At 70.7% G+C, this 110,521-nt stretch carries 112 protein-coding genes and 3 pseudogenes (1 of these 115 cut by a window edge); 62 read left to right on the top strand and 53 right to left on the bottom strand.

All coding sequences use genetic code 11. The annotated features are described in order from the left end of the window. Together ACIQHQ_RS11675 and ACIQHQ_RS11670 are read right to left on the bottom strand one after the other, a co-directional pair. Positions 1 to 453, bottom strand: a pseudogene (locus tag ACIQHQ_RS11675) (DUF664 domain-containing protein); it reaches 140 nt to the left of the window's first position. Between the two features lie 243 nt (positions 454 to 696). Next, entirely contained in the window at positions 697 to 1,023 is a 327-nt protein-coding gene (locus ACIQHQ_RS11670; protein ID WP_402611759.1) for a GYD domain-containing protein, read from the bottom strand. Positions 1,024 to 1,589: 566 nt separating this feature from the next. Between ACIQHQ_RS11670 and dacB the strand changes: the two genes are divergently transcribed. Next, the gene (gene dacB / locus ACIQHQ_RS11665; RefSeq protein WP_402611758.1) at positions 1,590 to 2,969 is read left to right on the top strand and encodes a D-alanyl-D-alanine carboxypeptidase/D-alanyl-D-alanine-endopeptidase; all 1,380 of its coding nucleotides are present in this window, start codon (positions 1,590 to 1,592) and stop codon (positions 2,967 to 2,969) included. A 329-nt stretch (positions 2,970 to 3,298) separates the two neighbouring features. On the opposite strand, the pseudogene ACIQHQ_RS11660 reads toward dacB, so the two are convergent. Then, a pseudogene (locus tag ACIQHQ_RS11660) lies at positions 3,299 to 3,412 on the bottom strand (IS5/IS1182 family transposase); the annotation flags it as partial. Positions 3,413 to 4,119: 707 nt separating this feature from the next. Between ACIQHQ_RS11660 and ACIQHQ_RS11655 the strand changes: the two are divergent. Both ACIQHQ_RS11655 and ACIQHQ_RS11650 read left to right on the top strand, forming a co-directional pair. Beyond that, positions 4,120 to 5,331, top strand: coding sequence for an SGNH/GDSL hydrolase family protein (locus ACIQHQ_RS11655; protein WP_402611757.1), 1,212 nt, complete (start codon positions 4,120 to 4,122; stop codon positions 5,329 to 5,331). A 582-nt stretch (positions 5,332 to 5,913) separates the two neighbouring features. Continuing rightward, the gene (locus tag ACIQHQ_RS11650) at positions 5,914 to 6,444 is read left to right on the top strand and encodes a ribosomal protein L7/L12 (RefSeq protein ID WP_402611756.1); all 531 of its coding nucleotides are present in this window, start codon (positions 5,914 to 5,916) and stop codon (positions 6,442 to 6,444) included. 80 nt (positions 6,445 to 6,524) lie between these two features. Here the strand turns inward: ACIQHQ_RS11650 and ACIQHQ_RS11645 are convergent, their stop codons facing one another. Continuing rightward, a complete protein-coding gene (locus tag ACIQHQ_RS11645; protein ID WP_402611755.1) occupies positions 6,525 to 7,286 on the bottom strand; it encodes a phosphoglyceromutase in 762 nt (253 codons plus the stop codon). Positions 7,287 to 7,482: 196 nt separating this feature from the next. On the opposite strand from ACIQHQ_RS11645, the gene ACIQHQ_RS11640 reads away from it, so the two are divergent. Then, positions 7,483 to 8,754 carry an MDR family MFS transporter gene (locus ACIQHQ_RS11640; protein WP_402611754.1) on the top strand — a complete coding sequence of 424 codons (1,272 nt, stop codon included), beginning with the start codon at positions 7,483 to 7,485 and terminating at the stop codon, positions 8,752 to 8,754. Between the two features lie 88 nt (positions 8,755 to 8,842). After that, positions 8,843 to 9,424: a GNAT family N-acetyltransferase gene (locus ACIQHQ_RS11635; RefSeq protein WP_402611753.1), complete on the top strand. Its 582-nt coding sequence runs from the start codon at positions 8,843 to 8,845 to the stop codon at positions 9,422 to 9,424. A 34-nt stretch (positions 9,425 to 9,458) separates the two neighbouring features. On the opposite strand, the gene ACIQHQ_RS11630 is transcribed toward ACIQHQ_RS11635, so the two are convergent. After that, positions 9,459 to 9,794, bottom strand: coding sequence for a DUF6233 domain-containing protein (locus tag ACIQHQ_RS11630; protein ID WP_402611752.1), 336 nt, complete (start codon positions 9,792 to 9,794; stop codon positions 9,459 to 9,461). A 191-nt stretch (positions 9,795 to 9,985) separates the two neighbouring features. Between ACIQHQ_RS11630 and ACIQHQ_RS11625 the strand changes: the two genes are divergently transcribed. Continuing rightward, a complete protein-coding gene (locus tag ACIQHQ_RS11625) occupies positions 9,986 to 10,405 on the top strand; it encodes a nuclear transport factor 2 family protein (RefSeq protein WP_402611751.1) in 420 nt (139 codons plus the stop codon). Between the two features lie 37 nt (positions 10,406 to 10,442). On the opposite strand, the gene ACIQHQ_RS11620 is transcribed toward ACIQHQ_RS11625, so the two are convergent. Together ACIQHQ_RS11620 and ACIQHQ_RS11615 are read right to left on the bottom strand one after the other, a co-directional pair. Further along, positions 10,443 to 11,147 (bottom strand): hypothetical protein, encoded by a 705-nt coding sequence (locus tag ACIQHQ_RS11620; RefSeq protein WP_402611750.1) that lies wholly within the window; start codon positions 11,145 to 11,147, stop codon positions 10,443 to 10,445. A 117-nt stretch (positions 11,148 to 11,264) separates the two neighbouring features. Continuing rightward, complete coding sequence (locus ACIQHQ_RS11615) at positions 11,265 to 11,711, bottom strand: DUF2000 family protein (protein WP_402611749.1); 447 nt, start codon at positions 11,709 to 11,711, stop codon at positions 11,265 to 11,267. A 49-nt stretch (positions 11,712 to 11,760) separates the two neighbouring features. On the opposite strand from ACIQHQ_RS11615, the gene ACIQHQ_RS11610 reads away from it, so the two are divergent. Continuing rightward, on the top strand, positions 11,761 to 12,594 hold the full coding sequence (locus tag ACIQHQ_RS11610; protein ID WP_402611748.1) for an AraC family transcriptional regulator: 834 nt from the start codon (positions 11,761 to 11,763) through the stop codon (positions 12,592 to 12,594). On the opposite strand, the gene ACIQHQ_RS11605 is transcribed toward ACIQHQ_RS11610, so the two are convergent. After that, complete coding sequence (locus ACIQHQ_RS11605; protein WP_402611747.1) at positions 12,591 to 13,100, bottom strand: YbjN domain-containing protein; 510 nt, start codon at positions 13,098 to 13,100, stop codon at positions 12,591 to 12,593. The two genes, ACIQHQ_RS11610 and ACIQHQ_RS11605, sit on opposite strands and share 4 nt — an antisense overlap. Continuing rightward, positions 13,093 to 14,430, bottom strand: coding sequence for a D-inositol-3-phosphate glycosyltransferase (mshA, locus tag ACIQHQ_RS11600; RefSeq protein ID WP_402611746.1), 1,338 nt, complete (start codon positions 14,428 to 14,430; stop codon positions 13,093 to 13,095). Before mshA ends, ACIQHQ_RS11605 begins: the two co-directional genes overlap by 8 nt. Before the next feature lie 498 nt (positions 14,431 to 14,928). On the opposite strand from mshA, the gene ACIQHQ_RS11595 reads away from it, so the two are divergent. From ACIQHQ_RS11595 to ACIQHQ_RS11585, 3 genes are all read left to right on the top strand, one after another. Continuing rightward, positions 14,929 to 15,747: a class I SAM-dependent methyltransferase gene (locus tag ACIQHQ_RS11595; protein WP_402611745.1), complete on the top strand. Its 819-nt coding sequence runs from the start codon at positions 14,929 to 14,931 to the stop codon at positions 15,745 to 15,747. A 424-nt stretch (positions 15,748 to 16,171) separates the two neighbouring features. Beyond that, positions 16,172 to 17,254 (top strand): C40 family peptidase, encoded by a 1,083-nt coding sequence (locus tag ACIQHQ_RS11590; RefSeq protein WP_402611744.1) that lies wholly within the window; start codon positions 16,172 to 16,174, stop codon positions 17,252 to 17,254. 299 nt (positions 17,255 to 17,553) lie between these two features. Beyond that, complete coding sequence (locus tag ACIQHQ_RS11585; protein ID WP_402611743.1) at positions 17,554 to 18,900, top strand: PP2C family protein-serine/threonine phosphatase; 1,347 nt, start codon at positions 17,554 to 17,556, stop codon at positions 18,898 to 18,900. Between the two features lie 195 nt (positions 18,901 to 19,095). Here the strand turns inward: ACIQHQ_RS11585 and ACIQHQ_RS11580 are convergent, their stop codons facing one another. The 5 genes from ACIQHQ_RS11580 to ACIQHQ_RS11560 form a co-directional block, all read right to left on the bottom strand. After that, positions 19,096 to 19,428: a DUF2516 family protein gene (locus ACIQHQ_RS11580; RefSeq protein WP_402612167.1), complete on the bottom strand. Its 333-nt coding sequence runs from the start codon at positions 19,426 to 19,428 to the stop codon at positions 19,096 to 19,098. A 114-nt stretch (positions 19,429 to 19,542) separates the two neighbouring features. Further along, complete coding sequence (locus tag ACIQHQ_RS11575) at positions 19,543 to 20,229, bottom strand: hypothetical protein (RefSeq protein WP_402611742.1); 687 nt, start codon at positions 20,227 to 20,229, stop codon at positions 19,543 to 19,545. Positions 20,230 to 20,319: 90 nt separating this feature from the next. Next, a complete protein-coding gene (locus ACIQHQ_RS11570; RefSeq protein WP_402611741.1) occupies positions 20,320 to 20,919 on the bottom strand; it encodes a helix-turn-helix domain-containing protein in 600 nt (199 codons plus the stop codon). A gap of 664 nt (positions 20,920 to 21,583) precedes the next feature. Next, complete coding sequence (locus ACIQHQ_RS11565) at positions 21,584 to 22,276, bottom strand: hypothetical protein (RefSeq protein WP_402611740.1); 693 nt, start codon at positions 22,274 to 22,276, stop codon at positions 21,584 to 21,586. Between the two features lie 12 nt (positions 22,277 to 22,288). Beyond that, positions 22,289 to 24,286: a pre-toxin TG domain-containing protein gene (locus ACIQHQ_RS11560; RefSeq protein WP_402611739.1), complete on the bottom strand. Its 1,998-nt coding sequence runs from the start codon at positions 24,284 to 24,286 to the stop codon at positions 22,289 to 22,291. Between the two features lie 338 nt (positions 24,287 to 24,624). Between ACIQHQ_RS11560 and ACIQHQ_RS11555 the strand changes: the two genes are divergently transcribed. The 17 genes from ACIQHQ_RS11555 (at position 24,625) to ACIQHQ_RS11475 (ending at position 40,588) form a co-directional block, all read left to right on the top strand. Then, entirely contained in the window at positions 24,625 to 25,023 is a 399-nt protein-coding gene (locus ACIQHQ_RS11555; RefSeq protein WP_402611738.1) for a DUF6228 family protein, read from the top strand. Between the two features lie 8 nt (positions 25,024 to 25,031). After that, on the top strand, positions 25,032 to 25,607 hold the full coding sequence (locus tag ACIQHQ_RS11550; protein ID WP_402611737.1) for a hypothetical protein: 576 nt from the start codon (positions 25,032 to 25,034) through the stop codon (positions 25,605 to 25,607). A gap of 433 nt (positions 25,608 to 26,040) precedes the next feature. Then, a complete protein-coding gene (locus ACIQHQ_RS11545; RefSeq protein WP_402611736.1) occupies positions 26,041 to 26,634 on the top strand; it encodes a YybH family protein in 594 nt (197 codons plus the stop codon). 89 nt (positions 26,635 to 26,723) lie between these two features. Beyond that, entirely contained in the window at positions 26,724 to 27,932 is a 1,209-nt protein-coding gene (locus ACIQHQ_RS11540; RefSeq protein WP_402611735.1) for a 3-deoxy-7-phosphoheptulonate synthase, read from the top strand. Beyond that, complete coding sequence (locus ACIQHQ_RS11535; RefSeq protein WP_402611734.1) at positions 27,920 to 28,543, top strand: isochorismatase family protein; 624 nt, start codon at positions 27,920 to 27,922, stop codon at positions 28,541 to 28,543. Before ACIQHQ_RS11540 ends, ACIQHQ_RS11535 begins: the two co-directional genes overlap by 13 nt. Continuing rightward, on the top strand, positions 28,540 to 30,441 hold the full coding sequence (locus ACIQHQ_RS11530) for an anthranilate synthase family protein (protein WP_402611733.1): 1,902 nt from the start codon (positions 28,540 to 28,542) through the stop codon (positions 30,439 to 30,441). The genes ACIQHQ_RS11535 and ACIQHQ_RS11530 overlap by 4 nt, the downstream gene beginning before the upstream one ends. Next, a complete protein-coding gene (locus ACIQHQ_RS11525; protein WP_402611732.1) occupies positions 30,438 to 30,785 on the top strand; it encodes a hypothetical protein in 348 nt (115 codons plus the stop codon). The genes ACIQHQ_RS11530 and ACIQHQ_RS11525 overlap by 4 nt, the downstream gene beginning before the upstream one ends. After that, entirely contained in the window at positions 30,782 to 31,402 is a 621-nt protein-coding gene (gene phzG / locus ACIQHQ_RS11520) for a phenazine biosynthesis FMN-dependent oxidase PhzG (RefSeq protein WP_402611731.1), read from the top strand. The genes ACIQHQ_RS11525 and phzG overlap by 4 nt, the downstream gene beginning before the upstream one ends. A 43-nt stretch (positions 31,403 to 31,445) precedes the next feature. Continuing rightward, a complete protein-coding gene (asnB, locus tag ACIQHQ_RS11515; RefSeq protein WP_402611730.1) occupies positions 31,446 to 33,302 on the top strand; it encodes an asparagine synthase (glutamine-hydrolyzing) in 1,857 nt (618 codons plus the stop codon). Between the two features lie 68 nt (positions 33,303 to 33,370). After that, complete coding sequence (locus ACIQHQ_RS11510) at positions 33,371 to 33,862, top strand: PhzA/PhzB family protein (protein WP_402611729.1); 492 nt, start codon at positions 33,371 to 33,373, stop codon at positions 33,860 to 33,862. 44 nt (positions 33,863 to 33,906) lie between these two features. Next, positions 33,907 to 34,317, top strand: coding sequence for a VOC family protein (locus ACIQHQ_RS11505; protein ID WP_402611728.1), 411 nt, complete (start codon positions 33,907 to 33,909; stop codon positions 34,315 to 34,317). A 40-nt stretch (positions 34,318 to 34,357) separates the two neighbouring features. After that, entirely contained in the window at positions 34,358 to 34,732 is a 375-nt protein-coding gene (locus tag ACIQHQ_RS11500) for a DUF4186 domain-containing protein (protein ID WP_402611727.1), read from the top strand. A gap of 133 nt (positions 34,733 to 34,865) precedes the next feature. After that, positions 34,866 to 35,876, top strand: coding sequence for a methyltransferase (locus ACIQHQ_RS11495; protein WP_402611726.1), 1,011 nt, complete (start codon positions 34,866 to 34,868; stop codon positions 35,874 to 35,876). 57 nt (positions 35,877 to 35,933) lie between these two features. Continuing rightward, positions 35,934 to 36,419: a DUF488 family protein gene (locus ACIQHQ_RS11490; RefSeq protein WP_402611725.1), complete on the top strand. Its 486-nt coding sequence runs from the start codon at positions 35,934 to 35,936 to the stop codon at positions 36,417 to 36,419. A 44-nt stretch (positions 36,420 to 36,463) separates the two neighbouring features. Then, positions 36,464 to 38,092 (top strand): asparaginase domain-containing protein, encoded by a 1,629-nt coding sequence (locus tag ACIQHQ_RS11485; protein ID WP_402611724.1) that lies wholly within the window; start codon positions 36,464 to 36,466, stop codon positions 38,090 to 38,092. Positions 38,093 to 38,185: 93 nt separating this feature from the next. Beyond that, positions 38,186 to 39,037, top strand: coding sequence for a PhzF family phenazine biosynthesis protein (locus tag ACIQHQ_RS11480; protein ID WP_402611723.1), 852 nt, complete (start codon positions 38,186 to 38,188; stop codon positions 39,035 to 39,037). A 192-nt stretch (positions 39,038 to 39,229) separates the two neighbouring features. After that, entirely contained in the window at positions 39,230 to 40,588 is a 1,359-nt protein-coding gene (locus ACIQHQ_RS11475; protein WP_402611722.1) for a replication-associated recombination protein A, read from the top strand. 143 nt (positions 40,589 to 40,731) lie between these two features. Here ACIQHQ_RS11475 and ACIQHQ_RS11470 read toward each other — a convergent pair whose 3' ends face one another. Then, positions 40,732 to 41,127, bottom strand: coding sequence for a RidA family protein (locus ACIQHQ_RS11470; RefSeq protein ID WP_175433329.1), 396 nt, complete (start codon positions 41,125 to 41,127; stop codon positions 40,732 to 40,734). A gap of 139 nt (positions 41,128 to 41,266) precedes the next feature. On the opposite strand from ACIQHQ_RS11470, the gene ACIQHQ_RS11465 reads away from it, so the two are divergent. Beyond that, positions 41,267 to 42,241: a helix-turn-helix transcriptional regulator gene (locus ACIQHQ_RS11465; RefSeq protein ID WP_402611721.1), complete on the top strand. Its 975-nt coding sequence runs from the start codon at positions 41,267 to 41,269 to the stop codon at positions 42,239 to 42,241. Between the two features lie 19 nt (positions 42,242 to 42,260). Here the strand turns inward: ACIQHQ_RS11465 and ACIQHQ_RS11460 are convergent, their stop codons facing one another. Continuing rightward, positions 42,261 to 42,914 (bottom strand): class I SAM-dependent DNA methyltransferase, encoded by a 654-nt coding sequence (locus ACIQHQ_RS11460; protein ID WP_402611720.1) that lies wholly within the window; start codon positions 42,912 to 42,914, stop codon positions 42,261 to 42,263. 170 nt (positions 42,915 to 43,084) lie between these two features. On the opposite strand from ACIQHQ_RS11460, the gene ACIQHQ_RS11455 reads away from it, so the two are divergent. Further along, positions 43,085 to 44,266 (top strand): GDSL-type esterase/lipase family protein, encoded by a 1,182-nt coding sequence (locus ACIQHQ_RS11455; protein WP_402611719.1) that lies wholly within the window; start codon positions 43,085 to 43,087, stop codon positions 44,264 to 44,266. 51 nt (positions 44,267 to 44,317) lie between these two features. Here the strand turns inward: ACIQHQ_RS11455 and ACIQHQ_RS11450 are convergent, their stop codons facing one another. From ACIQHQ_RS11450 to ACIQHQ_RS11430, 5 genes are all read right to left on the bottom strand, one after another. Beyond that, entirely contained in the window at positions 44,318 to 46,333 is a 2,016-nt protein-coding gene (locus ACIQHQ_RS11450) for a HelD family protein (RefSeq protein WP_402611718.1), read from the bottom strand. Between the two features lie 40 nt (positions 46,334 to 46,373). Continuing rightward, the gene (locus tag ACIQHQ_RS11445; RefSeq protein WP_402611717.1) at positions 46,374 to 46,997 is read right to left on the bottom strand and encodes a TetR family transcriptional regulator; all 624 of its coding nucleotides are present in this window, start codon (positions 46,995 to 46,997) and stop codon (positions 46,374 to 46,376) included. A gap of 26 nt (positions 46,998 to 47,023) precedes the next feature. Further along, the gene (locus ACIQHQ_RS11440; protein ID WP_402611716.1) at positions 47,024 to 49,219 is read right to left on the bottom strand and encodes a phosphotransferase family protein; all 2,196 of its coding nucleotides are present in this window, start codon (positions 49,217 to 49,219) and stop codon (positions 47,024 to 47,026) included. Positions 49,220 to 49,460: 241 nt separating this feature from the next. Then, positions 49,461 to 50,204: an HAD family hydrolase gene (locus ACIQHQ_RS11435; RefSeq protein WP_402611715.1), complete on the bottom strand. Its 744-nt coding sequence runs from the start codon at positions 50,202 to 50,204 to the stop codon at positions 49,461 to 49,463. Further along, positions 50,204 to 51,094: a winged helix-turn-helix domain-containing protein gene (locus ACIQHQ_RS11430; RefSeq protein ID WP_402611714.1), complete on the bottom strand. Its 891-nt coding sequence runs from the start codon at positions 51,092 to 51,094 to the stop codon at positions 50,204 to 50,206. The genes ACIQHQ_RS11435 and ACIQHQ_RS11430 overlap by 1 nt, the downstream gene beginning before the upstream one ends. 147 nt (positions 51,095 to 51,241) lie before the next feature. On the opposite strand from ACIQHQ_RS11430, the gene ACIQHQ_RS11425 reads away from it, so the two are divergent. Next, complete coding sequence (locus ACIQHQ_RS11425) at positions 51,242 to 51,430, top strand: hypothetical protein (RefSeq protein ID WP_031143363.1); 189 nt, start codon at positions 51,242 to 51,244, stop codon at positions 51,428 to 51,430. 36 nt (positions 51,431 to 51,466) lie between these two features. Here ACIQHQ_RS11425 and ACIQHQ_RS11420 read toward each other — a convergent pair whose 3' ends face one another. The 3 genes from ACIQHQ_RS11420 to ACIQHQ_RS11410 all read right to left on the bottom strand — a co-directional run bounded on the left by ACIQHQ_RS11420 (position 51,467) and on the right by ACIQHQ_RS11410 (position 54,605). Further along, positions 51,467 to 52,345 carry a FadR/GntR family transcriptional regulator gene (locus tag ACIQHQ_RS11420; protein ID WP_402611713.1) on the bottom strand — a complete coding sequence of 293 codons (879 nt, stop codon included), beginning with the start codon at positions 52,343 to 52,345 and terminating at the stop codon, positions 51,467 to 51,469. Between the two features lie 287 nt (positions 52,346 to 52,632). Continuing rightward, on the bottom strand, positions 52,633 to 53,895 hold the full coding sequence (locus tag ACIQHQ_RS11415) for a GNAT family N-acetyltransferase (RefSeq protein ID WP_402611712.1): 1,263 nt from the start codon (positions 53,893 to 53,895) through the stop codon (positions 52,633 to 52,635). 77 nt (positions 53,896 to 53,972) lie between these two features. Beyond that, positions 53,973 to 54,605: an aerial mycelium formation protein gene (locus tag ACIQHQ_RS11410; protein ID WP_402611711.1), complete on the bottom strand. Its 633-nt coding sequence runs from the start codon at positions 54,603 to 54,605 to the stop codon at positions 53,973 to 53,975. A gap of 212 nt (positions 54,606 to 54,817) precedes the next feature. Between ACIQHQ_RS11410 and dtd the strand changes: the two genes are divergently transcribed. After that, positions 54,818 to 55,243 (top strand): D-aminoacyl-tRNA deacylase, encoded by a 426-nt coding sequence (gene dtd, locus ACIQHQ_RS11405; RefSeq protein WP_402611710.1) that lies wholly within the window; start codon positions 54,818 to 54,820, stop codon positions 55,241 to 55,243. A 19-nt stretch (positions 55,244 to 55,262) separates the two neighbouring features. On the opposite strand, the gene ACIQHQ_RS11400 is transcribed toward dtd, so the two are convergent. The 3 genes from ACIQHQ_RS11400 to ACIQHQ_RS11390 are packed head-to-tail and all read right to left on the bottom strand — an operon-like array spanning position 55,263 to position 57,268. Next, positions 55,263 to 56,228, bottom strand: a complete 966-nt coding sequence (locus ACIQHQ_RS11400; RefSeq protein ID WP_402611709.1) for a YgfZ/GcvT domain-containing protein — start codon at positions 56,226 to 56,228, stop codon at positions 55,263 to 55,265. A gap of 10 nt (positions 56,229 to 56,238) precedes the next feature. After that, positions 56,239 to 56,676, bottom strand: coding sequence for a transcriptional repressor (locus ACIQHQ_RS11395; RefSeq protein WP_352100152.1), 438 nt, complete (start codon positions 56,674 to 56,676; stop codon positions 56,239 to 56,241). Between the two features lie 16 nt (positions 56,677 to 56,692). Continuing rightward, positions 56,693 to 57,268, bottom strand: coding sequence for an FABP family protein (locus ACIQHQ_RS11390; protein ID WP_402611708.1), 576 nt, complete (start codon positions 57,266 to 57,268; stop codon positions 56,693 to 56,695). A 203-nt stretch (positions 57,269 to 57,471) separates the two neighbouring features. Here ACIQHQ_RS11390 and ACIQHQ_RS11385 point away from each other — a divergent pair, with 203 nt between their 5' ends. Then, entirely contained in the window at positions 57,472 to 57,834 is a 363-nt protein-coding gene (locus tag ACIQHQ_RS11385; RefSeq protein WP_175433350.1) for a DsrE family protein, read from the top strand. Here the strand turns inward: ACIQHQ_RS11385 and ACIQHQ_RS11380 are convergent. The 9 genes from ACIQHQ_RS11380 to ACIQHQ_RS11340 all read right to left on the bottom strand — a co-directional run bounded on the left by ACIQHQ_RS11380 (position 57,828) and on the right by ACIQHQ_RS11340 (position 63,363). Continuing rightward, positions 57,828 to 58,202: a VOC family protein gene (locus tag ACIQHQ_RS11380; protein WP_402611707.1), complete on the bottom strand. Its 375-nt coding sequence runs from the start codon at positions 58,200 to 58,202 to the stop codon at positions 57,828 to 57,830. The genes ACIQHQ_RS11385 and ACIQHQ_RS11380 overlap by 7 nt on opposite strands. A 38-nt stretch (positions 58,203 to 58,240) precedes the next feature. Further along, a complete protein-coding gene (locus ACIQHQ_RS11375; RefSeq protein ID WP_402611706.1) occupies positions 58,241 to 58,501 on the bottom strand; it encodes a DUF3099 domain-containing protein in 261 nt (86 codons plus the stop codon). An 86-nt stretch (positions 58,502 to 58,587) separates the two neighbouring features. Further along, entirely contained in the window at positions 58,588 to 58,875 is a 288-nt protein-coding gene (locus tag ACIQHQ_RS11370; RefSeq protein ID WP_003991226.1) for a DUF1416 domain-containing protein, read from the bottom strand. A gap of 39 nt (positions 58,876 to 58,914) precedes the next feature. Then, positions 58,915 to 59,760, bottom strand: coding sequence for a sulfurtransferase (locus tag ACIQHQ_RS11365; protein WP_402611705.1), 846 nt, complete (start codon positions 59,758 to 59,760; stop codon positions 58,915 to 58,917). A 137-nt stretch (positions 59,761 to 59,897) separates the two neighbouring features. Beyond that, positions 59,898 to 59,978 (bottom strand): putative leader peptide, encoded by an 81-nt coding sequence (locus ACIQHQ_RS11360; protein ID WP_350310325.1) that lies wholly within the window; start codon positions 59,976 to 59,978, stop codon positions 59,898 to 59,900. 201 nt (positions 59,979 to 60,179) lie between these two features. Then, a complete protein-coding gene (locus tag ACIQHQ_RS11355) occupies positions 60,180 to 60,917 on the bottom strand; it encodes a DUF2993 domain-containing protein (RefSeq protein WP_402611704.1) in 738 nt (245 codons plus the stop codon). Between the two features lie 153 nt (positions 60,918 to 61,070). Continuing rightward, positions 61,071 to 62,177, bottom strand: a complete 1,107-nt coding sequence (locus ACIQHQ_RS11350; protein ID WP_402611703.1) for a hypothetical protein — start codon at positions 62,175 to 62,177, stop codon at positions 61,071 to 61,073. 3 nt (positions 62,178 to 62,180) lie between these two features. Then, on the bottom strand, positions 62,181 to 62,435 hold the full coding sequence (locus ACIQHQ_RS11345; protein WP_402611702.1) for a MoaD/ThiS family protein: 255 nt from the start codon (positions 62,433 to 62,435) through the stop codon (positions 62,181 to 62,183). A gap of 76 nt (positions 62,436 to 62,511) precedes the next feature. Continuing rightward, positions 62,512 to 63,363 carry an alpha/beta hydrolase gene (locus ACIQHQ_RS11340; protein ID WP_402611701.1) on the bottom strand — a complete coding sequence of 284 codons (852 nt, stop codon included), beginning with the start codon at positions 63,361 to 63,363 and terminating at the stop codon, positions 62,512 to 62,514. A gap of 172 nt (positions 63,364 to 63,535) precedes the next feature. Here ACIQHQ_RS11340 and ACIQHQ_RS11335 point away from each other — a divergent pair, with 172 nt between their 5' ends. The 5 genes from ACIQHQ_RS11335 (at position 63,536) to ACIQHQ_RS11315 (ending at position 69,114) form a co-directional block, all read left to right on the top strand. After that, positions 63,536 to 64,315, top strand: a complete 780-nt coding sequence (locus ACIQHQ_RS11335) for a winged-helix domain-containing protein (protein ID WP_402611700.1) — start codon at positions 63,536 to 63,538, stop codon at positions 64,313 to 64,315. Between the two features lie 128 nt (positions 64,316 to 64,443). Continuing rightward, the gene (locus ACIQHQ_RS11330; RefSeq protein ID WP_390987522.1) at positions 64,444 to 65,466 is read left to right on the top strand and encodes a substrate-binding domain-containing protein; all 1,023 of its coding nucleotides are present in this window, start codon (positions 64,444 to 64,446) and stop codon (positions 65,464 to 65,466) included. A 109-nt stretch (positions 65,467 to 65,575) separates the two neighbouring features. Next, positions 65,576 to 66,574 carry a S1C family serine protease gene (locus ACIQHQ_RS11325; protein ID WP_402611699.1) on the top strand — a complete coding sequence of 333 codons (999 nt, stop codon included), beginning with the start codon at positions 65,576 to 65,578 and terminating at the stop codon, positions 66,572 to 66,574. Between the two features lie 333 nt (positions 66,575 to 66,907). Beyond that, entirely contained in the window at positions 66,908 to 67,645 is a 738-nt protein-coding gene (locus ACIQHQ_RS11320) for a response regulator transcription factor (protein WP_402611697.1), read from the top strand. Positions 67,646 to 67,653: 8 nt separating this feature from the next. After that, on the top strand, positions 67,654 to 69,114 hold the full coding sequence (locus ACIQHQ_RS11315; protein ID WP_402612166.1) for a sensor histidine kinase: 1,461 nt from the start codon (positions 67,654 to 67,656) through the stop codon (positions 69,112 to 69,114). Here the strand turns inward: ACIQHQ_RS11315 and ACIQHQ_RS11310 are convergent. Both ACIQHQ_RS11310 and ACIQHQ_RS11305 read right to left on the bottom strand, forming a co-directional pair. Continuing rightward, positions 69,104 to 69,301 (bottom strand): DUF397 domain-containing protein, encoded by a 198-nt coding sequence (locus tag ACIQHQ_RS11310; RefSeq protein ID WP_402611696.1) that lies wholly within the window; start codon positions 69,299 to 69,301, stop codon positions 69,104 to 69,106. The two genes, ACIQHQ_RS11315 and ACIQHQ_RS11310, sit on opposite strands and share 11 nt — an antisense overlap. Next, positions 69,298 to 70,110, bottom strand: a complete 813-nt coding sequence (locus tag ACIQHQ_RS11305) for a helix-turn-helix domain-containing protein (protein ID WP_402612165.1) — start codon at positions 70,108 to 70,110, stop codon at positions 69,298 to 69,300. Before ACIQHQ_RS11305 ends, ACIQHQ_RS11310 begins: the two co-directional genes overlap by 4 nt. Positions 70,111 to 70,262: 152 nt before the next feature. Here ACIQHQ_RS11305 and ACIQHQ_RS11300 point away from each other — a divergent pair, with 152 nt between their 5' ends. The 3 genes from ACIQHQ_RS11300 to ACIQHQ_RS11290 all read left to right on the top strand — a co-directional run bounded on the left by ACIQHQ_RS11300 (position 70,263) and on the right by ACIQHQ_RS11290 (position 72,975). Next, positions 70,263 to 70,478 (top strand): hypothetical protein, encoded by a 216-nt coding sequence (locus tag ACIQHQ_RS11300; RefSeq protein ID WP_402611695.1) that lies wholly within the window; start codon positions 70,263 to 70,265, stop codon positions 70,476 to 70,478. Beyond that, complete coding sequence (locus ACIQHQ_RS11295; RefSeq protein ID WP_402611694.1) at positions 70,475 to 70,750, top strand: hypothetical protein; 276 nt, start codon at positions 70,475 to 70,477, stop codon at positions 70,748 to 70,750. The genes ACIQHQ_RS11300 and ACIQHQ_RS11295 overlap by 4 nt, the downstream gene beginning before the upstream one ends. A gap of 155 nt (positions 70,751 to 70,905) precedes the next feature. After that, the gene (locus ACIQHQ_RS11290) at positions 70,906 to 72,975 is read left to right on the top strand and encodes a pectinesterase family protein (protein WP_402611693.1); all 2,070 of its coding nucleotides are present in this window, start codon (positions 70,906 to 70,908) and stop codon (positions 72,973 to 72,975) included. 70 nt (positions 72,976 to 73,045) lie between these two features. On the opposite strand, the gene ACIQHQ_RS11285 is transcribed toward ACIQHQ_RS11290, so the two are convergent. From ACIQHQ_RS11285 to ACIQHQ_RS11275, 3 genes are all read right to left on the bottom strand, one after another. Beyond that, positions 73,046 to 74,068, bottom strand: coding sequence for a glycoside hydrolase family 5 protein (locus tag ACIQHQ_RS11285; protein WP_402611692.1), 1,023 nt, complete (start codon positions 74,066 to 74,068; stop codon positions 73,046 to 73,048). 133 nt (positions 74,069 to 74,201) lie between these two features. Continuing rightward, a complete protein-coding gene (locus ACIQHQ_RS11280; RefSeq protein WP_402611691.1) occupies positions 74,202 to 75,413 on the bottom strand; it encodes a DUF2993 domain-containing protein in 1,212 nt (403 codons plus the stop codon). 58 nt (positions 75,414 to 75,471) lie between these two features. Further along, entirely contained in the window at positions 75,472 to 77,289 is a 1,818-nt protein-coding gene (locus tag ACIQHQ_RS11275; protein WP_402611690.1) for a bifunctional metallophosphatase/5'-nucleotidase, read from the bottom strand. A 145-nt stretch (positions 77,290 to 77,434) separates the two neighbouring features. Between ACIQHQ_RS11275 and mshD the strand changes: the two genes are divergently transcribed. After that, positions 77,435 to 78,361, top strand: a complete 927-nt coding sequence (gene mshD, locus ACIQHQ_RS11270) for a mycothiol synthase (protein ID WP_402611689.1) — start codon at positions 77,435 to 77,437, stop codon at positions 78,359 to 78,361. Next, positions 78,358 to 78,885 (top strand): GNAT family N-acetyltransferase, encoded by a 528-nt coding sequence (locus ACIQHQ_RS11265; RefSeq protein WP_402611688.1) that lies wholly within the window; start codon positions 78,358 to 78,360, stop codon positions 78,883 to 78,885. Before mshD ends, ACIQHQ_RS11265 begins: the two co-directional genes overlap by 4 nt. Here the strand turns inward: ACIQHQ_RS11265 and ACIQHQ_RS11260 are convergent. The 4 genes and pseudogenes from ACIQHQ_RS11260 to ACIQHQ_RS11245 form a co-directional block, all read right to left on the bottom strand. Continuing rightward, on the bottom strand, positions 78,857 to 79,819 hold the full coding sequence (locus tag ACIQHQ_RS11260; RefSeq protein WP_402611687.1) for a LysR family transcriptional regulator: 963 nt from the start codon (positions 79,817 to 79,819) through the stop codon (positions 78,857 to 78,859). The two genes, ACIQHQ_RS11265 and ACIQHQ_RS11260, sit on opposite strands and share 29 nt — an antisense overlap. A 104-nt stretch (positions 79,820 to 79,923) precedes the next feature. Next, on the bottom strand, positions 79,924 to 80,565 hold the full coding sequence (locus tag ACIQHQ_RS11255; protein ID WP_402611686.1) for an ABC transporter: 642 nt from the start codon (positions 80,563 to 80,565) through the stop codon (positions 79,924 to 79,926). Then, positions 80,556 to 80,729: a hypothetical protein gene (locus ACIQHQ_RS11250; protein ID WP_402611685.1), complete on the bottom strand. Its 174-nt coding sequence runs from the start codon at positions 80,727 to 80,729 to the stop codon at positions 80,556 to 80,558. The genes ACIQHQ_RS11255 and ACIQHQ_RS11250 overlap by 10 nt, the downstream gene beginning before the upstream one ends. A 5-nt stretch (positions 80,730 to 80,734) precedes the next feature. Further along, positions 80,735 to 81,100 (bottom strand): annotated as a pseudogene (locus ACIQHQ_RS11245) (RNA polymerase sigma factor); the annotation flags it as partial. A gap of 591 nt (positions 81,101 to 81,691) precedes the next feature. On the opposite strand from ACIQHQ_RS11245, the gene ACIQHQ_RS11240 reads away from it, so the two are divergent. The 7 genes from ACIQHQ_RS11240 (at position 81,692) to pstB (ending at position 89,776) form a co-directional block, all read left to right on the top strand. Then, entirely contained in the window at positions 81,692 to 83,923 is a 2,232-nt protein-coding gene (locus tag ACIQHQ_RS11240; protein ID WP_402611684.1) for an RNA degradosome polyphosphate kinase, read from the top strand. Next, positions 83,904 to 84,971, top strand: a complete 1,068-nt coding sequence (locus tag ACIQHQ_RS11235) for a CHAD domain-containing protein (RefSeq protein WP_402611683.1) — start codon at positions 83,904 to 83,906, stop codon at positions 84,969 to 84,971. Before ACIQHQ_RS11240 ends, ACIQHQ_RS11235 begins: the two co-directional genes overlap by 20 nt. Then, positions 84,968 to 85,402 carry an NUDIX hydrolase gene (locus tag ACIQHQ_RS11230; RefSeq protein WP_402611682.1) on the top strand — a complete coding sequence of 145 codons (435 nt, stop codon included), beginning with the start codon at positions 84,968 to 84,970 and terminating at the stop codon, positions 85,400 to 85,402. The genes ACIQHQ_RS11235 and ACIQHQ_RS11230 overlap by 4 nt, the downstream gene beginning before the upstream one ends. A 246-nt stretch (positions 85,403 to 85,648) precedes the next feature. Then, positions 85,649 to 86,770, top strand: coding sequence for a phosphate ABC transporter substrate-binding protein PstS (pstS, locus tag ACIQHQ_RS11225; protein WP_402611681.1), 1,122 nt, complete (start codon positions 85,649 to 85,651; stop codon positions 86,768 to 86,770). A gap of 105 nt (positions 86,771 to 86,875) precedes the next feature. Continuing rightward, a complete protein-coding gene (gene pstC / locus ACIQHQ_RS11220) occupies positions 86,876 to 87,877 on the top strand; it encodes a phosphate ABC transporter permease subunit PstC (protein WP_402611680.1) in 1,002 nt (333 codons plus the stop codon). Beyond that, positions 87,874 to 88,929, top strand: coding sequence for a phosphate ABC transporter permease PstA (pstA, locus tag ACIQHQ_RS11215; protein WP_402611679.1), 1,056 nt, complete (start codon positions 87,874 to 87,876; stop codon positions 88,927 to 88,929). Before pstC ends, pstA begins: the two co-directional genes overlap by 4 nt. 70 nt (positions 88,930 to 88,999) lie before the next feature. Beyond that, positions 89,000 to 89,776 (top strand): phosphate ABC transporter ATP-binding protein PstB, encoded by a 777-nt coding sequence (gene pstB / locus ACIQHQ_RS11210; protein ID WP_402611678.1) that lies wholly within the window; start codon positions 89,000 to 89,002, stop codon positions 89,774 to 89,776. Between the two features lie 117 nt (positions 89,777 to 89,893). Here the strand turns inward: pstB and ACIQHQ_RS11205 are convergent, their stop codons facing one another. Together ACIQHQ_RS11205 and ACIQHQ_RS11200 are read right to left on the bottom strand one after the other, a co-directional pair. Further along, positions 89,894 to 90,892, bottom strand: coding sequence for an anion permease (locus ACIQHQ_RS11205; protein ID WP_402611677.1), 999 nt, complete (start codon positions 90,890 to 90,892; stop codon positions 89,894 to 89,896). Between the two features lie 7 nt (positions 90,893 to 90,899). Further along, on the bottom strand, positions 90,900 to 91,520 hold the full coding sequence (locus tag ACIQHQ_RS11200) for a DUF47 family protein (protein WP_283973399.1): 621 nt from the start codon (positions 91,518 to 91,520) through the stop codon (positions 90,900 to 90,902). 203 nt (positions 91,521 to 91,723) lie between these two features. Here ACIQHQ_RS11200 and ACIQHQ_RS11195 point away from each other — a divergent pair, with 203 nt between their 5' ends. Then, complete coding sequence (locus ACIQHQ_RS11195; RefSeq protein WP_402611676.1) at positions 91,724 to 92,083, top strand: metal-sensitive transcriptional regulator; 360 nt, start codon at positions 91,724 to 91,726, stop codon at positions 92,081 to 92,083. Positions 92,084 to 92,113: 30 nt separating this feature from the next. Here ACIQHQ_RS11195 and ACIQHQ_RS11190 read toward each other — a convergent pair whose 3' ends face one another. After that, positions 92,114 to 92,281, bottom strand: a complete 168-nt coding sequence (locus tag ACIQHQ_RS11190; RefSeq protein ID WP_402612186.1) for a hypothetical protein — start codon at positions 92,279 to 92,281, stop codon at positions 92,114 to 92,116. A 91-nt stretch (positions 92,282 to 92,372) separates the two neighbouring features. Next, positions 92,373 to 93,224, bottom strand: a complete 852-nt coding sequence (locus ACIQHQ_RS11185; RefSeq protein WP_402611675.1) for a hypothetical protein — start codon at positions 93,222 to 93,224, stop codon at positions 92,373 to 92,375. Positions 93,225 to 93,627: 403 nt separating this feature from the next. Here ACIQHQ_RS11185 and ACIQHQ_RS11180 point away from each other — a divergent pair, with 403 nt between their 5' ends. Then, positions 93,628 to 95,187 (top strand): FAD-binding oxidoreductase, encoded by a 1,560-nt coding sequence (locus tag ACIQHQ_RS11180; protein WP_402611674.1) that lies wholly within the window; start codon positions 93,628 to 93,630, stop codon positions 95,185 to 95,187. Positions 95,188 to 95,205: 18 nt separating this feature from the next. Here ACIQHQ_RS11180 and ACIQHQ_RS11175 read toward each other — a convergent pair whose 3' ends face one another. From ACIQHQ_RS11175 to ACIQHQ_RS11165, 3 genes are all read right to left on the bottom strand, one after another. Then, positions 95,206 to 95,904: a phosphatase PAP2 family protein gene (locus tag ACIQHQ_RS11175; protein WP_402611673.1), complete on the bottom strand. Its 699-nt coding sequence runs from the start codon at positions 95,902 to 95,904 to the stop codon at positions 95,206 to 95,208. 245 nt (positions 95,905 to 96,149) lie between these two features. Further along, positions 96,150 to 97,094 (bottom strand): NlpC/P60 family protein, encoded by a 945-nt coding sequence (locus ACIQHQ_RS11170; protein ID WP_402612164.1) that lies wholly within the window; start codon positions 97,092 to 97,094, stop codon positions 96,150 to 96,152. A 267-nt stretch (positions 97,095 to 97,361) separates the two neighbouring features. Further along, complete coding sequence (locus tag ACIQHQ_RS11165; RefSeq protein WP_402611671.1) at positions 97,362 to 98,087, bottom strand: trypsin-like serine peptidase; 726 nt, start codon at positions 98,085 to 98,087, stop codon at positions 97,362 to 97,364. A gap of 73 nt (positions 98,088 to 98,160) precedes the next feature. Here ACIQHQ_RS11165 and ACIQHQ_RS11160 point away from each other — a divergent pair, with 73 nt between their 5' ends. From ACIQHQ_RS11160 to ACIQHQ_RS11130, 7 genes are all read left to right on the top strand, one after another. Then, positions 98,161 to 98,490 (top strand): hypothetical protein, encoded by a 330-nt coding sequence (locus ACIQHQ_RS11160; protein WP_402611670.1) that lies wholly within the window; start codon positions 98,161 to 98,163, stop codon positions 98,488 to 98,490. Positions 98,491 to 98,845: 355 nt separating this feature from the next. Further along, a complete protein-coding gene (locus ACIQHQ_RS11155) occupies positions 98,846 to 99,154 on the top strand; it encodes a hypothetical protein (RefSeq protein ID WP_003991275.1) in 309 nt (102 codons plus the stop codon). A gap of 208 nt (positions 99,155 to 99,362) precedes the next feature. Next, complete coding sequence (locus ACIQHQ_RS11150) at positions 99,363 to 100,190, top strand: hypothetical protein (protein WP_402611669.1); 828 nt, start codon at positions 99,363 to 99,365, stop codon at positions 100,188 to 100,190. Beyond that, positions 100,180 to 101,502, top strand: a complete 1,323-nt coding sequence (locus ACIQHQ_RS11145; RefSeq protein ID WP_402611668.1) for a hypothetical protein — start codon at positions 100,180 to 100,182, stop codon at positions 101,500 to 101,502. The genes ACIQHQ_RS11150 and ACIQHQ_RS11145 overlap by 11 nt, the downstream gene beginning before the upstream one ends. Next, on the top strand, positions 101,499 to 103,055 hold the full coding sequence (locus ACIQHQ_RS11140; RefSeq protein ID WP_402611667.1) for an SCO6880 family protein: 1,557 nt from the start codon (positions 101,499 to 101,501) through the stop codon (positions 103,053 to 103,055). Before ACIQHQ_RS11145 ends, ACIQHQ_RS11140 begins: the two co-directional genes overlap by 4 nt. Positions 103,056 to 103,061: 6 nt before the next feature. Beyond that, positions 103,062 to 104,471, top strand: coding sequence for an ATP-binding protein (locus ACIQHQ_RS11135; RefSeq protein WP_402611666.1), 1,410 nt, complete (start codon positions 103,062 to 103,064; stop codon positions 104,469 to 104,471). 17 nt (positions 104,472 to 104,488) lie between these two features. Next, entirely contained in the window at positions 104,489 to 106,138 is a 1,650-nt protein-coding gene (locus tag ACIQHQ_RS11130; RefSeq protein ID WP_402611665.1) for a TraM recognition domain-containing protein, read from the top strand. Between the two features lie 27 nt (positions 106,139 to 106,165). Here the strand turns inward: ACIQHQ_RS11130 and ACIQHQ_RS11125 are convergent, their stop codons facing one another. After that, on the bottom strand, positions 106,166 to 106,708 hold the full coding sequence (locus ACIQHQ_RS11125) for a GNAT family N-acetyltransferase (RefSeq protein WP_402611664.1): 543 nt from the start codon (positions 106,706 to 106,708) through the stop codon (positions 106,166 to 106,168). 92 nt (positions 106,709 to 106,800) lie between these two features. Between ACIQHQ_RS11125 and ACIQHQ_RS11120 the strand changes: the two genes are divergently transcribed. From ACIQHQ_RS11120 to ACIQHQ_RS11105, 4 genes are read left to right on the top strand one after another with little or no spacing between them, the layout of a single operon-like run. Next, positions 106,801 to 107,721: an ABC transporter ATP-binding protein gene (locus tag ACIQHQ_RS11120; protein WP_402611663.1), complete on the top strand. Its 921-nt coding sequence runs from the start codon at positions 106,801 to 106,803 to the stop codon at positions 107,719 to 107,721. Further along, positions 107,718 to 108,497: an ABC transporter permease gene (locus ACIQHQ_RS11115; RefSeq protein ID WP_402611662.1), complete on the top strand. Its 780-nt coding sequence runs from the start codon at positions 107,718 to 107,720 to the stop codon at positions 108,495 to 108,497. Before ACIQHQ_RS11120 ends, ACIQHQ_RS11115 begins: the two co-directional genes overlap by 4 nt. A 23-nt stretch (positions 108,498 to 108,520) precedes the next feature. Then, positions 108,521 to 109,765 carry a sensor histidine kinase gene (locus ACIQHQ_RS11110; RefSeq protein WP_402611661.1) on the top strand — a complete coding sequence of 415 codons (1,245 nt, stop codon included), beginning with the start codon at positions 108,521 to 108,523 and terminating at the stop codon, positions 109,763 to 109,765. Then, positions 109,762 to 110,433, top strand: a complete 672-nt coding sequence (locus ACIQHQ_RS11105; RefSeq protein ID WP_402611660.1) for a response regulator — start codon at positions 109,762 to 109,764, stop codon at positions 110,431 to 110,433. The genes ACIQHQ_RS11110 and ACIQHQ_RS11105 overlap by 4 nt, the downstream gene beginning before the upstream one ends. Positions 110,434 to 110,521: the final 88 nt, after the last annotated feature.

Genomic DNA, 110,521 nt, shown 5'->3' with positions numbered 1-110,521 from the left:
CGGCGTTGCCGGTGGAGAGGTCGGTGACACCGGCCAGGTAGCGGTCGGTGCGCTCGACCTCGGTACGCCACTGCCGCCAGGCCTCGTCCACGACCGCCGGGTCGGCGACCGCGCCGTCGAAGTCACCGTCCCGGTCCTCCGGCGTGCGGTACGGCTCCGGCGCGTCTTCGCCGGCCATCACCCGGCGGACGTGCCGCTCCTCCTCGGTCAGGTGCCGTACCGGTCCCAGCAGGGCCATCTGCTCGGCGTCCAGGCCCGCGCACTTCATCTCCAGGGTGAGGCGGTAGTTGCGCAGGTGGTCGAGCAGGATGCCGCGTTCGTCGACGGGCTGGGCGTCGGTCTAGCGGGGTCGTCGTCGGGGTCGACCCACATGTCCGGGTGGACGGTCGCCCGTGTCCACCGAGTCGTATCCGCGGACGCCGTTGCTTCGCCGGTGTGCTCGCCTGAGACCATGCGGGCATGGTGGAACGGGCGGGCGCGGCATCGAAATTCGGGGCGCGGCGACCCGCCCGGCTTCGGGCCGTCGGCGACCTGGCCGGCCTGGGCCGTCGGCCGGCCTGCCCGGCTTCGGGCCGTCGGCCGGCCTGCCCGGCCTCGAACCGTCGGTCGACCCGGCCCGGCTTGTCGAACGGTCCCGGACGGCCCAGGGACGGCCCGAAGCCGGGACTACTCGTCGCTTCCGGCCACCCTGGACCGCTACGCGCCGGGTGCCCGGTACTGGACTTGCCCGGCTTTTCGCAGGGCATCCATGGTTTCGTCGATGCTCAGGAGAACGGTCGTCTCAAACGAGCTGAGTGCGCCGCCGCCGCTGATCGCCAGGGCGACCGCGGCCATGGAGACGTTGTCGGGGGCCTCCCACAAGTTGTAGCCGTCGCGGGTGCCGAACGCGTACCAGAAGCCGTGCAGCTTGCCGCCGACGGACTCGATGTACGACTGAGCGGCCTTGGCACGGTCCTCGGGGTGGCTGATGAGCCTCGCCCAAGTCTCCGGCGTGTAGCTGAACCTCGATAGATAGAGCGGCATCATGTCTCCCTTTCGTCCCAGCAAGGGATGCCCCCGCGGGGTGAGACACGCCCCCGAGACCGCGCGCATCTCCCCCGAATGGCCGGGACGATGACGGGCATGGCCATGTCCACTGCCGTGAGCGGCACCGCCCGCATCGGATCTACGGCATCGAAGCCCTCAGCGCGCCGCAGGGACGGCCCCTCGCACCACGGCTATGCGCACATGCCGGGGGTGCCGAGCCGGGGCACCGGCCTGACGAAGGCGCGGCTGCGCACCTGCCGGAAGACGTGTGGCGACTGACCTTGACGACGTGTGGCGACTGACCTCGACGACGTGACCGTGGGACACGCCTGTCCCTTGAACGGCCGAGGAAGGGAGACAGTCGGCTACGCCCTTTTGAATCCGAGTCGACTGGCGTACGCGAACTTGTGACTTCTGTCTCTTACTGATGAGTCACCTTTCGCCGGTCGTGGGGTTCATGTGACCACTTGTGCGGCGCTGATCATTTTGCGCCTCGTGGCAACCACTCCCCCACCACGTCGACTTGACCCTCCGTCGACGTACATCACGGAAAGCTTCCCCCCATGAACGACAGAACGGAAGTCGTGCCCCCGACTGCCTTCACACCCGGCGGGCGCCACCGGCACCGCAAGCCGAAGCAGCTCGGCACGAACGCCCGCCGAGCCCTGGTCCTCGCCATGGCAGTGCCCGTCGCGTCGGCGGCGCTCGCCGGTCCCTCGGCCTTCGCGGCCAACGGGAAGACCACTGCGACGGCCCCCGACACGGCCCCGGACGCGAATGAAGGCCTCGACTCCGCCGACCAGGCGATCGCCGCGAACCTCAACACCCGCGTCAACGACGAGCGCTTGGGCGGCAACGTCAGCGGTGTGGTGCTGGACGCCGAGTCGGACGGCACTGTCTGGGACCACAACGGCGCCACCGCGCTGATGCCGGCGTCCAACACCAAGCTCGCCACTGCGACCGCCGCCCTGACCGTGCTCGGCCCGAACCACCAGTTCAAGACGAAGGTCGTCTACGGCGACGGCACCCTCACCCTCGTCGGTGGCGGCGACCGGACCCTGACCAGCGCCGACCTCGGCGAAATGGCCAAGGACGCGGTGGCCGGGCTGAAGGCCGCGGGCCTCACCACCGTGAAGGTCGCCGTGGACGACAGCCTTTTCCCCGAACCGACCCTGGCCCCCGGCTGGAACGACGGCTACTACCCCGACTCCGTCGCTCCGGTCCGCGCCCTCGTCGTCGACGGACACGCCGTCAACGACACCTCGATCGACGCCGGACAGGTCTTCGCCGGACAAGTCGCCGCCGCCGGCATCACCGTGGACGGCGAGGTCACACGCCGGACAGCGGACATCACCGACGTACCGGTGTCTCGCCACAAGTCCGCCCGGCTGTCGGACATCGTCCACCACATGATCAAGGTCAGCGACAGCAACATTGCCGAGACCTTGCTGCGGATGACCGCGCTGCGCGCCGGGCAGCCCGCCACGTTCGAGGGCGGCACGGCGGTCGTACGCGACGTGCTGAGCCGGCGGTACGGAGTGTCGCTGGAGAACTTCGAGATGTACGACGGGAGCGGCCTGTCGCGTGCCAACCGCATCCCGGCCCGGACCCTGGCGGAGATCCTCGACCTGCTGACGGAGAAGCGCTACGAGCACCGGTTGAGCTCGATCCGCGACGGCCTCCCGGTCGCGGGCGAGGCCGGCAGCACGCTCGGCCCGGAATGGGGCCGCTTCGACGACGCGAACTCGCAGTGTGCCGTCGGCAAGGTGCACGCGAAGACCGGCACCCTCACCGGCGCCATCGCACTGAGCGGCCTGACCCAGGGCAAGGACGGCCGGTGGAAGGTCTTCTCCTTCGTGGAGAACGGCTCCACGGCCCAGAACAGCGCCATCAGGGACGCGATGGACGGCCTCGCCGCGACCGTGAACGGCTGCTGGGCATAACGGCTGTCGGACCTGACGCGAATCTGCGCCCCGGGTGCGGATGTCCCGGGGCGCACGTTCTGTGCGAAGGCTGTTCCCACCGTGCTGTTTCCGTCGCCTGCTGTCAGCGCGTCAGAAAGCAGGGGTCGGCTGTTGCCGCAGCCCGTGTCCACGCTGTGGACGTCCCACGCTGATGAGCGTGCCTGAGGACGCGGTGGCAGCCGGTACGGCACCGCGAGGCTGCGTCGGCTCATCGGTCCGCGGACCGACCGGGGGACGGCTGCTTTCGCGCGGCCGAGGAGCGGCTCCGCCCTGCCTCAGCTCCAAGGCACGAGGTGGTGGAGGGCCCGGCTTCTGCGTTCGGGGCGGCGGTGCGGTCGACGGCATCCGGCAAGCCGGGCGACGGTGCGTTCCGTGGTCCAACGGTGTCGGCCCAGGCGGATTGAGGACTCGATGCCCGAGCGCCGGTGCGCCGTGGCTCCGGAAGGCCCGAAGGACGCTGACGGCAGCTGCCGCCACGTGCAGCCTTCAAAACCCCTGCGACGCGCCGCGCGTCGCAGGGCTTCGCGCTTTCTCGCCTGGCGCGGTCGGGAACGGCACCTGGCCGAAGGGCAGGTGACGACATGCTCGAATACGATGCGGCGGCTTCGGCTTTCTCCGCGGCCAGGTCGTCCGACCGGCAAACTTCGATCCCGGCATCTTCATTCCGTAATCGACGGCATTCGACCCGTCGAACAATGAGGCCGAATGCTGTGCTAAACACCAGCCCAACCCGGCAGTTGGAGTCACTTTTCCTGCGGGTGGAGGGCTGCCGCGAGAAGTATTCGACACCTAGTCGATCACTTAACGAGTGGTTACCGGCGAGTCTGGTGACCAGTTCCGACCGGTCGAACATTCCTGATGGTTACACGTGTCGTAGCGATCATCACTTTGCCGGTCAGTCCTAGCCAAGTCGGTAATCCCCTTGCTAAATTGACGCCCATGCCTCCGATGTGAAGTCGGGCAGATCCCGCAGCTTACGGAGGGCATGAATCCCCCCGCGCCTTCACCCCAAGGCCTTCTTCTGGTGCCCGGAAAGCGTATCGGCTGAGTTCCGCCGCACCCGGCCTCGCTTCACGCCGCGCCTTCGGGCATGCACCCCCCCAATAACTGGAAAGCGCACACACAAGTGATGAGACCCCTTCAGAGTGTCGGCCCCCGGTTGGCCATCGCCGCCACGACGATCGTGCTGGGCACGCCCGGACTTGCCACCGCCGCCGAGGACGCCGCAGCCAAGGACGCCACGTACTACATCTCGCTCGGCGACTCCCTGGCCACCGGCTACCAGCCGGAAATCGACAAGGACACCGACCTCGCCTACACCGACCAGCTCTACGCGCAGCTCAAGCAGCGCACCCCCGGGCTGAAGCACATACGCCTGGGCTGCACCGGTGAGACCACCGAGTCCCTGATCAAGGGCGGAAAGTGCGACTACCCGCAGGCCAAGTCCCAACTGGACGCCGCCCTGCAGGCCATGGCCCAGCACCACGGCAAGGTCGCTTACGTGACTCTCAGCGTGGGCGCAAACGACATCATCCAGGGATGCGTCAGCCCGGCCGGCACGCTCGACGGGGCCTGCCTGAACAGCACCAGCCAGAGCATGGCGAAGAACATCGCCCAGATCGCGGGCACGCTCCGCAAGGCGGGCACGAAGAACACCCAATTCGTGGGCTCGACGTACTACAACCCGTTCCTGGCGACCTGGCTGCTCGGCGCCTCCGGTCAGCAGGCCGCCAAGGAGTCGGCACCCCTGGTCGAGGCCGCCAACACGGGCATCACCCAGGTGTACAAGCCCACCGGCTTCAAGGTGGCGGACCTGGCCGGGGCCTTCTCCTCGGACGACTTCACCACCCAGGTCAACGTGCCCGGCGCGGGTGAGGTGCCGGCCAACGTGGCCAAGATCTGCCAGCTGACCTGGGCGTGCACGAAGAAGGATCCCCACCCCAACGCCGACGGCCACAAGCTGATCGCCGGCGCCTTCGCGGCGCAGCTCGCCGACACCGACGTGCCCGATGCGAGTCCGTCCCCGACCCCCACCCCTGATGACTCGGCCACGCCCGAGCCCAGCGCCAGCACGGGCAGCGGCAGCGGCAGCGGCAGCGGCAGCGGCAGCGGCAGCGGCAGCGGCAGCGGCAGCGGCAGCGGCAGCGGCAGCGGCAGCGGCAACGGCAACGGCAACGGCAACGGCACGGGGGCGAACGAGCCGTCCACGAACGGAGACCTCGCCGAAACCGGCGCGTCGAGCAACACCCCCGTCCTCGCGGGTGCCGGTCTCGCCGTCGTGGCGGCCGGCGGCGCCGCGGTCTACTTCGCGCGCAGGCGCCGTACGACCAACGCGAGCTGACGGTCCGTCAATAGACCCCGCATGGCAGCAGGCCGCCCGCGATGTCGCGGGCGGCCTGCTGCCCGGCTACGGACGACCGGGCATGGGAGGTGCCGCATGTCCGTGACCCGGATTGACATCGATGACAATGCCCTGGGACGCGTCGTGGCCCTGGCCAAGGTCAGGACCAAGAAAGAGGCGGGTCAATCTCGCCCCGCATTTCAATGCCGAGCAGCAGGAGCGCGAGGCGCGTCAACCGTCACTCCGAGCGGGCACGAAGATCATCACTCTCGCGGCCGCAGCGATCATCAGTGCCACCACGCTCTTCGGAACCGCGTACGCCCGACCGATGCCTGCCCAGCCAAACCCATGGGACCATCAGGTCAAGTGCGAAACCAAAGACCCCGATGACCGGAAGATCGTCGCCCGCTACGGGAACTCCGAGTTCGACTGGAGGCACTTCACCGGGCGGCACAACATCAAGAAGTGTTCCACTCTCTACGCTGCTCTCCCGCGTCGGACTTCGCAACCTCCAGCTTCCCCTCCCAGTCGACCCGATCCCGGGCAACTCCCTGTTGGGTCCACCGTGTCACGCCACCGGCGATGAGTGCCGCGCCTGCTGTGAATAACGGCGCGGTGGTGGCTTTGGAGTCAAGCCGCATAGCCGTATGTTGCACGACCATCACCGCGCAGGGGCGCCAAAAGGCCCCAACCCGCCACTCTCCCCATCTGCCATCCCGTCCGGTCTCATGCCGAGCAGCCGCCAGCGCACCCGAAAAGCCGTGGCTGCCGTCTTCGAGGGCGCATACGCTCCCGTTCGCTGAGGCAGGGGGCGAGATGTCCGACGAGGAGTCCACCGAGTACTACATGCTGCTCTGCGACGACCCGTCCCACGAGGTGGTGCTCGTCGACTGTGGGCCCCGCGAGATGGATGTGATCCTTGCAGTGCGCAAGGTGACCGGGCAGAGCTTGTGGCACAGCCGGGTCCTGGCGCGCCAAGCGCCCGTCACCCTCCTTGGGGGTCTGTCTGCGTACAGGGCCCAGTCCGCTGTCGCTTTGCTCCAAAGCGCCGGAGCCGGAGCGGAGTGGAGACAGGAGCCGGAGCCCGGAGAGCGCACGGCCCCATCGCCCTGACGGCCCGGAGACGGCCCAGAGGCAGCGAAAAGCCCCCTCCCAGCGGAGAACCCGCAGGTAGGGGGCTTATTCGTGGGCGACTACTTCTTCTTGCCCTGGTTCTTGACCGCCTCGATGGCCGCCGCGGCAGCCTCCGGGTCGAGGTATGTGCCGCCCGGGTTCAGCGGCGTGAACTCGGCGTCGAGTTCGTAGGAGAGCGGGATGCCCGTGGGGATGTTGAGGCCGGCGATGTCCGCGTCGGAGATGCCGTCCAGGTGCTTGACCAGGGCGCGGAGCGAGTTACCGTGCGCCGCGACCAGGACCGTGCGGCCGGTCAGCAGGTCGGGGACGATCGCGTCGAACCAGTACGGGAGCATGCGGACGACGACGTCCTTCAGGCACTCCGTACGCGGGCGCAGCTCCGGCGGGAGGGTCGCGTAGCGCGGGTCGGAGAACTGGGAGTACTCGGCGTCGACGTCCAGCGGCGGGGGCGGGGTGTCGTAGGACCGGCGCCACAGCATGAACTGCTCCTCGCCGAACTCGGCGAGGGTCTGGGCCTTGTCCTTGCCCTGCAGGGCGCCGTAGTGGCGCTCGTTCAGGCGCCAGGAGCGGTGGACCGGGATCCACTGGCGGTCCGCGGCCTCCAGGGCCAGCTGGGCCGTGCGGATCGCGCGCTTCTGGAGGGAGGTGTGGACCACGTCGGGGAGGAGATCGGCGTCCTTCAGGAGCTCGCCACCGCGGACTGCCTCCTTCTCGCCCTTCTCGTTGAGATTGACGTCCACCCAGCCGGTGAACAGGTTCTTCGCGTTCCACTCGCTCTCGCCGTGGCGGAGGAGGATCAGCTTGTACGGTGCGTCGGCCATGCCTCAGAGCGTAATCCACGCTTTCGCCCGTTCGCGTAGCTGCCCGGCAGGCGGACGTTTGACTGGATCTGTTAATCGAGTGGCCCGCGGCAACGGACGGCTTGTAATTTGCGCATGCTGACAGCGCTGCTTACACGCGCTGCTCGTGAGCGCTGCTCACGAGCGACGCCGTCACTTGTTGCCTCCGGGGGGACCCATGCCGTACGCCCTGCGTGCCCGACGTGCCGTCCGGGAGACGGTCTCCGGTCTCCCGCGCGAGTTCTGGTGGCTGTGGACCAGCACGCTGGTCAACCGGCTCGGCGCGTTCGTCGCCACCTTCATGGCGCTGTATCTGACGGTCGACCGCGGCTACTCCGCCACGTACGCCGGTCTGGTCGCCTCCCTGCACGGGCTGGGCGGGGTGATCTCCTCGCTGGGCGGCGGGGTGATGACCGACCGGCTGGGCCGGCGACCGACCCTGCTGATCGCGCAGTCCTCGACCGCCGTGTCCGTCGCGCTGCTGGGCTTCGTACGCGACCCGGTCGCGATCGCCGGGGTCGCCTTCCTCGTCGGCATGGCGAGCAACGCCTCGCGGCCCGCCGTGCAGGCCATGATGGCCGACATCGTGCGGCCCGAGGACCGTATCCGCGCCTTCTCCCTCAACTACTGGGCCATCAACCTCGGCTTCGCCGTGTCAGCGATGGCCGCCGGGTTCATCGCCGAGGTCAGCTACCGCGCCGGGTTCCTGATCGAGGCGGGGATGACGATGCTCTGCGCGATCCTCGTCTTCCTGCGGCTGCCGGAGTCCAAACCGGTCGAGACACCGGTGACGGCGGGCGTCCGGAACGACTCCGTGAGCCTGCGCACCGTACTGCGCGACGGGCGGTTCATGAGCGTCGTCGGGCTGTCCTTCCTCGTCGCGCTGATCTTCCAGCAGGGGTCGGTGGGGCTGCCGGTGGCGATGGGAGAGGCCGGTTTCACTCCGGCCGAGTACGGCATGGCGATCGCCGTGAACGGCGTGCTGATCGTCGTCCTGCAGATCCCGGTCACCCGCTTCATCGAACACCGGGATCCCCGCCGGCTGCTGGTCGTCTCGTCCGTCCTCGCGGGGTACGGCTTCGCGCTCACCGCGTTCGCGGGGTCGGTGGGGGTCATCGCGCTGACGGTGTGCGTGTGGACGCTGGCCGAGATCGTCAACGCGCCGACGCAGACGGGTCTCGTCGTACGGCTGTCGCCGGTGCTCGGGCGCGGGCGCTACCAGGGCATGTACACGATGTCGTGGTCCGTGGCCGCCCTCGTCGCCCCGCTGCTGTCCGGGTTCGTCATCGACCGGTTCGGGGCGGAGTGGCTGTGGGGGCTGTGCGCGGTGGTGGGGACGGCGGCCGGGGCGGGGTATGCCGTGCTGATGCGGCAGGTGCCGGGGGAGGAGAAGGCGGTCGAGCCGTCGGTGGGGGCGCCGCGGCCGCAGCCGGAGGTCGGTGCGGGGTGAGCCGGAGGGATCTGCCGTGGTGGCAGCGGTGGTCCCGGCGGCGGGGAACGGCTGGGGAGAGCAACCAGGCCCGGAAGGGCGGGACGTCATGGTGACAGGGCACCCGGAGCGCCGTACCGAACGTCTGTGGCTGCGTCAGTGGAGGGAGTCCGACCTGGACGCGCTCGCGGAGATGGACGCGGACCCGGACGTCATGCGCTACGTCGGTGACGGCTCGGTCGGTACGCGTGAGCGGACCGCGGCGGCAATGTCCCGGGTGCGCGCCGCCTGGGACGAGCGCGGCTACGGCCTGTTCGCCGCCGAGGAGACCGCGACCGGCGAGCTGATCGGCTGGGTGGGTCTGGCCGTTCCGGCCTTCCTCCCCGAGATCATGCCGGCGGTGGAGATCGGATGGCGGCTGCGACCCCGCTCCTGGGGCCGGGGTTATGCCACGGAAGCGGCACGCGAGGTCCTGGCGTTCGCCTTCGACGAGGCGGGGTCGGGGGCAGGGGCAGGGGCAGGGGCGGGTCTGGAACGCGTCGTCAGTGTCTGCCACGTCGACCATCACGCCTCGATCCGCGTCATGACCAAGCTCGGAATGACGTTGGACCGCATCACTCACGTCCCTGCCCACGGGCAGCCCGTCCGGGTCATGTCGCTCACGCGGGAGGCACACCGCTCCTCGTCGTGATGGTCTTCGTGCGCCGGGCGACGTCGTGACCTCTCTAGCCGTCCACGAAGCCCAGCTCCGTGTCCGGCCGGCACTGCGGGCAGGCCTTGATTCCGTCGGCGAGGGCACGCCGGGCGCGGTCACGGTCGACGCCCTTGCTGCGCCGGCCCGCGTTCCAGCAGCCCCCGACGTGGACGTACACGGGTTCCTGCCCGGACAGGCCGCGCTCGATCAGCCAGTCCGGCGCGGGAGGGCGGGCCAGGAGGCCGCGCCGGCGTTCCGCCTGGCGGCGTTCCTCGTCCGCGATCCACCGACGGGTGCGTGCCAGGTCGCGTTCCTGCACGCGCTCCAGGAAGCGGAGCAGCGCGAGCCGCGACTCTGGATCGTTCATACGTTCGATTCTAGGAGCAGGGCCGCCCCTGGCCCACCCCACCCCGCCCTCCGGTCCGGGTCATGGCTGCCCCGCACATGCCAGGTCCCCTCTCCGAGGCCGGCAGCGGGCGGAGGCCGGCAGCGGGCGGAGGCCGGAGGCTACCTCCGAGGTAATCGACGCTCCCCGGACGCCCCGGCAGGCTGGGTTCCATGACGCCTGACGACACCGCGGAAGCCACCCGCTCCACCGCCCGGACGTTCCTCGAACTCCGCCTCGCCGGTGACACCGACGGTCTCGCCGCACTCTTCGCCGACACGGTGGACTGGATGCTCGCCGAGAACCCCGTCGTCCCCTGGATCCGGCCTCGTTCCACCGCCGCCGAATGTGCGGCGCAGGCAGCCGAGTTGGCCCGGTACACCGTCCCCGAGGACACCCGCGCGTCCGTCGACGCCGTCCTCGTGGACGGGACGGACGCCGTGCTGATGGGGCATCTCTCCGGGACCGTCCGGGCGACCGGCAAGTCCTTCTCGGGGCCCTTCGCGCTGCGGCTCACCGTCGAGGACGGGCGGATCACCCGGCACCACCTGTACGAGAACAGCGCGTCGATCGCCGCGGCCTGTACGCCCTGACGTGCGGCGCGGGGCTCACCGGGGCCGGCGTTTCAGGTCACCCGCTGATGTCATCGGTCACGACCCGGACGTACTGCCGCCTCTCCTCGTCCCGCACGACCACACCCAGCCGCAGCAGTTCCCCGCGCAGTTCCCGGGCCTCGCCGGCGTGCTCGTCCTTGCGGGCCTGGGCGCGGGCCCGCAGCAGGGCGTCCGCGCCCGCGGGCAGGCCGGGGATGCCGGGCACCCAGCGGCGGAACTCGGCGTGGTGCGGGTCCTGTTCCTCCCAGGCGTAACCGTGTGCGGTGAGGGCGTTGGTGAGGCGCTGCCAGTTCAGGCCGCACTGTTCCCGCGCGCGTTCGAGGCCGTCCGGGCCGAGCAGGACCAGTTGCTTGCCGTCCCGGAAGAACGCGGAGATCTCCTCGCGGGTGAACTCCCGGGAGCTGTCCCTGATGGTCAGGGTCACGTGGGTGTCGCAGACGCGGACGGACAGCGACTCGTGCGCCGCCGAGAGGCCGAGCAGCAGGCCGCCGAGCACGCCCACCGCGATCGTGCCGAGGGTGAGGGCCGGTTCCGGGACCGAGGTCAGCAGTTCCGCCGGGCCTTCGAGCGGTGCCCACGGCAGGGCGAGCAGCAGGCGGGCGAGGAGCGGGAGCAGCGCGCCCGCCACGGCACCGCAGACGACGCAGAAGAGCACGATGGCCCAGACCGATTCGGCGAGTTCCGTCGCCTCGCCCGCCTGCGTCCGGGGGCTCTTCCGCATGGGAGCGTTCCTGGCTTCCTCCATGGAAGGAGTCTGAGCGGGAGGCGTCCGCCCTGTCGTCAGCCGTTGGTCTACGCGCCCGCGACTTTGGTCGTCCTCCCGCCCCGCGCCCGGTGCTCACGGGTGCATCCGCGCCCCCTTCACCACCTTGTCCACCGCGTTCTTCGGGCCGTGGACCGCGAGTCCGACGAGGTCCAGTTCCGCGGTCGGCACGGCCCGTACGGCGGCGCGGTTGTCGCGGTCGTTGCCCGTGGAGAAGAGGTCGGAGGTGAAGACCGCGCGGGGCAGGGCGCGGGAGAGGGCGCGGGCGTGGGCGGTGGTCAGGGTTTCCTTGGTGGCCTCGAAGACCATGACCGGCTGGCGGAACATGGGGAGGTAGGGCACGCCGTCCGCGTCCTCGTACGGTTCGCCGATCACCTCGGGAAGCTGCGTCCCCAGGCCGCTGACCAGGAACGATGTCACGTTGAGGCGCTGCCAGGGCGCCAGGTCCGCGCGCAGCAGCACGGCGATCTTCGTGTCGAATCGGATCGGCTCCGGCCGCGGGGGTTCGGTGATCGTGTCCATGGTCCGAGCGTGCCCGGCGGCCCGTGCCCGGGTCTTGTACGTTTTTTGCATGGCCTCCCCGTCCAGGGCGCCGAAGCCTTCGCGCACGAACGGGCCGGACCGGCAGCGGACCGTCTCCGCCTGGCGGCCCGCCGTCCAGGGTGTCGTCGAGGTCTTCCACGCGCGGTTCACCGAGTACGCCTATCCGATGCACGTCCACGACGCCTGGACGCTGCTGATCGTGGACACCGGCGCCGTGCGGTACGACCTCGACCGGCACGAGCACGGCACCCCGCACGACACCGTGTCGCTGCTGCCGCCGCACGTGCCGCACAACGGCTCCCCCGTCACCGCGGAGGGCTTTCGCAAGCGGGTGCTGTACCTCGACGGGACGCATCTCGGGAACGAGCTCATCGGGGCCGCCGTCGACCGGCCCGATGTGCGCGATCCGCTGCTGCGGCGGCGGGTGGGGCAGTTGCACGGCGCGCTGGGGCGGCCCGGTGAGGAACTGGAGGCCGAGAGCAGGCTGCTGTTCGTCGGGGAGCGGTTGCGCGGCCATCTGCGGGGCGACCCCGTCTCCCCCCGGCCGGCCGACCCCGTTCTCGCGCGGCGCCTGCGCGAGGTGCTGGACGAGCGGATCGTCGAGGGTGTCGCACTGCGGGAGGCCGCCGGGCTGCTCGGCGCCCATCCCGCCCATCTCGTACGGGCGTTCAGCACCGCGTACGGCATCGCCCCGCACCAGTACCTCACGTCCCTGCGGGTCGGGCGCGCCCGGCGGCTGCTCCTGGAGGGGCGCTCACCGGGCGAGGTGGCGGTGGCGGCCGGGTTCTACGACCAGTCGCACCTCACGCGGCACTTCCGCAGGCTGGTGGGTGTGCCGCCGGGGCGTTACCGGGCCGGTTAGCGCTCGGGGCGCTGCGTGAGGTGGGCGAACGCGTCCAGGTTGCGCGTGGACTCCCCCCGCGACACCCGCCACTGGTACTCCTTGCGGATCGCCGAGGCGAAGCCCAGTTCCAGAAGGGTGTTGAAGGCGCCGTCGGAGGCCTCCAGGACCTGGCCGAGCAGACGGTCGAGCTCGTCGGCGGTGACGGCGGACAGGGAGAGGCGGCCGGTGAGGTAGACGTCGCCGTGCTGGTCGACGGCGTAACTCACGCCGTAGAGCTTGAGGTTGCGTTCCAGGAGCCAGCGGTGGAAGCCCTGCTCGTTCTCGTCGGGGTGGCGGATGACGAAGGCGTTCAGCGACAGGGAGTGGCGGCCGACGATCAGGGAGACCGTGGTCTTGAGCTTGCGGGTGCCCGGAAGCTGCGCGACGTAGGTACCGGGCTGGGGGCTCTCCCAGTCCAGTTCGGCGTCCTTCAGCACTCCTTCGACGACCTGGGCCGCACGCTGTTCCTGATCGGTTTCACCCATGCAGCGAGCGTACGCGACGGCGGTGCGCCTGCATCGCGGCCGTGTAGACGTCGGCCGTGGCGGCGGCGGCCGTGTCCCAGCCGAAGGACTGGGCGTGCCGGGCGGCCTGCCCGCCCAGCCGGGGGGCCAGCTGCGGGTCGTCGGCGAAATCACCGAGCACGCGCGCGTAGTCGGCCGGATCGTGTCCGCGGACGAGGAAGCCGGTGTGCCCGTCGCGCACGGCGACCGGCAGACCGCCGACCGACGCCGCGAGCACCGGGGTGCCCGCCGCCTGCGCCTCTATGGCGACCAGTCCGAAGGACTCGCTGTAGGAGGGCATGACCAGCACGGAGGCGGCGCGGAACCAGTCCGCCAGCTGCTCCTGGCCGACCGGCGGGCGGAACCGTACGACGTCCGCGATGCCCAGGCGCGCGGCCAGCTTCTGCAGGCCCTCGGGCTTGGCGAGGCCGCTGCCGGAGGGTCCGCCGACGACGGGCACGAGGATGCGCGAACGCAGTTCGGGGCGCTCGTCGAGGAGGACGGCGACGGCCCGCAGCAGCACGTCCGGGGCCTTCAGGGGCTGTATGCGGCCCGCGAAGAGCGGGATCAGCGCGTCCTGGGGCAGACCGAGCCGGGCCCGGGCGGCGGCGCGGCCGTCGGCGGGCGAGAAGCGGCTGAGGTTCACACCGGGGTGGACCACGGCGACCTTGTCGGTCTCGGCCGCGTAGTGCCGGACCAGTTCGTCGGCCTCTTCGGTGGTGTTGGCGATGAGGCGGTCGGCGGCGGAGACGATCTGGGTCTCGCCGATGACGCGGGCCGCCGGTTCGGGGGTGTCGCCGTCGGCCAGGTTGGCGTTCTTGACCTTGGCCATGGTGTGCATGGCGTGCACCAGGGGGACGCCCCAGCGCTGGGCGGCGAGCCAGCCGACATGGCCGGAGAGCCAGTAGTGGGAGTGGACCAGGTCGTAGTGGCCGGGGCGGTGGTGGGCCCAGGCCTGCATCACGCCGTGGGTGAAGGCGCACAGCTGGGCGGGGAGGTCCTCCTTGTTGAGACCCTCGTAGGGGCCGGCGTCGATGTGCCGGACGAGGACGCCGGGAGCCAGCTCGACGGTCGCGGGGAGGGCGGCGGCGGTCGCACGCGTGAAGATCTCGACCTCGATGCCCTGCGCGGCGAGGCGCTGGGCGAGCTCCACGATGTAGACGTTCATGCCCCCGGCGTCGCCGGTGCCCGGCTGGTGGAGCGGGGAGGTGTGCACGGAGAGCATCGCGACGCGGCGTGGCCTGCGGTGCAGCCGCAGGCGCGCGGGGGACGACGCGGAGCGCCGGCCGAGCCTGCCGATGTACTGGCTCACGTGGCGTTCCTCCTCGCTCGGGGCATGCCTGTCGCAGAGCGCACGGCGCCCTCCGACGGGGTCCAACACCGGAGGGAGGCGCTCCATTTCCCGAATCGAGAGTTTTACCGAATCATTACCGCTGATCGCTCAACCGTTCGAGAGCGAGCCCGGTCGGGGGCACAGGCCGACCACCGCCGGATCGACGCCTTGACCGAGGAGCGGATCGACGCCATGCCCGAGGAGGTTCGGCGCCATGCCCGAGGAGGTTCGGCGCCGCGACCGAGAGATCCGAAGCCGTGACCGAGAGATGCGGCGCCGCGCAGGCACCGCGCGACGACGAGCCGTCGGCCCTCGGCTTCCGGCCCCCGCCCCGGACCGGGACCCGTTCGAGCAGGGCCCGGCCCACGGTCCGATGCCGGGCGACCCGACCGTCCTCTTCAGTACCGGCGTCCCCCTCCCTACTGGCGGCGGCACCTCACCCCCTGACCGGAGCCGGGGGCCCTTAACCTCGTACGTATGACATCCCGCGCGGCGACCCGACCCCTGGGCACGGTCACGCGCGGGACGACCAACCCCAATCGGCTGCGCCGCATGGACCGCTGGATCGCGGCCACGCACGGCGCCGAGCTGCGCCGTGCCGCCGACCCGGTGGCGGTCGACCTCGGGTACGGCGCCGCCCCCTGGACGGCCGTCGAGCTGCTGCACCGCCTGCGTACGGTCGCGCCACGCGCGCGTGTGGTGGGCGTCGAGATCGAACCGGCCCGGGTCACGGCGGCGCTGCCCTACGAGCGGACGGGGCTGGTCTTCCGGCACGGCGGCTTCGAGATTCCCATCCCGCAGCGGCCCCTGCTCGTCCGCGCGGCGAACGTACTGCGGCAGTACGAGGAGGGCGAGGTCGCGGCCGTGTGGCAGCGGCTGTGTGGGCGGCTCGCTGCGGCCGACCCGGCGACCGGCTCGCAGGGCGGGCTGCTGGTCGAGGGGACCTGCGACGAGATCGGACGCCGGCACGTGTGGGTCGCGCTCGGCCCGGAGGGGCCCCGCACGGTCACCTTCGCGACCCGGCTGGGCTCCCTGGACCGCCCTTCGGACCTCGCGGAACGCCTGCCGAAGGCGCTCATCCACCGCAACGTCCGTGGCGAGCCGGTGCACGCCTTCCTGCGCGACTTCGACCGTGCCTGGGCGGCCGCCGCGCCCTACGCCTCCTACGGCGCCCGGCAGCGCTGGATCCGGACGGTACGGGACCTGACGGCCGACTGGCCGGTGACGGATGGGCCGGCGCGGTGGCGCCAGGGTGAAGTGACAGTGCGGTGGGAGGCCTTGGCCCCGCACGCCTGACTCCTGCGGTCCGGCGCCTGCTTCCTCCGCCCCACCACCGGCCTCCTGCCGTCCACCCCCCTGACTCCGCGGTCCGGCGCACAGCACCCGCAGTCCGGTGCCTGACTCCTGCGGTCCGGCGCCTGCCTCCTCCGCCCCACCACCGGACTCCCGCGGGTCCACCCCCTGACTCCGCGGTCCGACGCACAGCACCCGCAGTCCGGTGCCTGACTCCCACAATCCGGCGCGAGCACCCGCAGTGGACGGGCCCGTCTGGAACGATCCCTTTGAGTCCTTCGTCACACAGGCGGGGAGATCTTCATGTCGCGGCATACCGGCGCGGGGATGGCGGGAAGTACTACCTCTGTCGCTTTCCGGGTCGACATGACAGCATCCCCAGGCGAACCGCACGTTACTGACGGTTAATCAGTTGGGGGGCCGGGGTATGGGAACGGGCAAGCGTGGCCTGATCGCGACGGCGGTGGCCGTGGTCTGCGCGGTCACGGTGCTGGCGGCACCCGGCACGGCATTCGCGAGCCCCACGCCCTCACCCACCCCGAGCGCGGGTCAGGCGCTCACGCCCGGCAAGGACCTGGAAGCCGTGCGCAAGAAGCTCGACAAGCTGTACCGCGCCGCCGGCCGCGCCACCGAGGAGTACAACGCCGCCGAGGAGAAGGCGGACAAGCAGTCCGCCGAGGTCGTGGAACTGGCCAAGAAGATCGTCAAGGGCCAGGAGAAGCTGCGGAAGCTGAAGGGCCGTGCGGGAGCCGCGGCCGCCGCCCAGTACCGCGGCGGCGGGCTGCCACCCGAGGCCCATCTGGTACTGAGCGACGATCCGCGGGAGTTCCTCGACGGCGCGGGCCGGGTCCGCCAGGGCCACCACGCGACCAAGGGCCTGCTCGGCGAACTGACCCGGACGCAGGAGGATTTGGAGCAGTACGCCAGGGACGCCTCCGCGCAGTGGAAGAAGCTGGAGGCGGGCCGCAAGGCCAAGGCCGCCGCGCAGAAGAAGATCGAGCAGCAGATCGCGCAGGCGGAGAAGCTCGAATCCGCCCTCCGGAAGGAGGAGCAGGAGCGTCTCGCCGAGCTGGAGAAGGAGGCCGCGAACAAGGCGCAGACCGCCTGGCTCGACTCCGGCATCCTCGACGAGATCGACGGGAAGGCCTCCGAGCAGGGCAAGAAGGCCGTGGAGTACGCCACGGCGCAGATCGGCAAGCCGTACCAGTGGGGCGCCGAGGGCCCGGAGACCTACGACTGCTCGGGGCTGACGTCACAGGCCTGGACAGCGGCCGGCCGCGGCATCCCGCGCACCTCGCAGGAGCAGTGGAAGCAGCTGCGGCACATCGACGTCCAAGACATGCGGCCCGGCGACCTCGTCATCTACTTCGGCGACGCCAGCCACGTCGCGATGTACATCGGCGACGGGGCGATCGTGCACGCGCCGCGGCCCGGGCGGACCGTGACGATCGCGGGGGCCGGCTCCATGCCCATCCTCGGGGTGGTGCGGCCGGACACCGGCGCCAACTGATCGCGGACGGCGGCCGGACGAGACGCGCCGGATATCGGACACCCGCGGTGACCTGGCCCACGTGACCCACCGCACTCCCCGGCGCACACCCCGCGCGCCGACGTGACGTTCGTCATCTCCGCAGCATCTCCGAGCTGTCCAACTGCGGGGCATATCGCGGCATATGACACTGGCCGGTGGCGCAGCGGCGTGGCTCACACCATTCCTATGCGGCGCCGACACCCGCTATGGTCCCCGTCGGTGGGTCGAGGTCCCTCGCCCCCGCCATGCCCTCGGGGGGAGGGAAGGAACCCAAGACGATGCCCGTACCCATACCGCGGCAGAGAGCGATCCCGGCCGCGGAGAGTGGTCAGGCGCAGGTCGCGTCCCCGCGCGGCGGAACCGCCGAGGAGCCCGTGAAGGACACCTCGCCGCCGGGCCGCACGCCGGACACCGCCGGGAACACCACGGACAAGGTGGAGAACCACACCGCCCACACCAACCTGACGCTGCTGCTGATCGAGGACGACCCGGCCGGATCGACGATCGTGCCGGACATGCTCGACCAGGCAGGCAAGCCGATCCGCGTCCGCACGGCCCGCAATCTGACCGAGGCCGGACGGCTGCTGACCGACGACGTCCACTGCATCCTGCTGGACCTGGCGCTGCCGGCGCCGGGCCACAGCGACTCCGAGGACGAGCTCGCGGTGCTCAAGCACGTGCTGGAGCTCGCGCCCCGGCATGCCGTCCTGGCGCTGACCGCGTCGGGCGACGCCGAGCGCGGTGCCGAGGCGGTGCGGGTGGGCGCCCAGGACTACCTCTTCCGCGACGAGCTGGACAGCAGGCTGCTGAGCCGCGCGATCCGCTACGCGGTGGAGCGCAAGCGTTCCGAATCGGCCGAGCGCAGGCTCGCCGAGGGCCGGCTGCGGGCGCAGGAGAACCGCCGCCTGGAGCGCGGCCTGCTGCCGACACCGCTGCTGGAGGGCTCTTCGCTGCGGTTCGCCGCCCGCTACCGCCCGGGCCGCTCGCGGGCGCTGCTCGGCGGTGACTTCTACGACGTCGTGCGGACGCCGGACGGCACCGTGCACGCCATGATCGGCGATGTCTGCGGGCACGGCCCGGACGAGGCCGCCCTCGGGGTGGAACTGCGGATCGCGTGGCGCGCGCTGACGCTGGCGGGTCTGTGCGGCGACCAGCTGCTGGGCACACTCCAGCAGGTGCTGGAGCACGAGCGGGCCGACGACGAGATCTTCGCGACCCTGTGCACGGTGGACATCGCGCCGGACGGGCGCCGCGCGGGCCTGTGCCTGGCGGGTCACCCGTCGCCGCTGCTGGCCCGCCCGGGCAAGCCGGCCCGTCTGCTGCCGTACGACAACAACGGACCGGCCCTGGGCCTGCTGCCCGGCGCCCGCTGGCCGCGGATGCAGGTGGAGCTGGGTGCCGAGTGGAGCCTGATGCTCTACACCGACGGCCTGATCGAGGGCCACATCGGCCAGGGCCGGGAGAGGCTCGGCCAGGACGGCATGACGGAGATGGTCCGCCGCCAGTTCGCCGAGGGCTTGCGCGGCGAGCAGCTGCTGCGGGCGGCGGTGAACGAGGTGCGTGAGCTCAACGGCGGCGAGCTGACGGACGACGTGGCGGTCCTGCTGCTGGACCGGGTGCCGTAGGCACCGGGCAGGCCGTAGGCACCGGGGCACCGGGCGGGCCGTAGGCACCGGGCGGGCCGTAGGCACCGGGCAGGCCGTAGGCACCGGGGCACCGGGCGGGCCGTAGGCACCGGGGCACCGGGCGGGCCGTAGGCACCGGGGCACCGGGTGGGCGCCGTAGGCACCGGGCCGGGCGCTCGGGCCGCCGCGGGGTGCTTACCGGCCGCCGTTGTACGGGCCGTAGGGGCCGTCGCTGCTGGAGCCGCGCCGACTGCGGCCGCCGCCCGGAAGCGCCCGGATCGCGGGCCGTACGTCGACCATGTACACGATCGTCGCGATCAGGCCGATGATCGGCAGGAACGACAGGATCGGGAAGAGCAGGTTCACCACGAAGGCGATCGCCAGGATGATCAGCCAGAAGGGCTTGGTCTTCTTGTCGGCCGCGCGGTAGGCGTCCTCCCGGCGGACGGCCGCGTCGAACAACGCGAAACCACTGAAAATGATCAGGGCCATGCTCAGAAGCCACATGAACCCCGCGAAGCCCTGCATCAGCACAACGCCCACCACCTGACTCGGCTCGTCCCTACGCGGTCACCGTACCCGCACAACGGGCCGGACACCCCCAGGGTGCCCGGCCCGTCCGTGTGTGATCGCTCCGCCGTCCTACTTGGCCGGCGGGGTGGTCTTCTTGGCGGTGGTGGTCTTGCGCACCGGTGCCTTCTTCGCGGCGGGCGCCTTCTTGGCCTCGGCGGTTACGGCGGAGCCGGCGGGTACGGCGGAGCCGGCACGTACGGCGGCACCGGCGGGCTTCACCGGCTCCTCCTTGACCTCGACCGGCTGGCGCTTCGGCTCGACGGCGATGGCCAGCTCCTCGACGCCCTCGGCGACGTCCTCGATGCTCTCGGCGGCCTCGCCGCGCCAGGTCCGCACGGCCTGCTCGCCGTGCTCGGCGACCTTCTCGTAGGTCTCACGGGCCTTGACGGCGTACTCGGCGGCCACGCCGACACCGCGCAGCGCGAAGTCCTGGGCGCTCTCGCCGAACTTCTTCAGGTCCGCGTCGAGGGTGCTTCCGAGCTTCTTGAAGTCGGCGTCGAGGGAGCCGATGAACGAGGTGACCTTGGTCTGAAGGGTCTCCTGCGTCTCCTTGACGCGCGATGAGGCCTTCTCCTGGACGGCCTTGGTGTCGGTGTTGCGTACGGCGTCGATCCGCGCGGGGGCCTCGGAGCGCAGCTGCTCCACCAGGGCCGGCACCTTCCTGGCCTGCTGAAGGGCGAGGTCGGCGGTACCTGCGGCGAAGTAGAGCGGGGTCGGGTTGCTGAAGGTCTTGCGCAGGTCGTCGGTGATGGCCATGGTGATGGTCCTCCCGGATTCTGTCTCGCTTGAGGGTTCGGCTGAGGGTTGGTGTGATCCGCGGCGGTACGGCCGGTGCCCTGGTCCGGCTCAGCCGGCCGTCTGCTGCGGATCGGCGTCGCTGCCGCCGGCGCCCTCGCGGGCCCGGCGGGTGGCGGTCATACCGCCGTCGTTCTTGCCGGTGCTCTTCCGGCTACGGCGCCGGGCGGGCGAGCCGCCGTCGACCGGGCCGGTCCTCGGTATCCCGGTACCGGCGTCGGGAGCGTCCCCGTCGACGCTCACCACACCGTCCCCGGCGACGACGCCGACGACACCCGTGACGCCCGAGCCGTCGCCGGTCTCGAATCCGTTCTCCTTGCGGAAGGACTCGTAGATCTGCAGCAGCACCTGCTTCTGTCGCTCGTTGAGCGTCGGGTCGGCGAGGATGACGGCCCGCGTCTCCACCTCGTCCCGGTCCCGCTCGGCGTCGAGGATCCCGGCCCGGACGTACAGCGTCTCGGCGGAGATCCGCAGCGCCTTGGCGACCTGCTGCAGCACCTCCGCGCTCGGCTTGCGCAGCCCGCGCTCGATCTGGCTCAGATACGGATTGGACACCCCGGCGGCATCGGCGAGCTGCCTGAGCGACAACTGCGCCGTGCGCCGCTGCTCGCGCAGATAGTCACCGAGATTGCCGACGTTGAGCGATGCCATGCCCCCACAGTGCAACACCCCGCTAACTATTGCAAGCACCCGCTTGCAAAAGTGCGCCACACCACGCGGCCATCCCGATGAGACTGAACACGACTGACGTCGATGCCCTCACCCTGGTGAAGGCCGAGTACGACCCGGTCCAGGAGCCGCCCCGGCGCGCAGCGGTACGACGGGCGGCGGAGCGACACGGCGCGACCCCGGCACGGGGCGAAGCGGAGCGTGGGCGTACGGCATCCTCGGCCAGCGGACGTACGACGGGCGCGTAGCGGTCTGGCCTCCGTACGCACCGGCGCGGCGGTGGAGCGGCGCGGCCCCGGCATCCGCGGTGGGACGTGAACGGCCCAAGCGCCGCGGTCGGAGCGGCGGCCCGAACGCGCGGCCGCCGTACGAAGACGCTGGTTGTCGACGGCGGCGAGACCCACGCCGGCCCGCAGAGCGGGGGTCTGCCCACGGATGGATTGAGGCCCGCGGCGCCGGACAGACGTCCATGGGACCCCGAGGCTCGCCAGCATTGCGGCGTATTTCCCCGATCGGCGTCGCCAGGCATGGCGACGCCGACCTACGAGTGGAAGTCTTGAAGACCGTCGTCAGGAACGGCCGGGGTATTCCCCCGGCGTAGGGCCAATTTCTCCCAGTCCTCGTGCCGCGTACAGCCGGTCCTGGGTCACAAGGGGGCGGCCGACTCGTCCACGAGGTAACGGACCGCGCTGACTACGTACGGCCCGTGCCCAAACGCTGCACTCACGCGTTCCAGGCGCTCGTACGTCGCCGGGGAGAGGCGTGAGCAGAACGGGCCGGTAGCGCAGAGCAGGAAGCGGAACGCCAGTTCGGAACACACAGTCTCGGCGCAGCGCACGAGTGCCTGGCGTGTTGGCGCCAGTGGTGTGTAGCTCCATGACTGCTGCTGGTCGAGCATCCCGACCAGTTCCACGACGTCCGCCGTGAGCCGCCGGTGCTCGATCGCCGCCGCACTCGTGCCGTCCGGCACGCATGGGGGGTAGGTCGAGCAGGAGAATGCTGAGGCGCCGCGGGACCGTGCGATGGGGATGACGAAGGACAGTACCTCCTGCAGCCACTCCCTCTCCTTGCCCGGGATGCCGGGAGCGCCGAGCGATATGTCGGTGGCGTACCACAGCAGGCTGATCTCCTCGCCGCTCAGGGTGGAATCCCTCAGCCGCAGGAGGTCCTCGATGAGCAGGAGCACAGGGGTCGGGTCGCCCTCGGTGCCGTACCGCTGCGCGATGTGGTCCAGCGCGCTGTCGGCATAGTTGCCCCAATCGCGGTGGAAGGATGTGCCCAGGTCGGTTGCTCCGAAGTCGAAGGTGAGATTGTCCTGCTCTGTAATCGGGTTGTGCATGTGAGGGTCCTTCTACAGCGGGTAGGCGGTGAGGACGTAGAACCCGCCGGGCTTGTGGCCACGTTTGGCGGCGAGGATCACCTTGCATTTGTTGCTTGTCGTAGGGCTGTAGTTGCCGAGGTGGTCCATGCTGTCGCCAAGTGATCCGGTGCCGCATATTCCGGTGAGGGTCAGTTGCTGCTTCCCGTTGGGTTTACCGGCATTCGCCACCCACTTCTTCACTTCTGCATCCTTCTCGGTGACGAGCTGGTTGACAGCCTTCTGGGCGAGGGCCGCGCTGGACCAGCGGGAGTTGGATGTAGGGCGGCCCATCTTGCGGGTCTTTTCGATGGCCAGGTTTTTCATCTGCTGCTGGGTGACGTTGACGTGTTCGTCCAGCGTGTGCGCGACGCCCGGGAACATCCGCTCTGCCCGGGCCAGGTCGGTGCAGTTGTGGACGAGGACGTCCTCAGTGCCGACCTGGACGTAGTAGCTGTCGATTCCGCTGACGTCGAGGTCGTAGGTGTCCTGTCGCTCGCCGGAGCGGTCAGTAGCGGTCACCGCCATCAGCCCGCCCTGAGGGGTTCGCAGGCGGTCACCCGCGCGCAGCTCGCCAGCCGGCACCCACGCCTGGCGTTCGGGCAGCCAGTACCGGTGGTTCTCGGTGGAGGTGACGGTGCCCTGCCCGCGGGAGTCTCCCTCGTCGGCGGCCACGGTCAGGCGGACGAACACCTTGTCCGTGTAGGAGGACGTGAACGGCACCGACTGAACCGGCCGCGGCCGTGTCAGCTCCGCGTCGCCGCCCGGGTCGGTGGCGAGGACGAGGTCACCGGCGCGCACGTCCTCGATCGCCTTGTGCGAGCCGTTCGCCATCAGAACGGGTGTTCCGGCCGGGAAGCTGTTGCACTCGATGACCGCGTCACCCTTGCGCGCGCCCCTGATGTCGTCCGGGATGAGCTTGCCGCCCAACTTCAGCCACCGCAGCACGGCCAGGGAGCCGAGACCCCGGTCGAAGCCATCGAGGTGCTCGCCGGTCACCAGGTCCTTACCGGTGACCGCCTCGACGATGCCCTTGCCATCGCCGACGCCCGGCAGCAGACCGAGCAGGACCGACATGCGGCGCTGCTGCTCCTCAGAGTCCAGGCCGGAGGAGCCGTCGCTCCAGGTCTTGCCGATGTGGGAGAAGTCGAAGTCGATGGCCGGCAGCTCATGGAGCTTCTCGGCGGCCTTCTTGATGCCGGGTACGACCTTGTTCATGCCGTCGACTGCCTTGTTGGCCTCGCCGATGCCCTCGTTGAGCTGGTCCATGCCCTTGTTGGCCTTGGCGATGGACTTGTTCATGTCGTCGAGGGAGCGGTTGATGTCGTCGACGGCGTCGTTCATCATGTTCAGCCCCCGGTTCATCTCCGCGAAGCCGGCGTTGATCTCATCAAGGGCCTTGTTGATGCCGTCGAGGCTGTCCCTGATGCTGTTGGCCGCTTTCTTGAACCCAGGGTCACCGACGATCTGGGCCAGCATCAGGGTCAGCTGAATCAGCATCAGCGTCAGCTGGATCATGACCATGATGGTCTCGATCGTCTCCAGAACGTCCCGGATCAGCTTGTCGATGTCCGTCTGGGCGCCGGCGGCGACCGCGCGTATCTGGCCCTCGACCTTGTTGCGGTACTCGGGATCCGTGATGGTGCTCGGGCCCTGTTTGAAGGCCTCCTTCAGCTTCTGCAGCCCGGCGACCTCCTTCTTCACCGTGCCGAAGTGATCGACGGTGTCCTTGTGAAGATGGTGGATGCCGTAGGCGAACATGCCGATACCGGCGCCGACCTTTATGGCCTTGCCGGCGAACTCCCGGTAGCAGGCGGGCTTCTCCAGGAGTGGCAGCTTGTCACAGCCGGAGGCGGCAGCGGTGCCCTTGATGATGGCGGCGAGCCGGTCGCTGTCGAGCTCGGCCTGGGCCTCACTCAGCTGTCTCTCGGCGCTGACGAGAGTGACGCTTTGCGTGGCGAGCGCGCTGTCCTCACCCATGCCGAGCGCCATGAAAACGCCGAGGAGCGTAAGGAAAGTGACTGCTTTGAGTCTGAAACGGTGGTACATGCACGTCCCATGCCGGAGGGCGCGGCGCTCACAGATGGTCAGTCCGCTGCAGCCGGGCCCCGAGTTCCCCCCGGGGGGTGCACGAAGGGAAACGGCAACCCCCCGATTACCGACGAGTAGCTTACGGGATGGGAGAAAATGCGCCCATCACAGGTGGCCCCAGCAGGGTTCGTCCATCCGGAGAGCGGAGCTCGCCGCCGCACTGCAAAGAACTCCGGTAGGCGAAGACAGGGTAGGCGGCGGACTGGTCGACCTTGATGACCTGGATGATCGTTGCGGTAATGGGCGAGGTTGACCGGGTCGACCTGCCCGACCGTGGAGAGCACGAGCGAGGTGGCGCCACCGACGGACAGGGCGGCCATGCTGCCGGTCTGACCGCTCGCGTCAACGAGGTCGTCGCTTGGGTCTGGGACAGCGACCTAACCGCGTTCCTGGAAGAGCTCGCCGCCGACTACCGGGGATGGGACGGCGAACGGAGCTGGCAGACCAACGACCAAGACCTGACGGTGTCGGCGGTCTTCCGATCCGGCGGCCACGTCGGGCTGACCTGGGCCTTGCGGCCGTGGCCTCAGACTGCAGGCGGCTGGGGCGCCTCGGTGACCACCTGGCTGGAGGCCGGCGAGCAGATGACTTCCCCGGCGGCGGATGTCCGGGCGTTCCTCACCGAGGAGCACCAGTAACATCCGGCATGCGCATCACCTGGACGCCGGCAGGATCTGGATGGGCCGACTGCACCCTTGAAGATCACCAGGCGAAAGCCGAGCTCACCGCGTCTTACATCACCAGCGCGCCCGAGGAGTTCCTGACTGCGGTGGCCCGGCTCGTCGCGGGCGAGACGGAGGCCCGCGCCCAGTTCGAGGCCGAGCCGACCGCCTACCGGTGGATCTTCTGCCGCGAAGGTGCGGACACCTGGATCCGCGTGCTGGAACTGCGACACGGCGGCGATCACGACAACGAGGGAACCGAGATCTGGTCCAGCCAGCTCGGCATCGACCAGCTCGCCCGCACCGTGATTCTGGGTCGGCTGGTGGCCAGGTCCCACAGCCGGACTCCTCTGGCGCTGCTTGTGCACCCCGGCACCCCGGCACCCCGGCACCCCGGCACCCCGGCACCCCGGCACCCCGGCACCCCGGAGCAGCAACGAAGGAAGCGCGGCACCTGGTCCGCCCCTGCCTCCTGGCCCCCGGCCCCGGCCCCGGCCAAGAACCGACCTCATCCGCTCTCACGCTGGAACGAGCGCCTTGCTCAACTCCCTCCTGGGTAGGCCGTCTACGTGGGCATCACCAGAGCGGCAGCGGACCACCGAGTTCGGTGATGTGACGTACGCCACTACAGGGTCATCCGGTGGCACTGCCGCGAACCTGGCGCAAAATCAGCGTTCCGCCGCCTTGGAATGAATAGTTCCCGGTCGCCGGCCACCCCGGCCCCGCCGCTCGGACCCTGCCGGACGGTGTTCCGGAAACGGTGATGTCCGCAGGTCTTCGCGATGCGTTCAGTGTTCCACTTCAATAGCTGAGGCGGATTAAATGGAAGATCGGCATCCTCAGCATTTCCGGAAGGGTTGACAGGGATCAGTTTCGGAATGTTGCATGACGTCATCAACGGGGCGGGATGGCAAACGGGGGCCATTCAATATTGGCAAACGCCGCTGAGGCGTTGCATCAACCTGCTGCCATCTCCATTTTGGGGGAGATGTCATGGCTAGAATCAAGCTCACGTTGTCCATCGCCACCTCGGCCATTGTGTTCACGGCGGTGAGCGTCGCAGGACCTACGTTCATTCAGACCCAGGTGGCGAACGCCTCGACGGCCGCGGACCGATCACCCGCTGTCGCGGCCCCGGCGAATGCCGAGGGAGCACTGCCCGCCGCGACGTCGCCGACCGAGTTGTTGCAGCTCTTGGGCGAGCGGATCAAGGCCAAGGACGTGGACGGGATCATCGCCCTGCATGAGCCCGAAGCGGCGATCGTCAATTACGACGGAACAGTCGTCAGGGGACACAAGGAAATCCGGGCGTTCTACGTCGACTGGTTCAAGTCCGATCCGGTGCTCACCGTCAATCCTCGCCAGACCGTCCTGGCGGGAGGGAAGCGCACAGGAAAGCAAATACGGAACCGCACGGCAGCCATAATGGGTGACTATTCTCTGGAACAGACCGCGCCCGACGGTACCCGCGAGAAGTTCACCGGGAATTTCTGCGACACGGTGCAAGAGCAGCCGAACGGTACGTGGCTGTACGTGCAGGACAACCCTTACCCGCCCCATGGCAACGCGACATCGGCCCACCACTGATCGGGCTGCCTCGGCCAATGATCGGTGACAGGTCATCGGTTCATGCACGAACAGCGAGCTGCCGGCAGGTTCGAGGTCTGGAGAAAAACTTGAACGTCACCTCGCTCGAAGGCGTACAGGCCTCGACCGCGCGCCAGCAGCCTCAGTGGGGGAACCCGGCCCAGGTCAAGCAGGTCAGGAAGATGCTGGCGGCCCTTCCCCCGCTCGTGGAGGCCGAATCGCTGCGCGGGCTCCGGGCGTCGCTCGCCCGAGCCGCCGCCGGGCAGGCGCAGGTGGTGCAGGCGGGCGACTGCGCGGAGGATCCGGCGGAATGCACCGCGAGTCACGTCGAGCGGAAAGTGGCACTCCTCGACCTGCTCGCCGGCGTCATGAGCGCGATCACTCATCAGCCGGTGGTGCGGGTGGGCCGGATCGCGGGCCAGTACGCCAAACCCCGGTCGGCGCTCACCGAACGGGTCGGGAACGCCGAACTCCCGGTGTACCGGGGGCACATGGTGAACGGTCCGGAGCCGCATCCGGACGCACGGCGGCCCGACCCCCGGCGCCTGCTGACGGGCTACCGGGCGGCGAGCCAGATCATGGCCACCCTCGCCCCGACACCGCGGGCGCGCATCGAGCCGACGGTGTGGACCAGCCACGAGGCTCTGCTGCTCGACTACGAGATACCCATGCTGCGTCGGGACGGGGAGGGCCGGGTCGCGCTCACGTCCACTCACTGGCCGTGGATCGGCGAGCGAACCCGCCAGCTCGACGGGGCCCATGTCGCGCTGTTGGCGGATGTGGTCAACCCGGTCGCGTGCAAGGTCGGGCCGCTGATGACGGTCGCCGAACTGCTCGGGCTGTGCGCACGGCTCGACCCTGAACAGGAGCCGGGCCGACTGACCTTGATCGCCCGCATGGGTGCTGACGCCGCGACGGACCTGCTGCCGCCGTTGGTCCGGGCCGTGCGCGCCGCCGGACACCCGGTCATCTGGCTGGTCGACCCCATGCACGGCAACACCGTGACCACCGCCGAGGGAGGCAAGACCCGAGTCGTGGAGACGATCATCCGTGAGGTCACGGCGTTCCAGGTCGCCGTGCGCGCGGCCGGCGGCATCCCGGGCGGGATACACCTGGAGACCACTCCGGACGACGTGACCGAATGCGTCGGCGCCCATGACGGCACCGACCGGATCGGGCGGAACCACACGACGCTGTGCGACCCGCGGCTCAACCCTCGCCAGGCGGTATCGGTGGTCTCGGCCTGGCAGCCGCAGATGACGACGGACCGGGCCGAAGGAGAACCGTGCCGGGCTTAGCGCCGATCCCCGCCTACCCACTGCCGACGACGGCTGAACTGCCCACCAGCACGGCGCAGTGGACCCCCGACCCGCGCCGGGCGGTGCTGCTCGTGCACGACATGCAGCGCTACTTCCTCGCACCGTTCCCCTCGTCGGTGCGTGAGCCGCTGGTCCGCCACTGCGCGCTGCTGCGGGAGCGCTGCGTCGCGCTCGGGATCCCGGTGTTCTACACCGCGCAACCCGGCGGCATGACGGAGGAGGAACGCGGCCTGCTGAAGGACTTCTGGGGTCCGGGCATGAGGGTGGACCCCGCGGATCGCCTGATCGTCCCGGAGCTCACGCCCGGGCCGGCGGACCAGGTGCTCACCAAGTGGCGCTACAGCGCGTTCTTCCGCTCGGACCTGCTGGCGCACATGCGCGACCAGAACCGCGACCAGCTCATCATCTGCGGTGTCTACGCGCACGTCGGTGTACTGGTGACGGCCCTCGAGGCGTTCACCAACGACATCCAGCCGTTCCTGGTCGCCGACGCCGTCGGTGACTTCTCCGCCGAGTACCACCGGCTGGCCCTCGACTACGCGGCCGCTCGCTGCTCGGTGGTCACCACCGCCGAGGAGGTCTTCAGATGACGACGCAGCCGCTCGAGCATGTGCTGGGCCCCAACCCGGGTGCCTTCGCCCTGCTGCACCGCCCCGAGACCCTGGGCCCGGACCGGGTGGAGATCCTGCTGGGCCGGGTCAGCACCCCCGCCGGGCTCGCCGACATCCCGGTGGCCGGCCAGCCCGGGCGGCCCGGCGAGGCCCGGCCCGAGACACTGGTGCTGGTGCCCCACCGGCAGATCACCGAGCGAGGCTTCGCCGTCGTCGAGGACGGCTCGCCGCTGCTCGCGATGGAAGTGACCGACCACGGGCAGATCAGCACGTCCGACGCGTTACGGGCCCTGCCGGACGATCCGATCGCCCTGACCGGCGGTCGCTTCGACACCAACGACGAGGCGTACGCGGACACGGTCCGCTCCGTGCTCGACCACGAGATAGGCACCGGAGAGGGGTCGAACTTCGTCATCAAGCGCTCGTTCGTCACCAGCATCACCGGCTACTCGACGCGCAGCGCACTGAGCCTGTTCCGCCGGCTGCTCACCCGGGAGAGCGGCGCCTACTGGACCTTCATCGTGCACACCGGCACCCGCACCTTCGTCGGTGCCACACCGGAGCGCCACGTCAGCCTGCGCGACGGGGTGGCGGCGATGACACCGATCAGCGGCACCTACCGCTACCCGGCCACCGGGCCGGTCCTGTCGGAGGTCATGGAGTTCCTCAGCGACGGCAAGGAGACCGACGAGCTGTACATGGTCCTCGACGAGGAGCTCAAGATGATGGCCCGGGTCTGCCAGGGCGGCGGCCGCGTGACGGGGCCGTTCCTGCGGGAGATGTCCTGGCTCGCGCACACCGAGTACATCATCGAAGGGCGCAGCGACCTCGATCCCCGGGACATCCTGCGGGAGACGATGTTCGCCCCCACCGTGACCGGCAGCCCACTCGAGAACGCCTGCCGGGTGATCGCCCGCTACGAGCCCCGCGGCCGCGGGTACTACGGGGGCGTCGCGGCCCTCATCGGCCGCGACGCCGACGGCGCGCGCGTCCTGGACTCGGCCATCCTCATCCGTACCGCCGACATCCGGACCTCGGACGTGGACGACACCGGTCACGTCGAGGTCGGCGTGGGCGCGACCCTGGTGCGGCACTCCGACCCCGACGCCGAGGTCGCCGAGACCCGCACCAAGGCCGCGGGCGTGCTCGCGGCCTTGGGCGCCGACGAGCGGCTCGACGCGCACCCGCTGATCCAGGAGGCGCTGGGAAGGCGCAACGAGACGATCGCGAACTTCTGGCTCAGCGAGGCGGAGCAGCGCGCTCGGCCCCATCCGGTGCTGCACGGCCGCCGGGCGCTGGTCGTCGACGCCGAGGACACCTTCAGCGCGATGCTGGCCCACCAACTGCGCGCCATCGGCCTGAGGGTGGAGATCGGCGGCTTCGACGCGCCCCACCGCTTCGACGACCACGACCTCGTCGTCCTGGGCCCCGGCCCCGGCGACCCGCGGGAGACCGACCACCCCAGGATGGCCCGGCTCACCTCGGCCGTGGAGGAGTTGCTGTCCCGGCGCGTCCCCTTCCTGGCCGTCTGCCTGAGCCATCAGCTGCTCTGCCGGCACCTCGGGCTCGAACTGCGACGCCGGGACGTGCCGAACCAGGGCACCCAGCGCGAGATCGACCTGTTCGGCTCCCCCGAACGAGTGGGGTTCTACAACTCCTTCTCGGCCCGCGCGCGAGCCGACCGGCTGGAGTACCCGGGTGTCGGCGAGGTGAAGGTCTGCCTCGACGCCGGCACGGGCGAGGTGCACGCCCTGCGCGGGCCGCACTTCGGCTCGGTGCAGTTCCACCTCGAGTCCGTGCTCACCCAGGACAGCGAGCGCGTCCTGGCCGAGCTGCTCGTACCACTGATGGAGACCGCGGAGGTACTGAACGTATGAAAGCCACCATCTCCTGGTGGGACCTCACCGGGTCCGGCCAGACGATCGACTCCTTACGCGTCTACCTGCGCGACGAGGGCGTGGATCCGTGGAGGGAGATCCGCGGCATGCGGTTGAAGTTCTGGGTCTCCGACCGGCAGACCAACCGCTGGGGCGCCGTGATGCTGTGGGACTCCGGCGCGGACCTGTCGGCACCGCTGCCGCCGAACCGGGCCACCGAGCTCATCGGCTACCCGCCGACCGTCCGGATGATGTCCGACGTCGAGGCCGTCGTCGAAGGTGTCCACTCCGGCCGGCTGGTCGAACGCGGCCTGGCCTTCGAACCGGTCGGGAAGTCATCGTGAGCGCGTCCACCCGGCCCCGATCCGCCGAGGAGTTCATCGCCCCGCCCGCCGAACCGATGGAACTGCTCCAGGCCTGGTTCGACAGCGCGGTCGCGGACGCCGTCCGCGAGCCGGGCGCGCTGGCGCTGGCCACCGTCGACGTCCGCGGCCAAGCCTCCAATCGGATCGTCCAGGTTCTCGGGATCCGCACGACGGGGTTGGTGTTCGCCAGCCACTCCGACAGCCGCAAGGGCCGGGACCTGGCCGCGACGGGCTGGGCGTCCGGGGTTTTCTACTGGCGCGAGGCCGGCCGCCAGGTGAGCGTGAGCGGCCCGACCCGTCCGCTGCCCGACGAGGAGTCCGAGGCGCTGTGGGCGGCCCGGCCCGTCGCCACGCACCCGATGTCGGTGGCGGCGCACCAGAGCGCGCCGCTGATGGACGAGGACGCGCTGCGCGAGCAGGCCCGGGAACTGGGCCGGGACGGGTCGGCGCTGCCCCGCCCGGACCGTTGGCTGGGTTATCTGCTGGAGCCGGCGTCGGTGGAGTTCTGGCAGGTCGATCCAGAGGACCGGCTGCACCGGAGGCTGCGCTACGAGCGCGACGGTTCCGGCTGGCGTACGGGCCGGCTCCAACCCTGAGCGCGCTGGGAATCGTGGACTCGAGAGGAAGAAGGGCAAGTCGATGTGTGGAATGACGGGCTGGATCTCGTTCGACCGGGATCTGACGCAGCAGCGCGCGCAACTGGACGCGATGACGCAGACCATGGCCTGCCGGGGACCGGACGCCGAGGGCGCCTGGCTCGACCGGCACGCGGCGATCGGCCATCGACGGCTGGCGGTCATCGACCTCGAAGGTGGCACGCAGCCCATGGTGGTGCCCACCGACGACGGCCCGGTGACGATCACCTACACCGGTGAGGTCTACAACTACACCGAGCTCAGGGACGAGTTGCGTCGTCGCGGCCATCGGTTCCAGACCCGCAGCGACACCGAGGTCGTGCTCCACGGCTACCTGGAGTGGGGCGAAGCGGTCGCCGAACGGCTCAACGGCATGTTCGCGTTCGCGGTCTGGGATTCCCGGGTCGACAAGCTCGTGATGATCCGCGACCGGATGGGCGTCAAGCCGCTCTACTACTCCCGTACCGACGACGGGGTGATGTTCGGCTCCGAGCCGAAGGCGATCCTCGCCAACCCGCTGGCGGACCGCGCCGTCGACCTCGCCGGACTGCGGGAACTGGTCAGCTTCACGCAGACACCGGGCAGCGCCGTGTGGTGCGGGATGAACGAGGTGGTCCCGGGCGGCCTGGTCACCGTCGACCGCTCCGGCCTGCGCGAGCACCGCTACTGGACGCTGCCCACCCGTCCGCACACCGACGACCGGGAGACCACCGTCGCCACCGTGCGCGAGCTGCTCGAGGACATCGTCAGCCGCCAGCTCGTCTCCGACGTCCCGCGCTGCACCCTGCTCTCCGGCGGCCTGGACTCCAGCGTGATCACCGCGCTGGCCGCCGCCAAGCTGGGCCGGCCCGGGGAGCACGGCGAGCCCGGCGAGAAGGTGCGCAGCTTCGCGGTGGACTTCGTCGGGCGGGAGGACGACTTCGTCGCCGACGAACTGCGTGCCACGACGGACGCCCCGTACGCGCGCGAGGTCGCCGCGCACGTCGGCTCCAAGCACGAGTCCATCGTGCTCGACCACGCCGCGATCGCCGATCCGGCGGTGCGCCGGGCCGTCATCACCGCGCGGGACAGTCCGCTCAGCCTCGGCGACATGGACAACTCGCTCTACCTGCTGTTCCAGGCCATCCGGGAGCAGTCCACGGTCGCCCTGTCCGGGGAGTCCGCCGACGAGGTCTTCGGCGGGTACAGGTGGTTCCACCAGCCCGAGGTCCAGGCCGCTCGGACCTTCCCCTGGATGGCCGTCTTCGTCAGCGGCGCGCGGGCCCAGGTCTCCGACCGGTTCAACGCCGACATCACCGCCGCCCTCGACCTGCCCACCTACATCCGGGACCGCTACTCCGACGCGGTCGGCGAGGTCGAGCGGGCAGAGGGCGAGAGCGACCACGAGATGCGGATGCGGGTGATGTGCCACCTGCACCTGACACGCTTCGTCCGGATGCTCCTGGAGCGCAAGGACCGGATCAGCATGGCCGTGGGGCTGGAGGTCCGGGTCCCCTTCTGCGACCACCGCCTCGTGGAGTACGTCTACAACACCCCGTGGTCGCTTAAGACCTTCGACGGCCGGGAGAAGAGCCTGCTCCGCGCCGCGACCGCCGACCTGCTGCCCCAGTCGGTGCTGGACCGGGTGAAGGCTCCCTACCCCGCCACTCTGGACCCGGGCTACACCGGCGCTCTGCTCCAGCAGTCCAAGGAACTGCTCACGACCGACGACCCGGTCTTCGATCTGGTCGACCGCAGCTGGCTCCAGGACATGACGCGGCGGGACACGGCCACCATGCCGATCGACGTCCGCAACGGCTTGGAGCGGGTGCTCGACCTGAGTACCTGGCTGGACATCTACCGGCCCGAGCTCCGGCTCTGAACGCGGCCGGGCACCCCACTTCACCGTCCACCCCGGCAACGCCCGGAACACGGATCGAGGAACACGAGATGGGAACGGAAGACGCCCTGTCCAAGGGGCTCGAAGCCGACGTCGACCTGCGCGCCCGGCACCGGGCCGTCGTCGCGGACTACATGAGCCGCAAGGGCGAGAACCGACTGACGCGCTACCTGCTCTTCACCGAGGACGGCAGCGCCGGCCTGTACACCAGCGACACCGGCGAACCGGTCACCTCCCAGGGGCACGAGAAGCTCAAGGCGCACGGCGAGTGGTCGCTGCGCATGTTCCCCGACTGGGAGTGGAAGAACGTCGAGATCTTCGAGACACAGGACCCCAACCGGTTCTGGGTCGAGTGTGACGGAGAGGGCCGCATCCTGTACCCGGACTATCCGCCCGGCCACTACAGGAACCACTTCATCCACTCGTTCCTGCTCGAAGACGGCAGGATCAAGCAGCAACGCGAGTTCATGAACCCGTTCCAGCAGCTGCGTGCGCTGGGCATCGAGGTGCCGACGATCAATCGCGGCGGGATTCCCACCTAGGGACTGGCGCCCGCTTTTCCACGAACAGCAGCGAGGAGCATCAGATGAGGTCTCAGCTCAACCCGTACATCGCCTTCGACGGAGACGCCCGGCAGGCGATGGAGTTCTACCACGAAGTCCTCGGCGGCAAGCTGGAGCTGGGCACCTTCGGCGACTTCGGCTCTTCGGAGTCGCCCGACGCCGACAAGATCATGCACGCCACGCTCAGCACCGCGGACGGCTTCACGGTGATGGCGTGGGACGTCCCGGAGCGGGTCCCCTTCAACCCGGGCACCAACGTCGCGCTCTACCTCGGCGGCGACGACGCCGCCCTCCGCGAGTACTTCGAGAAGCTGTCCGTCGGCGGCACCGTGGCGATGCCCCTCAAGAAGCAGATCTGGGGCGACGAGGCCGGCACGCTCGTGGACCGGTTCGGGATCACCTGGATGTTCAACATCACCCAGCGGCAGTCCTGAGCGCCCACGGGGCCACCGCGTTCGAAGGAGCCCGGAACCGATGACGGACGAGTGGGACGACAGGCTGGACCGGATCGGGCGGCACCCCTTCCGCGCGAAGTTCCGGCTGCGCGGAAGGGACCGCGCGGTGGTCGACCTGCGCGGGATCACGACCGTCCGCAAGCACGCCGAGGACCTGATCGGTCGCAGGCCGGCGCCGGCCGAACCGCGCGACGACGGCCGTCAGACGCCCTACCGAGGCCATCCCGTCTTCGTCGCCCAGCACGCCACCGCGACCTGCTGTCGTACCTGCCTCGCGCGCCGGCACGGCATCCCCGCCGGCCGGGCACTCGACGACGCCGAGCGGGCCTACGTCGTGGAGGTGATCTGCCGGTGGATCGGGAGGCAGTACGCCCCCCTTCGCCCGCCGCCGTGACCGGAGAGGTCCACCGGCTCCTCGGCCGGAGCGACGGGCAAGTCGTGTCACACCGCGTTATGACGTGCCGTGGAAGACCGCGGCGAAGTGGGCCGGCCGGCGTCGGCCCGGAGGTCGGAATTGTGAGGGCTCCATGACAGTCGACGTGCAGGCCACTCGAGACGTGGTCGACATCATCACCGGGGGATGGAGGGCGCAGGCGCTCTACACCGCGGTCAAACTCGGACTGCCCGACCACATCGAGGCCGGCCGGGACACCGACGCCGAACTGGCCAAGGCGACCGGGGCGAGCGAGCAGGGCATCCACCGTCTGATGCGCCTGCTGGTGGCCATGGGGATATTCGAGGGCGGCGACTCCACCGGCTACCGCGGTACCCGGGTGAGCGCCGCCCTCCTCGAAGGCCCTCAGTCCCTGAGCGACATGTGCCTGCTGTACGGCGAGGAGTTCTACACCGCGTGGGGCCACGCCCACCACGCCATCAGCACGGAGAGCTCGGGATTCGAAGTCGCCTACGGCCGGTCGTTCTACGAGTACCTGGGTCAGGACGCGGCCACCGCCCGCCGGTTCCAGCTCACCATGAACGCCGCGAGCATGTTCTTCCACCAGGTGCCCGAGGTCTTCGACTTCTCCGGCAAGAAGGCCGTGGACGTCGGGGGCGGCGGCGGGCACCTGCTCGCCACGATCCTCGCCGCCACGCCGGACGCCCGGGGCACGCTCTTCGACCGCGAGCACATGATGCCCAAGGCGCGGGAGCACCTGTCCGCCACCGTCGGCCTGGACCGGGCCGAGCTGGTCGGGGGCGACATGTTCCAGGGCGTCCCGGAGGGCGGGGACGTCTACATCCTCTGCCGGGTGCTGGCCGGTCACGACGACGAGGCCGTCGTCGGTGTCTTCGAGCACTGCCGGCGCGCCATGGCGGACTCCTCCTCCCGGCTGCTGATCCTCGACCGATTCGTCGAGGACGAGAACTCCACCGTGCTGCCCGCCCTGTGGGACCTGCACCTCCTGGTGACGACGGGCGGCGAGCACCGCACCGTCGACCGGATCACACGGCTGCTGAACCGTGCCGGCCTGGAGATCGCCGGGACCGCGGAGCTGCCCATGGAGACGACCGCCCTGATCGCCGCACCACGCACCCCGTAACGGCGCGACGGTACGCAGAGAACGCGTCCGAGCAACAGCGCGAACAGGAGACCATCCGTGCTCACCTTGGCAACGATCGGCGTCTACGGCTTCGACGGCGATGCCTTTCTGGAACGGCTACGGCAGGCGGACGTGCGTCTGCTGCTCGACGTACGTCAACGCCGCGGGGTACGCGGACCGGACTACGCCTGGGCGAACTCACTCCGGCTCCAGGCGGCCCTCGCCGAGGCCGGGATCGCCTACCGGCACCACCGCGAACTCGCCCCGACCACCGAACTGCGTCACCTCCAGTACGCCGAGGACGACCGCCAGGGGGTCGGCAAGCGCTCCCGCCGCGAGCTCGCCGCCGAGTACACCCGCCGCTACACCGCCGAGATCCTCGACCCGGTCGACCTCGACCCGATCGTGGCGGCGCTGCCGAGCAGCGGCATCGCGACCCTGTTCTGCGTCGAACGCGACCCCGAGGCGTGCCACCGGTCGCTGGTCGCCGGGCGGCTGGCCGAGCAGCACCACCTCACCATCCAACACCTGAGGCCGCTGTGACGGGTGGCAGTCTTCGGCCGGGCACGCCGCGACCGCGGATCGCGGTGTTCGCCGGACCGACGGCGACGATCCTGAACACCCCGGACCTGGTCACGTCGAACAAGGCCCGCGCCCGTCACGGGCTGCCGCTGCGCCCCTCCCGGTTCGACGTCCTGCGCCCCCAACGGCTCGCGGCGCCCGCGACGGTGTACGTCGAGGCGTTCAGCGCACACCCCCTCGAGGAGGACGCGGCGGGCCTGTACGCCCCGCCGGACGGCTGGCTCGACGAGGACGGCACCCTCCACGCCGAGCGGCCCGCCGACGGCGCCACCCCGGTGTACGTCGTCGAACTCGACCCCGCCGACGGTCTCTACCCCCTTCCCTACATGGGGAGGCAGGCGGACGGATCCGCCTGGGAGGAGACCTCGACCGCACCGTACGCACCACCGGGAGCCGCCCGGCAGACGTTCTACCCCGACGCCCGCCGCCTCTACGAGGAGATCGAGCGGTTCGGCCTCGCCGACCACGGCACCCCGGTCGAGCTGGGGTCCCTCGCCGACTTCGAGTTCTTCCGCGCCGCTCCGTCCGGCGGATACACCACGGGCCCCGAGTCCGAGCGCCTCGGGCAGGACTTCTTCGTCTACTACCCGTACCACCTCCAGAGCGAGCCGGGCCTGGCGGACCTGGCCCGGGCGACCAACCAGGTCCAGGCCGTCCTCGCCACGGGAGAGTTCGCCGGTGTCCAGTGGCTCGAGGGGAGCCCGACCGTCGACGAGACCCTGTACTGGCTCGGACTGCTGATCGACACGAAGGTGCCCCTCGTCGGACACGCGGCGCAGCGCCGCCACCAGTCACTGAGCACGGACGGCGACCGCAACGTCGTGGACGGCGTGAAGTTCATCGCGTCCGGCGTCGCCCTGGACGAACGGGGCGAGGACCGCGTCGGTGCCTGCGTGATCGTCGACGAACTCGTCTACGCGGCCCGGGACGTGACCAAGGTCGACGCGCGACCGGGCGGATACGAGGTCACCGGCGGTCACGGGGGAGTCGTCGCCGACCTCGGGGGCTACGGCCCTCCGCAGCTCACCTACCTCCCGGCCCGCAGGCACACCCATCACTCGGAACTGCGCCTGACCGTGCTCCCCGAGCGGGTGGGCGGCGTCGCCGGGAGCCTGGACTCGGGCGTGCTCACGGTCGACGTCGAGACGAAGGACGCCGAAGGGCTCGTGCCCGCCGCCATGCCGCACGTCTCCCTCACCAAGTACAGCCGGTACGCGGCGACGGGGACCGGCACGGACCACCCGCCCGTCGCCGAGGAGGAGGTCGAGATCCTCGCCCGGATCGACGCCAACCTCGCCCACACGCCCCTGTCCGGTTTCGTGTGCGAGGGCATGTCGCCGTTCGGGATGGCCGACCCGACGAGGAACGCGGCGCTGAGCGTCGCCGTCTTCGCCGGCATGCCGGTGGTCCGCACGGGCCGCGGCAACACCGGAGGCATGGCGTACCGCACCGACCCGACGTTCATCTCGGGCAACAACCTCACGGCCACCAAGGCGCGCCTGCTCCTCATGGCCGCACTGCTCAAGTTCGGCGCCCTGCCCCCGGCCGCGGATCCCTTCGACCCGACACCCGACGAGCGTGCGGCCACCGAGAAGGCGGTCGCCCAGTACCAGGCCCTGTTCGACACCCACTGACCCGCGACACGACGAGCCGACGGCGAGGACCCCACGATCCTCGCGAGGATGCCGGGCGGACGAAACCCGACGCCCCCTTCGAGAACGGAATCCATGGGTACGTACGAGTACGTGGTGGCCGACGTCTTCACCGACGTCCCGCTGGAAGGAAACCCGACCGCGGTCTTCCTGGACGCTTCCGGTCTCTCCGCCGAGCGCATGCAGCAGATCGCGCGGGAGATGCACCTGTCCGAGACCGTCTTCGTGCTCCCCCCGCGGGACGACGGCGATGTGCGGGTCCGCATCTTCACTCCGGTGAACGAGCTGCCGTTCGCCGGACATCCCACCCTGGGCACGGCCGTGGTGCTCGGCGGGTCGCACGAGGCGAAGGAACTCCGGATGGAGACCGCCAAGGGCACCGTGGCGTTCGAACTGGAGCGTGACGACGACGGCCGGACCGTCGCGGCCGCCATGTGGCAGCCCCTTCCCACATGGGAGCCCTACGACCGCGCGGACGAACTGCTCACCGGACTCGACCTGGTGACCACCGGCAGCACTCTGCCGGTCGAGATGTACGACAACGGGCCGCGGCACGTGTTCGTCGGCCTGGACGGCGTGGCCGCGCTCTCCGCCCTGGAGCCGGACCAGCGGGTTCTCGCGAGGCTGCCCGACATGGCCGCCAACTGCTTCGCGGGCTCGGGGACTCGGTGGCGGCTGCGCATGTTCTCGCCCGCCTACGGGGTGGTGGAGGACGCCGCCACCGGCTCGGCCGCCGGCTCGCTCCCGGTACACTTGGCCCGGCACGGACTGATCCCGTTCGGGGAGTGGATCGAGATCCGGCAGGGGGTGGAGATGGGCCGTCCTTCGACGATGCGCGCTCGCGCGACGGGGACGCCGGAACAGATCGACTCGGTCCAGGTGGCGGGGGCCGCCGTGGTCGTCGCCCGGGGGACGCTGTACGCGTAGCCACCGAGAACGTATGAGTGACCTGTCCACAGAGGAAGGGCCGCCACGCGTGTCCAGCAGAGCATCGTCCCTCGACCGTCCCGAAATCCGGCCGGTCATCCGGGCCGCGGTGAGCCGAGGCGGCCGAAGCCCACGGCCGACCGGCCGCCCCCGACCTCACGGCGTGCTCCGTGCCGAAGGACGGGTGGAGTGATGGCCGCCGAGGAGGACGGGCTGTTCGCGTTACCGACGCCTGACGCCCCTCCGCCCGCCGAGCCCGTCCCGGCTCACGCCCCGCTGGCGGTACGGATGCGGCCGCGCACGCTCGCCGAGGTCGTCGGCCAGGCGCACCTGCTGCGCCCCGGCGCGCCGCTGCGGCGGTTGGCGGAGGGCGGGGAGGCGACGTCGGTGCTGCTGTACGGTCCGCCCGGCACCGGAAAGACCACCCTCGCACGGCTGCTCGCCGATGGCGCCCCGCGGCACTTCGTCGCCCTCTCGGCACTGTCCAGCGGGGTCAAGGAACTGCGCGACGTGATGAACGACGCGCGTCGTCGCCGGGACCGCCAGAACCGGCAGACCGTGCTGTTCATCGACGAGGTGCACCGCTTCTCCAAGACCCAGCAGGACGCGCTGCTCGGCGCCGTCGAGGACAGGCTCGTGCTGCTCGTCGCCGCCACCACCGAGAACCCGTCGTTCTCGGTGGTGACCCCGCTGCTCTCCCGCCTGCTGGTGCTGCAACTGAAATCCCTGAGCGAGGACGAGGTCCGCGAGCTGCTGCGCCGTGCCGTGAAGGACGAGCGGGGCCTCGGCGCCGCGGTCACCCTGTCCCCCGAGGCCGAGGACGCCCTGGTGCGCCTCGCGGCCGGCGACGCCCGGAGCGCGCTGACCGCCTTGGAGGCGAGCGCCGACGGGGTGACCGACACCGGCGGCACGGTGGTCGATGTGGCCGCGGTGGAGCGGGCCGTCGCCGAGACGACCGTCCGCTACGACCGGCAGGGCGACCAGCACCACGACGTCGTCAGCGCGTTCATCAAGTCGATCCGCGGCTCGGACCCCGACGCCGCGCTGCACTACCTGGCCCGCATGCTCGTGGCCGGGGAGGACCCGCGGTTCATCGCGCGGCGGCTGGTGGTGCACGCCAGTGAGGATGTCGGGCTGGCCGACCCCACGGCGCTCCAGGCCGCCGTCGCGGCGGCGCAGACGGTCCAGCTCATCGGCATGCCCGAGGCACGCCTCGCCCTGGCGCAGGCCACCGTGCACCTGTCCATGGCACCGAAGTCGAACACGGTGATCGTCGGGATCGACGAGGCCATGGCCGACGTCCGGGCGGGCGCCGTCGGCGAGATCCCCGCCCACCTGCGGTACGGCCGCTACGCGGGCGCCCGGGAGCTGGGCAACGCGATCGGCTACCGGTACCCCCACCGGACCCCAGAGGGAGTCCTGGAGCAGCAGTATCCGCCGGACGACCTGGTGGGGACGGACTACTACCGTCCCACGCGGCACGGCGGGGAGCGCGTCCTGCACGAGCGCCTCGTCAAGCTGCGCCGTGCCGTCCGCGGCGAGGAGGGATAGCGCTGGGAGCGCGTGCCCCGCGGCCCGGTCGCCGAAGCCGGCGGCGTGGACACCACGGCTGTGAGGCTCGCGATTCACCACGTGCCCGCTGCCCGTGCCGGTTCACGGGCACCGGCACGGGCAGCGCGGCGGACGGGTTCACATCACGCGACGGCGGTGCCCTCGAGCTCGACCATCTGGCCGGGGATCGCCAGGCGCGTCACACCGAGCATGGTGGTGGTCGGCGAGACCTGGGCGGCGCCCAGCCGGCCCGCCAGCACACCGTAGTGCTGGAAGAGCAGGTCGACATCGGTCGTGTAGACGTTGAGCCGGACGAGGTTCGAAAGAGACATGCCGGCCTCGGCGAGCACCGCCTCGATGTTGTCGATGCTCAGCGCGAGCTGCGCCGCCATGTCACCGTCGTGCTCGGGCTTGCCTTCCTTGCTCATCGCGGTCTGCCCCGAGATGTACAGGGTCCGCGAGTGCCCGGAGACGACCTCGCCCTGGTTGAAGCCCATCTCGACCGACCACGTCACCGGGTTGACCGCGTTACGTTCCATTGCCGACTCGCTCCATCCATTCGGTTCACTGAAGTGCGCATGTTCAACGACTCGGCATGTGGCGGGCTTTGTCGTCGCACACAGGAGCCTGTCAGCAATACGTGACATCCTCGGTCATGTATTTGGTTAGTGTTTTCGCATGCGCGCCGACCGGTTGGTTTCCCTGGTGCTCCTGCTGCGTCAGCGCGGCCGGATGACCGCGGAAACACTGGCTCGCGAGCTCGAGGTGTCCACCCGCACGGTGCTGCGCGACATAGAGGCGCTGTCCGCGGCCGGCGTCCCGGTGTACGCCGAGCGCGGCCGGCACGGCGGCTTCGCTTTGTTACCCGACTTCCAGACGGCGCTCACCGGACTGAATCACGACGAGGCACTCGCCCTGCTCGTCGCCGGCTCGCGGCGCGGCGCACAGCTGTTCGGCCTCGGTTCGGCGCTCGCCTCGGCCATGCTCAAGGTGGTCGACGCGTTGCCCGAGGGCCTTCGGGACACGGCGGCCGATGCGGCGCGGCGATTACTCATCGACCCGGAGACCGACCTCCTCTCGCGCCGCGTGGCCGCCGAGGAGATGTCCGACGCCATCGTGGCCGAGGTGCGGCGCGCGGTGTTCGCCGGACACAAGCTGCGCATCCACTACGCGGCGGTGGGCCAGGCCCCGAAGTGGCGCACGGTCGACCCGATCGGCCTGGTCACCGTACGCGAACAGGGGTATCTGCTGGCCATGAGAGCCGGCGAGGACCGCACCTACCGGCTGTCCCGGGTGCTGGCCGCCGAGGAACTCGACGAACCCGCGCAGCGACCGGCCACCGTCGACCTGGACCGGGCCTGGCAGGAACGCAACGCGCAGTTCCGGAGCGGCGGTGACAAGGTCGCCGTGCTGGTACGGGTCAACCCGGCGCGTCGTGAGCACCTGGTGGGCACCGTCCTGGCCGTCTGCGCCGAGGAAGCCGACGCGGACGGCTGGCTGCGGCTGAACGTGATCTTCCAGGATGCGCGGCATGCCGAATGGGCCCTGTGGCAGCACGCCATCGACGCGGAGGTCCTGGCCCCGCAGTGGCTGCGCACCTCCCTGTGCGACCGCGCCGCCAGGATCGCCGCCCGCTATGGTCCGCCGTCCTGAGGTCCGCTTCCCACCGCTGTCACTCCGGCCGGTACGCCAGGAACGTGCCCACCTGCCTCTTCGAGGCGCCCTCCGGTTCCTGCACCAGCCGTGTCGTGACCACCAGCCCGGCCTCGTGGAGCAGTTCGGCGATGCGGTCGGGTGGGAGGAGGTACGACTCGTAGGACACCGGGTGGTCGCCGTAGGCATGGGCCGGGCGGAGGTGCTCGTCGTCGCCGACATGGCCGGCCAGCATCAGCCGGCCACCGGGCGCGAGGGTGCGGTGGAACTCGGAGAAGACGGTCGGCAGCCATCGCGGCGGGGTGTGGTGGGTGGCGTAGTACGCGAGGATGCCGCCGAGCTCGCCGTCGGCGATGTCCAGCGCGGTCATCGAGCCGACGGTGAAGCGGAGTTCCGGGTGCGCCGCCCGGGCCAGGTCGATCATCCTCGGCGACAGGTCCACGCCGAACACCGGTACCCCGAGGGCGGCCAGGTGGGCCGTCACCTTGCCGGGGCCGCAGCCCAGGTCGGCGACCGGCCCGGGGTGCGGAGGCCGCACGAGCTCGGCGAAGGCGGACAGCATCGCGCGCGACACCGGGTCCAGCTCGGCCGGTTCCTTGACGCCCCGGGCGTAGGCGGCGGCGACGGTGTCGTAGGACTCGCGGACCGCGGTGAGGTGGGAGGGCTCGGTCATGCCGCAAACCTAGGTGACGGCAGTGACACACGCCCCGTACTCCGACGGCGGTGACGGTTTCAGCCGCGCGACCCCGGACACCGAGATTCCTGGGCCCGGATCCTCGACGCCCTCGACACACTGCTGCGGAACCGGCCCGCGGCCCCGACCGATTTCCGAGGCTGACACCCATGCACACCGAGCACGACTGGATCACCACGCCCCTCACGGCGGACCTGCTGCGCGGCGCCCTCGACGTGGAGCACACCGAGCACGGCCTGCTCCCCCACCGCCTCCCGGCCCGGGCCCGCGCGCAGAACACCGACGCCCAGCTGGCGATGGCCGAAGCCCAGCCCTCGGGCGTACGCCTGGCCTTCCGTACCGCCTCGACCGTCGTCGAGCTGGACACGCTGCGCACCAAACGCGAGTACACCGGTTTCCCGCCGCGCCCGGACGGTCTGTTCGACCTGCTCGTCGACGGCCGCCCGGCCGGGCAGGCCCCGGGCACCGGCGGCAACGTCCTGACCGTCGACCTGACCACCTGGGAGGGCGAGCTCGCGCCCGGCCCGGTCGGCACCGTCCGCTTCACCGGCCTGCCCGAGGGCGACAAGGAGGTCGAGATCTGGCTGCCGCACAACGAGACCACCGAGCTGGTCGCCCTGCGCACGGACGCCCCGGTCCTGCCGGCGCCGGACCGGGGCCGCCGGGTGTGGCTGCACCACGGCAGCTCGATCAGCCACGGCTCCGACGCCGCGAGCCCGACGGCCATCTGGCCCGCGGTCGCCGCGCTGCGCGGCGGGGTGGAACTGATCAACCTCGGCCTGGGCGGCAGCGCGATGCTCGACCCGTTCACCGCGCGCGCCATGCGGGACACGCCGGCCGATCTGATCAGCGTCAAGATGGGCATCAACCTCGTCAATCGGGACGCGATGCGGCTGCGTGCCTTCGGTCCGGCCGTGCACGGCTTCCTCGACACGATCCGCGAGGGGCACCCCGACACCCCGCTGCTGCTCGTCTCGCCCATCCACTGCCCCCTCCACGAGGACACACCCGGCCCGACCGCCCCCGACGGCCGGGCGCTCGGCGAGGGCCGCCTCCTCTTCGCCGCCATGGGCGACCCGGCGGAGACGCCCACCGGCAAGCTCACCCTCACCGTGATCCGCGAGGAACTGTCCCGCATCGTCCGGCAGCGCGCCGCCGACGACCCGAACCTGCACTACCTCGACGGCCTCGACCTCTACGGCGCGGCGGACGCCACCGCCCTCCCCCTCCCCGACCACGTCCACCCGGACGCGGCGACCCACCAGCACATCGGCGAACGCTTCCACCGGCTGGCGTTCACGGGGCAAGGGCCCTTCTCGGAAAAGGGATGAACGGCCGCACCGCCGCGCCGGAGCGATGGCATGGGCCCTGACCACCGTCCCCTAGAAGGGCAGTGGCCTCGCTCGCACGACCTCCAGCCGGGACACCGCCCGGGTCAGCACCACGTACAGCCGGTGCGGCCCCCGTTCCTCCGCCTCGGCGATCGCCGCCGGTTCGACGGCCACGACGTGGTCGTACTCGAGGCCCTTGACCGCGCTCGCCGGCATCAGGGCGACCGGCGCGCCGACGTCGTCCGGGCCCGCCGCCTCGATACCGGCCGCGTCCAGCGCCGCCCGCACCCGCGCAACGTCCGCGTCCGCCGCGACGATCCCGACCGAGCCCTCCCGCCCCCGCGCGTCCCGCACAGCTTGGACGACCGCGTCGGGCACGCCCTCGACGGTGGTCTCGCGCTCCCGCAACTCCCCGTCGGCGCGCAGTGAACGGGCCGCCGGCACGTCCACGTCCAGCCGCTCCAGCAGCCGGTTGGCGAGCCCCACGACCGCCTTGGGCACCCGGAACCCGGTGGTCAGGGCGACCACGGTCGCGTCCGGCTTCCCCAGGTGCGCCAGGACGGTGCGCCACGACCGCGCCGCCCACGGCGTCGTGCCCTGCGCGAGATCGCCCAGCACCGTCAGCGAACCGAAGCGGGCCCGGCGGGCGATGGCCCGGCACTCCATCGGGGACAGGTCCTGCGCCTCGTCGACGACGACGTGCCCGTAGCCCTCCGGGTGCCCGATCAGACCGGCCACCTCGTCGAGCAGCACCAGATCGGCGGCCGACCAGCGCGCCGATTTCCACGACCGGGGCGGCCGCCCCCACAGCAGCGCCCGCTGCTCACCGGCGTCGAGGAGCCCCTCGGCGGCCGTCGCCAGCGCCACCTCGTCGGCGAGCAGTCCGGCGACGACCTCCTCGGGCCGCACCCGCGGCCAGACGGTGTCGACGTACGCCGACACCGGCCGCGACCGCTCGACCCGCCGTACCCAGGCGTTGGGGGGCGGCCCCGCCCGCCGCTCGACCTGCTCGCGCAGACACCCGACGATCCGCGCCCGCACCCGCTCCCGTCCGACCCCGTACGGCGGTTCCTCCTCCCGCACCCCGGCCACGATCCGCGCCAGTTCCCCCTCCGGCACCCGCCACTGGTACGACCCGTCCGGCACGGCCAGCGGACCGGCCCCCTCGGGGCGCACTCTCGCGTACAGCGCCCTGCGCAGCACCTCGGCCATCCGGGCGTCGTGCTTCAGGACGGCGGCCGGCTCGTCGTCGGTGCCCCTGACCGGCCACCGGGCGATCTCCTCCCCGAGGGTCGACTGCCGCACCCCCGTCTCACCGAGGGCGGGCAGCACCTCGGCGATGTACGACAGGAAGGTGCGGTTGGGTCCGAGGATCAGCAGACCGCCGCGCCGGATGCGTTGTGGGTGCGTGTAGAGCAGATACGCCGCCCGGTGCAGCCCGACGGCGGTCTTGCCGGTGCCCGGTGCGCCCTGCACGCACACCGACAGCGCCAGGTCCCCCCGTACGAGGTCGTCCTGCTCGGGCTGGATCGTCGCGGCGATGTCCCGCATGGGCCCGACCCGGGGCCGTTCGATCTCCCGGGCGACGATCTCGCTGTCGCGTGTCTCGCCCTGCTCCAGGTGCTCGTCCTCCAGGCCGGTGAGATCGCCGGAGTCCCCCCGGCTGCCGGGCGCCCACCCGAAGCGCCTGCGCACCGCCACGCCCTGCGGGTCCCGCGCCGAGGCCTGGTAGAAGGCGCGCGAGACGGGCGCGCGCCAGTCGACGACGAGGGGCGGTTCGGCCGGGTGCTCGCAGATGCGCAGCCGCCCGATGTGCAACCGCCCCTCCGCGCCCTGGAGGGCCCCGAAGAACAACGGCCCCTCGGGCAGTTCCCGCAGCGCCTTCGCCCGGCTGCGCAGCCGGTACCCGAGGACTTCGGCATCGGCCCCGGACGCGGAGACGTCCTCCCCGATGACGACCTGTTCACCGGCGCCCTCGACCATCGCGGCGAGGGCGGTCCGGCAGCGTTCGTGGTGGGCGCGTTCCTGTTCGAGGACGTGCTGAAGGGCGGGTTCGGTCGAGGTCATTCCCCCGAGCGTACGCGAAAGCGTGACTGAGTTAAATAATTTACCGAGTTTCACCCCGGAGGCGGGGCGGCAATCCGGCCGCGAGCCATCCGAACGCCCGCTCAGCCGCCGCCACCGCGTCCGGCCGCACGTCCGCCACCCGCTCCCCCGCCGCGATCCGCCGCCAGTTCTCCAGCGCGAGCACCCGCAGCACGGCCATGATCTGCCCCGCCGCCAGCCGCGCGTCCAGATCACCCCCGAGCACCTCGGCGAGCGCGGCCTCCGACCGCTCCTGGTGGGTGTGCGCCCGGGCGACCAGCGAGGGCGTCCCGTAGAGCAGGGCGTGGAAGGCGAGCACGTCGGGGTGGTCGTTGAGCCCGGTCACGGGGTCCCCCCGCTCCAGCCCTTCGGCGAAATGCCGCCGCAACGCCTCCACGGCCGGCCCCTTTGCCGCCGCCACCACCCGGGCGGCCTCCCCCTCGTGGTCGGCGATCCGGTACAGCACCAGATCCTCCTTGGCGGGGAAGTACCGGAACAGCGTCGGCTTCGAGATCTCGGCCGCCGCCGCCACCTCCGCGACGGACACCGCGTCGAATCCCTTCTCCATGAAGAGCCGCACGGCGATGTCCGACACGGTCTCGTACATCCGCCGCTTCTTGCGCTCACGCAGGCCGGGGGTGCTCATACGGGGGAGCCTACGCAGAAGCGGGGTCAGGCCAGAGCGCGGGCGAGATACGGGTTCGCCGTGGAGCGCACCGGGAGGCCGAGCGAGCCCGTGGCGACGGCCAGCGTCACCGCGTAGGAGGCCACGGCCCGCCGGACGTTCGGGGCGTCCATGCTCGCGCCGGTCACGATGCGGTCCAGATCGACATAAGCGGACCGCACGATCTCCAGCCGGCGGTACACCCGCCAGTCCTTGCGCCAGTCGCGGGTGTACTCGGCGGGCAGCCGGCGCTCCCAGCGGCGGAACATACGGTCCCTGATCTCCGGCCGGGTCGGCGTGAGGTGCATGTGCCGTACGAGGTCGTAGAGGGGGTCGCCGACGACGGCCATCTCCCAGTCGATGAGGGTCAGCGCCAGCCGGTCGTCGCGGCGTACGAGGTTCCAGGGGTTCAGGTCACCGTGCAGGAGGGCGGGTTCCCGGTGGCTCACCTCGTGCCGGGAGAGGATCAGCCGCAACCGGTCGGCGTCGGGCAGCCCGAGGTGCCGGGCCAGTTGCTGCGACTGCTTCGGCAGGTCCCGCACCAGGGAGATCAGCTGGTCCCGGAGCCAGCGGTGGAACGCGCCCTCGCCGGCGGCCGGGTCGACCTGCTCGTACCTGACGCGCGTCAGGGCGCACAACTGGTCCACCAGGCCGTCCGCCTCGTGCGGCAGCAGGCCGTGCACGGGGTGGTCGGGGGGGCGGTCGACGTCCCGCGGTCCGACGTAGGTGTGGAGGGCGATGGTGTCGCTCTGGTAGGTCTCGCCCAGAGCGAGCACCCGCGGCGCCGCCACCCCGACGGACGACTCCTCGATCGCGCGCAGCACGGCGTGCTCGCTGAGGAAGCCACGCTCCCGCCGGCACACCTCGGCCAGCTTCCGCCGGACGACCACGGGAGCGTCGAAGCCCGGCACCGACACCGGCACCACGGTGTTCAGGTGCGCGGTGCCCTTGAACACCCGGCCCGCGGGCGCGGCGCCCTCCGCCAGCAGGGCCTCCCGGACCGTGGCGGGCGGGAAGTCGGGGCGCTCCGGCATCCGCCGGTCGGGCCGCCACTCGAACGCCTTCGCGATCCACGCACGGTCCCTGATGTCCCGGTTCGTCCGCGACACCAGCCAGCGGAACAGGGCCCGCCGGATCTCGCCCTCCCTCGGCACGCCGACGAGCCGCAGCGGTTCCGCCGCCGCCTCGAGGGCCCGCCGCACCTCGGCCGTCGCCTCGTCCAGGCTCGTCTGCGTGAACGATTCCTCGAGGGACCGGGCGGCCCGCATCACGTCCGGGAAGAGGGACTGCGCCCGCTCGAACGCCAGGTAGTGGCGCAGATCCCTGGTCAGGCCGTTGACCGCCGCGGGACGGACCTCGCGCATGGCCTCGGCCCAGGCCTCGACCACCTCGGCCCATTGGTGAGCCGGGTACCGCATGCGCACGAGGTGGGTCGCGAGATCGTGCAGCGGGTCGCCGTAGGTCGCCAGCTCCCAGTCGACACAGACGAGGGGCGGGTCACCCGCGTAGGACACGATCACGTTGTCGCGGTGCAGGTCGGCGTGGAGCAGGCTGTACGGCCGCCGGGCCATGGCGGGCACCCGCCCGGCCAGTTGGGTGAGCGCGTCCTCGGGGATGCCCAGCGCCGCGAACAACCCGCCGAACGGGTCGCGGTTGGGCCGTCTGATCTGCTGGTCCGCGAGGTGGACCAGGGTCCGCAGGAACCCCTGGCTGTCCGTGTCGTTGCGGGGCCAGACGGCCGGCAGGGCGGGCAGCGCGCCGCGCCGCACCTGTGCCGTTTGGGCCAGCAGACCGGCCAGCGCCCTGATCAGCAGGGTGTCGACGGGCTTGCCGTGGTCGCAGACGCTGGACAGCGGCACGCCCTCCACAAAGCTGTGGATCGCGACATCATCCCGCTTCACGAGACATCGCGGCGCGTGCGGCAGGACCCCCCGGACGGCGGCGAGGACGTCGGCCTCGTCCTGCCAGGTCCGGATGACCACGCGCAGCGCGTCCGGGCGCCGGATCCGCACGGTCACGGGCGTCCCCGCCTCACCGCCGGCCATCCGGGCCATGCCCTCCGTCAGCGGAAGGACGTGGTTGCGGTGGTGATGGCCGCCGCTCTCCCGCCCCCGCTCGACGGCGAGTTTCACGAACGCCCGCCAGGTGGCGTCGTGCGAGGCGCGCTCCCCGAGAAGAGGGCGAGGACGAGGAGGTGCGCCCACGGGCCGCTCCGGAAGTGCGAGAAGGAAGGACGGTACGGCACACGGTAGGTTCGCGGCCGACGCCGCGCATGGCGCAGAGAGCCATTACGGGTGATGGCCACCCGTCAGCATGAGGCTGCGTGAACTCGTTCGAGTAGGGCCGGTCGGCCTCGTCACATACGAGCGGGGGTGAGCGTTCGGCTCAATTCCTTTGCGCGGTGCCGGAATGCTACACCCGGCCCACGGCTCCCCGGCCGTCCGCTCATGCGCGCAGCAGGTCCAGGAGCGGCGCCAGGGACACGAGGACACTGTCGGCGCCGGCGTCCCTCAGGATCTTGGCCTTGCGTTCGTTACGCGCGTAGCCCAGGAACGGGACCCCCGCACGGCCCGCCGCCTCGTGGTCGGAGGGTGTGTCACCGATCATCAGGGCATCGCCGGGGGCGGCGCCCATCGCCCGCAGCGCCCGGTTCAGGCAGTGCGGATCAGGCTTCAGCCGGTGGAGGTCCTGGGTGCGCCCGTAGATGTGCGGGGCGAAACAGCCGGCGAGGCCGCGGCCCGCGAGGTAGGTGCGGGCCACCCGGGGCGAGTTGTTCGTGGTGATCGCCAGGCGGGATCCCACCGCCGTCCAGGTGCGGATCAGCGGGTCCGCGTACGCGGTCGGCCACGCCGAGGAGGCGGCCCGCAGCTCCTCCTGGGTGAGACGTTCCTCCAGCTCGGCGACGAGGTCGCTGCCGGGGTGCCGGCGGTCCACGGCCCGCAGGACCACATGCGGGTCGAGAGACTCGCGCTCGGTGTCCGTGAGCAGGCCGTGCAGACCGCGGCCCTCCAGCCAGGACACCAGGTCGCTCGCCACCCGCTCCGCCGAGTGCCCGGCGAACAGGCGGCAGATGGGCCCGTCGAAGTCCCACAGCACGACACGGGCACGTCTGATCAGCTCGCGGAGCTGGTTCGGATCGTTCTCGGCCCCGAAGGGCACCGCACCGGTCTGGGTCGCATCAGAAGTCACTAGGAGAGTGTCAGGTCCGTCGTGATGGTTTCCCAGAGGGCGTTGAACCACTTCTGGGATTCCTCCACGAACGACGCGTCCCGCCGGCCCGTGCGCTGCACGAAGGAGAAGAGGAGGGACCGGGAGCCGAGGACGTCGTACATGTCCAGGGTCTGGCTCCCCCACTCCTCCTCGCGCCTGGTCAGCATGTAGTAGCCGATCAGGGCCTCCTCCTCGTTGAGGAGGTACAGCTTCACCGGCGGGGTGAAGGGCAGCGCCCGGAACGTGACGTGGACGTCGATCCCGTGCGTGGAACGCAACGCCCGCAGGTTGTGCTGGAGGACCTGTCCCTGGGCGTTGCGCATGGCCAGCCAGCGCTGATGGACCGGGTTGTCGTCGCCGTGGGCCTCGACCGGGACCGGGAAGGCCAGTTCGATGTCCCGGGAGGGAACCAGGATGCGGACGTCGATCGACTCGGGGCGGATGCGGCCCTCGTGGATGAGCCGCAGCGGCTCGCCGATGGCGACCATCAGCGTCTCCGCGGTGTGGCAGACCACGTCGATGCGCACGTGCGGGGCGGAGAACGCCTGCGCCAGGCGCGGGGCCAGGCCCACCATGGTCGGCTGGGGTTCGCCGCGGGCGGGGGCCGGGGCGGCGATCCGCGGTGGGCTGCCCTTGCTGACGTTGGTGAGGAGACCGTCCTCCTGGAGGACGCGCAGGGCCTGGCGGACGGCGCCGCGCTCCACGCCGAACTCCTCGGCGAGTTCGGCCTGCGTGGGCAGGCGATCACCCGGCTTGAGCTCACCGGCGCGGATGCGTTCCCGCAGGTTGTCGGCGATCTCCTGGGGCGAGGACCTTCTGCTGCCGTTGACTGCCACGTTCTCCGCCACGCTCTCCTGGGTCACGACCAAACGCTACAACTCTGATCCATCTGGCGGGAGTTGTTTGAAAGTTGTTTATGACTAGGGGCCAAGTGGGGACAACTTAATCAGAGTTGGTTGCCAACTTCTCGGAGTTGGCGGAAGTTTTGCTTCCGGACTTCCGAAGGGGGAACACCGATGCCCGCCCTCGCTCTCCTCTCCGCCGCCTTCGTCGTCGCCTTCGAACAGCTCGTCCAGTGGAAGTACGGTCCGGCCGGCATCGTCGGCCTGATCCTTCTCACCGTCGGCGTCAAGGCCAAGAGCCCGGCCGTCAGCTCCGCGGGAGCCGTCGTGCTCGCGTTGCTGATGACGGGGCCCGCCCGTTGAGTCACCGCGCCACCCGGGAACCACCCGTGGGAGACGTCAGCTCGTGAGCGTCAGCTCCGAACTGATCGTCTCCCACAGTGCGTTGAACCACAGGTGCGACTGCTCCACGAACGTGGTGTCGCGCAGTCCCGCGCCCTGCCGGAAGGAGAACAGCATGGACTGGGTGCCCTGTGCGTCGTACATCGCCGGCTGCTCCCGCTCGGCCTCGGCCTCCCGGCGCGTCAGCGTGTAGTACGCGAACAGCGCCTCCGCGCCGTTGAGCAGGTACAGCTTCACCGGAGGGGTGAACGGCAGCGCGCGGAACGTGACACGGACGTCGATGCCATGTGTGGCGCGCAGGGCCAGCAGGTTGTGCCGGAGGACCTGTCCCTGGGCGTTGCGCATCGTCAGCCACCGCTCGTGCACCCAGTCGTCGTCGCGCCCCTCGACCGGCACCGGGAAGGCGAGGTCGATGTCCCTGCTCGGCAGCAGCACCCGGACGTCGACCTTGGCCGGTTTCAGCCGTCCGGCGTGAATCTGCCGCAGCGGCTCACCGATGGCGAGCGTGAGGGAGATGGACGTGAGGCACACGGCGTCGATCTCGACGTGCTCCGCGGCGAACGCCGTCGCTATCCGGGGCGCAAGGGCCACCGTGGTGGGCAGCGGCGGGGCCTCCGGGCCGGTCAGCGCACCGACGGGGTCGGGCGCGACGGTCGCCGGGCTGCCCTTGGACACGTTGGTGAGCAACCGCTCGGACTGCAGGATGCGCAGCGCTTGGCGCACGGCGCCGCGTTCCACACCGAACTCGTGGGCCAGCTGAGCCTGGGTGGGCATGCGTGCACCCGGCCGCAGCGCCCCTGACCTGATCCGGGCGCGCAGTTCGTCGGCCACCTCGTGATGTGTTCTCTGTGGCCGTTGCGACCTCTTCCGTCCCATGGCGGAGTCGTGTTCCGGGTCCACAACTGAACAGTACAACTTCCCGCCATCTTGAGGCAGTTCAAGGAAAGGTGGTTATGGGCCGGTTCCAGACGGAGATAACTACAGTGAAGTTGGTCACCAACTTCGGGAACATGGTCACACCTTCAGGGGGTTGGCCACCCGCCAGGGGACTCCCTTCCGGAGGGGAGCCGGGAGTCCCGCCAGGTCGGCACCAGCGCACAACAACCACAACCGAACAGCTCGCTACGGATGCGGGTCCCAGCACGCCGGCGGAAGGGAGCGGCTCAGAACATGTCCGGGCACCAAGGCCGCCTGGACGTACGCAGCAGGGCGTCGGCCTTCCGGGCGGCGCCCGCTCGTTCTTCGCGCACCCGCCCCAGCTCCGCCAGCCGCACCGCCGACTCGTCCCCGAGCCACAGCGCACCCAACTCGCCCACGCCGAGTTCGAGTTCCGCGCTCTCGGTGGTCGGCGTGCAGGACGCCCCCTCGGGTGAGGCCTCCAGCCGGTAGCGCCCGCCGGTCAGCCCGTCCACCCCGGCGATCCCCAGCACCAGCGTCCCCCGGCCCTCGTAGGTCCGCGCCTCCAGTGCCCGTACGACGTCCAGGATCCGCACCCACAGCCAGTCCGCCAGCGAGGTGATCCCGGCCGCCCGCGGGTCGGGCAGGAGGTGCGGGAGCAGGTCGTCGGGCGCCCGCCAGCCGCTCTTCACCTTCACGACCCAGTCGATGGAGCAGAGGTACTCCCACAGCGCGCGTTCCGCAGCCGGGGTCACCCCGAACAGCCACCTCACGGTCGCCGTGTTCAGCGGCTGCTTGGCATCCCCCCAGGTGTCGTCCACCTCGTACGCGGCCATGCCCTCGACCTCACCGGACGGCGAGCGGTACACGGCGAAGAACGGCGGCTTCCACGACGGGTCGAGCGGCAGGGCGCCGGTACTGACCTTCCACCAGGTCTCGTCGCGGGTGATGACGCCGGGCCGGCTGCCGCGCAGCCGCTCGTGCAGCTCCGGGCCGAGCCCCCGGACCTCCTCGCCGTCCACCAGGTCGATCCGCCCGCCGCCCGCCGGGCCCGCCCAGCGGGCGTCGAGCCCGGCGCGCGGCACGTCGATCGTCCACTCGCACGTCCAGGTCGCCGGACCGAAGCCGTACCGGCCGTAGATCGGGTACTCGGCGGCGATCAGCGTCGCGACGACGTCCCCGCGGTCCTTCGCCGCCGCCAGGTCCCGCGCCATCATGCGGCTGAGCAGCCCGCGGCGGCGGTGGGTGGCGGTGACGGTGACGGCCGAGATCGCGTCGGCCCGGACGCTCGCCCCGCCGACGACCGTGAGTCCCTGGTCGAAGGACCGGAAGGTCGCCACGCACCGGCCGCCGTCGAAGGCCCCGAGGTAGCGGCCCGGGACGAACTGCCCGCGCCGGCCCTCGATCTCCTCCTCGGTGAGCGCGGGCACCCGCAGGAAACCGGTGTTCACGGCCCGCAGCCAGTCGGCGAACTCGCCTTCGGCGATCGGGCGTACGTCGATGTCGTCGGCGCGGGACAGGGGGGCCATGGCGTCACGCTAGGCGGAGGGCCGGCCGGTGTCGCGTGAATATCCGACCGCCGGCCCTCCCCGGGCCCGGGCACGGCTCACACCAGCAGGTCCTCCACCTGCGCCTCCCCCTCGCGGTACCGGCGCGCGATCTCCGCGCTGCACTCGTCGGCCGTGCGCTGCAGCCGTTGCCGGCGCCGGGAGACCTGCTGCTCGTGGCGTTCGAGCCGTCCCATCGCCGTGGTCAGCTCCAGGTCCGTGCGCGCGTCCAGGTCGGACAGCTCGACCTCGGCGAGCATCTCCGCGGCCAGTCGCCGGAACTCCTCGCCCTGCGGGGTGCGCAGGGTCAGATGACGGGCCGAGGAGCGGTGCCGGGCCGGGGCGTCCCGCAGGATGTCCGCCAGCCGCTCCACCACCGACGCCTCCTCGGGCACGGCGGTGGAGGCCTCGCCCGCCGGGGCGCGCCGGGCCATCTCCGCGCGCAGGATGTCGATCCGTCCCTGGAGCAGCCGCCGCAGATAGCTGAGGTCGGCCTCGTCGCGCTGGGCCTCGCGGCGCAGCGTGCGCAGTTCGGGCAGGCTCAGCGCGGTCAGCCGGTCCCCGGGGCTGTCCGAAGGCAGCGGCGGGCTGTCGGTGCGCTGTGTGGGCGGCCGGTGGTACTCCGACGCGCCCATCCCCGTGTACGTCGACCAGACAGCCGCCTGCTGCTGCCCCATGCTTGATGTGCTCATGTGCCTCAACCGTCCCCTCGACCGGTGTGTGCAAGCATCGTGCCACCCCAAGTGGCCGCTATGGGAACGAGTGCCCCCGATAGGCCCCAGATGGGCTGTTAAGCAGCAAAATACGGCCGTGCAGGGGCTGTTGAGGCCTCGCGCAAACCACCCTTTCGGGCCACGGGCCGACCACCCGCGCTGCGGATGTCACCGCCCTGCATGATGGACGTATGCGAGCAGTGGTGCAGAGGGTGGACGGCGCGAGCGTCGTCGTGGACGGCGAGACCGTGGGGGCGATCGAGGGCGAGGGACTGTGCGTCCTGGTCGGCGTCACCCACGATGACACGAAGGAGAAGGCGGCCCAGCTGGCCCGCAAGCTCTGGTCGATCCGCATGCTGCACGACGAGAAGTCGTGCAGCGACATCGACGCCCCGCTCCTGGTGATCAGCCAGTTCACCCTCTACGGCGACGCCCGCAAGGGCCGCCGCCCCACCTGGAACGCCGCCGCCCCCGGCGAGGTGGCCGAGCCCCTCGTCGACGAGGTCGTCGCCCAGCTGCGCTCCCTGGGCGCGACGGTGGCCACGGGCCGCTTCGGAGCGGCGATGCGCGTATCACTGACGAACGACGGCCCGTTCACGGTACAGATCGAAATCTGACCCGAAAGATATACAAGTCCTACGGCTCGACGACGACTTCCTGGGCCGCCGCCGTGTCCCCGGCCACCAGGGGCGCGTCCACCGCCACGTTCCGCTTCACCAGGGCGAGGGCGATCGGGCCGAGTTCGTGGTGGCGGGCGGACGTCGTGACGAAGCCGATCTTGCGGCCCTCGGGGCCGTCCTCCGCGAGCCGGAGTTCCGTCCCGGCCGCGGGCAGATGCACCTCGCTGCCGTCGAGGTGCAGGAAGACCAGCCGGCGCGGCGGCTTGCCGAGGTTCTGCACCCGGGCGACCGTCTCCTGACCCCGGTAGCAGCCCTTCTGCAGGTGCACCGCCGAGCCGATCCAGCCCAGCTCGTGCGGGATGGTGCGGTGGTCGGTCTCGAAACCGAGGCGGGGCCGGTGCTGCTCCACGCGCAGCGCCTCGTGGGCGAGGATCCCGGCGGGCGGCCCGGCCTGCGCAGCGTAGGACTCCAGGTCGGCGCGGGGCAGGAACAGGTCCCGGCCGTGCGGCGTCTCCCGTACGACGACGCCCTCGGGGACCTCGGCGATGGAACCGGCCGGGAGGTGGACGATCGCGATGTCGTCCGTGCGGTCGGCGACCTCGACCCTGTAGAAGAACTTCATCGACTCCAGGTACGCGATCAGCGCCTCCTGGGTGCCCGGCTCCACATGGGCCCAGACCGTCCCGCCGTCGTCCACGAGGTACAGGGCGTGCTCGATGTGGCCGTTCGCGGAGAGGATCAGCGCCTCGGTGGCCCGGCCCGCCGGGAGGTCGCTGACGTGCTGGGTGAGCAGCAGGTGCAGCCAGGCGAGCCGGTCCTCGCCGGTGACGGCGACGACCCCCCGGTGCGAGAGGTCCACGAATCCGGTGCCGTCGGCGAGGGCACGCTGCTCACGGAACAGGTCGCCGTAGTGGGCGGCGACGGCTTCGTCCACGCCCTCGGCGGGGACGGCGCCGGGCAGGGTCAGCAGGGGGCTCTTCATATCCGTAAGCCTACGACTCGGTAGTTGAAGCCTTGAGAGTGCAGTCCTTGCAGCGGCCGAAGATCGCGAAGTGCTTCATGTCGGTGTCGAAGCCGAACGTCTGCCGCAGCTTGTCGGTGAACTCGGCGGCCACCGAGACGTCCGCCTCGATCACGTTCTGGCAGTCGCGGCAGACCAGGTGGAGGTGGTGGTGCCGGTCCGCGAGGTGGTACGTCGGCGCGCCGTGCCCCAGATGCGCGTGACTGACCAGGCCGAGCTCCTCCAGGAGCTCCAGCGTCCGGTACACCGTGGAAATGTTGACCCCCGACGCCGTCTTCCTCACTTCCACGAGGATGTCGTCGGGGGTCGCGTGCTCCAGGGTGTCCACGGCTTCGAGCACGAGTTGCCGCTGCGGGGTCAGCCGGTAACCGCGCTGCCGCAGATCGCTCTTCCAGTCGGTGCTCACCACACCCCTGAGTCTAGGACTACTTGAAGAAAGCGATGCCGTCGTCCGGCATGTCGTCGGGCAGGGCCTTCGCCCAGCGCTCGACCTCCTCCGGGGTGACGACCTTCTTCAAGTGGGCGGACATGTAGGGGCGCAGCTCGACCTCGGGGGTCTGCTTCTCGCCGACCCACATCAGGTCGCTCTTGACGTAGCCGTACAGCCGCTTGCCGCCGGTGTAGGGCTGGGAGGCGGCCGTGCGGGCCACCGCGTCCGTCACGAGGTCGATCTGCGGCTTCTTGTCGGCCAGCTCGCCGTACCAGATCTCGATGACGCCGTCGTCGCGGGTCATGGTCACCTCGACCTTGCGGCCGGCGTCGATCCGCCAGAAGCCGTGCTCGGACTCCAGGGGGCGGACCTTGTTGCCGTCCTGGTCCAGCACCCAGCTGTGGGACCGGTACTCCAGGAAGTCCCGGCCGTCGTGGGTGAAGGTGACCTCCTGCCCGAAGTTGCACTTCTCGGAACCGGGGAAGTCGTGCACGCCGGCGCCCGCCCAGTCGCCCAGCAGGAAGGCGAGCGGGACGAGGTCCTTGTGGAGGTCGGACGGGATCTCGATCATGGGAACTTCCTAGACGGGGGTCAGCGCTGGCCCTGGTACAGCTTCTTCACGGTCAGTCCGGCGAAGGCGAGGACGCCGACGGCGACCAGGACCAACAGGATTTCGAAGAAGATCTCCACGGGGTGCTCCTTGAGCGGGGTGCGAATGGGTGCACAGGGCCGAGCCCAGCTTACGCGGGCCTCTTCGGCACTACGATTCCGGCTATGGCGAAGAAGCTGGTGATCAAGGTGACGGCGGGGGCGGACGCCCCCGAGCGGTGCTCCCAGGCGTTCACGGTGGCGGCGGTCGCCGTGGCCAGCGGCGTCGACGTCTCCCTGTGGCTGACCGGGGAGTCCGCCTGGTTCGCCCTGCCCGGTCGCGCCGCCGAGTTCGAGCTGCCGCACGCGGCTCCCCTGCCCGACCTGCTCGACTCCCTCCTCACCGCCGGCCGCGTCACCCTGTGCACGCAGTGCGCGGCCCGCCGCGAGATCACGGAGCAGGACGTGATCAAGGGGGTCCGCATCGCGGGGGCGCAGGTCTTCGTCCAGGAGGCGATGGCGGACGGGACGCAGGCGCTCGTCTACTGAGAGTCCGTGTACAGGCAGAACGGGTGCCCGGCCGGGTCGAGCAGCACCCGGACGTCGTCCTGCGGCTGGAAGGCGGCGCGGCGGGCCCCGGCGGCGACGGCCCGCGCCGTCTCCGTCTCCAGGTCGTCGACCTCGAGGTCGAGGTGGATCATCATCTGCTGCCGGTCCGGGCCGCTCGGCCAGACGGGCGGTACGTACGCGGGTTCGGTCTGGAAGGACAGCCCCGTACCGCCGTCGGGCGGGCGGATGTGCACCCAGTCCGGGCCGTCCTCGCCCGGCCGGACGCCCCAGCCGGGCAGCAGCCGCAGGTAGAAGTCCGCCAGCTCGCGCGCGTGCGGTGCGTCGAGGGTCGCCGCTGTGAGTCGCATGGAGCCCGGCTACCCGCGGCGGGACGGGACGACGCCGTTCACCGCGGGCGCTTCTTGCCGTCCAGCTCGTCCCACCACTCGTCGGACTGGGCATCCCCGGAGGGGTCGTCCCACCACCGGTCCTCCGGCCCGCGCCGGTTGGCGACCACGGCCGCCACGGGCGGGATGACCATGGCGACGACGCACATCCCGACGGCGACGGGAACGGACCACAGGCGGACGACACCCCAGGCCAGGACGAACAGGCCGATGCAGAGGCCCATCATCACGAAGTACGTGTGACGCCGCCGTGTGTACATACGTCCAGCGTAGGTCCGGGCAGGCCGAAGGGCCGCACCCCAGGCGTCCAACCCGAGGGGTGCGGCCCGTGCGGGACCGATCGCCGTCAGACGGCGATCGCGACCTCCGCCAGGCCGCCCTGCTGGGCGACGACCGTGCGGTCGGCGGTGGCGCCGGGCACGAGGGCGCGGACGGTCCAGGTGCCCTCGGCCGCGTAGAAGCGGAACTGTCCGGTCGCCGAGGTCGGCACCTCGGCCGTGAACTCGCCGGTCGAGTCCAGCAGTCGGACGTAACCCACCACGGGCTCGCCGTCCTTGGTCACCTGGCCCTGGATGGTGGTCTCACCGGGCTTGATCGTCGAGGCGTCGGGGCCGCCGGCCTTCGCACCGCACATGTCGTACTCCTGAAGTCTGGAAAGGTCGGTCGGGGTTGCTTACTTGTTGGCGCCGAGCTCGATGGGCACGCCCACGAGGGAGCCGTACTCGGTCCAGGAGCCGTCGTAGTTCTTGACGTTCTCCACACCGAGGAGCTCGTGCAGCACGAACCAGGTCAGCGCGGAGCGCTCACCGATGCGGCAGTAGGCGATGGTGTCCTTGGCCAGGTCGACGCTCTCCTCGGCGTAGAGCTCCTTGAGCTCCTCGTCCGACTTGAAGGTGCCGTCGTCGTTGGCGTTCTTGGACCACGGGATGTTCCGGGCGGACGGGACGTGGCCCGGGCGCTGCGACTGCTCCTGCGGCAGGTGGGCCGGGGCGAGCAGCTTGCCGGAGAACTCGTCGGGCGAGCGCACGTCGACGAGGTTCTGCGAACCGATGGCGGCCACGACGTCGTCGCGGAAGGCGCGGATGGACGTGTCCTGGGGCTTGGCCTTGTAGTCCGTCTTCGGGCGCTCCGGCACCTCGTCACCGGCGACCAGCTCGCGGGCGTCGAGCTCCCACTTCTTGCGGCCGCCGTCGAGGAGCTTGACGCTCTCGTGGCCGTACAGCTTGAAGTACCAGTAGGCGTAGGAGGCGAACCAGTTGTTGTTGCCGCCGTAGAGGACCACGGTGTGGTCGTTGCCGATGCCCTTGTCGGACAGGAGCTTCTCGAAGCCCGCCTGGTCGACGAAGTCGCGGCGGACCGGGTCCTGAAGGTCCTGGGTCCAGTCGATCCGGATGGCGTTCTTGATGTGGTTCTTCTCGTAGGCGGACGTGTCCTCGTCCACCTCGACGATGGCGATGGTCGGGTCGTCCAGGTGCTCCTGGAGCCAGTCGGCGTCGACCAGGACGTCGTTGCGGCTCATGCTTCTTCTCCTCCGGGGCAGTTACGGCGGGGCGTGCGAGGTCTGCAGGGCGCGCCCTTGAGGCAGGGCGGCGCACGGGTGCCCTGGATGCAGGGCTGCGGGGATGCGCGCGTCGGCGCGACTGCCGGCGCGATCGCTCAGAAGGTGCGACAGAGCATGGCGGCGACGCGGCACAGGTCTACTGCCCGCCGCTTCGTGAGGTCCGCCTGTCGCTTCATAGCGTCGATCGTAGGGACGGTCGGGCGGGCGTGTCACCGGTGTGTCGCATGCTGAGACGAGACAATCCGCCATATGGGATCGGAGGCCCGCCCAGGCGCTCCCGCACCGCGTCCGGCCGAGCGCGTCCTCCGCCGCATCTACGCTACGGACATCACCGTCTCGCCCACCGGACAGTGCTGGTCGCTCCGCCGTGCGCCTTCCTACCCGGCCAGTCGGACGTCCGAACCCTTCACCGTGATCTCGACGCCGTCCGGAGCCGCCTGGACCGTGTCCAGCTCGATGCCGCCCGGCAGGCCGTCGATCTTCTGCTGGAAGTCGGTGATCGCCCGGACGCGGTTCTCGGCGATGTCGACACCACCGAACTTGGGCAGCCCGTCGGCGTGCACGCGGACCGTGCCGTCCACGACCTTCACCGTGCTCAGCACGGAGACCGGCTCAGGCAGCCTGGTGCCGAGGACCGTCGCTTCGACGGTGACCTTGATCTTGCCGTTGCCGCCGTCGGAGAGCCCGACGACCTTGGCGGTGACGCCCGGGGCGACCTGGGTGGGCTCCGACTTCGCCGTCTTCAGCAACTCGTCGTAGGCGATGGTCGCGGTGCCGGTGGCGGTGGAGGCGGTGGCGGAGCTGTAGTCGCCGGAGAACTCGACGCCCTTCATGTCGGCCTGGAGGTCGTCGATCCGGATCTTCTGGTCGCCGTTGCCCGCGGCGGCCTCGTAGTCCTTGATGCCGACCTCGACATCGTCCAGGGAGCCGCCGGCGACCTGGGTGAGGAACGGGAAACCCTTGATCGACACGTCGGGGGTCTCCGACAGGTTCTCCGTCGTCTTCAGCCGGTCGGCGGCCTCGTCCTCGGCGAAGCCGACCGCGACACGGTCGGCGATCACGAAGAGCCCGCCCAGGATCACGACGAAGATCAGCAGTATGCGCAGTGCTCGCATTGCGGTGTTTCCCCCACCCAGTCGGTTACACGGCGGTCCCTGACGACCGGGCGGCCGTCCCTTGCGCGAGGGTAACCCTGCCCGAAAGAGGAACCGGGGGATTGTTGATCGTCTGTGACAGGGCGGGCGCCCGGCGACTCGCCGCGGCCGGATCTACGCCAGCGCCCTGCCCAGGACGTACACCGCCGGTGCCGCCGCGGCCAGGGGCAGGGCCACGCCCGCGGTGAAGTGGACGAAGCGGGACGGGTAGTCGTAGCTCGCGACCCGGTGGCCGATCAGGGCGCAGACGGCGGCGCCCGCGCCGAGGAGGGCCCCCGAGGTGCCGAGGTCCGTGAACGACCCGGCCGCGATGCCCGCACCCGCCGCCGCGAGGAGGGACACCACCACCGAGGCGGGCGTGGGCAGCGGCAGCGCGCGGGCCAGGACGGCCACCGCCACGGCCACCGTGCCCACCGTCACCGCGTCCGCGGCGGCCGCGAGGTAGCCACCCGCCACGATCGCCAGCGCCGAGGCCGCGACCGTCGCCATCAGGCCGTACATCCGCTCGTCCGGGTCGGCGTGCGACCGCAGCTGCAGGACCAGCGCGAGCAGCACCCACACCCCGAGCGTGCCGAGGATCGCCGACGGGGAGCGGCCCGAGGCCAGCAGCGCCGCGTCCGCGGCCAGCGCGCCCGCGAAGCCCAGCGCGATGCCCTGCCGGGCCGGCCACATCCCGTTCAGCCGGAACCAGCCGGCGGCGGTGACGGCCTGGAGGATCACCAGCGGCACGAGCAGCGCGTACGTCCCGACCGCCGCGGCACCGGCCAGCAGCAGCCCGAGCAGCGCCGTCAGCGCGGCCGGCTGCATCCCGGGCTCGATGATCGGGGAGCGCCCCTCCGCCCGGGCCCGCTGGGCATCCGTCACGCGCGTGTTCCCGCCGATGGTGGCCGGGCCGTAGCCGGCGGCGTCGGGGGCGTCGTCGTCAGCCGGAGCCGCGTACCCCTGCGGGACCTGGGGCGGCTGCGGCGCCTGGGCTCGCAGGTACGCCGTCTCCTCCGCCGTCACCGGCGCGGACACCGGCTGGTGCGTCTGCGTCTCCCAGGTCTGGCCCTGCCACTGCTGCGTGTACTGCTGAGCGGCGTGCGGGTCGTCGTAGCCCTGGTAGTCCTGTCCGGGCCACGCCTGCGGCGCCTGCGGCTGTTGCTGCTGAGGCTGTTGCTGCTGCCCGTAGGACCGGTACGGGTCGTAGGGGCCGTAACCGTCGTTCGGCTGGTTCGTCATCGCTCATCCTCCTGCGAACGGCGGGAGCACCTCGACCGTGCCGCCGTCGGCCAGCCGTACCGTCTCATGTCCACGGGTGCCCACGGGGTCGCCGTCCACGAGGAACGAGCACCGCCGCAGGACGCGTTCGAGTTCACCGGGGTGCCGCTCGCGCACCGCGTCGAGCGCCTCGGCCAGCGTGGCCGCCTCGTACGGCTCCTCGGCCACCTGGGCCGCGGCCTTGGCGGCGGCCCAGTAGCGCACCGTGACCTTTGGCATCTGCTTCCTCAATCGCACGTCGCAGCGGACTCACACAGTCTCACCACGGGCTCACCCGACGGTGAACCCCGTCAGGCTAGCCCGCCCGGCCCGCGACCCACTCCCCGATCCGGGCCAGCAATGCGTCGCCGGCCGCGTGCTCGGCATGTCCCATCTCCGGCTCCAGCCACAGTTCGCCCTGGTCACCCGCGGCGGCGGCCAGCATCCGCGGGTGGTCGACGGGGAAGTAGCCGTCGGCCTCGCCGTGCACGATCAGCAGCGGGGTGGGAGCGATCCTCGGCACCGCCTCGACCGGAGAGAGCGGGACCGGGTCCCAGGCCCGGTGGTGGATGCGCGTACCGAAGCCGTACCGGCCGACCACTCGTCCCTCGGGCCGCGTCACCAGCCAGTGCAGCCGCCGCATGGGGGCGGTCCCCCGGTAGTACCAGCGGGCCGGTGCGCTGACCGAGACCACCGCGTCGGTCTGTTCCCGGTGGAGTGCCGCGTGGCGGAGCACCACCGAGCCGCCCATCGAGAACCCGACCGTCCCCACGCGCCGGTGCCCGAGCTCCCGCGCCCACCGCACCGCCGCCGCCAGGTCGAGCACCTCCCGGTCCCCGACCGTGGACCGCCCGCCGGACGCCCCGTGGCCCCGGAAGGAGAACGTGACGACGGCCCCGTACCGGGCGAAGGCCTGTGCCACCCTCCGCACGTGCGGCCGGTCCACGGCCCCGGTGAAACCGTGGGCGACGACGAACACGGGATGACCGGAAGGTCTCCCGGAGGCGTCGTATACGGCGGGACCCGGGTCGTACACGGCGTCGATCGTCACACCGTCGGAGGTGCGCAGAAACGTCCTCGACGACCCGCGAACAGGCGTTCCAGCGACCGTCTCGGAATGCGGACGATCGGTGGAACGCGCCACATGACCTGCCGGACCAGAGCTCATGTGGGCTATTCTGCTGGGCAGAGGACTCGGGCAGCGTAGCCCCCGGGTCCTTTTGTGCTTTCGGAAGCGTTGTATACGACGCGGGAAACCGCAGGTGTACGGGGCCTTCGGGATCGCAGAGCGGTGCTGTGCCAACAAACGTCCTCGCAGGGACCGAGGAGGAACCAGACATATGAGTTCTCTGCTGCTCCTGACCAACGCCCTCCAGCCGTCGACGGAGGTGCTCCCCGCCCTCGGCCTGCTCCTGCACAACGTGCGTGTGGCCCCCGCGGAGGGCCCCGCCCTCGTCGACACCCCCGGCGCCGACGTCATCCTCGTCGACGGCCGGCGCGATCTGCCCCAGGTCCGCAGCCTCTGTCAGCTGCTGCGTTCCACCGGGCCGGGCTGCCCGCTCGTCCTCGTCGTCACCGAGGGCGGCCTCGCCGCCGTCACCGCGGACTGGGGCATCGACGACGTCCTGCTCGACACCGCCGGCCCCGCGGAGGTCGAGGCGCGGCTGCGCCTGGCCATGGGACGGCAGCAGATCGTCAGCGACGACTCCCCCATGGAGATCCGCAACGGCGACCTGTCGGTCGACGAGGCGACGTACTCGGCCAAGCTCAAGGGCCGCGTCCTCGACCTCACCTTCAAGGAGTTCGAACTCCTGAAGTACCTCGCGCAGCACCCCGGCCGCGTCTTCACCCGCGCCCAGCTGCTCCAGGAGGTCTGGGGCTACGACTACTTCGGCGGTACGCGCACGGTCGACGTGCACGTGCGGCGGCTGCGCGCCAAGCTCGGCCCCGAGCACGAGTCGCTGATCGGCACCGTCCGGAACGTCGGTTATCGATTCGTTACGCCGGAGAAGGTGGAGCGCGCCACCGAGGAGGCGAAGGCCAAGGCGGCCAAGGCAAAGACGGATAAGGCGGACGAGTCGGCCGCCCTGGACGCCGTCGAGGTCCGCGCCGAGGCGTAGGGAGGCGTATCGCGCCGCCGACCTGGGCATCGCTTCCCGCAGGGGATGCCCCGGACGGCGGTCGGGATATCGTACGGAACCTCCTTTACGCCCTGCCCGGAGCGGGTATATCCGCGTAGACTCCGCGCGTGGCCAAGGTGACTCGGGATGATGTGGCGCGGCTGGCAGGGACTTCCACTGCCGTGGTCAGCTATGTCATCAACAACGGACCCCGGCCGGTCGCCCCGGCCACGCGCGAGCGTGTCCTCGCCGCGATCAAGGAACTGGGGTACCGGCCCGACCGGGTGGCCCAGGCGATGGCGTCCCGGCGCACGGACCTCATAGGCCTGATCATCCCGGACGCCCGCCAGCCCTTCTTCGGGGAGATGGCGCACGCGGTCGAACAGGCCGCCTCCGAGCGCGGGAAGATGGTCCTCGTCGGCAACACGGACTACGTGGGCGAGCGCGAGGTCCACTACCTGCGGGCCTTCCTGGGGATGCGCGTCTCCGGACTGATCCTCGTCAGCCACGCGCTCAACGACCTGGCCGCCGCCGAGATCGAGGCCTGGGACGCCCGGGTCGTGCTGCTGCACGAACGGCCCGAGGCCATCGACGACGTCGCCGTCACCACGGACGACCTGGGCGGTGCCGAGCTCGCCGTCCGGCACCTGCTGGAGCACGGCTACGAGTACGTCGCCTGTATGGGCGGCATAGCCGAGACCCCGGCGGTCGGCGACCCGGTCTCCGACCACGTCGAGGGCTGGCGCCGCGCGATGGACGACGCCGGGATCTCCACGGAGGGCCGCCTCTTCGAGGCCCTCTACAACCGCTACGACGCCTACCAGGCCGCCCTGAAGATCCTCTCGGGCCCCGAGCGGCCACCGGCGATCTTCTGCTCCACCGACGACCAGGCGATCGGCCTGCTGCGCGCGGCGCGCGAGCTGCGCATCGACGTCCCCGGCGAGCTGGCGGTGGCCGGCTTCGACGACATCAAGGAGGCGGCGCTCACCGACCCGCCCCTGACGACGATCGCGTCCGACCGTTCGGCGATGGCCCGGGCCGCGGTGGACCTCGTCCTCGACGACGGGCTGCGGGTCGCGGGGGCCCGGCGGGAGCGGCTGAAGGTGTTCCCCTCACGGCTGGTGACCCGGCAGTCCTGCGGCTGCGCATAGCCTCCCGCGGTTGAGCCCCGGGCCTCTTTATATCGGGCATACGAGGTTCTGTCGGGCTTCTCAGGGAGCACTCAGGAAGCTCTCATGGTCGGGCGACAAGCTCGATGCCATGACCGAGAGCTTCCACCGCAGTGGCGAGTACGAGAACCCTTACGAGGGTCAGCAGCAGGCCCCGGTGAACCCCGAGTGGCCGCCCCCGCCGGCGTACGCCCCGGCCCATGCTCCGCATCCGAGGAAGCGCGGCCGTGGCCCCCTCGCGCTGATCGCCGCCGTGGCGATCGTGGCGGCGGCGATAGGCGGCGGCACCGCCTACGGCATCCAGGAACTGACCGGCAACGACACCGTCGCCTCCAGCTCCACCAGCACCACCGTGGTCCCGTCCAGCCAGAAGGGCACGGTCGCCGGGGTCGCGAAGGCGGTCAGCCCGAGCATCGTCGAGATCAGCGCCGACTCCAACGCCGGGTCCTCCACCGGCTCCGGCGTGATCATCACGAGCGGCGGCGAGATCGTCACCAACAACCACGTCGTCGCCGGCGCCTCGCAGATCAAGGCGACGACCAGCGACGGCAAGTCCTACACCGCGAAGATCGTCGGCACCGACAGCAAGAAGGACCTGGCGCTGATCAAGCTGGAGAACGCCTCCGGCCTGAAGGCCGCCACGCTCGGCGACTCCGCCGGGCTCCAGGTCGGCGACCAGGTCGTGGCGATCGGCTCCCCCGAAGGGCTCTCCGGCACCGTCACCAGCGGCATCATCTCGGCCCTCGCCCGTGACGTCACCGTCCCGACCGAGGAGGGCCAAGGCCAGCAGTCCCCGCAGGGCGACGGGTGGCCGTTCGAGTTCGGCGGACGCCAGTTCAACGGTGACACCGGGTCCAGCACGACGACGTACAAGGCGCTCCAGACCGACGCGTCGCTCAACCCGGGCAACTCCGGCGGGGCGTTGATCGACATGAACGGCAACATCATCGGGATCAACTCCGCGATGTACTCGCCCACGAGCCAGGCCTCCTCGTCCTCCGACGCGGGCAGTGTCGGCCTGGGGTTCGCCATCCCGATCAACACCGTCAAGGCCGACCTCGCGAAGCTGCGGGCGGGTGCGACCGACTGAAGTCCACGGAGCGAGTTCCACCGACCGAGTTCCCTCGGTTGAGTTCCAGCAGGCGAGGAGTACGGCGATGATCCGGCAGATCGCACACGCGGAGCCGGGCGGGGGCCCGGCGGGGATCGGGGCGGCCCCGGCGGCGGCGCAGGGACCGCACGCACCGGCGGGCCGGGCGCCGGAGGTGGCGTCGACGGCGGCCCGTAGGGCGAGGCGGTCCGCGAAGGCCCGGCGCAGGGCGTCGCGGGGCTGACGCTCCTCCCGGCGCCGCCCGCCGACGTGCGACGCTGAGAGCGCCACAGCAGCACCCCCGTCCCCCTTCACCCCCGAGGACCCCGAGCCATGAGCCCCGCAGACGGCGACCGTGACCCGCAGCGCATCCTGATCGTCGACGACGAGCCGGCCGTACGCGAAGCGCTCCAGCGCAGTCTCGCGTTCGAGGGGTACGGGACCGAGGTCGCCGTCGACGGCGCGGACGCGCTGGACAAGGCGTCGGTCTACCGGCCCGATCTGGTCGTCCTCGACATCCAGATGCCGCGCATGGACGGCCTGACGGCGGCCCGCCGCATCCGCGCCACCGGCGACACCACACCGATCCTGATGCTCACCGCCCGTGACACGGTCGGCGACCGTGTCACCGGCCTCGACGCGGGCGCCGACGACTACCTGGTCAAGCCCTTCGAGCTCGACGAACTCTTCGCCCGCATCCGCGCGCTGCTGCGCCGCAGCTCCTACGCGGCGGCCGTGGGCGCGGCCGGCCCGGCCGACGAGGACGCGCTCACCTTCGCCGACCTGCGCATGGACCTGTCCACGCGCGAGGTCACGCGGGGCGGACGCCAGGTGGAGCTGACCCGCACGGAGTTCACGCTCCTGGAGATGTTCATGGCGCACCCGCGCCAGGTCCTCACCCGGGAGCAGATCCTCAAGGCCGTCTGGGGCTTCGACTTCGAACCGTCGTCGAACTCCCTGGACGTGTACGTGATGTACCTGCGGCGCAAGACCGAGGCGGGCGGCGAGCCGCGCCTCGTCCACACGGTGCGGGGTGTGGGTTATGTACTGCGGCAGGGCGGCGCGGAGTGAGTTCCCCGATGGTCGTACGGCGGTTCCGCTCCCTGCCGATCCGCTCCCGACTGGCGTTGCTGGTGGCGGCGGCAGTGGCGTTCGCGGTGGCGGCGGTGTCGGTGACCTGCTGGTTCCTCGTGCAGGGGAAGTTGTACGACGAGATCGACAACGACCTGAAGTCGTCGGTCGCACCCTTGCGTCCGGGTGAGTTCCAGGCGCTCACCCACGAGTGCCTTCAGACGCCTTCCGACTCGCTGGGCATAGGCTCACGGCCCAAGACCTACGGGCAACTGGTCCGCGTCGACGGCAAGCTGTGTCTCTTCCCGAGCTCCACGACCCAGGTGCGCGTCACCGGCGACGACAAGGCCGTGGCCAGGAACCCCGACCCGAACGAGGGCCGCATCCGCGACGGCACGGACGACCACGGAAACAAGCTGCGCGTCCTGACGACGGCGGTCGTCATCAAGGACGAGGACCTGCCCCCGGGCGTCGCCGCCGACTACTCCCTCGTCATCGCCCTGCCGCTCAAGGGAACGCAGTCCACGCTCAACGAACTGGCGCTGATCCTCCTGCTGGTCTCCGGCGTGGGAGTGCTCGGCGCCGGAGCGGCCGGCCTCGCGGTCGCCCGGGCCGGGCTGCGCCCCGTCGACAAGCTGACGGACGCCGTCGAGCACGTGGCCCGCACGGAGGACCTGAACATCCGCATCCCCGTGGAGGACGACAGCGAGGACGAGATCGCCCGGCTGTCCCACTCCTTCAACGCCATGACCTCGGCCCTGGCCAGCTCGCGCGACCTCCAGCAGCAACTGATCGCAGACGCGGGGCACGAACTGCGCACGCCGCTCACCTCCCTGCGTACCAACATCGAACTCCTCACCCGCAGCGAGGAAACGGGCCGCCCCATCCCCGAGGCGGACCGCAAGGCGCTGCTCGCGTCGGTGAAGGCCCAGATGACGGAGCTGGCCGCGCTCATCGGCGACCTCCAGGAGCTGTCCCGCCCCGACACCGGCCAGCACTCCGGCCGGACCCAGATCGTCGCCTGGCAGGACACGGTCGAGTCGGCGCTGCGGCGGGCCCGGCTGCGGGGGCCGGAGCTGACGATCACGGCGGACATCGAGCCCTGGTTCGTCCGAGCGGAACCCTCCTCCCTGGAGCGGGCGGTGGTCAACGTCCTGGACAACGCGGTGAAGTTCAGCCCCGAGGGCGGCACGATCGAGGTCCGCCTGTCCGAGGGTGTCCTCACCGTGCGCGACCACGGCCCGGGCATCCCCGCCGACGAACTCCCCCACGTCTTCGACCGTTTCTGGCGCTCACCGAGTGCGCGGGCGCTGCCGGGGTCGGGCCTGGGCCTGTCCATCGTGGCACGCACGGTGCAGCAGGCGGGGGGCGAGGTGTCCCTGTCCCACGCCGAGGGCGGCGGCACGGTGGCGACGGTACGGCTGCCGGGGGCGGCGGTGCCACCGCCGGAGGATCCTCCTACTTCTTGACGTAGGCGAGGAACGACGCCCAGGGGCTCGCGCCGAACACGAGTATCGGACCGTCGGGCCGCTTGCTGTCGCGGACCGGAGCTGTTCCGGGGCAGTTGGCGGCGATCTCGAGGCAGTTCGAGGCTCCGCCGTCGCTGTAGGACGACTTGCGCCACACGACGGTGGTGAGGTCCGGGGTTCGGTTCATGGTCTGCACTCCTCCAAGAGGCACTTGAGAAACGCTGTCGACTCCGCCGGGCTCAGCGCCGCATCCCTGACGAGATCGTAGGACAGGCGATAGGCAAGCACCTTGTCCGGATCCTGGATCAGCTCGCCGAAACCGTTGCCCTCCACGTAGGCGACGGGGTCACCGGCGCGCTGCCACAGCAGGATGAGGTCACTGTTCATAAGGTCGTGCACACCGGCCATGTAGGGCAGCACCTGAATTGCGACATTCGGCATCTCCGCCGCATCCACCAGGTGCGAGAGCTGGTCGGTCCACACCTTCGCGTCGGGAACGGGCCGCCGCACCGCCCCTTCATCCAGGATCACGCGCACGCTCGGCGCCGACGCGCGGTGGAGCAACTCCTGTCGCCCCATCCGCGCAGCCACCTGCTCCTCGACTTCCTCGCTGTTGCCTGCCGTTGTCTGGGCGCCAGACAACCCTGACAACACCGCTCGGGCGTAGTCCTCGGTCTGCAGGAGGCCCGGCACGCGCAACTGGAACATCCACATGACCTGCGCCGTCGCCTCAAGGTCCATGAAGCCCTTGTACTTGTCCTTGATGACCTCCCTGCGCGCCTCCCGCCATTCACGAACCAGCAGGTCACCGCACCCGTAATAGCTGTCCAGGTCCTCCATGACCGCCAGCTTGGACAGCCGCTCGCCTGACTCCAGGCGGCTCAAGTAGCTCTTGTCGTAGCCGGTGTCCTCGGCCAACTGCCCCAGTGACTTGCCCGCTTGCTCCCGAAGAAACCTCAGCGTCCGACCCAGGACGGCCCGGCCCCCGTCAACCATTTCCCCCACGTCACCCCTCACCGTTGTCTGAGCCCCCAGGCAACGCCTGGCCCCTTCCGCAGCGTAGGGGCATGCGGTGACGATGAGGGCACGAACGGTGATCACCGCTCGTCACACCCTGCCTTCCCCCTGCCCTGAGAAGGGACGCTTCCGTGCGCCTGCGTATCGCCGAACTCTGCGAGTCGCTCCTGCTCGCCCTCGTACGGCTCCTGCTGCCCGCCCGGGGGCGGCATCGGGCCACCGCGCCTCCCCCACCGCGACCCATGCCCCCACCGGTGCGCCGCCCCCGGCCTCTCCCCGCGGAACCCCTGGAAATGGACACCCCCCTCGTCCGGCCGTACCTGCACGCCCTGGAGGTCTACGCATGAGGCTGCTCCCCTGGGCCGGCCCCGGCGGCAAGCCCTGCTACCTCAGTACCGACAACCCCGACAGCCTGCTCTCGCGGCTCGCCGACGACATCGAGGCCGCGCAACTCGCCTCCGCTGGACAGGTCCTGGCCGGCGCCGAGGCCGTGCTCCGCGACACCGAGGCCGGGGAACGCGCCGTGCGTTTCGCGTTGGTCAGGACCTTGGAGTCGCTGGGAGACGTGCTGCGTGTCGCGGTCAGCCGGGGCGAGCGCATCCCGGGGCAGGACGCGTGACGGGTCAGTGGAAGCCGAGCATCCCGGGGGAGTCGATGTCCACCGTGACGACTCCCGGCGGATACGCGTCACACGATCGTGGCTGACCCGGCAACCTTTCCGCAGGGAGCGGCGACTCATCAGCGGTCATTCCCCCACACGGAACGGATCGCCGTATGAGTGAGCCGCGCAGCAAGGCCCAGCACCGTCGCCGCAGAAGCCGTACCGCCCTGGCGGTCGGGGTCCCCCTGGCCCTGACCGCCGCCGGTACCCTCGCCTACGGCACCGATCTCGGCGTCCTCGGCTCCACCGCCCGGCAGGCCTCCGCCGCCACCGCCGCGCCCGCCTGGGCCGCCGACACCGCCGACGGGTTCGCCTCCGTCAACTCCCTCGGGCAGAACGGGACGTACGGCGGCCGGGGCGGGAAAACCGTCACCGTCAAGACCCTCGCGGACCTGGAGAAGTACGCGACCGCCGCCGAGCCCTACGTCATCGTGGTCGCCGGGACCATCACGATGAACCCGGTCGGCAAAGAGATCAAGGTCCGGTCCGACAAGACCATCGTGGGGCAGGGGACCTCGGGGCACATCGTCGGAGGCGGGTTCTTCCTCGGCCAGGGCGTGCACAACGTGATCATCCGGAACCTGACCATCCGGGACGCGTACCAGGGCATCTGGAACGACAAGGACCACGACTTCGACGCGATCCAGATGGACGGCGCCCATCATGTCTGGATCGACCACAACGATCTGCGGCACATGGCCGACGGGCTCATCGACGTCCGCAAGGACAGTACGAACGTCACCGTGTCCTGGAACAAGCTCAGCGACAACAACAAGACCTTCGGCATCGGCTGGACCGAGAACGTCAAGACCGACATCACGATCCACCACAACTGGATCCGCGAGACCGAGCAGCGCAACCCCTCCACGGACAACGCCGCCCACGCGCACCTCTACAACAACTTCCTGGAGGACGCCCCGGGCACCGGCATCAAGTCGTCGTACGGGAACTACTCGCGCGGCGGCACGAAGATGGTGCTCGAGAACTCCCTCTTCCAGGGCGTCAACAACCCCGTCATCAAGGACGGCGGCGCCGCGATCGTGCAGCGCGGCAACGTCTTCTCCGGCACCAGCGGGCGCAACGAGTCCGGCGGGAGCGCCTTCGACCCGAAGACGTACTACTCCTACACCCTCGACAAGGCCGAAGCCCTTCCCGCGCTCCTGAAGTCCCAGGCGGGACCGCGCACGTCCATCGGCGCATCCGCCGCCTCCACCAAGGCCGCGGCGGCCACGACCCTCACCGTCGCCCAGGACGGCAGCGGCCAGTACCGCACCGTGCAGGCCGCCGTGAACGCCGTGCCGGCGAACAACCCGTCGCGTGTGGTGATCGCCGTGAAGCCGGGGACGTACCGGGAACTGGTGAAGGTGCCCTCCAACAAGCCGCACGTCACCATCCAGGGCACCGGCGGGAGCCGTAAGGACACGACGATCGTCTACAGCAACGCCTCCGGCACGCCGAAGCCCGGCGGCGGCACGTACGGCACGGGCGGCAGCGCCACCGTCGCCGTCGAGGCGGACGACTTCCAGGCCCGCAACCTGACCATCTCCAACGACTTCGACGAGAAGGCCAACCAGGGCATCAAGGACCAGCAGGCCGTCGCGCTGCGCACCGCCGCCGACAAGGTGTTCCTGGACGGGATCATCGTCAGCGGCGACCAGGACACCCTGCTGCTCGACACCGCGTCGAAGGACCGGCTGGGCCGGGTGTACGCCGCCAACTCCTACGTCATCGGCAACGTCGACTTCATCTTCGGCCGGGCCACGGCCGTCGTCGACAAGTCCGTCATCACGCTGAAGAAGCGCTGGAACGGCACCTCGGCCGGGTACATCACCGCGCCGAGCACCGCCGCGAACCGCAAGGGCATCCTGATCGCCAACTCCACGGTGAACGGCGATGTCTCGGCCGGGACCTTCTACCTCGGCCGACCCTGGCACGCGGGCGGGGACGCCACCCTCGACCCGCAGACCACCGTCCGCAACACCAACCTCAGCGCCGCGATCAAGTCCACGCCGTGGACCGACATGAGCGGCTTCTCGTGGAAGGACGACCGGTTCGCCGAGTACGGCAACTACGGCCCCGGTGCGGGTCCGGCGAGCACCAACCGTCCTCATCTGACCGCCGCGCAGGCCGCGAACCAGGAGGTCGCGGACTGGCTCGCGGGCTGGACGCCTTCGGCGTCCTGAACGGCTCCCTTCCGGGTCCGGCTGACGAGCGGCGCCGGACCCGGAAGGGCCACCATCAATCCGGTAGGGGTTACTGCTTCCAGGCGTAGTGCAGCCGGTCCAGGCCGCTCTGGTTGTTCACCGACAGGCTGAGTTTCGTGCCCGTGCCCTGGAGTGTGGTGAGGGAGTAGGTGTCACCGCTGCGCAGGCCGGGCCAGTAGACCGAGCCCAGGCCCAGCTCCCGGATGGTCTCGGTCGCGGCCTGGATGTAGGCGACCTCGTTGGAAGTGCCCACCGGGCCGTTGTAGTCCAGGCCGGTGGTCATGGAGGCGCCGAACTCGTCGAGGATCGTGCGCGAGGCGCAGTCGCCGATGCGGCTCTTGAAGTCCTGCTTCCACTGCTCGACGCTGGTCCAGTCGGTGTGCCAGAAGCCGTAGTTGTGCAGGGCCAGGCGCGTGCCCTTCAGCCGCGGGTCGGCGCAGACCGGCTTGACGTCCTCGCTGTACTTGTAGCCGCCGATCAGGATCCGGTCGCGGGGGACGTCACCGTGGGTCCTCACCCACTTCGCGGCGATGTCGGTCCACTCCTGGGCGGTGTAGCCGAACGGCTCGTTCATCGGCTCGAAGTACACCTTGGGGTTGCGGGCGTAGGCGGCGGTGATCCGCGCCCACATCCGGTTCCAGGAGGCCTGGTCGTCGATCTTGCCGTCCTTGGCGTTGTCGGCCTCCCAGTAGCCCAGGATGACCTTGAAGCCCTTGGCGGTGGCGGCGTCGATCGCGCCCCGGTACGACTTCCAGAACGGGCCGTTCACGGAGGTCGGATTGACCGGCAGGCGGACGGTGTTGGCACCCAGCTTGGAGAACCCGCCGATGATCGCCTTGGACTTGGCGTAGGTGGTGGCGTAGCCGTCGGAGGTGGACAGGCCCGAGGGCACGACCGCGTCATGGGCGTAGTTGTCGCGCGGGTCGGCCCAGTTGACGCCCTTGAAGTCGCTGACGGGCGGCGGGGTGGCGGGGGATGCGGCCGCGGGGGAGGCCAGGGCCCCGCCGAATGCCGTGGCGCAGGCGAGCAGCGCCCCCAGTCCGGCTGTCCCCCGGTGAGTCTTTCGTGACACGACGTCCCCTTCTGCGCAGTACGTTCGAGCGAACCTCGCGTACAGATCGGCGGCTCGTTGGCTCCCGCAAACTAGAAGAGAACTCGAACAGGGGTCAACACATCTGCACACCAAATTTCATCAAGAACCCAGGCTAGGAGCCCACGTTCAGCCCCGATCCCGACACCCGCACCCGGATGCCGTCCTCCTGGACCCGCACGTCCCGCAGCCGCACGTTCCCCTGCTCCGGCTCGGGCAGTTCGAACGCCAGGGACAGCCGGTCGGCCAGCACCGGGCGGGTCAAACCCGCCAGGGAGTCGATCAGTTCGGGGTCGAGGCCCAGCCGGCGCATGACGCCGGGGTTGTCCAGGGCCAGGTCGATGAGGTTGAGGCGGGCGGCCTGGCGGGCGAAGCGCGGGGAGCCGGACAGCTCGGCGAGCTTGCCGTCGTCGGCCAGCGCCTCGCGCACAGTCGCCTCGGGCACGCCCATCCGCCGCACGATGGCCGGGACCGACAGCAGCGCCTTGGCCTTGCGGGTCTCGCGGGCGAGGTCGGCGCTGCCCTTGGGCGTCAGGTGCAGGCCCTGCGAGGCGCGGGTGCCGGGGCGGTAGGTGGCCAGGTCGCCGATGTCCAGGCGCATCTTGCCGATCTCGGTGGTGATGCCCCGCTCGCCCTGCCGCCGGATCCGGGCTTCGGCCCGCAGCCGCAGGTCGTGCCCGGCGACGGGCAGGGTGCCGTCCGCCCGGACGCGGTCCCGGCCCTCGCCGGTGAACGTCACCTGGGAGGCGCCGAGTTCACGGTTGAGGTCGGCGAAGGTCAGCTGGACCTCCCCGTCGAAGCGGGGGACGTGGGCGCCACGCACGGAGGTGAGACCCTCGGCGTTCAGCCGTACGTCGTGGGCCGTGGCCGACACCTTCGCCAGGGAGACCCGGTCGGCGGCGACGTCCGGGACGGTCACCTTCACCGACTCCAGGCGCTTGTCGGCGAGCTGGGTGAGGAAGGGGAAGCCGCCGATCTCCACCTCGGGCGCCGCGGCCAGGTCGAGTCGGGCCTCGAGGGTGTCCGCGGCGCGGTGCTCGGCGTACAGCACGGCCCAGCGGTCGCCGAGGGCGGCGAAGGAGGCGAGGACGGTCAGGCCGACCACCGCCTTCACCGCGAGCGGCAAGCCAGCGAAACGATTCTTCCTGCGCCGCCTGCCGCCGCGGCGGTGGTCCGGCGGAGTCCAGGCATCCTCGGCGCCCGCATCCGGTTCCTTCGCGAGGAACTCCTCCGGAGGGGTCTCCTCCACAGGCCCGTCATCGAGGGCGGCGAGCTCCTCGTACGGGTTCGGACGGGGATGCGCAGCTACGTGGTGGGGGGTACGCATCGATCCATCCGATCATGCGTACCTCCCCCACCCGCAACTCGAACCCCTGGTATGCGACTTACTTCACGATCGTGATGCGGTCCGCCTTCGGCGGCGCGATCGGGTTCGACGCCGAGGAGTTGGCCGCCAGGTACTGCTCCAGGGCCGTCAGGTCGTCGGCGCCGACGACATCGTTCGTGCCCTGGCCGAGGGTCGGGAAGCCGTCACCGCCGCCCGCGAGGAAGCTGTTCGTCGCGACGCGGTAGGTGGCCGCCGGGTCGATGGCCGCGCCGTTCAGCTTGACCGAGTCCGTGACCACACGGTCGGCGCCGGACTTCGTGAGGTCCAGCGTGTAGGTGAGGCCGGACGACACCTGGAGGACCTTCGGCGCCGCCGCGTTCGGGCCGGTCGCCTGCTCCTTGAGCACCTGAATGAGCTGGGCGCCCGTGAAGTCCTGGAGGTTCACGGTGTTGGCGAACGGCTGGACCGTGAAGCCCTCGGCGTAGGTGACGACGCCGTCGCCCTCACCGGCCTTGGCCGCGTAGGTCAGCGGCGCGCGGATACCGCCCGGGTTCATCAGCGCCAGGTCGGTCTCCGGGTCGAGCTGCTTGCCGTGGGCGAGCTGCGCGTCGGCGATGAGGTCGCCGAGCGGGGACTCGGTACCGGTGTTGCCGATGTCGCCGGAGATGTAGCCGATCGGCCTGTTGCCGATGGGCGCGGCCAGCGTGTTCCACTTGCTGATCAGCTCGGTCATGTCGGGCGCCTTGGGGACGTCCCGGGTGACCACGCGGTTCGCGGACTTCACCGCCGTACGGGCGATGTCGCCGGTCCTGCGGTCGTACGTCAGCGTGGTGTCCGTGTAGAGACGGCCGAAGGACGCGGCCGAGGTGACCATGCGGGGCTTGCCCGCCGGGTCGTTGATCGTGCACACGTACGGGGCGTGGGTGTGGCCGGTGACCAGCGCGTCCACCTGCGGGGTGATGTTCTTGGCGATGTCGACGATCGGTCCGGAGACGCCGTCGCCCGCGCCCGGGGAGTCACAGTCGTAGTTGTACGACGTCGACGCCGGGAAGCCGCCCTCGTGGATGAGGGCGACGATCGACTTCACGCCCTGCTTCTGGAGCACCTTGGCGTACTTGTCGATCGTCTCGACCTCGTCCTTGAAGGACAGGCCCTTGACGCCCTCGGCGGAGACGATGTCCGGGGTGCCCTCCAGGGTCACGCCGATGAAGCCGACCTTGACGCCGTTCTTCTTCCACACCCAGTAGGGCTTGAGGATCGGCTTCTTCGTCTTCTCGTCGAGGACGTTGGCCGCGAGGTAGGGGAAGTCGGCGCCCGTGAACTCCTCGTCCGTGTAGCAGCCGTCCTTCGGGTGGCAGCCGCCGTTCTGCAGACGGGCCAGCTCCCTGGCGCCCTCGTCGAACTCGTGGTTGCCGACCGAGGTGACGTCGAGGTCGAGCTTGTTCAGCGCCTCGATGGTCGGCTCGTCGTGGAAGAGGCCGGAGATCAGCGGGGAGGCGCCGACCATGTCACCGCCGGCGGCCGTGATGGAGTACTTCTCGCCCGTGCGGGCCTGCCGCAGATGCGTGGCGAGGTACTCGACACCACCCGCGTCGATGGTCTTCGTCGTGCCGTCGTGCTGGTGCTCGGTGACCCGGCCGGAGGAACCGGCGGGCGGCTCCAGGTTGCCGTGCAGGTCGTTGAAGGACAGCAGCTGCACGTCCTGGTAGCGGCCGGGCCCGTACCCGCCCTCGCGGCGGTCCTCCCCGGCGGTCGCCGAACCCGGCAACGCCGCGGCGGCCAGTGCGCCGACGGTGACCACACCGGCGGCGAGAGCGACGAAACGGTTCGTACGGCGTCTCCGGCGCTCCGGATGCGCCGGTGAAGTGGCTGGCATACGCCCCCCTGAGGGTCTGCTGGGACAGTGATGTCGTCCGGCGCAGCCTAGAGTCAACGCGCGTAGCGCGACAGGTGTTTCGTGGTTACGACCTGGTTGCTTCTTTGCCGCCGTTTTGCCGGTGGTGCCCCGTACCCTCGTACGCATGACCAGCGACGACACCGTATGGCCCGGACGCCCCCGCTCGATCGAGACCCTTGCCGCGCTCTCCGCGGAGCAGACCGAGGCCGTGCTCGGACTGCTCGACGAGGCGGCCCGGACCGACGGGCAGCAGGCGGTGTCCGAACAGGGCCGGTTGCAGTTGCGGGGCGGCGAGCGGGAGGGCGTGTCCCATCTGCTGCTCACCGCCGGTGGGGAACTTGTCGGTTATGCCCAGCTGGAGGACACCGACCCGGTGGAGCCGCCGGCCGCCGAGCTGGTGGTGCACCCCGGGCATCGCGGACACGGGCACGGACGGGCGCTCGGGTCCGCGCTGCTTGCCGCGTCCGGCAAGCGGCTGCGGGTGTGGGCGCACGGCGGGCACTCCGCCGCCCGGCACCTCGCGCAGGTCCTCGGCCTGAGCCTCTTCCGTGAACTGCGTCAGATGCGGCGGCCGTTGACCGGCTTCGACGCGCCCGACCCGGTGCTCCCCGAGGGCGTCACCGTGCGCACCTTCGTCCCCGGGCAGGACGACGCGGCCTGGCTCGCGGTGAACGCCGCCGCCTTCGCCCACCACCCCGAGCAGGGCTCCCTCACCCAGCGCGACCTCGACGACCGCAAGGCCGAGCCGTGGTTCGACCCGGCCGGGTTCTTCCTCGCCTTCCGGGGCGACGAACTGGTCGGCTTCCACTGGACCAAGGTGCACACCGAGGAGGGCCTGGGCGAGGTCTACGTCCTCGGCGTCGGCCCCGGCGCGCAGGGCGGCGGACTCGGCAAGTCCCTCACCACGATCGGGCTGCGGCATCTGGCGGGGCAGGGGCTGCCGACGGCGATGCTGTACGTCGACGCCGACAACAAGGCGGCGGTGTCGGTGTACGAGCGGCTGGGGTTCGTCACCCACGAAGTGGACCTGATGTACCGGACGGAGACGTGAGCTCACCTCCGGTACCGGGCCTGTGTGTCCGCCCGGCCGCCGCATCCGACCTCGCCGCCCTGGTCGGGCTCCGCGACGACGCGGCCCGCTGGATGCTGGCCCGCGGCATCACCGGGCAGTGGCGTCCCGGCGAGTTGGACGAGGACCACTTCCGCCGGGTCATGGCCGACGGCGAGGTCTGGCTGGGGGAGTCCGGCGGGCGTCTCGCGGGTGCCTGGGAGGTGTGGTGGCAGGACGAGGACGCCTGGGGCGCGCAGCCACCGGTGGCCGGATACGTGCACCGGCTGATGGTGGACCGGACCGCCGCGGCGCCCGGGACGGGGCGGCTGCTGCTCGGCGCCGCGGAACGCCGGGTGGCCGCGGCGGGGCGCACGGCGGTGCGCCTGGACTGCCTGGCGACGAACGCCCCGCTCAACGCGTACTACCGCGCGGCCGGTTACCGAGTGGTGGGACGCAAGGAGGGCAAACCGCAGCCGGGCGGGGCGCCGAAGTCCTTCACGCTGATGGAGAAGCGGCTCGGTTAGGCGGGCGTCGCGCCCACGCCGGACGCCAGGTCTCTCCCTCGGGTGGCAGCGGACGGGTCGCCGTCAGGTAGTCACGCAGAGCACTCAGGCCGGGATGCGGGTTGTCCGCGCGCCAGAGCAGGCAGTGCGGGTAGACGGGGACCGGGTCCCGCAGCGGGACGAGCCGCAGGTCGTGGGCGACCGGCCAGACGTGCGGGGTCCGTTCGCTGAGGATGGTCGCCACGGTCGGGGAGCCGGCGATCGTGTCGAGGAGCGCCTCCAGGCCGAAGTTGGGTCCGATGGTGTCGACGGCCGGTCCGAAGGCCGCGGCGAATTCCTCGTAGTAGGCGTGCCACTCGGTCCCGGGCACGTTGCCCGGCATCCAGATCCGGTGCCCGGCCAGCTGCGCGGGTGTCACCCAGTCGGCCCGGGCGAACGCGTGGCCGGAGCCGACGCACAGCTGGAGCGGCTCGTCGAGGACCGGGGTGGCCGTGATGCCGTCGGGGAGCCGCTGCCCGGGCATGGTGACGGCGCGGAAGGTGGCGTCGACGGCCCCGTCCCGCACGGCGGTCACGGCCGTCTCCACGTCGAACAGCGTGACGACGTCCAAGGCGATGTCGGGGTGCGCCCGGTGGAAGTGCTGCACCAGCCCGCCGGTGGCGGCCCGGCGTCCCACGACGTCCACCCTCAGCACCCGGTCCCCGGGACGCACGGCGGCCATCGCCCGCTCCTCCGCCTGGAGCACGACCCGGGCGTGCGGCAGCAGGGCCTGCCCGTCGATGGTGAGCTCCGCCCCCCGCGGCGTACGGACCAGCAGCCGCACCCCGAGGTCCTTCTCCAGCGCGGCGATCCGCTTGGACACGGCCTGCTGGGTGAGGGCGAGGTCCACGGCGGCCTTCTGGAACTGCCCGGAGTCGGCGATGGCGACGAAGGCGCGTACGGCTTTGAGGTCCACAGGGCGCAGCCTAGTGGCACAACGGGTGGTTGTCGGAGGGCCGAGAGAATCCGAACTTACGGCACCGTTCCGCTGTTCTGTACAACTACTCGGCGTACGACGCGCTACCGGAGAACCAGCCGTCCCGGGAGCCGCCGTCGCAGAGGCTCCAGCGCGCAGAGCACGCCCAGCAGTACCACCGCCGTCAGCACCACCGCCCACCGGTCGTGCGCCGCCGCCCACCGCTCGTCGTGCACCGGCACGAACAGGGGCCAGCGGCCGGGCCAGAACAGCATGGCCAGGACGGCTGTGGTCAGCAGCCCGCCCGCCACCGGCAGTCCGGGCCGGGCGGCCTCGCTGAAGCGCACCGCGGCCGCCGCGCCGGTCACGGCCAGGGCGAAGGCGGCCCCGGCCTCCAGCGTCATGGCGCCGGCCGGGGGCCGCACGCCCGGCGGCACGAGCAGCAGCGCCACCGTCCACCAGGCCGCCGCGGCCGGGACGGCCAGGGCGACGCACAGGGCGATACGGACCGGGCGCGGAGTCGGCACGGCGGCCGTGGTGTGCCGGGCCGGGTCGTCCAGGAGGAAGGCCAGGCCCACCGCGAAGGCGAGGATCGCGGCCCGCAGCAAGTACAGGGAGAACCGCTCCGCCGTCTCGCCGGTCCGGGTCAGCGCGGCGAGCAGCAGTCCCGTCGCCCCGGCCGCACCCACCGCTCCCCACGGCACCGTCCGGTGGACGCCGAGCACCAGCTGCCGGTTCACAGGCACTTGTCCTCCCCCTCGGGCGCGGGCAGGCCCAGCAGCTCGGCGGCGCGGGCCGCGGTGATCTTCGGCGCGGTCAGTTCGTCCCACCGGTCCTTGACCCGTGCGCCGGCCTCACGGCGGGGCAGGTCGAGCAGCGCGCGCAGCACCTCGGTCTGGGCCTCGGTCATGTACAGAGCCGGACCAGGGCGCCGGCGAGGTCCCCGTGCTCCACCCCCGCGAGCACGCGTTCCTCCGCCGACGCCTCGTCCCGGTGCCGCAACCGCGCCAGGGCCTGCCGCAGCCGCCCCCGCGCCCCGTCGCCCCGCAGCGCGTCCACCAGCCGCCGCGACCCGATGCGCCACAACCACCCGGCCGCGTCCGCGGAACCCGCCTCCTCCCGGTAGCGGGCGGCGCCCCGCCACACCGCGAGGAAGGTCTCCTGGACGACGTCGTCGACGACGCCGAGGTCGGCGCACCGCCCCCGCAACCGGGCCCGGAGCCACGGCGCGTAGCGCCGGTACAGCTCCTCGAAGGCGCGCCGGTCGGCGTCCGCGGCCATGGCCCGCAGCAGCTCCCCGTCGCTTCTCGTTCTGGCCCCTCCAGCTCGGGGAGACCGGCATCCTCCTCGCCGTCGCCACCGTCGCCGCCGTCGCCACCGTCGCCACCGTCGCCGTCGCCGCCGTGGCCGCCGGGATCGCCTTCGCCCTGCTGCGCCACCGCACGGGAGCCGCCGCATGACCACCCCCACCACGGCGACCGCCCCCGCCGCCTCCCACCTCCCGACCCCCCGCCTGCCCTGAACCGGCCCACGCGTCCCTCCACGGGGAGAGGGACGCGCGGCCCGCCCCTCGGGGACACTCCCGGACGTGCGGCGCCCCCGAGCGCCGTCCACAGCCTGTGGGCAGCCGCCCGGCCCTCTCACCCGGTCCCGTGGACCCCCGCGAGCCGCCCCCCGCTATCCCGCACGTCATGTCTCCGTAACCGTCGATTCAGACGAGCTTGCGAAGCTCGGCCAATGAATCCCGCCGTGCCAGAGCCTTCCCCGCCCCGCGAGGGTCACGAGGGAAACGGGAGCACTCATGTGACACCCCCGCTCCCGCCCGCGCTGTCCGACGCGCCCGTGATGCTCGCGGCGCGGAAGAATGGGTCCATGAGCCAGCCGAAGCCCCAGGCACAGGTCCAGCACGCGCAGCCCTCCGTGGGCTCCATCGCAGCCCACCGCCCGCACACGGTGTCGGCAGCGGTCTCCGATCTGGAACCGGACATCGACGCCGACCTCGACGCGTACGAGGAATCGCCGTACGACGGGCCCCAGCTGCCCCAGGGCCGGTTCCTCGACCGGGAGCGCAGCTGGCTCGCGTTCAACGAGCGGGTGCTCGAACTCGCCGAGGACCCGAACACGCCCCTGCTGGAGCGGGCCAACTTCCTCGCGATCTTCGCCAGCAACCTGGACGAGTTCTTCATGGTCCGGGTGGCCGGACTGAAGCGCCGTATCGCCACCGGCGTGGCCACCCGCTCCGCCTCCGGCCTCCAGCCGCGCGAGGTGTTGGAGATGATCTGGGCCCGCTCGCGCGAGCTCATGGCCCGGCACGCCGCCTGCTACCACGAGGACGTCGCCCCCGCGCTCGCGGAGGAGGGCATCCACCTGGTCCGCTGGAACGAACTGCAGGAGAAGGAGCAGGCCCGCCTGTTCACCCTGTTCCGGCACCAGATCTTCCCCGTGCTGACCCCGCTGGCGGTCGACCCGGCGCACCCCTTCCCGTACATCTCCGGCCTGTCGCTGAATCTGGCCGTCGTCGTACGGAACCCGGTCACGGGCCACAAGCACTTCGCCCGCGTGAAGGTGCCGCCGCTGCTGTCCCGCTTCCTGGAGAGCTCCCCGGGCCGCTACGTCCCCATCGAGGACGTCATCGCCGCCCACCTGGAGGAGCTGTTCCCGGGCATGGAGGTCCTGGAGCACCACGCCTTCCGCCTCACCCGCAACGAGGACCTGGAGGTCGAGGAGGACGACGCCGAGAACCTCCTCCAGGCCCTGGAGAAGGAGCTCATGCGGCGCCGCTTCGGGCCGCCGGTGCGCCTGGAGGTCGAGGAGTCCATCGACCGCGAGGTCCTGGACCTGCTGGTGCGCGAGCTGAAGATCGGCGAGGCCGAGGTCTACCCGCTGCCCGGCCCGCTGGACCTCACCGGCCTGTTCCGCATCGCCTCCCTGGACCGGCCCGAGCTGAAGTACCGCAAGTTCGTCGCCGGCACCCACCGCGACCTCGCCGAGGTCGAGTCGGCGTCCCCGCCGGACATCTTCGCCGCGCTGCGCGAGCGGGACGTCCTGCTGCACCACCCGTACGACTCCTTCTCCACCTCCGTCCAGGCCTTCCTGGAGCAGGCGGCCGGTGATCCGGACGTCCTCGCGATCAAGCAGACCCTGTACCGCACCTCCGGCGACTCCCCGATAGTCGACGCGCTCATCGAGGCCGCCGAGTCCGGCAAGCAGGTCCTGGTGCTGGTCGAGATCAAAGCCCGCTTCGACGAGCACGCCAACATCAAGTGGGCACGCAAACTGGAGGAGGCCGGCTGCCACGTGGTCTACGGCCTGGTCGGCCTGAAAACCCACTGCAAGCTGTCGCTGGTGGTCCGCCAGGAGGGCGAGACGCTCCGCCGCTACAGCCACGTCGGCACCGGCAACTACCACCCGAAGACGGCCCGCCTCTACGAAGACCTCGGCCTGCTCACGGCCGACCCCCAGGTCGGCGCGGACCTCTCGGACCTCTTCAACCGCCTGTCCGGCTACTCCCGCCGGGAGACCTACCGCCGGCTGCTCGTGGCGCCCAAATCGCTGCGCGACGGCCTGGTCTCGCGGATCACCAAGGAAGTCCAGCACCACCGTGCGGGGCGCCCCGCGTACGTCCGCATCAAGGTCAACTCGATGGTCGACGAGGCCATCATCGACGCCTGCTACCGCGCCGCCCAGGCGGGCGTGCCGGTGGACATCTGGGTGCGCGGCATCTGCGCGGTGCGCCCGGGCGTGGCGGGCCTGTCGGAGAACATCCGGGTCCGCTCGATCCTCGGCCGCTTCCTGGAGCACTCCCGGGTGTTCGCCTTCGGCAACGGCGGCGAGCCCGAGGTGTGGTTCGGCAGCGCCGACATGATGCACCGCAACCTCGACCGCCGGATAGAGGCCCTGGTCCGGGTCACCGACCCGGCCCACCGGGCGGCCCTGAACCGGCTGCTGGAGACCGGCATGTCCGACTCCACCGCTTCCTGGCACCTCGGCCCGGACGGCGACTGGACCCGGCATGCGACCGACGCGGACGGACAGCCCCTGCGCAACGTCCAGGAGATGCTCATAGACGCCCGGAGGCGCCGGCGTGGCACAGCGACACCTTGACCCGACGAGCCCCCTGGCCGGGCCCGCCCCCACCGGAGACGCCCTGGCGGGCTATCTGCGGGCCCAGGCCACGGAGTTCCTCCGAGCGCTGCGCCTGCACCGGGAGACGGGGACGGGGGCGAACGGCTCGGAGGGGTCCGCCGAGGCGGCCCGCGCCCTGCGCCGCTCGGCCCGCCGCGTCAGCGCCAGCCTGCACACGTTCCAGTCCCTCCTCGACACCGACTGGTGCGAGGCGATGCGCCCCGAACTCGCCTGGGTGTCGGGGACGCTGGCGATGGAGCATGCGTACACGGCCCGGCTGGAGCGTCTGTTGACGGCGTTGCACCGCCTGTCGGGTTCCACGGCCTTTCCGGCGCAGACGGGTGCACGGCCGGGCGCGACGGCGCCCGCCAAGGCCGACGCCCCCGCCCAGGAACGCGGCAATCCGACCGTGGGCGCCGCCAAGGCGGGCGCCCTGCTCGACCGCCAGCTGACCCTCGCCCGCACCCGGGCCCACTCCACGGCCCTGCAAGCCCTGGGCAGCAGCCGCTTCCACGCCGTCGCGGACAAGGTCGCCGTCCTGGCCAGCGAGGTCCCCCTCACCAAGACCGCCGGCGACACCGACCTGCGCCCCCTCGCCACCGCCGCCCTGGACCGCCTCGCCGACGCCGTGGCCGCCCTCCCGCTCGTCACCGCCGGGAACCCGTACAACGCCGCGGCCCTCGTCCACGGCCTGTCCCCGGACACGGTCGCGCACCCGCAGGACGCCCCGTGGCACCAGGTCCGCCTGCTGCTGCGTCTGCACCGCTACGCCCGCGAGGCCGTCAGCGGCCCCAAGGGCAACGCGGTGGTCGACCTGCGCCTGCTCTCCGCCGGTAAGGCCCTGAACCGGCACCGCGACGCATCGGAGGCGGCGGCAGCGGCGGCCCAGGCGGCCCGCACCCCCCGGATCGCCCCCGCCACGGCGTACGCCCTGGGCGTGCTCCACGCCGACCAGCGGCACGAGGTGGAGGCGGCGCGCTTCGCGTTCCAGCAGTGCTGGCAGCAAGAGGTGGTGAGTACCGGATGAGCCCGGGTTCCCCCGACACCACCGTCCGGGCGGCCGGCTGCGTCCTGTGGCGCCGTTCCGCCGCCGGCGAGTTGCAGCTCTGCCTGGTCCACCGGCCGAAATACGACGACTGGTCCTGGCCGAAGGGCAAGCTGAAGCGCGACGAGGAGGCACTCGCGGGTGCCCTGCGCGAGGTGGCGGAGGAGACGGGTTGCCGGGCCGAGCCGGGCGCCGAGCTGTCCGACCAGCGTTATCTGGCCAATGGCCGTCCCAAGCACGTCCGCTACTGGGCGGCCGAGGCCGTGTCCTGCGCGTTCTCCCCGACGGACGAGGTGGACCGGGTCCTGTGGCTGGCGCCCGCCGCCGCCCGCGCCCGTCTCACCCGGCCCGACGACCGGCCCCTGGTCGACGAGCTGCTCGCCGTTGTGCACCTGCCCCGGACGGCCGGCTGACCGGACGGTGCCGTTTCGTCCGCAAAAGCGGAATGCCGTCGCGCTCTCCCCGTAAGCATTCCGTGACCTCACCAGGCCTTAGACAGGGGTTCACCCCTCGTTCATGTGCGGCCATCGGCGCCTTCACCTGATCTGCCTAATTTCAGCCTTACCGACGTGAGCCGCGCCTGCTGAGCGCGACCGCGTCCGCGTCACTCAGACTTCGCACGCCGCCGATCAGGACGGCGGCTCCTGGAAGGAACTCAAGTGAAGCTTCAGCGCATGAACCGGCGGGCCCTCGCTCTCGGTGCTCTCGCCGTCTCCGGCGCCCTGGCCCTCACGGCGTGCGGCTCCGACGAGACCGGCAACCCGGACGGAGGCTCCACCAACGCCGCCGCGCCGAGCAACATCAAGTGCGACGACGCCTCGGGCCAGGTGCTCGCCGACGGCTCCTCCGCACAGAAGAACGCCGTCGACGCGTGGGTCAAGCAGTTCTCGGCGGCCTGCAAGGTGGAGATCAACTACAAGGCCGGCGGTTCCGGCGCCGGTGTCACCGCGTTCACGCAGGGCCAGGTTCCCTGGGCCGGTTCGGACTCGGCTCTGAAGCCCGAAGAGGTCGAGGCCTCCAAGAAGGTCTGCTCCGGCGGCCAGGGCATCGACCTGCCGATGGTCGGCGGCCCGATCGCCGTCGGCTACAACGTGCCGGGGGTCGACAAGCTCGTCCTGGACTCCGCGACGATCGCCAAGATCTTCGACAGCAAGATCACCAACTGGAACGACCCGGCGATCGCGAAGCTGAACCCCGACGCGAAGCTGCCCAACCTCAAGATCCAGGCCTTCCACCGCTCGGACGAGTCCGGCACCACGGACAACTTCACCAAGTACCTGATCGCCACGGCGAAGAAGGACTTCCCGTACGAGGGCGGCAAGGCCTGGCAGGCCAAGGGCGGTCAGTCCGCGCCGCAGTCCTCCGGGGTCGCCGCACAGGTCAAGCAGACCGCCGGCGCGATCGGCTACTTCGAGCTGTCGTACGCCAAGGACGGCATCAAGACCGTCGCCATCGACACCGGCGCCGCCCAGCCCGTCGAGGCGACCGTCGAGAACGCCACCAAGGCCATCGCGGACGCCAAGGTCGTCGGCACCGGCAAGGACCTCGCGCTGCAGCTGAACTACGCGACCAAGGCCGACGGCGCCTACCCGATGGTCCTGGTGACCTACGAGATCGTCTGCGACAAGGGCAACAAGGCCGACACCCTGCCCGCCGTCAAGGCGTTCCTGCGCTACGCGGCCTCGGAGGACGGTCAGAAGATCCTCGCCGAGAACGACTACGCGCCGATGCCCGACGACATCATCGCCAAGGTTCGTACGACCGTCGAGAGCCTGAGCTGACCCGAGTGCGGTCCGGTCCCCTCCCAGCGGGACCGGACCGCACCGTCCGGTGCACCGCCGCCAGGAGCCGCACAGCACGTGCGGTTCCGCAGACCGGAGAACCCGATGGACACGACACAGATAGCTGACGCACCCCCTCCCACCCAGCCGTCCACCGCCGAGCAGAAGCGCGCGGCCCGTGGCGCCACCCGGCCCGGAGACCGGATCTTCCTCGGCCTCTCCCGCGGCTCGGGCATCCTGCTGCTGGTGATCATGGCCGCGATCGCGGGCTTCCTCACCTATCGCGCGGTCCTCGCCATCAGCGAGGACGACGGCAACTTCCTGACCACCTTCGAATGGAACACCGGTGTCAACCCGCCGGTCTTCGGCATCGCGGTCCTGGCCTACGGCACGATCGTCTCCTCGATCATCGCCATGGTCATCGCGGTCCCGGTCTCGGTCGCCATCGCGCTGTTCCTCACGCACTACGCCCCGCGCCGGCTGCGCGGCCCGATCGCCTATGTGATCGACCTGCTCGCCGCCGTGCCGTCCATCGTCTACGGCCTGTGGGGCGCCCTCGTCCTCGTGCCGCACATGAACGGCCTCTTCGGCTGGCTGAACGACTACCTCGGCTGGACCGGCGTCTTCTCGTGGCAGGGCGGCGCCGCACGCTCCATGCTCACCGTGGGCATCCTGCTCGCGATCATGATCCTGCCGATCATCACCAACGTGAGCCGCGAGGTCTTCCGCCAGGTACCGCAGATGCACGAGGAAGCGGCCCTGGCGCTCGGCGCCACCCGCTGGGAGGTGGTCCGCATGGCGGTCATCCCCTTCGGCCGCTCCGGCGTCATCTCCGCCTCGATGCTCGGCCTCGGCCGCGCCCTCGGCGAGACGATGGCCGTCGCCACCGTGCTCTCCCCCGACTTCCTGATCCACGGCAGTCTGCTCGACCCCGGCGGCGGCACCTTCGCCCAGAACATCGCCAGCAAGTTCAGTGAGGCCACCGAGTCCGGCCGTGACGCGCTGATCGCCTCCGGGCTGGTCCTGTTCGTCATCACCCTGCTGGTCAACGGAGCGGCCCGCGCGATCATCGCCCGCCGCAAGGAGTACTCGGGGGCCAACGCATGAGCACCGCAACCATCACCCCGAAGGGCCCCAGCACCCTGCGCGGCGGCAGTCTGCCCAAGTGGGCTCCGTGGGCCATCGCCGCCGGATCCGTCGCCCTCGGGGTCGGCATCAGTGCCGCCGCAGGCCTGCACAGCAGCATCCAGTGGGCACTGATCGCCGCGATCCTGTACGTCCTCGGTACGTACGTCATCGCGGCCCGGGTCGAGAACCGCCGCCAGGCCACGGACCGCGTGGTCACCTCGCTGGTGTGGGTCGCGTTCCTGCTCGCCGTGGTACCGCTGGCCTCCCTGGTGTGGTCGACCGTGCAGCGTGGCACGAAGGTCCTCGACGTCTACTTCCTGACCCACTCGATGGGCGTGGTCGCCGACTCGGAGGCGGGCGGCGGCATCTACCACGCCATTCTCGGCACGCTGGAGCAGGTCGGCCTCGCCACGCTGATCGCCGCGCCGGTCGGCGTGCTCACCGCGATCTACCTGGTGGAGTACGGGCGCGGGAACCTCGCCCGGGCCGTCACCTTCTTCGTCGACGTCATGACGGGCATCCCGTCGATCGTCGCCGGCCTGTTCATCCTCAGCCTCATGCTGATGTTCGAGATGGAGCCGTTCGGCTTCGCCGGCTCGCTCGCCCTCGCGATCCTGATGATGCCGGTCGTCGTGCGCTCCACGGAGGAGATGCTCAAGCTCGTCCCGAACGAGCTGCGCGAAGCCTCACTGGCGCTCGGCGTGCCCAAGTGGCGCACCATCCTGAAGGTGGTCCTGCCGACCTCGCTCGGCGGCATCACCACCGGCATCATGCTGTCCATCGCCCGCATCGCCGGTGAGACCGCGCCGGTCCTGCTGCTGGTGTTCGGCAGCAAGTTCATCAACGCCAACCCCTTCGAGGGCGCGCAGGCCTCGCTCCCGCTGTACATCTACCAGCAGTACGGATCGGGCGAGGTCACGGCGTACGACCGCGCGTGGGCGGCGTCTCTCACGCTCATCGCCTTCGTGATGATCCTCAACCTGGTGGCTCGCGGCATCGCCCGCTGGAAGGCCCCGAAGACCGGTCGCTAAAGCGTCAATCTGCGGCTACCGCCGCGCGGGGCCACACAGCGACCCCCAGACTTTTGGAAGTGAAGTAGTCATGGCCAAGCGAATCGACGTCAGCGGACTGACCGCCTACTACGGCTCCCACAAGGCGATCGAGGACATCTCGATGACCGTCGAGCCGCGCTCGGTGACGGCGTTCATCGGTCCGTCCGGCTGCGGCAAGTCGACGTTCCTGCGCACGCTGAACCGGATGCACGAGGTCACCTCGGGCGGCCGGGTCGAGGGCAAGGTGCTCCTCGACGACGAGGACCTCTACGGCACGGGCATCGACCCGGTGTCGGTCCGCCGTGAGGTCGGCATGGTGTTCCAGCGCCCGAACCCGTTCCCCACGATGTCGATCTTCGACAACGTGGCGGCGGGACTGCGGCTGAACGGCAACTACAAGAAGAGCGAGCTGGCGGACGTCGTCGAGCGCTCCCTCAAGGGCGCGAACCTCTGGAACGAGGTCAAGGACCGCCTGAACAAGCCCGGCTCGGGTCTCTCCGGTGGCCAGCAGCAGCGTCTGTGCATCGCACGGGCGATCGCGGTCGAGCCGAACGTCCTGCTCATGGACGAGCCCTGCTCGGCGCTCGACCCCATCTCCACGCTCGCGATCGAGGACCTGATCGGTCAGCTCAAGGAGCGCTTCACGATCGTCATCGTGACGCACAACATGCAGCAGGCGGCCCGCGTCTCCGACCGCACGGCGTTCTTCAACCTCGCGGCGGTCGGCCAGCCCGGCAAGCTCATCGAGATCGACGACACGGAGCGCATCTTCTCCAACCCGTCGGTCCAGGCCACGGAGGACTACATCTCCGGCCGCTTCGGCTGATCCGGCCCGCCGAGTCTCCTCGCGGTGCTGCATGGCGGTGCCACCGCGAGGCCGAAAAGGGCCCGCCCCCGGCTCCCGGGGGCGGGCCTTTTCGCGTACGCGGCGGTACCGGGCCGGCTACAGGAAGGCCAGATGCACGATCCCGAAGGACGCCGCGGCCACCAGTGCGGCCGCCGGCATCGTGATGAACCACCCCAGGATGATGTTCTTGGCGACGCCCCACCGCACGGCGTTCACCCGCTTCGTCGCGCCGACGCCCATGATCGCGGAAGTGATCACATGGGTCGTGGAGATCGGCGCCTTGAACAGGAACGCGGAGGTGAACATGATCGACGCGCCCGTCGCCTCCGCCGCGAAGCCCTGCGGCGGGTCCAGCTCGATGATCTTCCGCCCCAGGGTCCGCATGATCCGCCATCCACCGGCGTACGTCCCCAGCGACAGCATCACCGCACAGGCGACCTTGACCCACACCGGAATCGGATCGCCGTAGTCCTCGACATCGGCGATGACCAGCGCCATCACCACGATGCCCATGGTCTTCTGCGCGTCCTGCAGACCGTGCCCCAGCGCCATGCCGGCCGCCGAGACGGTCTGCGCTATCCGGAAACCCCTCTTGGCCTTGTGCGGGTTGGCCTTCCGGAAGAGCCACATGATGGCGGTCATCACCAGATAGCCGGCCAGCAGACCGACCACCGGGGAGATGAACATGGGGATGACGACCTTCTCCAGCACTCCGTCCCAGTAGACCGTCGTCCCGCCGGCCAGCGCGGCACCGACCATTCCGCCGAACAGCGCGTGTGAGGACGACGAGGGCAGCCCGAAGTACCAGGTGATGAGGTTCCAGACGATCGCGCCCACCAGCGCGGCGAAGAGGATCCCCATCCCCTTCGAGCCGGTCGGTGTCTGGATCAGGCCCTCACTGACCGTCTTGGCGACCCCGGAGCCCATGAACGCACCGGCGAGGTTCATCACCGCGGCCATGGCCAGCGCGGCCTTCGGCGTCAGTGCCCGGGTCGAGACGGACGTGGCGATCGCGTTCGCCGAGTCGTGAAAGCCGTTGGTGTACGTGAAGAACAGCGCGACGCCGATGGTCGCGACCAGAGCGAAGGTGTCCATGAAGAGCTCAGGACTCCTTGACGGCGATGGTCTCCACCGTGTTCGCCACGTGCTCGAAGGCGTCCGCCGCTTCCTCCAGCACATCCACGATCTGCTTCAGCTTGAGGACGTCCATCGCGTCGTACTTGCCGTTGAAGAGGTGCGCCAGGAGCTTGCGGTGGATCTGGTCGGCCTGGTTCTCCAGCCGGTTGACCTCGATCCAGTACTCGGTGAGGTTCTCCATGGTGCGCAGGTGCGGCATCGCTTCGGCCGTCAGTTCGGCGGCACGCGCCAGAACCTCGATCTGCTGCTCGACGCCCTTGGGCAGTTCCTCGACGTTGTAGAGGACGACCAGGTCGACGGCCTCCTCCATGAAGTCCATGATGTCGTCGAGGGACGAGGCGAGGGTGTAGATGTCCTCGCGGTCGAACGGCGTGATGAACGAGGAGTTCAGCTGGTGGAAGATCGCGTGCGTGGCATCGTCACCTGCGTGTTCCGCTGCCCGCATACGCTCTGCGATCTCGGCCCGGGCGGGTGTGTCCGCCCCGAGCAGTTCCATGAGGAGCTTCGAGCCCGTGACGATGTTGTCCGCGGAGGCGGCGAACATGTCGTAGAAGCTCGTCTCCCTGGGGGTCAGACGAAAGCGCACGTGGGGTCCTCGGGGTGCTTCGGTTTCGGTCAGGCTGATGCTAGGCGCAACATCCGGCCACGGCTATCGGCCGCCCACCAGTGTCGCCCATCGGGGACAGTGATGAGCACGGGGGCGGTTTCCAGGGCCGTATACCCAGCAAAGTTCGGTACCATATACCCACCAGGGGTATATGTCGGCCCACTGCCCACCAGGAGGAAGCGATGACGGACGTGACCGACACAACAGGTGTCGCCCCCGGCACCGCCGGTGCGAATGTGGCGCTCGATCATGATCACGGTGTGCACGGGTACCACAAGCAGAAGGACGAACACCTCAAGCGCCTGCGCCGTATCGAGGGTCAGATCCGCGGCCTGCAGCGCATGGTCGACGAGGACGTCTACTGCATCGACATACTCACGCAGGTCTCCGCCTCCACCAAGGCCCTGCAGTCCTTCGCCCTGCAACTGCTGGAGGAGCACCTGCGGCACTGCGTCGCCGACGCCGCCCTCAAGGGCGGTGACGAGATCGACGCGAAGGTCAAGGAGGCGACCCAGGCGATCGCCCGCATGCTGCGGACGTGAACCGCGCCCGGGCTCGCCGGACGCCCGGATTCACCGCCGTGCGGACTCCCGCTCCTCGGCCACTTTCAGCACCTCGTCGATGCTCTCCAGGCTGAGCCGCTCCCGCGCCGCCGAGGCCGCGATGATCAGCTCCCCGCACAGCTCGATCTCGGCGAGGGCCACGTGGTCCTGAACTGCCGTACCGCCGACCGGAGCCACGTGCATCACCTCGTCTCTGCCGTCACCGGCTTCCTAGAGTAGGGAGCGGCCCACGCGCCGCGCATGGCACGGAAGGGCTAGTTCACGCCGGTCACTCCTCGGCGATCTTGCCCGCGTAGATGTCGTCGGCTTCCGGCAACCGCACGCGCACCGAGGCCCCGAAATCGTAGAGCAGGGTGGTCGAGGCGACGGCCACGGGGCTCTTCTGCCGCCCGTTGAGGAAGCTGAACCGGTGCCTGACCTTGCGGATGCGTCCCTCGTCGTCGAGGTAGGCGTCGAAGGGCACGTGCGCGGTGGCGAACCCCTTGGCCGCCGCCTTCAGGGGCCCCTCGTTCCCCTCCGACGCACGCCGGGCCGCGTCGCCGAGGTCCGCCGTCCCCCGGTAGTGCCGCACCCCGGTCCCCGCGACCTCCGTCCTGCCCACGTACGTCGCCGTCCGCGTCCCGAGCAGCACCTCGGCCGCCGTGAACGGATCGGTGGCCCCGCCGGTGACGAGGTTGCCGTCGGACAGGGTCCGCGTATCCACCCGCACCCACTTGTCCGCGGGCACTCCGGCGCCCCGGTTCTTCATGAACAGCGCGCCCGGCGCGAGCAGCTCCGTGATCGGCCGGCGGTCGGCGGTCCCCGCGGGATCCTGCGGCAGCAGCACCTTGAGCCGCCCCATCCGCTTGCGGTAGTCGTACACCCCCGCGCCCCGGATGGTGACCCGCGTCCCGCCGGCGGCCATCTGCATCGACGTACGTGCCTTGGAGCTGCCCGCGTCGATGAGCCGGCCGGCGGCCTGCCGCAGCACGACGACCGCGTCCCCGCCACGGGAGTCCCCGGCGACCGCGTCGCCGCCGGCGCACCCTCCGGTGCCCAGCCCCGCCCCGGTCAGGATCCCGGCCGCGACGAACGCCGCACCCGTCCGCCTGTGCCGCCGTTCCCGCTGCCGCCCAGTCATCGCCTGCCTACCCCCAGCCGGTACGTCCGTCACGGGCCCCCTCGTTGTTCCGGTTAACGACGGGTATGTGCCCCCGTCACGCCAGTGCGCCCCGACCGCCGCACCAACCGTTCACCTGGGGTGAGTAACGTTGTCGTCGTGGCGCAGCAGGACGGGCTGGAACCTCCCCCCAACCTCCCGGAACACCGCACGACGACCATGGAGAAGGGTCACTTCTGCATGGCTCACTGCACCTGCGGCTGGCGCGGACCGGCGAGAAGAGCGAGAAGCCAGGCGCGCACGGACGCGGAGAGACACGCGACGGGTTGAGGCCCGCGGCAGACGCCGCCGCGGGTGGCGCACGGACCATGGAACCCGCACCCCCACCACCCCGTCTCCCAGGACGGAACCACCGGGAGGCCCCATGGAACGGCGCACGATCCTCACAGCCGGCACGGCAGCCATCGCCGTGGCCGCGACCCCCTTCACCACCGCCTGCACCCCGTCGGGCACCCGCTCGAGGGCCACGGCCACGGCCACCGACGCCGTGCGCACCTCCACCGCCTCGAGATCCTCCGCCGCGAACTGGGCCGCCCTGGCGCGGGACCTCGACGGCCCCCTGGTCCGTCCCGGCGACGCCGACTGGCCCGCGGCCAGGCAGCTCTACAACACCCGCTTCGACAGCCTGAAGCCCGCCGCGGTCGCGTACGTGTCCCATCCGGACGACATCCGCACGACCCTGGCCTACGCCCGCGCCCACGCCCTGCGGGTGGCGATCCGCAACGGCGGCCACTCCTACGCCGGGTGGTCCTCCGGCGATGGCCGCCTGGTCATCGACGTCTCGAAGCTCAACCGCGTCCGGGCCTCCGGCACGACGGCCGTGGTCGGCGCCGGCGCCAAACTCATCGACGTCTACCGGGCCCTCGCCGCGAAGGGCGTCACGATCCCCGCCGGCTCCTGCCCCACCGTCGGCGTCTCCGGCCTCACCCTCGGCGGGGGCCACGGCGTGGTTTCCCGCGCCTACGGCCTGACCTGCGACAGCCTCACCCGGGCCACCCTGATCACCGCCGACGGCACACAGCTCACCGCCGACTCCCGCGAGAACAAGGACCTCTTCTGGGCCCTGCGCGGCGCCGGCAACGGCAACTTCGGTGTCGTCACGGAGCTGCACTTCAGGACGCATCCGGCACCGCAGGGCGTCTCGGCGTACCTGTCCTGGCCCTGGTCGAAGGCGGCCGCGGTGGTGAAGGCCTGGCAGGAGTGGGGGCCGTCACAACCCGACGAGATCTGGTCGTCGCTCCATCTCGCCAATGCCGCGGGCGGCACCCCGACCGTCTCGGTCGCGGCGTTCTCCCTCGGCACCCACGGCGAACTCAAGAACGCCGTGGACCGTCTCGCCGACCGCGTCGGCGCCCCGGCCCGCAGCGTCTCCCTGAAGCGCCGCTCGTACGAGGAGTCGATGGAGGTGTACGCGGGCTGCTCCTCGTTCCCGACGGACGCGCAGTGCCATCTGCCCGGCTCGACCCCGGGCCGCTCCCCGAAGGGCGCGCTCGGCCGCGAGACGTACGCCGCCGCGTCGGACTTCTTCGACCGCTCGCTCTCCACGGCCGGCATTCGCGCCCTGCTGTCGCAGATCGGCTCGGTACGCGGCGGCACGGGCAGCATCGCGCTGACCGCCCTCGGCGGAGCGGTCAACCGCGTCTCCCCCACCTCCACGGCCTTCGTCCACCGGCGTTCGCGCATGCTGGCCCAGTACATCGCCGCCTGGCGAGCCGGTACGAGCGGTGCGACGGCCCGCGGCTGGCTGGCCTCCGCCCACAAGGCCATGCGGCCCCACGCCTCGGGCGCGGCCTACCAGAACTACACCGACCCGACCCTGACGGGCTGGCGCAAGGCGTACTACGGAGACGCGGCGGCCCGGCTGACCACACTGAAGAACCAGTACGACCCCGACCGCTTCTTCACGTATCCCCAGGCCCTGTGAGCGGTTCGCGCCTCCGCGTCACGCGGCGAGGTCCCTCTCCGAGGCTCGCTCACTGCGAGTCTCGGGGATCATCGTGTCCTCCCCGTCGGCCCGCCCTCTGGCGCGCACCAGCCACCCCGCCCTGGGCGACCGCTCGACGGCCCGCACCACGGGCGTCAGCAGGGCCATGGCGAGCGGCGACAGCAGCAGCGCCACCGCCGTCCCCAGCGCGAACCCGCCGACCACGTCCGTCGGATAGTGCACGCCCATGTAGACGCGGATGAACCCGCCGAACAGCGCGAGCACCAGCCCGGCCAGCCCGAACCTGCGGTGGGCGACGAACAGGCCGACGGCCAGCGCCATGACGATCGTCGCGTGGTCGCTGACGAACGAGTAGTCGGTCTTGCCCTTGACGAGCACCTCGAGGCCCTGGTGGTCGAGGAAGGGGCGGGGCCGCTCCACGAATCCCCGTATCGGCACGTTCACCAGTACGGCGATGCCCGCCGCCAGCGGCGCCCAGATCAGAGCCGCGACGGTGACCGCGGCGTCCTCGTCCCCGCGCCGCCTGACGGTCCACCAGCACCCCAGCACGAGCAGGACGATGGCGAGCAGCAGCCCGTACTCACCGACGAACTCCATGACGCGGTCGAACCACGGCGGCGCGTCCTTGGCCAGGCCATTGATGTCGTACAGCAGGTCGACGTCGGGGTTCGACCCGGAATCGGCGAGTCCAGCCATGGCGCTGCGGCCCCTTCGTCGTCTCTCCCGGCGCACCTGTGCGTGCGCCGCTCCTGCCACCCCCGTGGTTGTAGATCCGCTTCCGCCGCACGTGTGCAGGACACGTGCCGATGAACGTCTGCTCGGCTACGTCAACAGGAACGCATGGTCCCCGCTGATACGTTCCACACTCCACCGAATGATCACGCAGACGTTATCGAAGAGAGATACGTCTTCGCAGCTCAGGGGGTGGGTTCACACACGGTTCACACCGTTGTGGGCAGCGCTTTCGCGCCATCTTCGGTGACGCGGGTGGCTCCGAAGTAGTCGGGGGTGTCGATCGGGTCGAATCGGATGACGGCGCCGGTCCGGGGCGCGTCGATCATGTACCCACCTCCGACGTAAATGCCGACATGCCGGATGGCACGCGAATTGGTGAGGTCGTCCGAGAAGAACACGAGGTCGCCGGGGAGCAGTTCGTCCCGTGAGGGGTGCGGACCGGCGTTGTACTGGTCGTTGGCGACGCGCGGCAGCCTGATGCCCACGCTCGCGTAGGCGGCCTGCGTCAGTCCCGAGCAGTCGAAGCGTCCGCCCTGCTCAGGGGTACCGGTGCCGCCCCAGAGGTAGAGCGTGCCGAGCTTCTTCTGCGCGTACTCGATCGCGCCGGCGGCCTGCTCGGAGGGGTCGACCCGCCCGACCGGCGCGGCGAAGCTCTCCGCGAGCGTCGTGATCCGCTTCACGTAGTTCCGGGTCTCGCTGTACGGCGGCACACCTCCGTACTTGATCACCGCGTACGCCCCCGCGTTGTAGGCGGCCAGCATGTTCTCGGTCGGATTCCCGCCAACCTTCCTCACGTATGAGGCGAGTTCGCAGTCGTAGGAGGCGGCCGAGGGAATCGCGTCCTTCGGGTCCCACACATCGCGGTCGCCGTCGCCGTCGCCGTCGATGCCGTGACCGGCCCAGGTGCCGGGGATGAACTGCGCTATGCCCTGCGCGGCGGCATGGCTCTGAGCTCTCGGGTTGAAGCCGCTCTCCTGGTAGAGCTGGGCGGCGAGCAGGGCCGGGCTGATGGCGGGGCAGAGGTTGCCCCATTTCTGCACGAGGGCCGCGTACGCGGCGGGCACCGATCCCTTGGCGAGCGCTTTCGCCCCGCCGCCCACGCCGTTGGCCAGGTTCCCGGCGACGAGGTAGACCCCGACGACGAGCAGCATCACGAAGGCCAGGGCGGAGCTGATCGCAACACTCGCCACGATCCACGCCTTACGCACCGTCAACCGCCCCTCGCCGCCCAGGAGTCCGTTGGCCAGTGTAGAGGCGGGCGCCACGCCCGGGAATGATCACGGAGAGGAGAGTCGGGGGCGGACGGAGGCCCGGGACACGGCACGGGCAGCACAGCGAGGGCACGGAGGACCGGGACACGGCACGGGCAGCACGGCAAGGGCACGGAGGACCGGGGAGGCGCACGGGGTCGCGGCGCGTCACGGTTCTCCCGCCGCTTTCCGGTACAGCCGCTCCGCCTCCGCGCCGAGGACGACGCTGTAGGAGACGCCGGGGCTCGTGCCGCCCCGGTCGTGCCCGCCGAGGACTCCGACGACCTGGCCGTCCCCGTTCACCCAGGGGCTGCCGCTGGTCCCCCCGCTGAAGCCGGGGCACGCGATGCGCTGCTGCGTGCGGCTGTGCGCGGCCGGCTTGGCGGTGCAGTCGACGGGCGCCTCGCGGGTGTCGGGGTACCCGGTGACGGTCACCGCGGTCGCCCCCGTGGCCGTGCCGGTCACGAACCGGTTCCCGCCGACGACGTCCTCGACCTCCTCGCCGCCCCGCGCGGCGACCGCGGCGAACCCCACGTCACTGTCCTCGCGCCGTCCCTCGACCCACCCGCGGGGCAGGAAACGCCGCACCACCGCCCAGTCCCCGTAGGGCGCGCTCCCGTCGCGGTAGCCCGGCACGAAGACCAGTCCTCCGTCGCCGCCCAGGCAGTGCGCGGCGGTGACGATCAGGTTCCGGTGCGGCGCGTCGACCACGGACGCGGTGCAGAAGTGCCCGCCGGCCGGCCGGGCCGCCCGCGCGGCGGGGACGAGGACCCCGACCCGGGCGTCGCGCGCGGTGACGGTCACCCCGAAGGACCCGGCCCCGTCGTCGGCGGTCGCGGTGGACGCGGTGATGAGGGCGGCGAGGACCACGGCGACGGACAGGACGCGCTTCACCGGAGCGACTGTGCCCCCCGAAGGTGAGAGAAACGTCAGACACCGGTCGGCTCGCCGCGAGCCGACGGGACGTGTGAGCGTCTACCCCCTGGCGGGCACCCCGCCCGCCGGCTCCTACCCGGCGAAGTTCCCCTACGCGAACACCACCGCCCTGAACGACGTCACCAGCGCCAGCAACGGCAACTGCACCACCAGCTACTTCTGCACCGCCCGGACGGACTACGACGGCCCGACCGGTCTGGACACCCCGACGGAGCTCGGCGCGCCTTCACCGGCTGACGGCTCCCCATCCGTGACGGAACGTCACCGAGGCGCGACGTCCGGGGCCGTGGGGGCCCGGGCCCGGCCGGGGAACGAACGGGCCGCGGCAACCCAGCCGCGGCCCGTTCGCCCTGCCAGGTAGCCTTCACCCGGGGAACATCGGCGCGGCCACTCACCCGACCAGCCGTCAGAAACAGCCGCCAAGGTGAGAAAGGCCGCAAGAGCGGCACAACGACGGAACCGCACACCAGGTTCCGCTCAGGCCTCATTGCCCGGCGTGACCTGCCGTGATACACAGAGTGACCATACGATCCTTCGCACACCGCCCGTCGCCTCCTCTAGGGCCCGGCGCGGAACGGTGGCAAGGTATTCGTACGAAACCCGCCAATCAATGACGCCAAGTCGACATACGACAGCATCATTGTCGGCGAGAATGATGCCTGACCTCTGCATGCCCGCAGAGGATGCGGAACTACCCAACAGGGGCGGTGACTTACATGCTCTTTGCGGCCGACAAGGGAGACATCAACACCATCATCGGCGGGATCGCTCCGGACTGGGGCCCCTTCGGCAGCCTGGGCAACGAGGCGAAGGTGATGATCGAGGTCGTGATGGCGGTGGCCATCCTGCTCTGCCTCGGCATCGCCATCTGGGGCGCCGCCAAACAGCGCATCGGAGCCACCGCCCTGCGGGACACCTTCAGCGCGGAACAGGGCAAGGGCCTCATCATCGCGGGCCTGACGGGCGTCTTCATCATCGGCTCGCTCGGGACGCTGTTCACCATCGTGTACGGCATGGCCGTGTAGCCCGGGCACCGTCCGCCCGCCGGGCACACCCGGTTCCCTCTCCATCCCACCCGCCCGTCGTGCCCACCGGCTGAGGTTGCGTTTCCCTGATGTCGAGTCACCACACCGCGCCCGCGCGGGAACCAGCACGGCTACCGTCGTACGAGGAGTATGAGAAGTACGACCGGTACGAAGTGTTTCCGCACGACGTCGAGGGGGCGTACGCGGTATGAGTCTCGGTGACGACCACGGGCCCTCCGGCGGCTACGCCGGCACGGGCCAGACCCGCACCCGCCTGCCCGAATCCGGCGACGCCTTCGGCGACCCCCGCCGCCGCGGCTCGTCCCGCAGCCTGGTCACGGTGGTGGGTGTGGTGGTCCTCCTGATCGCAGCGATCGCCTTCGCGAACCGGGGGGACGGCGACACGTCCTCCTCGGCGGACGGTGCCTCGGGCAAGCCGGAGACATCAGCGACGGCCCCCTCCGGCCAACGCCCCGTCAAGTCCAAGTCGGCCGCCGGCATCCCGTCGGGCTTCGCCCAGGACCAGGAGGGGGCCGAGAGCGCCGCGGCGAACTACGCCGTCGTGCTCGTCTCGGCCGACATCCTCAAACCCGCGCGTCGGCCCGAGATCGTCCGTCAGGTGTTCGACGCCGGCAAGGTCTCCGAGCTGGAGAGAAACCTCGACCGGGTGTACAGCAAGGCGTTCCTGGAGAAGCTCGGCCTGGACGAGAAGGGCGACGCGCCCAAGGGCAGCACCTACGTCTCCCGCACGATGCCGGTCGGCACCAAGGTCACCGACTGGTCGGGCAGCACCGCCACCGTCGAGGTGTGGTGCACCGGCGTGTTCGGCATGGCCGGGGAGAGCTCGCAGAGCCCGGTCACCAACGACTGGTTCACCATGACCCTGCAACTGCGCTGGACCGACGGCGACTGGAAGGTCGACAGCTTCTCCCAGAAGGAAGGCCCCGCGCCGGTCAACGGCGACAACAAGGTGTCGACGTCGGACGACATCTCGAAGGCCGTCCAGGAGTTCGGAGGGTTCACGTATGCCCGGTAGCCGCCGCGCAGTCAAGGTCACCGCAACCCTCACCGCCGTGCAGACCACCCTGGTCCTGTTCGCCGCCCGGGCGGTCGCCGCCCCCACCCCGTCGCCCAGCCCCAGCAACGACAACTGCTCCTTGCTGTCCGGCAGGGCCCGGGAGATCTGCGAGGGCGACACCGGCAGCCGCAGCGGCAGCGGCACCTCCCGGCTCGACCCCACCTCCACCCTCGACCCCCTCTCCTCCCTCGCCAAGGGCTGTGCCGACGCCGCGGCCTGGACCGTCGACAAGCTCAGCGACGCCGTGAAGGAGACCGCCAACGTCGACTTCACGAACCCCAAGTTCCTCCAGCAGTACGCCGTCGTCTTCGCCGCGTCGACGATCCTCACGCTCCTGCTCTGGCTCCTGGCCGTCGCCAAGCGGGCGGTGCGCGGCGTCCCCCTCACCACCGCCCTGTCCGAAGCCATAGGCTTCCTGTGGCTCACGGTGCTGGCCTCCGCCTTCACCCCCCTGATCCTCTACACCGTCGTCTCCGCGACCGACGGCATCACCGAGGTCCTCGCCAAGGCCACCGGCGACCAGACCGACGCCTTCTTCGGCACGTTCTCCGAAGCCCTCAAGAAGGGCGAGGACATCGGCGGCGGCCCGATCATGCTGATTGTCGTCTCCCTGGTCAGCATCCTCGCCGCCGGCGTCCTCTGGCTGGAGCTCGTCATCAGGGCCGCCCTGCTCTACGTCGGCGCCCTGCTCGGCACCGTCGTCTACGCCGGCCTCGTCGACAAGAACCTGTGGGGCCACGTCCGCCGCTGGGCCGGCATCATGATCGCGGTCATCCTCATCAAGCCGGTCATCGTCATCGTCCTCGGCCTCGCCGGCGCGCTCTCCGCCGACGACGGCCCCGACGCCTTCTCGGCCGTCGTCTCCGGCCTCGCCATCATCCTGCTCGCCATCTTCGCCAGCGCGATGATCTACCGCTTCGTCCCCGGCTTCGGCGACGAGATCGCCGGATCCCGCAACAACCGCCTCATGCGGGGCGCCGAGGGCAAGGCCGCGGCCGTCATCAGCTCCCCGGCGTCCCTGGTCGCGCAGGGCATCAAGACCCACAGTTCCCGCGCCGACAACAATGGCGGAGGCAGCCAGTCCTCCGCCTCCCGCCCCGGCAACCCCGCCTCCGGCGGAGTCGCCGCGCACGGCGCGCGCACCTCGAACGGCGGTGGATCTGTCCCCTCCGCCACACCCGCCCCCCGTTCGAGCAGCCCCGTCAACACCCCTCACGCCAGCAACACCCGCAACAGCAGTACCAACCGCACGGGAGGTGAAGGGCGTTGACGACCGAGTCCCACGTGTCCCATCCGGTCACGCCCCGCCGGACGTATCTGATCGGCCGCGCCCGGCCGAACGCGATCATCGGCCGCAACCGCGAGACCGGCGAGATCGCCCTGATCGTCGTGGGCGCGTTCCTCGGCATGATGTGCGGGCTCCTCGTCCCGGTGCTGTCCCTGCGCATCGTGCTGCTCGCCGGGTTCCCGATGCTGGCGCTGGCCGCGGTGTACGTGCCCTACAAACACCGCACCTTCTACAAGTGGTTCGAGATCAACCGCAGCTACAAGCGGACCCTGAAGCGGGGCACCACCTACCGCTCCGCCGTCATCGAGGCCGGCACCCGGCTGGACGGCCGCGAGGTGGAGATCGGCCCGCCCCCCGGCATCGGCCGCATCACCTGGCTGGCCGCCCCCTTCGGCCCCGACGAGATCGCCGTGCTCCTGCACGCCGACCGCAAGACCGTCACCGCCGCCATCGAGATCGAGGGCCCGGGCGTCGGCCTGCGCGACAGCGAGGACCAGGAGGCCCTCGTCGACCGCTTCGGCACCCTGCTCAAGCACGTGGCCAACGGCGACGGCTTCGTCACCCGCATCCAGATGCTGGCCCGCACCCTCCCGGCCGACCCGGACGCCCACGCCAAGGACGTCGCCGTCCGCGGCGACGACAAGGCCCTGCCGTGGCTCCAGCAGTCCTACGACCAGCTCCAGTCGATGGTGTCCACCAGCAGCGAGCAGCACCGCGCCTACCTCGTCGCCTGCATGCACTACACCCGCGACCTCGCCGCCGAGGCCAACGCCATGGCCCGCGCCGCCCGCGCCCACGGCGGCAAGGTCGACCGGGACGCCGGACTCGCCGTCGTCATGGCCCGCGAGCTCACCGACATCTGCTCGCGCCTTCAAGAGGCCGACATCCGCGTCCGGCAGCCCCTGGGCCAGGGACGGCTGTCCTCGCTGATCCACTCCATGTACGACCCGGACCACCCGATCGACCACATCCAGGCGATGACCAAGCGCAACGCCTGGCCGGCCGAGCTGGACGCCATGGAGCCCACCTACCTCCAGGCCAAGACCCGCGAGTCCTCCACCCGCGCTCCCTGGTGCCACGCCACCGCCTGGGTGAAGGAGTGGCCGATGACCCCCGTCGGCGTCAACTTCCTCGCCCCGCTCCTCGTCCACACGCCGGACGTCATCCGCACGGTCGCCGTCACAATGGACCTCGAACCCACCGAGGTCGCCATCGAGCGCATGCTGACGGAGAAGACCAACGACGAGGCCGAGGCCTCCCGCGCCGCCAAGATGAACCGCACCGTCGACCCGCGCGACGTGGCCGCGAACTCCCGGCTCGACCAGCGCGGCGAGGACCTCGCCAGCGGCGCCGCCGGGGTGAATCTCGTCGGCTACATCACCGTCTCCTCGCGCTCCCCCGACGCCCTCGCCCGCGACAAGCGGACGATCAGGGCCTCGGCAGGAAAGTCGTACCTGAAGCTGGAGTGGTGCGATCGCGAGCACCACCGCGCCTTCGTGAACACCCTTCCCTTCGCCACCGGCATTCGGAGGTAGGACCTGATGCGGGACCCGCTGTCCGTCCTCACCGACGCCTTCACCTCCTTCCTGTTCGGGAAGGTGGAGACGACCAGGCTCCCGGTGCGCACGTCCACGGGCCAGGCCCAGGCGGTCTACCTCCCGACCGCCGCCCCGGGCCTCGGCGACTCCGGCGTCATCATCGGCCGCGAGGTGTACTCCGGAAAGGGCTACATCTACGACCCCTTCCAGCTCTACGGCCAGCAACTCCCCGCCCCCCACTGGCTGGTTCTCGGGGAGTCCGGCAACGGCAAGTCGGCGCTGGAGAAGACCTACGTCCTGCGCCAGCTCCGCTTCAAGGACCGCCAGGTCGTCGTCCTGGACGCCCAGGGCGAGGACGGCGTCGGCGAGTGGAACCTCATCGCGCAGGAGCTGGGCATAACTCCCATCCGGCTGGACCCGATGGCGGCCCTGGACATGGGCATCCGCCTCAACCCGCTGGACCCCGCGATCACGACGACGGGCCAGCTGGCCCTGCTCCGGACGATCATCGAGGTCGCGATGGGCCACGGCCTCGACGAACGCTCCGGCTTCGCCCTCAAGGTCGCGCACGCCTACGTCAACGAGACGATCGTCGACCGCCAGCCGGTCCTGACCGACATCGTCGAGCAGCTGCGCCACCCCGAGCCCGAGTCGGCCGAGGCGATGAACGTCGCCATAGACGACGTACGGGCCTGGGGCCTCGACGTCGCCCTGGTCCTGGACCGCCTGGTCGACGGTGACCTGCGCGGCATGTTCGACGGCCCCACCACGGTCGGCATCGACCTGGACGCCCCGCTCATCGTCTTCGACCTGTCCCACATCGACCGCAACTCCATCGCCATGCCCATCCTCATGGCGATCGTCGGCGTGTGGCTGGAGCACACCTGGATCCGCCCCGACCGGAAGAAGCGCATCTTCCTGGTCGAGGAGGCATGGCACATCATCAACAGCCCCTTCGTCGCCCAGCTGTTCCAGCGCCTGCTGAAGTTCGGCCGCCGCCTGGGCCTGTCCTTCGTAGCGGTCGTCCACCACCTCTCGGACGTCGTCGACGGCGCGGCGGCGAAGGAGGCGGCGGCGATCCTGAAGATGGCGTCGACGAGGACGATCTACGCCCAGAAGGCCGACGAGGCGAGGGCGACAGGACGGGTGCTGGGGTTGCCCAGGTGGGCGGTGGAGATCATCCCGACGCTCACCCCCGGCATCGCCGTCTGGGACGTCAACGGCAACGTCCAGGTCGTCAAACACCTGGTCACCGACACCGAACGCCCCCTGGTCTTCACCGACCGCGCGATGACCGAGTCCTCCGCCCAGCTCGCGGACGACGCCCTGCACGCCGCCGAGATCGAGGCGGAGGAACGGGCCGCGGCCTTCGTGGAACACCACCTGGGCGACTCCGAATCGACGGTGGCTTAAGGCGCAGGGGAGGACGTGTGAGACCGGACGACCGCCACACCCAGCACGGCCCCCAGGGAGGCATCCCCGACGGCCTGCTGGTCGGCATACTCGCGTTCCTCCTCGGCATGACCGTGCTGGTGTGGACGGCCACGGGCCTCGCCGCCCTGTTCGCCCACGGCTCATGGCCGTCCGGTGTCACCTTCGCCCGCACTCCGCTGGCCATGCGCGGCCTCATCGCCCAGCCCCACGACATCCCCGGCGCCTGGCCCGGCACACCCCCCGGTGAACTCTCCGGCTACGGCCTGTTCTGGGGCCTGTTCATCGGCCAGCTGATGATCCTGGTCGTCCTCACGGTGTTCGTGATGGGCACGCTGGCCCGATGGCGAGCGGTCCGGGCGAGGAGCCGGGCGGAGAAGGCGGCGCACGACGCAGGAGCGCCGGCGCAGCACGACGTACGGGGACCAGCGCAACACGACGTACTCGGACCGGCGCAGCACGACGTACGGGGGCCGGCGCAACACGACGTACTCGGACCGGCACAACACGACGTACCCACGACGACCACACCGCACGAGCTCCCCACCCCCCGCCACGCGGCCCCCGAGCCCACCCCCCGCCGCGCGGCCCCCGAGCCCACCCAGGTCCTGGAACCCACGGCAGCAGCCGGCGGCCCCCCGCACCCGGCCGCAACGCCCGCCCCGCCCCCGGCGGCCATCCCCACCACTCCGGCAACCCTGTTCGCACAGGAACGGGTGGGCGAGCGGGAAAGAATCCTCGTGGCCCCGAAGGAAGGCCGCCAGGCGACCGCGACCCAGGCGGTACGCGACGCCGAGGGCCCCGCTCTCGTCGTCACCTCGAACCCGTCCGTCTGGCAGGACACCAAGGACGCCAGAGCCAAGCTCGGCCCCACCCACCTCTACGACCCCACCCACCTCTGCGACACGCCGTCCCGCCTCCACTGGTCCCCCACCACCGGCTGCGAGGACCGAGACACGGCGACGAGAAGGGCCGCCGCCCTCCTCACTCCCGTCCGCCCCACCGCCAAACTCGACCAGGCGGTCAGCGACACGGCCGCCACCCTGCTGCGCAGCTACCTGCACGCCGCCGCGATCGACGGCCGCACCATCCGCCACGTCCACCGCTGGTCCCAGGGCACCCAGATCCAGGACGCCGTACGCATCCTGCGCACCAGCCCCAAGGCCGCCCCCGGCTCGGCCGGTGAACTCGAAAGCGCCCTCACGGCCCACCCCGAACGACGCGACATGGCCCAGCAGCTGACCACCCGTGCCCTCGCGGCCCTCTCCACGGTCAACATCCGGGAAGCCTGCACTCCCAACCGAACTGATGCCCTCGCCTTGGATTCCTTCGTCCACGAAGGGGGCACGCTTTATGTGGTGGGGGAATCCATCGAGGACCCCAGGACGAACCCGGGCGCCATGCCCCTCCTGACGGCCCTCGTCTCGAGCGTGGTCGAGCGCGGCCGGCACATGGCCGAACGGTCATCGGCCGGTCGCCTCGACCCACCAATGACGCTCGTCCTGGACGACGTCGCGGCCGTGGCCCCGCTTCCCCAACTCCCGGAGCTGCTGGCCACCGGAGCAAACCGGGGCATGCCGACCCTGGCCCTGCTCCGGTCGCGCGAACAGGGCCGCGCCCGCTGGCCGCACGACGAACTGCCGGTCTAGCGACCAAGGCCCCGGCGCACCGGCTCCTCACTCCCGCTCGAGGACGAACTCCAACTCCCGTTCCCCCTCGTCCCCCAGCGTCACCGTCACCCCGCTCGGCAGGAACCCCACCCGCCGGTAGAACCGCTGCGCCCGCCCGTTCTCCTCGTGCACGATGAGCCGCACCCGCTCAAGACCCCGCCCCCACGCCCACTCCAGCGCCGCGTCGAACAGCACCTCGGTCAGCCCGCTCCCGCGCTCCTCGGGCCGTACGAACACACCGACGACATGCCCCTGCTTCCGCTCCACCGGAAACCCGGCCCAGTCGGTCGTCCCCGGCTCCTCCACGAGCACGGTCAGGGTCGCCACCCACCGCCCGTCCGGCCCCTCGGCGATGATCTGCTGCGCCTTGTCCGCCTCCTCGGCGGCCCCGGCCGTCCGCTCCCGCCAGAACGAGTCCGGCCGGGCCACGGCCTCCTCGTACGTCTCCAGGAACGCCAGGTGCGCCACCGGGTCCCGCAGCGCCGCGAGCCGCAGCTCCTTCACCGCAGGCCACTCACCAGCACGGACGGACCGGATCACATAGCTCATGCGGACACGGTAGTACCCGGGTACGACGCCCTTCACCTCGATTACCCCGCCGGTCCGACGCCCGCGGCCCCCGTGCGCACGAGCATCGAAGCATGCTGACGGCACACGAACTGACCAAACGCTACGGAGACCGGACGGTCGTCACGGACCTGTCCTTCACCGTCCGCCCCGGCACCGTCACGGGCTTCCTCGGCCCGAACGGCGCCGGCAAGTCCACGACCATGCGCATGCTCCTCGGCCTCGACGCCCCCACCCGCGGCCACGCCACCGTGGGCGGCCGTTCCTACGCCGGCCACCCCGCGCCCCTCACCGAGGTCGGCGCCCTGCTGGAGGCCCGCTCGGTCCACCCCGGCCGCACCGCCTACCACCACCTGCGCGCCCTCGCCCACACCCACGGCATCCCCCGCTCCCGGGTCGAGGAGGTCCTCGGCCTCACGGGCCTGACCGACGTGGCCCACCGCCGCGTCAAGGGTTTCTCCCTGGGCATGGGACAGCGCCTCGGCATCGCCGCCGCCCTCCTCGGCGACCCGGACACGCTCCTCCTCGACGAGCCCGTCAACGGTCTCGACCCGGAAGGCGTCCTCTGGATCCGCAACCTGCTCAAGTCCCTCGCCGCGGAGGGCCGCACGGTCTTCGTCTCCTCCCATCTGATGAGTGAGATGGCCCTGACCGCAGAACACCTGGTCATCATCGGCCGCGGCCGCCTCCTCGCCGACACCACCGTCACAGACTTCGTACGCCACTCCGGCGCGGGCACCACCAGGGTCGTCACCCCGCAGGCCTCCGACCTCGTACGTCTCCTCACCGCCCCCGGCGTCGACATCACCGCCGACACCCCCGACACCCTCCACATCCGCGGCACGGACGCCCGGCACATCGGCCGCACGGCAGCCGCCCACGGCATTTCCCTCTACGAACTCACCCCCGGCACCGCCTCCTTGGAGGAGGCCTTCATGGACCTCACCCGGGACTCGGTGGAGTACCCGGCGACCCTGCAAGGAGCAGCGGCATGACCACGGCGACCCTCCCCTACCGCGTGACCCCGGCCCGCGTCCTGCGCTCCGAGTGGCACAAGTTCTGGACCCTGCGCTCCACCTGGATCACCCTCGCCGTCACCAGCGCCCTCACCGCCGCCATGGGCGCAGGCCTCGGCGCCGCCTACGACGGCACGGGCGAAGGCGGCATGGACACGGTCGTGTTCGTCCTCCTCGGCACCCAGTTCGCCCAGATCAACCTGGGGGTGCTGGGCATCCTGGCCACGGCAGGCGAGTACTCCACGGGCCAGATCCGCGCCACCATGACAGCCGTCCCACACCGCCTGCCCGTCCTCTGGTCCAAGGCCGCCGTCCTGGCCGCGGTCGCCCTCCCCCTGACCCTGGCGACGAACCTGCTCACCTTCCCCCTGGCCCAGTCCTTCCTCTCCGGCACCGACCAGGCGGCCTCCCTCGGCGACCTGGGCGTCCTGCGCGCCCTCGCCGGCAACGCGGCCGGTCTCACCCTCCTCGCCGTCCTGGCCCTGGGCATCGGCGCCCTGCTCCGCTCGGTCCCCGTGGCCATCGGCGCCTTCATCGGCCTCGTCATGATCCTCCCGGAGGTTCTGGCCATGCTCCCGTACACCGTCGTCGACGACGCCGTCCGCTACTTCCCCGGCAAGGCCCTGGAAGCCCTCACCACCGCCCAGCCCCTGCCCGGAGCGGCCTCCCCGGGCGCCGCCCTGCTGGCCATGGTCCTGTGGACGACGACGGTCCTCGCGATGGCCGCGCTGGTCCTGCGCCGCCGAGACGTATGACGCCCGGCCTCGGATCCCTCACGATGGACCCCGTGACGGAAGACCGGGCACCGGAGCCCCTCACCGAGTACGCCCAGCGCCTCACCCACAAGGTGCGCGCCTTCGACCGACGCCACCCGCTGCTGTGGGACCTCCACTTCACCGGTTTCTGGGTGACCGCCGCCCTGATCGACTTCTCCAGCGGCGGCTGGCGCCACAACGCCCATCAACTCGACGTGCCCGGCTGGCTGCTCCTCACCCTGAGCCTCGGCCTCTCGGTCCCGCTGCTGTGGCGCCGCACCCGCCCCGCCGCGGCTCTGGCCGTCATGGTCCCCTTCGCCCTCGTCGACGCCTGGACCGGCGCCGCCCTCCAGGCGGCCCTGCTCCAACTGGTCCTCGTCTACCACCTCGCCCTGCGCCGCCCTCTGCGCAGCCTGTGGTGGGCGACGGCCCTGGTGATCACGCCGGTACTCGTCTCGGCCATTCGCCACGGGGAGGGCAGCTGGGACCAGCAGATCGGCTCGCATCTGATGTCCACCGCGGTGGCAGCCCTCATCGGCGTCACGGTCCGCACCCGACGCAACTACACCGCGGCTCTGGAGGACCGGGCCCGCCGTCTGGAGACCGAACGCGACCAGCAGGCCCGGCTCGCCACCGCCGCCGAACGGGCCCGCATCGCCCGCGAGATGCACGACATCATCGGCCACAACCTCTCCGTCATCACCGGCCTCGCCGACGGCGGCCGGTACGCCGCCACCAAATCGCCCGAACGGGCCGCCCAGGCCCTCGACGCCATCGCCACCACCAGCCGCCAGGCCCTCACCGAACTGCGCCGCCTCCTCGACGTCCTGGGCGAGGACGAGAGACAACAGGCGGACCTGGCTCCCCAGCCGGGTCTCACCGACCTCGGCCGGCTCCTCGACGGCGTACGCGCCGCTGGTCTCCCCGTCAGCATCACCACCCACGGCAGCCCCACTCTCCCCCCGGGCCGCCAGCTCACCGTCTACCGAGTCATCCAGGAAGCCCTCACCAACACCCTGAAACACGCGGGTCCCGCCACCACCGCGGACATAGCTCTGTCGTACGAGGAGAAGGCCGCCGTCACCGTCACGATCACGGACACAGGCCACGGCAGCCACATCACCGGCACCTCCCGGGACGGCCGCGGACTACCCGGAATGCGCGAGCGAACCGCCCTGTACGGCGGCACACTTGAGGCCGGCCCTCGCCCTCACCCGGAGCGGGGGTGGCGCGTCCGCCTAGATCTCCCGGAGGAATCCCCGCAGTGACCACGGTCCTCATCGCCGACGACCAGCCGCTTCAGCGATTCGGCTCCCGCATGCTGTTGGAAAGCCAGGACGACATGACGGTGGTGGGCGAGGCGGCGAACGGCAGCGAGGCGGTCCGTATGGCGGCCGAGCTCCACCCGGACGTCGTCCTCATGGACATCCGCATGCCCGGCCTCGACGGCATCGAGGCGACCCGCCGCATCACCGCCGCCGGCGCTCGCACCCGCATCCTGATCGTCACCACCTTCGACCTGGACGAGTACGCCTACGCCGGTCTGCGCGCGGGTGCCTCCGGCTTCCTCGTGAAGGATGCCCAGCCCGAGGAACTCCTCGCCGGCATCCGCGCGGTCGCCTCGGGCGACGCGGTGGTCGCCCCCAGCCTGACCCGCCGCCTCTTGGACGCCTACGTCCACCATCTCCCGGCCGATCCCGGCGGGCAGGACGCCGCAGTCGAAGATCCCCGCCTCGCATCCCTCACCGACCGGGAGCGCGAAATCCTGACGGTCATCGGCCAGGGTTGGACGAACACGGAGATAGCCACGCGTCTCCACCTGGCCGAGTCGACGGTGAAGACCCACGTGGGCCGCATCCTCGCGAAGACGGGTTCTCGCGATCGCATTCAGGCGGTGATTTTGGCGTACGACACCAAGCTGGTGCAGGCGTCCTGAAACGCAGAAAACCCCCGCATCCGAAGATGCGGGGGTTTTCCCAAAAATTGTTCGGCGGCGTCCTACTCTCCCACAGGGTCCCCCCTGC

The organism is Streptomyces sp. NPDC092370 (assembly GCF_044755265.1).
Classification (GTDB): Bacteria; Actinomycetota; Actinomycetes; order Streptomycetales; family Streptomycetaceae; genus Streptomyces.
Note: the sequence above shows the minus strand (reverse complement) of the source record. Positions and strands in the feature narration are given on the sequence as shown.

Coding starts and splice junctions, on each gene's coding strand:
- ACIQHQ_RS11305 (WP_402612165.1), bottom strand. CDS start 70,110: ATGGTTGACGGGGGCCGGGCCGTCCTGGGTCGGACGCTGAGGTTTCTT.
- ACIQHQ_RS11360 (WP_350310325.1), bottom strand. CDS start 59,978: ATGAAGCGACAGGCGGACCTCACGAAGCGGCGGGCAGTAGACCTGTGC.
- asnB (WP_402611730.1), top strand. CDS start 31,446: ATGTGTGGAATGACGGGCTGGATCTCGTTCGACCGGGATCTGACGCAG.
- ACIQHQ_RS11125 (WP_402611664.1), bottom strand. CDS start 106,708: ATGAGCTATGTGATCCGGTCCGTCCGTGCTGGTGAGTGGCCTGCGGTG.
- ACIQHQ_RS11555 (WP_402611738.1), top strand. CDS start 24,625: ATGGGCGAGGTTGACCGGGTCGACCTGCCCGACCGTGGAGAGCACGAG.
- ACIQHQ_RS11380 (WP_402611707.1), bottom strand. CDS start 58,202: ATGCGACTCACAGCGGCGACCCTCGACGCACCGCACGCGCGCGAGCTG.
- ACIQHQ_RS11640 (WP_402611754.1), top strand. CDS start 7,483: ATGCCGTACGCCCTGCGTGCCCGACGTGCCGTCCGGGAGACGGTCTCC.
- ACIQHQ_RS11415 (WP_402611712.1), bottom strand. CDS start 53,895: ATGGCCCCCCTGTCCCGCGCCGACGACATCGACGTACGCCCGATCGCC.
- ACIQHQ_RS11635 (WP_402611753.1), top strand. CDS start 8,843: ATGGTGACAGGGCACCCGGAGCGCCGTACCGAACGTCTGTGGCTGCGT.
- pstA (WP_402611679.1), top strand. CDS start 87,874: ATGAGCACCGCAACCATCACCCCGAAGGGCCCCAGCACCCTGCGCGGC.
- ACIQHQ_RS11480 (WP_402611723.1), top strand. CDS start 38,186: ATGGGTACGTACGAGTACGTGGTGGCCGACGTCTTCACCGACGTCCCG.
- ACIQHQ_RS11400 (WP_402611709.1), bottom strand. CDS start 56,228: ATGAAGAGCCCCCTGCTGACCCTGCCCGGCGCCGTCCCCGCCGAGGGC.
- ACIQHQ_RS11390 (WP_402611708.1), bottom strand. CDS start 57,268: ATGATCGAGATCCCGTCCGACCTCCACAAGGACCTCGTCCCGCTCGCC.
- ACIQHQ_RS11110 (WP_402611661.1), top strand. CDS start 108,521: ATGGACCCCGTGACGGAAGACCGGGCACCGGAGCCCCTCACCGAGTAC.
- ACIQHQ_RS11410 (WP_402611711.1), bottom strand. CDS start 54,605: ATGAGCACATCAAGCATGGGGCAGCAGCAGGCGGCTGTCTGGTCGACG.
- ACIQHQ_RS11370 (WP_003991226.1), bottom strand. CDS start 58,875: ATGTGCGGTGCGAAGGCCGGCGGCCCCGACGCCTCGACGATCAAGCCC.
- ACIQHQ_RS11175 (WP_402611673.1), bottom strand. CDS start 95,904: ATGGCTGGACTCGCCGATTCCGGGTCGAACCCCGACGTCGACCTGCTG.
- ACIQHQ_RS11145 (WP_402611668.1), top strand. CDS start 100,180: ATGCCCGGTAGCCGCCGCGCAGTCAAGGTCACCGCAACCCTCACCGCC.
- ACIQHQ_RS11385 (WP_175433350.1), top strand. CDS start 57,472: ATGGCGAAGAAGCTGGTGATCAAGGTGACGGCGGGGGCGGACGCCCCC.
- ACIQHQ_RS11645 (WP_402611755.1), bottom strand. CDS start 7,286: ATGGCCGACGCACCGTACAAGCTGATCCTCCTCCGCCACGGCGAGAGC.
- ACIQHQ_RS11630 (WP_402611752.1), bottom strand. CDS start 9,794: ATGAACGATCCAGAGTCGCGGCTCGCGCTGCTCCGCTTCCTGGAGCGC.
- ACIQHQ_RS11280 (WP_402611691.1), bottom strand. CDS start 75,413: ATGCGTACCCCCCACCACGTAGCTGCGCATCCCCGTCCGAACCCGTAC.
- ACIQHQ_RS11615 (WP_402611749.1), bottom strand. CDS start 11,711: ATGGACACGATCACCGAACCCCCGCGGCCGGAGCCGATCCGATTCGAC.
- ACIQHQ_RS11445 (WP_402611717.1), bottom strand. CDS start 46,997: ATGAGCACCCCCGGCCTGCGTGAGCGCAAGAAGCGGCGGATGTACGAG.
- ACIQHQ_RS11205 (WP_402611677.1), bottom strand. CDS start 90,892: ATGGACACCTTCGCTCTGGTCGCGACCATCGGCGTCGCGCTGTTCTTC.
- ACIQHQ_RS11345 (WP_402611702.1), bottom strand. CDS start 62,435: ATGCCAAAGGTCACGGTGCGCTACTGGGCCGCCGCCAAGGCCGCGGCC.
- ACIQHQ_RS11375 (WP_402611706.1), bottom strand. CDS start 58,501: ATGTACACACGGCGGCGTCACACGTACTTCGTGATGATGGGCCTCTGC.
- ACIQHQ_RS11325 (WP_402611699.1), top strand. CDS start 65,576: ATGACCGAGAGCTTCCACCGCAGTGGCGAGTACGAGAACCCTTACGAG.
- ACIQHQ_RS11575 (WP_402611742.1), bottom strand. CDS start 20,229: ATGGCCATCACCGACGACCTGCGCAAGACCTTCAGCAACCCGACCCCG.
- ACIQHQ_RS11240 (WP_402611684.1), top strand. CDS start 81,692: ATGAGCCAGCCGAAGCCCCAGGCACAGGTCCAGCACGCGCAGCCCTCC.
- pstC (WP_402611680.1), top strand. CDS start 86,876: ATGGACACGACACAGATAGCTGACGCACCCCCTCCCACCCAGCCGTCC.
- ACIQHQ_RS11510 (WP_402611729.1), top strand. CDS start 33,371: ATGGGAACGGAAGACGCCCTGTCCAAGGGGCTCGAAGCCGACGTCGAC.
- ACIQHQ_RS11580 (WP_402612167.1), bottom strand. CDS start 19,428: ATGCAGGGCTTCGCGGGGTTCATGTGGCTTCTGAGCATGGCCCTGATC.
- dtd (WP_402611710.1), top strand. CDS start 54,818: ATGCGAGCAGTGGTGCAGAGGGTGGACGGCGCGAGCGTCGTCGTGGAC.
- ACIQHQ_RS11605 (WP_402611747.1), bottom strand. CDS start 13,100: ATGGGTGAAACCGATCAGGAACAGCGTGCGGCCCAGGTCGTCGAAGGA.
- ACIQHQ_RS11610 (WP_402611748.1), top strand. CDS start 11,761: ATGGCCTCCCCGTCCAGGGCGCCGAAGCCTTCGCGCACGAACGGGCCG.
- ACIQHQ_RS11525 (WP_402611732.1), top strand. CDS start 30,438: ATGAAAGCCACCATCTCCTGGTGGGACCTCACCGGGTCCGGCCAGACG.
- ACIQHQ_RS11500 (WP_402611727.1), top strand. CDS start 34,358: ATGACGGACGAGTGGGACGACAGGCTGGACCGGATCGGGCGGCACCCC.
- ACIQHQ_RS11450 (WP_402611718.1), bottom strand. CDS start 46,333: ATGACCTCGACCGAACCCGCCCTTCAGCACGTCCTCGAACAGGAACGC.
- ACIQHQ_RS11135 (WP_402611666.1), top strand. CDS start 103,062: ATGCGGGACCCGCTGTCCGTCCTCACCGACGCCTTCACCTCCTTCCTG.
- ACIQHQ_RS11310 (WP_402611696.1), bottom strand. CDS start 69,301: ATGAACCGAACCCCGGACCTCACCACCGTCGTGTGGCGCAAGTCGTCC.
- ACIQHQ_RS11590 (WP_402611744.1), top strand. CDS start 16,172: ATGGGAACGGGCAAGCGTGGCCTGATCGCGACGGCGGTGGCCGTGGTC.
- ACIQHQ_RS11185 (WP_402611675.1), bottom strand. CDS start 93,224: ATGACTGGGCGGCAGCGGGAACGGCGGCACAGGCGGACGGGTGCGGCG.
- ACIQHQ_RS11150 (WP_402611669.1), top strand. CDS start 99,363: ATGAGTCTCGGTGACGACCACGGGCCCTCCGGCGGCTACGCCGGCACG.
- ACIQHQ_RS11460 (WP_402611720.1), bottom strand. CDS start 42,914: ATGACCGAGCCCTCCCACCTCACCGCGGTCCGCGAGTCCTACGACACC.
- ACIQHQ_RS11420 (WP_402611713.1), bottom strand. CDS start 52,345: ATGGGACGGAAGAGGTCGCAACGGCCACAGAGAACACATCACGAGGTG.
- ACIQHQ_RS11595 (WP_402611745.1), top strand. CDS start 14,929: ATGACATCCCGCGCGGCGACCCGACCCCTGGGCACGGTCACGCGCGGG.
- ACIQHQ_RS11230 (WP_402611682.1), top strand. CDS start 84,968: ATGAGCCCGGGTTCCCCCGACACCACCGTCCGGGCGGCCGGCTGCGTC.
- mshD (WP_402611689.1), top strand. CDS start 77,435: ATGACCAGCGACGACACCGTATGGCCCGGACGCCCCCGCTCGATCGAG.
- ACIQHQ_RS11560 (WP_402611739.1), bottom strand. CDS start 24,286: ATGGCGCTCGGCATGGGTGAGGACAGCGCGCTCGCCACGCAAAGCGTC.
- ACIQHQ_RS11465 (WP_402611721.1), top strand. CDS start 41,267: ATGCGCGCCGACCGGTTGGTTTCCCTGGTGCTCCTGCTGCGTCAGCGC.
- ACIQHQ_RS11115 (WP_402611662.1), top strand. CDS start 107,718: ATGACCACGGCGACCCTCCCCTACCGCGTGACCCCGGCCCGCGTCCTG.
- ACIQHQ_RS11425 (WP_031143363.1), top strand. CDS start 51,242: ATGCCCGCCCTCGCTCTCCTCTCCGCCGCCTTCGTCGTCGCCTTCGAA.
- ACIQHQ_RS11550 (WP_402611737.1), top strand. CDS start 25,032: ATGCGCATCACCTGGACGCCGGCAGGATCTGGATGGGCCGACTGCACC.
- ACIQHQ_RS11155 (WP_003991275.1), top strand. CDS start 98,846: ATGCTCTTTGCGGCCGACAAGGGAGACATCAACACCATCATCGGCGGG.
- ACIQHQ_RS11320 (WP_402611697.1), top strand. CDS start 66,908: ATGAGCCCCGCAGACGGCGACCGTGACCCGCAGCGCATCCTGATCGTC.
- ACIQHQ_RS11625 (WP_402611751.1), top strand. CDS start 9,986: ATGACGCCTGACGACACCGCGGAAGCCACCCGCTCCACCGCCCGGACG.
- ACIQHQ_RS11350 (WP_402611703.1), bottom strand. CDS start 62,177: ATGACGAACCAGCCGAACGACGGTTACGGCCCCTACGACCCGTACCGG.
- ACIQHQ_RS11545 (WP_402611736.1), top strand. CDS start 26,041: ATGGCTAGAATCAAGCTCACGTTGTCCATCGCCACCTCGGCCATTGTG.
- ACIQHQ_RS11315 (WP_402612166.1), top strand. CDS start 67,654: ATGGTCGTACGGCGGTTCCGCTCCCTGCCGATCCGCTCCCGACTGGCG.
- ACIQHQ_RS11250 (WP_402611685.1), bottom strand. CDS start 80,729: ATGACCGAGGCCCAGACCGAGGTGCTGCGCGCGCTGCTCGACCTGCCC.
- ACIQHQ_RS11505 (WP_402611728.1), top strand. CDS start 33,907: ATGAGGTCTCAGCTCAACCCGTACATCGCCTTCGACGGAGACGCCCGG.
- ACIQHQ_RS11475 (WP_402611722.1), top strand. CDS start 39,230: ATGGCCGCCGAGGAGGACGGGCTGTTCGCGTTACCGACGCCTGACGCC.
- ACIQHQ_RS11340 (WP_402611701.1), bottom strand. CDS start 63,363: ATGAGCTCTGGTCCGGCAGGTCATGTGGCGCGTTCCACCGATCGTCCG.
- ACIQHQ_RS11195 (WP_402611676.1), top strand. CDS start 91,724: ATGACGGACGTGACCGACACAACAGGTGTCGCCCCCGGCACCGCCGGT.
- ACIQHQ_RS11585 (WP_402611743.1), top strand. CDS start 17,554: ATGCCCGTACCCATACCGCGGCAGAGAGCGATCCCGGCCGCGGAGAGT.
- ACIQHQ_RS11365 (WP_402611705.1), bottom strand. CDS start 59,760: ATGAGCCGCAACGACGTCCTGGTCGACGCCGACTGGCTCCAGGAGCAC.
- pstB (WP_402611678.1), top strand. CDS start 89,000: ATGGCCAAGCGAATCGACGTCAGCGGACTGACCGCCTACTACGGCTCC.
- ACIQHQ_RS11650 (WP_402611756.1), top strand. CDS start 5,914: ATGAGTGCCGCGCCTGCTGTGAATAACGGCGCGGTGGTGGCTTTGGAG.
- ACIQHQ_RS11180 (WP_402611674.1), top strand. CDS start 93,628: ATGGAACGGCGCACGATCCTCACAGCCGGCACGGCAGCCATCGCCGTG.
- ACIQHQ_RS11120 (WP_402611663.1), top strand. CDS start 106,801: ATGCTGACGGCACACGAACTGACCAAACGCTACGGAGACCGGACGGTC.
- ACIQHQ_RS11655 (WP_402611757.1), top strand. CDS start 4,120: ATGAGACCCCTTCAGAGTGTCGGCCCCCGGTTGGCCATCGCCGCCACG.
- ACIQHQ_RS11570 (WP_402611741.1), bottom strand. CDS start 20,919: ATGGCATCGCTCAACGTCGGCAATCTCGGTGACTATCTGCGCGAGCAG.
- ACIQHQ_RS11565 (WP_402611740.1), bottom strand. CDS start 22,276: ATGCACAACCCGATTACAGAGCAGGACAATCTCACCTTCGACTTCGGA.
- ACIQHQ_RS11290 (WP_402611693.1), top strand. CDS start 70,906: ATGAGTGAGCCGCGCAGCAAGGCCCAGCACCGTCGCCGCAGAAGCCGT.
- ACIQHQ_RS11295 (WP_402611694.1), top strand. CDS start 70,475: ATGAGGCTGCTCCCCTGGGCCGGCCCCGGCGGCAAGCCCTGCTACCTC.
- ACIQHQ_RS11620 (WP_402611750.1), bottom strand. CDS start 11,147: ATGCGGAAGAGCCCCCGGACGCAGGCGGGCGAGGCGACGGAACTCGCC.
- ACIQHQ_RS11530 (WP_402611733.1), top strand. CDS start 28,540: ATGACGACGCAGCCGCTCGAGCATGTGCTGGGCCCCAACCCGGGTGCC.
- ACIQHQ_RS11455 (WP_402611719.1), top strand. CDS start 43,085: ATGCACACCGAGCACGACTGGATCACCACGCCCCTCACGGCGGACCTG.
- ACIQHQ_RS11670 (WP_402611759.1), bottom strand. CDS start 1,023: ATGCCGCTCTATCTATCGAGGTTCAGCTACACGCCGGAGACTTGGGCG.
- ACIQHQ_RS11275 (WP_402611690.1), bottom strand. CDS start 77,289: ATGCCAGCCACTTCACCGGCGCATCCGGAGCGCCGGAGACGCCGTACG.
- ACIQHQ_RS11170 (WP_402612164.1), bottom strand. CDS start 97,094: ATGCTGCTCGTCGTCGGGGTCTACCTCGTCGCCGGGAACCTGGCCAAC.
- dacB (WP_402611758.1), top strand. CDS start 1,590: ATGAACGACAGAACGGAAGTCGTGCCCCCGACTGCCTTCACACCCGGC.
- ACIQHQ_RS11470 (WP_175433329.1), bottom strand. CDS start 41,127: ATGGAACGTAACGCGGTCAACCCGGTGACGTGGTCGGTCGAGATGGGC.
- ACIQHQ_RS11355 (WP_402611704.1), bottom strand. CDS start 60,917: ATGCGAGCACTGCGCATACTGCTGATCTTCGTCGTGATCCTGGGCGGG.
- ACIQHQ_RS11335 (WP_402611700.1), top strand. CDS start 63,536: ATGAGTTCTCTGCTGCTCCTGACCAACGCCCTCCAGCCGTCGACGGAG.
- ACIQHQ_RS11495 (WP_402611726.1), top strand. CDS start 34,866: ATGACAGTCGACGTGCAGGCCACTCGAGACGTGGTCGACATCATCACC.